Raw genomic sequence first — 115343 nt, 5'->3', positions numbered from 1 at the left:
ATTCCTGTATCTTGACGGCAAGCAAACCTGGCTGAACGTTATGGCCAAAATGGCCGCTTAGATGCCGGGAAAAAGGGACGAGGAATTATGACCCAAAAGAATTTTTATATCACCACGCCTATCTATTACGTCAACGACGCGCCGCATATCGGCCATGCTTATACCACGCTGGCTTGCGATGTCTTGTCGCGCTTTAAACGGCTGGACGGGTACAATGTACGGTTTTTAACCGGCACCGACGAACATGGACAAAAGGTGGAAAAGGCGGCGGAAAAGGCCGGCATGGCGCCACAAGCCTTTACCGATAAAGTATCGCAAAATTTCCGCGATCTTTGCCGCACCATGAATTATTCCGAAGACGATTTTATTCGCACCACCGAACCGCGCCATTTGAAATGCGCGCAAGCATTCTGGAACAAATTGGTGGAAAAAGGCGATATTTATCTGGGTAAATATGCCGGATGGTATGCGGTACGCGACGAAGCATTTTACGCCGAAAGTGAATTGGTCAATGGCAAGGCGCCGACTGGCGCGGATGTCGAATGGGTGGAAGAACCAAGTTACTTCTTTAAATTATCCGCTTGGCAAGACCGGCTGCTGAAATTCTATGAAGAAAATCCTGGTTTCATCGCGCCAGAATCTCGCCGCAATGAAATCCTCAGCTTCGTCAGAGGCGGGTTGATGGATTTGTCGGTATCGCGTACTTCGTTTAAATGGGGCGTGCCAGTACCGAATGATGACAAACATATCATGTATGTTTGGATCGAAGCATTGAGCAATTATATCACCGCGATCGGATATCCCGATGTGAACGGTGCGGATTTTAAAAATTTCTGGCCATGCGATGTGCATATGGTGGGCAAGGATATTATTCGTTTTCACTGCGTCTATTGGCCAGCATTCTTGATGGCCGCCGATTTGCCGCCGCCAAAACGGGTGTTTGCGCATGGATGGTGGACCAACGAAGGCCAAAAGATTTCGAAATCGCTGGGCAATGTTATTGATCCGGTAGGTTTGGTTAAAAAATACGGCCTGGATCAAGTGCGTTATTTCATGATGCGCGAAGTGCCGTTTGGCAATGACGGCGATTTTTCGCATGCATCAATGCTGCGACGGATGAACACGGAACTTGCCAACGATTACGGCAATCTGGTGCAACGTGTGGTTGCCTTCATTCATAAAAATGTTGGCGGGGTTGTGCCGAAAAATAATGGCCTGCAACCGGTTGATCAGGAAATCTTGAACCAAGCCTATGGCTTGATCGATAAAATGCGCAAGGAATTGGATGTCCAGGCGATCGGCAAATCGTTGGATGTTTTTGGCGCATTGGTCGTTGCCGCGAACCAATATGTCGATTTCCAAGCCCCATGGGGATTGCGTAAAACCGATCCAGCACGGATGGAAACGGTGTTGTACGTATTGCTCGAAGTAATTCGTCATCTGGCTTTGGCTTCGCAACCATTCATGCCTGATTCTTCGGCCAAGATCTTGCACATCTTGAATGTGCCCGACAATAAACGTACCTTCGCCAATGTTGGCGCGGGGGCGGCATTGCTATCTGGCACAGCCTTGAATCCAGCGCAGCCTGTGTTCCCAAGATTCGTCGAAGAAGAAGCCAAAACCGGAACCTAATATGTTGATCGATTCGCATTGTCATTTTGATTACGAACCTTTATCCGCGGATCTTGCAGGCGTTTTGGCGCGGGCCAAATCCGCGGGCGTAGACAAGGTTCTAAGTATCAGTACTAAATTAAGCCAGTTCGACAATTTATTGAAAATCGCGGAATCGAACCCGATGATTTATTGTTCCATCGGCATTCATCCGCATAACGCATCGACCGAAGCGATGATCGAAGATGATGATTTCCTGCAAATTTGCGAACATTCCAAAGTCATCGCCATCGGTGAAGCTGGATTGGATTATTATTATGATTACGCCCCCAAAGATGTGCAGGATCAAGTATTCCGCAAACATATCGATTTTGCGCGCAAGACTCAGTTGCCTTTGATCATTCACACGCGAGATGCGGATGAAGACACGGAAAAAATTCTGCGGGAAGAAACCGCCAAAGGCGCTTTTCCATTTCTATTGCATTGTTTTACCGGCAGCGAGAAATTGGCGTGGGCAGGGGTGGAATTGGGCGGTTATGTATCGTTTTCCGGTATTCTAACCTATAAAACCGCGCAGAATTTGCGTGATATTGCTAAAATCTTGCCAGCCGATCGCATATTGGTTGAAACCGATTCGCCCTATCTGGCGCCTGGCCCGATGCGCGGCAAATCGAACGAACCTGCCTTTGTCGTGCACACCGCGCAACAACTAGCGGATGTGCGTAACGTAACGCTGGCCGAAATCGGCAGAATCACCAGCGACAATTTTCACAGGTTGTTTAAGAAGGTGAAGAAATAAATAATCAATTGCCCTCCCCTTGAGGGAGGGCGCAAAATTCCGCCAGGAATTTTGGGGTGGGGACTAGGCTTTAAAACAGCAGCGGTTTTTTATTAAATACCACAATCCCCACCCCAAACGCTTTGCTACACTTCAGCGTTTGACCCTCCCTCAAGGGGAGGGTATAAAGTGGAATGAAAATCACCATTCTTGGTTGCGGTGGATCGGGCGGGGTGCCGTTGATCGGCAATAATTGGGGCCGGTGCGATCCGGACAATCCGAAAAACCGCCGTCTGCGACCTTCTATATTTATCGAAGATAAAGACCTTGGAATTCTGGTCGATACTTCGCCGGATCTTCGCCAGCAATTACTGGCATCGGATATTCAACGAATCGATGCGGTTTTATATACGCATCCGCATGCCGATCATTTGCATGGTATCGACGATATGCGCGGCGTGAACCGGTTGATGCAAAAAGCCATTCCGATTTATGCCGGGCAACAAACCTTGGATGAGATTCATAAATCTTTTTCCTATGTTTTAAAACAATTGCCCGAAGGCCACGGATTTTATAAACCGCAATTGCAGGAAAATCTGATTAAACCGTTTGAGCAGTTTCAGGTTGGGCATTTAAGTATTCTGCCGATTGAACAGGAACATGGTTTCATTAAAAGTTTCGGATTTCGCATTGGCGATTTTGCTTATTGTACCGATGTGGTCGATTTCTCTCCGCGCGCGATGGAATCATTGTCCGGCATCAAAACCTGGATTATCGATTGCTTTTTACTGGAGGCCCATCAAAGCCATGCCCATTTCGCCAAGGTCGTAGACTGGGCAGGGCAATTGAAACCAGAACGGACGATCCTAACGCATATGAGCGCGCAGCTGGATTACGATAAACTCCTCGCTAAGTGCCCACCCGGCATGGAACCGGCTTTTGATGGCATGGTTTTAGATATTTAAGCCATACGACAGCATTTTATAAAATTTTTAGGATTTTTTTTGATTCCGGCTTGCCGTTTTATTTGGCCGGGGTTTATAGTTTACGCGATTTACATGCCAACCAATGCAATCAAAGATTGCGGATAGAGAGGGCTTATGATTTCGCAAAAACTTAAGAACTGGTTTCAGGACTTAATAGCCGCTAACGATCAAACGCCAGATAAGGTTATGGTAGCCTCGGAAGACTCATTTCCGGCCAGCGATCCGCCAGGCTGGATTGCCCAAAGCATCAGTGAAATCAAACCAGTCCAGACCGAACAAAACACCACCTGGATTGATAAGCGGGCCGCGTAAAATTACCTGGATAAGCTTTATTTTATTGTGGACAGGCCTAGTTTAATTGGCTAGGTCTTTATTGGTAGTTGATATATATTATTTTCCATAATATATATTCCTTATTTAATGTGTTGTTATATAAATAACAAGTTACAGCGAGGATAAGGCGGACAACCAAGTCTGGCACGGTGCCAGGATGAAACCGCCACTCTCCCTATTCCCTTTGAACCAATAATGAAAAATATTGACCGGCTTTTACAAATCATGGCTCGGCTGCGCGACCCGGTGAATGGATGTCCTTGGGATGTCAAACAGACCTTTGAAACCATAGCGCCCTACACGCTGGAAGAAGTTTACGAGGTATTGGATGCCATTGAACGCCGCGATATGGCCGATTTGCGCGACGAATTGGGCGACCTGCTCCTCCAGGTGGTATTTCATGCCCGGATGGCCGAGGAAGCCGGTAATTTCGATTTTGAGGCCATTGCCGGTGCCATAGCCGATAAGCTGGAAAGGCGGCATCCTCATGTGTTTAAAGGGCAACCGATAACGACCGAAGCCGAATTGCATCAAACCTGGGCCGAAAAAAAGCAAGCGGAGAAAAGGGCCAAGCAGGGTGCCGATGAATCCATTTTAGGGGATGTGCCGCCTGCTCTCCCTGCCCTGATGTTTGCGACGAAATTGCAGGAACGCGCGGCTGGCGTGGGATTTGACTGGCCGGACATGAATGGCCCACTGGCCAAAATCGAAGAAGAATTGCAGGAATTAAAGGCGGAAATAAAATCCGGCAATAAGGCCAAAATTACCGAAGAAATTGGCGATTTATTGTTTTCTATCTGTAATTTATCAAGACATTTAAAACTATCGCCTGAGCTATCTTTAAAATCTTCAAGTAATAAGTTTAAAAATAGATTCCAATATATTGAAAAAGAAACAAAAAATAATAATGAAAACTTGAAATCCAAGTCTTTGGATGAATTCGAAGAATTATGGCAAAAGGCTAAGAAAAAGGCCTAATTTTATCGTGACGGTCTCTCTCCGCCAGGCCGTCCAGTCCCAGGGGGCTGCTGCGGTAGTGGATTTACTTGAGGAGCTTTGGCAGGAGAGGTTTGATTGACAGGCCCTTTTGCTGGTGTGGGAGTCATTAGCAGCGGATGAGTTCTCGAAGATGGTTGCGTTGCTGCTGTTCCCTCATTAAATTTGGGCGTAATAGTATGAACTGTGTTACCTTTTGTCCCCGAATTACTATATTGTATTTGTGCGGATTCTATGCTTTGTCCTAGCCGTCCTGCCTCACGAAAAAATGCAACTCCTAATCCTATAAAAATTGGTGAAGAGGCCAATAAACCCCATGCTGTTGGTATTCCCATAACTCCAACCGTAGCCGCTGCCTTTCCAAGAAATCCCAATACGGCGGCACTTCCACCAATAAGAAAAACGCCTGCAAGTACCATTATTCCTACTGCTTTTGTTAATGCAGAAGATCTTTGACTGATTAGATCATTAATATGATCGCCTAAACGACCTTTAGCGCCACCGCCTGAAGCCATGATATCTTCCTTTACTTTAATACTAGGATTATATCCGATTAGTGTACAGTGGCAAGGGGGAAATAGGCGCTTAGTTGGTGCTCGTAGGAGCCATATCCCGCAATTCCGGCGGACAATGGCGATTATGTTTGATGTAATCGTCGATCACATACAGGGATTTTGCGATCCGTTCCAGCTGGCTGAATTCGTATGGGTTTTGTTCGTACAGGCGCGCGGCGACCTCGGTCATTAAATGCATGGCGCGAAGCCAGGCGGTGGCGCGTTTATCTGGAAACACGGTATCGATATCGCCTTCTTTCAGGCGTTGATAATTGGCGGTAATTACGCCCAGCAGCGCATCTGGATTATGCGACATTTGTTCCAGCAACCGCCGCGATTGGCGATAGATTTCCGAAGCCGAAGGATCTGGCAATGGCATCGCTCTAAATTCTTTCGATTCGCTGCGGACCGGGAGAGATTCTATGATCTCTTCCAGGCTCCCTGTTCTGTACGAACGCATAAAAGCCCTACCTTTAATGTGCCGTTCGTTAAATATTTTTTATTGTTATATTAACCAGAATGTCATGAAAGACCTAACAAACCGTTAAAAAACACAATTGTGCCCTTGTCCAGCTTGGTAAAATTATCGTTATATATCAATATATTATATGTTTATGCTGTCTTGAATTTTGGGCCTATTGCGGCAAATTTATGCGTAAACCGTTCTAACTCACCGGCTTCGATGGAAATGGTCAAAGCCATGGTCTTTTGCCGGTCTTTGCGCGCGCTAACCTGGGCGTGGCGGTATAACCAGGCCATGGCTTCGCCGGCTTCCAGTGGCAGTGTTACAGTGCCGTGCAGCGTTCCCTGCCCAAGTTTCTGTTCGATCAGGCGTAACAGATGATCCATGCCCTGCCCGGTAATGGCGGATATAGGAACGTCATTTTGCTCTGGAGTTGGGATTTCATTCTTGGGCAACAAATCTACTTTGTTCCAGACTTCGATGGTGCGTTCCCGCCAATCGGATTCTTCGATATCGAGTTCCGACAATACTTGTTCTACATCCAATTTTTGCGCATCGGTTTCCGGCGACGCGATATCGCGTACATGCAACAATAAATCCGCTTCTTGAACTTCTTCCAACGTGGCGCGAAATGCCGCGATCAAGGCGGTCGGAAGATCGGAAATAAATCCAACGGTGTCGGACAATAATACCTTGCGTCCACTTGGCAAAACGGTGGGCCGGATGGTCGGGTCCAATGTTGCGAACAACATATCCTTGGCCAAAACTTCGCTGTGGGTCAACGTGTTGAACAAAGTGGATTTGCCGGCGTTGGTATACCCAATCAGGGCGATGGTCGGGGTAGCGTTACGAATACGCGACTTGCGTTGCAAGCGGCGGGTGCGAATAACATCGGCTAATTCCACTTTGATTTTCTCTATCCGCGCTTCTAGCATGCGGCGATCCAACTCTAATTGCTTTTCGCCAGGACCGCCCAAAAATCCGCCGCCGCCACGTTGCCGTTCCAAATGGGTCCAGGAACGCACCAAACGGCTGCGTTGATACGTCAAGGCGGCAAGTTCGACCTGCAACCGGCCTTCGTGCGTTCTTGCGCGCGCGCCGAATATTTCCAAAATCATTCCGGTGCGGTCGATGACTTTTAATTTGGTGGCATTTTCCAGATTGCGTTGCTGACCAGGCGTCAGGGTCGCGTTGACGAACAACAACGCTACTTTTTCATTGGTTAGAATTTCTTTTAATTCTTCGGCCTTGCCTTTGCCGATATAGGTTGCCGGCGTGATTTGGGATAAGGTCAGAATTTCGGCGCCGTATATGTCCAAATCGATCGCTTCGGCCAAACCAACCGCTTCGTCCAAACAAGCTTGTTCGGAACGCGATCCCTTGCCCTGCTCCGATTTTAACACCGGATGCAGGACAAAAACCTTCGTACGCTGAACACGGTTATCGGTCAGCTTGGATTTACGCATGTGCCGGAAATTCTGCGGTAATTATATTTTCGCAGGTTCGCCGCCAGAGCCAGCTTCGATCGTTTCGTTTTCTTTTGGATCATACAACGAAACAGGACCGCCAGGCATGATGGTCGAAATCGCATGCTTGTAAACAAGCTGCGACATCGCATCGCGACGAAGCAAAATACAAAAATTATCAAACCAAGTAACAATTCCCTGTAATTTGACGCCGTTTACCAAAAATACGGTAACCGGTACTTTTTGTTTGCGGATGTTATTTAGGAAAACATCCTGCACGTTTTGATTTTTTTCTTGGGCCATATGTTTTTCTCTTTGTTATGGATGACCAGTAATGGACGGGTTTTAATAGGCTAAATACACATTATTGTAAATAATGAATATCAACTGTTAATTGTAATAATATTATAACAATCTGACAGAATTATGACAGAGTTTAGAAGTAAAAATCAAAAGAGTGCAGAGAAAAAACCTCTGCACTCTATGATATTTATAAAATCGATTGATCTTAGCTCGCTACAGCTTGACCGGTTGTCGCTGGCAATTCACCGCCATCGTTGGCCGCGCCGGACGTATTCACGCCCAGCGATTTCAACTTGCGGTGCAAGGCCGAACGTTCCATGCCGATAAAGGCGGCAGTACGGGAAATATTGCCGCCAAATCTTGTGACTTGGGCTAGCAGATATTCGCGTTCAAATACTTCACGCGCATCGCGCAATGGCAAGGTCATGATTTCGGCGCTACGGTCGTGGCGCATAATATCCGGCGTTGCCTGGGAAATATCCGGTGGCAATAAATCAGCGCCGATCGGTTCGGATGCCGCGCCGCCTGCCATAATCAATACCCATTCAATCACGTTACGCAATTGACGCACGTTGCCAGGCCAGTCATAGGCTTGCAATGCCGCCAAAGCATCATCGGATAAACGGCGCGCCGACAGGCCAGAAGTTTCCGCGGCGCGTTCCATAAATGCTTTTGCCAAATCTGGAATATCTTCGCGGCGCAGCGACAAAGCTGGCACCTGAATCGGCACTACGTTCAAACGATAATACAAATCTTGACGGAAACGGCCTTGCGCCATTAAATCTTGTAAATTGCGGTTGGTCGAAGCAATGACCCGCAAGTCGACACGAATTGGCGTATTGCCGCCGACGCGTTGGAATGTTTGATCCTGCAAAGCGCGCACGATCTTGCCTTGGGTTTCAAGCGGCATGTCGGCCACTTCGTCCAAAAACAATGTGCCGCCATGGGCTTGTTCCAGAACGCCAACCTTGCGGCTGACCTGGCCTGTTTCGGAATCTTTACGGACTTCCGATCCGAACAATTCGACTTCCAAACGATCCGGACGCATGGTCGCGCAATTCAGGGCGACGAATGGGCCTGAGTTGCGGCGCGATTTCGCGTGCAACATGCGAGCGACAACTTCTTTGCCCGATCCGGCGGGACCGGTGATCAAAACGCGGCTGTTGGTTGGCGCAACGCGTTCGATGGTTTGGCGTACGGCTTGAATCGTTTGCGATTTGCCGGTTAAATCGGATTCCTTGCTGCTGTATTGGCGCAATTCTTCCAGTTCGCGGCTCATTTGCGCGGCTTGCAAGGCGTTACGGACCACTAATAATAAACGGTCCGCTTTAAATGGTTTTTCAATGAAGTCATAGGCCCCGATCTTGGTCGAACGCACAGCCGCTTCGATCGATCCGTGGCCGGAAATCATAACGGCCGGCAATGTCGGGTGTTCGCGGCGGATTTGTTCCAATAATTGGATACCGTCCAATTTGCTGCCCTGTAACCATATGTCCAAAATAACCAAGGATGGGCGTTTTTCACGAATCGCCTTGATGGCATCCGCATCGGTGCCGACGGTACGGGTGATATATTTTTCGTCTTCGAGAACGCCTTTGATGCTTTCGCGAATATCTGCTTCGTCATCGACGATCAGAATTTCCGGACGAATGCCCGAATTCTCGTTAACACTTTCAACAAAATCGTTATCTAGATCAGTTGTCATATTCATTTTTCACCGCCCTGGGTAATAAACTCTGTGTCATTTAAGCCGCGTTCGCGTGGCTTTCATGTTCTGAATTTACACCCTGTTGTGCAAAGAACACAAGAGTAACTTTTGCACCACCCGCAATACTATCCCCAAGATATAATTCCCCTTTGTGATCTTCCGCAATTTTTTTCACGATCGCCAAACCAAGTCCGGTTCCTTTCGCGCGCGTCGTAACATAAGGTTCTGTCAGGCGTTCCCGCCCTTCCTTGGGAAATCCTTTTCCATTGTCGGAAATTGTCAGTACGGTTTTTGTATCATCCGACTCAATATCGATATCAATTTTACCTGGAACATTATCCACAGATTCTTTTGCTTCGATCGCTTCGGCCGCGTTCTTCAACAAATTGGTCAGCGCCTGGCGCATCAAACTTGCATCGCAATTCAGCAAGACATTGGTTTTGTCATGCGTGTGCAATTGAAATTGAATTTTTGAATGCGCATTTTTTTGCAGCAAAATCGAATCGCGCGCAATCGCGATCAGGTTTTCGTTTTTCATTACCGGTTCCGGCATCCGCGCAAAGGATGAGAATTCATCGAGCATCCGGCCCAAATCCTCGACGTGACGCACGATTGTATCGGTGCAATTGACAAAAGTGTCCGGGTCCTCGGTAATTTGCTTTAAATACTTGCGTTTCAGGCGTTCGGCCGACAATTGAATCGGTGTCAATGGGTTGCGGATTTCATGCGCTAGGCGCCGAGCAACGTCAGCCCAGGCAGAACTGCGCTGCGCCACCATCAATTGAGTAATATCGTCGAACGTAACCACGAATCCGCGAATATCCGTGTCGGTTGAATCCATGCTGACGCGCAATAATAATGTGCGGGTTTGGCCGTCATCCAGCGTCCGCTGAATTTGCTGCTCAAATGGTTTGTCCTTGCGGGGATTGAATAGTACGCTTTCCAGTACTTCGTCCCATTCCGGCAGAATATCGCCCAAATGTTCGCCGATTTTGGATTCTAAATCGATATTCAGCAAATCGGATGCGCGCTTGTTTGGATATTGGATTTGACCTTCCGCATCCAAGCCAATCACGCCGGCGCTGACGCCCGACAAAACAACCTCGGTAAAACGGCGGCGTGCATCGATTTGGCGGTTGGCTTCGATCAATTCGCGGCGTTGCGTATCCAATTGGTTGGTCATACGGTTAAATGCCTTGGACAACTGACCGATTTCACTGCTGCCCGGGGTTGGTTCCACGCGGACGGACAAGTCGCCCGCGGCTACGCGTTCCGATGCCTCGATCAAATCGCCGACTGGTTTTACAAGTTTATTGGCGATATTTAATCCGACGCCAATCGCGCCGAACAGCAATAATAACGCAACAACGGAATAGACGATAATGAACAGAACCTGCAAATCATCGCGCTGGCCGGATAATTGTTCGAACGATTCCGCCGCTTCTTTGGTGCGTTCCATGTGCACCAGAACGGCGGGATCAATTAAGCGGCCCAGATATAGATACGCGCCAGGAATATTATCCAACTTAACAATGGCGCGAACGCGATCCTCGGTATCGTTGGTGAAAATGGCAACGTCGCCCTGCTCCGCCTTGTCGATGATGTCATCTGGAATCGGTTCAAATTCCAACGAGAATGTCAGCGAAGATCGCGCATAAACACGGCCGGATGGATCGAATACCAAGGCTTCGGCCAGGGAACGCAATGCGGCATGGGTTTCGATAAACTTGTTGAAGAATGTGGGATCGCCGAGCAGATCTGGCGCTTCGCGGTTAATATCGCCGGCCATGGTTTGAATGTCGGCGCGGATGACTTCTTGGTGTTCGCGCAAATATGCTTCCGCGACGGTGCGGGATTCATGCAATGCGGTATTGACGCGCTCGCTAAACCAGGCTTCGACACCGAGGTTGAAAAACACGGCCGAAAAAGCCGCCACGAAAATAGTCGGAACAACCGCGAGAAAACCAAGCAAAATAACCAGGCGCGTATGCAAGCGCGATCCGGCGCGGTTGCGGCGGCGCGTAATCAATAGCGAATTTAAGCCGCGATAAACAAAAAACCCAAGCAGCAATAAAATCGCCGCGTTTAACGTCATCAATAACTTTACTTTATACGGGTCAGGACCATAGGGGGGATTGCTGGTCAAAGTGACGTAAGTCAAAATTCCGCTGGCTATGGCCACAAGCGTTACCACCCAGCCAAGCTTGTTCATCAAGCTGTAGCGGCGGCCTAAAAGAAAAATATTTTTCAGCGCGGATGATTTAGATACTTGCATTGGCTTTCTTTCTGACGGAAATGTTCAGTGTCTTAATTTTTTTGTGCAGCGTGTTGCGGTTGATCCCAAGCATTTTTGCGGCCCGGATTTGATTGCCCCGGCATTGTTGTAACGCATATTGAATCAAAGGCCGTTCCACTTCTTGAATAACCTGGTCGTATAAATCCCTGGGTGTGATATTTTGATTGCTGACATTGCGCACATATTCTTCGATCGTATTTTGCAACAAATTCTGGCTTAGGATATGGGAATTCTGATCGTTCATTTTATGCCGCCGCCAATAAGGGTTCAAAAAACTGATCGATTAATTCCACCACCGTTTTCGGATCCGGCACGGTATTTACCCTGGCCCGGAAATCGGCGGAAGCCGGCAGCCCCTTGCTATACCAGCCCAGGTGCTTGCGCGCTATTTTAAGGCCGGTATGAGTGCCGTAATGCGACAGCATATCTTCATAATGCGCTTTTATGATCTGATATTTCTCGGCTAGGTTCGGTTCCGGCAATTTTTCGCGCGTATGTAAATAATGCATGATCTGTTTTAAAAACCATGGACGTCCATAGGCCCCGCGGCCAATCATAACGCCGTCAGCGCCAGATGCATTGAGCGCGTTATCGACATCGGAAAAATCGACGATATCGCCATTGGCGATGACCGGCAGTTTGGTCGCTTCTTTAACATTGCGGATAAAAGGCCAATTGGCTTCGCCATTATAAAACTGGCAACGCGTGCGGCCATGCACGGTAATCATTTTGATACCGGATTCTTCGGCAATTTTGGCAAAGGTGGGCGCGTTTAAACAATTATCATCCCACCCCATGCGCATTTTCATCGTGACCGGCAATTTTACCGCCTTCACGGTGGCTTCCATAATTTTACCAGCCAAGACTTCGTCGCGCATTAAATGCGATCCGGCATAGCCGTTGACCACTTTTTTGGCGGGACAGCCAAAATTGATATCAATAATCGCCGCGCCGGAATCTTCATTCAACTTGGCGGCTTCAGCCATGACTTCGGGTTCGCAACCGGCCAATTGAACCGACATTGGAAATTCTTCGGGCAGATTTTTGGCCATCAATTGCGATTTACGGCATTCGCGGATCATCGCCTGGCTGGCAATCATTTCGGAAACCACCAGTCCCGCTCCCTGGCGTTTCACCAATTTACGAAATGGCAGATCCGTTACGCCCGACATCGGGGCGAGGATTACGGGGTCTTTTAATGTCACCGGGCCGATCGCAAAGCCGGGCAATGGTGTGGTTTGTTGCATGGGCTGTTGATTATATTGCCTAAATTTTAGGCATATTAGATAATTATTGTTTATTTTGCAAGTAGTTATGCTAAAGCTTTAACCCATAGAAAATGCAGCAAAAATCTACCATAGCCGCGCTTATTGTCGCTGGCGGGTCTAGTGAACGGCTGGGCGCCAAAATCGCCAAGCCTTATATTCCTATTGCCGGCAAACCATTATTGCGCTGGTCACTGGATTTATTCGGGATTTGCCCATCGGTTGATTCCATTATGGTAGCCATTCGCGAAGATGATCTGGAAGAATTTCGAAAAGTCGCCGCCGGAACCAAGGCCCAATATTGCATTGGCGGCGCGACACGTCAGGAATCGGTACGATTGGGTCTGGAAGCATTGGCGAAAAACGCGCCGGATTATGTTTTGATTCATGACGCGGCAAGACCCAATGTGCAACAGGCGGATGTAGAAAAATTAATTACGCAGCTAAAGTCGGAAAGAAATTATGGCGTCAGCCTGGCGCGAAAAGTCACCGATACGATTCACCGCCAAAACAATGCGGTCAGCGAATTAGAAGCCGTGGAACGCCAAGGCTTGTGGGCGGCGGAAACTCCGCAAGGATTTAGCTTCGATCTGATTTTAGAGGCCCATCGCAATGCCGGCCCCGAACAATTTACCGACGATATAGGGCTTGCGGGATCCAGCGGAATGGGCATAAAATTCATGGAAAGCAGAAGCGATAATTTTAAAATCACCTATTCCTACGATTTGGAACGGTTCGAAGCGATGCATAATAAATTTATTCCCCGCACCGGTTACGGTTACGATGTACACCCATTGATTTCAGGCAAAGGCATGATGCTGGGCGGCATTCGCATTATGCACGACAAATCATTGCAAGGTCATTCGGATGCGGATGTCGTGTTGCATGCATTGACCGACGCATTATTGGGGACTTGCGGCGCTGGTGATATAGGAACTCATTTTCCGCCCAGCGACGATCAATGGAAAAACGCCGCGTCTGAAATTTTTATTAAAAAAGCCCTTGAGCTCGTGGCAGAAAAAAATGGCAGTGTCGGCAACGTCGATATTACCATTTTAGCGGAAGAGCCGAAAATAGCGCCCTATCGCATTATGATGCAAAATAATATCGCCAAGATGCTTGGTATCGCCAACGACAACGTCAATATCAAGGCCACCACCAATGAAAAAATGGGATTTATTGGCCGCGGCGAAGGCATTGCCGCACACGCTGTCGCTACGGTTTTGTATAAAGGATAATTGCATGGACAAATATAAAATCGCCGTTCAAATTGCCAGCTGTTTCGGCATCGGCCATCTGCCGAAGGCGCCTGGCACTTGGGCCTCGCTATATACGGCTGCTATAGCCTATTTATTGCAAGTCTATATCGGAACTTCTGCCTTGTTTGTATTTTTTACGGCCGCTTGCTTGTTGTCGATTTGGTCGGCCGATATTATTTTAAAGAATAATCCTGATGATCCCGATCCATCCTGGATTGTTATTGACGAAGTTGCCGGACAATCGTTTGTATTTTTTTATTTGTTTCTAAGCAATGTCGGATTTGCGGCAGTGGCATTTTTATTATTCCGCGCTTTCGATATTTTCAAGCCTTGGCCTATTTCCTGGGTCGATAAAAAGTTTCCCAATACGTTTGGCGTATTGGCGGACGATGTTCTAGCCGGAATTATTAGCGGATTTTTATTGTTCTTATTTCAAGTTATTTAAATCGTGTTTGATCCTAAAACCATCTCTTTGGCAGCGGATGTCGTTAAAACCTTAGCGGCACGGCAGCAATTATTGGGGCTTGCGGAATCCTGCACCGGCGGTCTGTTGGCTGGGGCAATCACTTCCATCCCTGGATCTTCCTCGGTTCTGTATTTGGGGCATGTTACCTATTCCAATGAAGCTAAATTGCAGCATTTGGGAATTGATCCCGTAACGCTGAACGCTTTCGGGGCTGTATCGGAAGAAGTCGTCCTGGAAATGGCGCAAGGATTATTGACGCGCAATCCCCTGCTTGATTGGGGAATCGCCATTACAGGCATCGCCGGCCCTTCCGGCGGCAGCATCGAAAAGCCAGTCGGGCTAGTTTATATTTCCGTTTTGCAAGAAGGCAGAGTGCCGCGCGTGATTCGCAATATTTATCCTGGCGGCCGGCAAGCGGTCCGGCTTCAGGCGGTTAATCACGCTTTGGAATTATTGTTGCAGCAGATAAAGGGCAACTAGTTTCAGAATCACCAAATGCGCCGGATAAAATAAATAATAAAAATATCTTGGCAGGCGTGGAATCGACGATGGAATCAGGGCCACAACAAAAATCAGGGCAAACGCCAGCAATCCGACAATCGAATACGCCACAAAATAATTGGCAATAATAACGGTGGCAAAGGCGCAGAATAAAAACAAATCGGTTTGATAGCGAAGCCATAACACCATGCAGGGAATCAATAAAATTCCGGCATGACTGTAATCAACATAAAATCCGGCTAAAAACCAAACAACTGCGGCTGCAAGTCCCGCCGCCATTCGCTGGGCTTTATTTAAGCCGGATAAAAAACGATCCTGGTTATCGTATAGCCATACCGTAACCAGCCCCGCTGCCAGCGTAAAAAAGATGTTGAATTGGGTGAATGCCAGCGTCCAAATATAAATTGGTTGGCTTATAACGCCGAATGTTATTAATAAAAATATATATTTTTTAAAGTTCTTTATCGGTTTTTCATAATGGTACGCGGCAATAAAACAAAATAATGGAAAGGCGATCCGCCCCACCGCGATCATCCAAAATTGTTCCGTATGAAACATAATTCTGTTCATATGATCGATAACCATAAACAGAATCGCCATTATCTTTAGCGTTTCGATCTGAGATGACGATAAATCGACCAGTGCTTTTATTGGGCGGACCGGATTATTGACCATAAAGATCCTCTGCCCTTTTTTCAAAGGCTTCAATCATTTTATGCACGGCTGGAATAAACAAAGGACCCATAATCGTATTCATTAGCGGCGATCGGAACTCAAAATCCACCATAAAGTCAATTTCCGTTTGTTTTTTTCCCTGAGCAGTGAATCGCCATTCATTGTGCAGATATTGAAATGGGCCATCCTGATATTCTACCGTAATAGCGGCCGGGGCTTGCAGATGGACGTGACTGGTGAATTTTTCCCGTATCAGCTTCCAACCAATGACCAGATCCGCCGCAACTTGCGTTTCGGTTCTATGGGTAACGACCGCATCCAGGCACCAAGGCAGAAAATTGGGATACTCTTCTACCTTTGCGACCAGATCAAACATTTGCTTTTGAGTATAAGGGAGTATTTTAGAATCGCTGAATTTAGGCATGGGCCAAGATTTAGCGAAACCCATTAAAAGTCAAATAGATTCGTTCTTAGTCGGATAGTGCGGACGGAGCTATGCTTGGTCTGTTTACCGGAGGAGGAGGAGGAGTTATAGCCGGTGGCGGGGACGAAATCGTTACCGTTCGAGTGGTTTCAGTATGCGTAGTATTTGAACGTGTAACCGCGGCCGTATCTTCGGTTCTAGCAGATGAGGCAACAGAGGTGTTTGCCTTAGTGCTGTTATGCGTAACCACTGGTGGTGCGGACACGACTGGTGTTTGCTGTGCAGCGGGGGCAGCGCTAGCCGTGTTAACGGCAGCAGCAAGTGGGTTGCTACGGCTTGCCACGGCAACTGGCCGTACATATTTTTGTGCTGGAAGTGTGCGGTATTGATTATAGGCCATTGCAGATTTGGAAGGAGGAACGTTACTTAGGGATATGGATCTTCCTTGGACATCGGAAGAGTAATTATTGCCATACCCTGATCCAGTTCCGCCCATACCTAATTGGCTATTGTTATTGGAATATCCGCTGGATGAATTCATCAGACGGCGTAATGGGTTTTGGCGTGAATCCACAGCCTTTAAATTCGGGTTATAACGGCTTTTAACGTTGTTATCCATGTAGGATGAGAAATTTTGGTAATCGTCCGCATACACCGGTAGCGGCAGCAGAATCGCTATGGCTAATAAAAATACTAAAGAAACCCTTATTTCCCTGTTCATTGTCTATGCTTACTTGTTGATTTCAGTAATTATGCGTTTCTTGTATTACTCCCATGCTAACATAATATTATTATTTGTCAATAGGTTATTAAGTTATTTTCTTATAAATAATCATGAAACTCTATCTAAATCTAATTATATCAAGAAATTATAAATTTTTCTGGGAAAAATTTATCTAAATTTAAAATCTTAAGAGCACAATTGAAAAACCAATAAAAATAAGGATTTAGATCATACTATTGTAGTCTAATGAGCCGTCCCGCGCCCACCCTTTTTAACGAGATTACGGACGATCTAATTCCGTTGTCCTCTCCTATTTTCGATTTTGCCGGAATGATGATTGTTTTAACGAATGACGATCAAAGAATTTTGGATTGTACCCAGGCCGTTTCGGAGTTTTTTCAAAAGCCTAAAGAAAATTTAGTGGGAGAAGACTTTCTATCCTTAACGGATGACGGCGACCGTAATTTCATCCAGCAATTGTTAGACCGCCTAAAAGCCGGAGAGAAATCCCAACTGCAATTGGAAAAGCGATTGTTGATTGGTTCCGAGCGCGCGGAGCGCTGGATTAAAATTACATGCGGCCTATACAATCGGAACAGAGGCAGAATTGTTTACTGCATCGAAAATATAACCGATTATAAACTATCCTTAATACAGCGGCGTCAGTCCGACCGGCACTGGAATAACAGTCTAATGGCTTTATCCGATGCCTATTTGATGTTTGATGGGTCCGGTCATTTAATCCATTTCAGTTCCGGCATCCATGGCATTGTGCCAGAAACGCGGCATGCCTTGATGCCTGGCGCCCATATCACGGAAATATGCAGTAAAATCGTATATTCGCAAAATATCCTGGAAGCTATAGATAACGAACAGAATTACCTGCAAGAATGGCAAGACCATTTTAATGCTGGATCCTATAAATTTTTCTTCAAGCATCGCAATAAAAAATATTATCTGGTCCAGCAAAGCAGCAGCAACGAACACACTGTAATCACCTTTACCGATATTACGCAGATTCGGGAGCAAGAATCGCTGCTTGCCACCCTCGCCGCAGAGAATTCGCAACTATCCGAAGCCGTGCAGGCCACCAACACCGGCATGGCCATCTGCGATGCGCTGTTGCCGGACAATCCGATTATTTTCGTCAACCGCGCCTTTTCCGCCATCACTGGATATACACCGGACAAAATCATTGGGCAGAATTTACGTTTTCTGTTCGGCCCGGACAGCGATATGGCCAAGGCACAGGAAGTGGAATCCAGTTTTGAAAATTATTCGGCTTTGGAAGTTGAAATCAAGACGGTGGACAATGCCAAACGCGCATTTTGGAGCCATATTCAAATCAATCCCATTGTCGGCGCGGAAGGCATCAAAACCCATTTCGTCATTATTTTGACTGATATTACCCAGCGTAAAATTCAAGAACAGGAAGTTGTTCAAGCCAAAAATATGGCCGATGAAGCCAGTAAGGCTAAATCGCAATTTTTGGCCGTGATGAGCCATGAAATAAAGACTCCTATCAATGGCATGATGGGCATGGTGGATTTATTATCTCAGACCTCTCTAAACTCCAAACAAAGTGAATTTTTAAATACGGCCAAAGAATCCGCTGAAAAGTTATTAACATTGGTCGACGATATTTTGGATTACTCTAACTTGGAATCCAAAAACCTGGCGATCAATACGAAGTCTTTGGATTTGAATGATCTGTTGCGCCGCGCGTTAAGCGATTTGCGCGATATTGCCTTTGAAAAAGGCTTAAGCCTGCAATTTACGCTGGATTATAAAGTTCCGAAACAATTGTTCGGCGACCCGGATCGCATAACGCAGATTACGCGCAATCTTGTGAATAATGCGATTAAATTCACAGCCAAGGGGCACATCGAAGTGCAATTGAATTTATTATCGGAAACCAGCGAAGAAGCCAAAGTTCAAGTAAAAGTTATAGATACCGGTATTGGCATTCCGCAGGATAAGCTGGCCACGATTTTTGAACCGTTCCATCAAATAGATCTATCCTTCACGCGCAAATTCAGCGGCACTGGATTGGGTTTGGCTATATGCAAGAAATTGGTCGGATTGATGCAGGGCGATATATCGGTGCAAAGCAAATTGGGCGAAGGCAGTTGTTTTGTGTTCAGTTTCGTTTTAGCCAAAGCGGCTAAACGGGAAATTATCACTAGCTTTAATGACAGAAATGGCGCAGCCGTAGATTTTGGCCAGAAAAGAATATTGATTGTAGACGACAGTTTGACCAACCGGCTGATGCCCATTGGCTATTTAAAACATTATGGTTTCCAGATGGATCAAGCCGAAGACGGTCTTGCCGCTGTGCAAATGGCCGGAAAACATAAGTATGATTTGATTTTGATGGATCTTAAAATGCCGAAAATGGATGGTATTACGGCGGCTCAGAAAATAAAATCGCTTGATGATCGTTATCGCAATGTGCCCATTATCGCCATTACCAATCAAGCCATTCCGGCTGAAAAAGAGAAATGTATGAAAGCTGGCATGGTCGCTTATATAATCAAGCCGGTCGAAAAAAACCTGTTTCTAAAAACCGTTTTTGAAGTTTTGAATCCAGATAATTCCAAGTTATCCGAAAATCATGGAGGCAAAGCCATGCTAGTGGATGAATCCGTATTAAAACAATTGCGCCAGGATATTGGCGATGAAACTTTGAATAATTTGCTAGGTACTTTTATCGATGAAACCGTTCACCGCTTGAATCTGATTAAGCAATTATGCCGCGAAGAAAAGTGGGATAATTTGGAACGCGAGGGTCATACATTAAAATCCACCTGTGGCAGTTTTGGATTAATGCCGCTTTGCAATAAAGCTAAGGAATTGGATGAATCCTGCCGCCAGAAAAATTATGCCCACGCCAAAACTGTAAGTGCGGAAATTGAAAGTTTTGGCGCCCAAAGCATAGAAACTTTACGGCGCTGGATAATGTCCAGTAGCGCGCATTAAGCCGCCTGCCCTAATATCGTCCGTTCTTTAGGCATGTGGATAGTGACTGTGGTGCCTTCATTCAAAGCACTCTCCAGCGTAATCGTGCCGCCATGCAATTCCACCAATGATTTGGTGATAGGAAGACCAAGTCCGGTTCCCTTGTGCCGGCGGCTGATTTGGCTGTCGACTTGAATAAATGGCTCCATAGCGCGGTCGATGGAATCCGGCTCCATGCCGCTGCCATTATCCCGCACCAATATTGAAATTCCCATATCTTCGCGCAACCACGCCTTGACATCGATGCCGCCGCCGTCATGGCTGAATTTAACGGCATTGGACAATAGGTTTGTTAGAATCTGCGTCATGGCGCGTTCGTCGGCGTTTAACCGCGGTATATCTTCGGGAATGTCGACAGTCAGCTTGATATGGGCGTTCTGAATTTCCATATCCACAAAGCTGCGCACCCTTGCAATGACTTGATGCAAATTAACGGGAGCACTGTTTAAATCCAGCTTGCCTTCTTCCATTTTAGACAAATCCAAAACATCCTTGATCAAATTCAATAAATGCTGGCCGCTTTTGAAAATATGATCGGAATATTCCACATATTTGCCGTGCCCCAATGGGCCTAGGATCTGGGTTTGCATGGCTTCCGAAAAACCCATAATGGCATTCAACGGCGTGCGCAATTCGTGACTGACGTTTGCCAAAAACCGGGATTTGGTTTTGCTGGCCATTAACGCGGCGTCCTTGGCGGTACGCATTTCCTTCACAGCCTTTTCGCGTTTCTGAGTTTCGGAATTGAACTTATCCAAAATCATATTGTATTGCATGGCAATAGTGCCAGCCTCGGTTTCCGTCTCGATTTCCACTGGGCGTGAGAAATCGCCTTCCAGGCGCTGTTGCTCCATTTGCTGCAAAAGTTTGAGCAGCGAAGTATTGGCCCCATGTTCGGCGACGTTCAGCCCAATTCGTTCAGATTCCGGGTCGACGCGCAGCGCAAAAAATCGGTCGATCACCGACAACAATATAAATCCGACGGTAAAGGAATAAGCGCCAACGCTGATCACACCCAATAATTGCACCCAAAATTGTTCAAGCCGGGATAAATCCGTGCCAAACGCCGATGTTGGCGCAAATAACGCCACCGCCAATGTCCCCCAAATTCCGGCAAACAGATGCGCGGGAACGGCATTGATAACGTCATCGATTTCCAATTTTAATAATAGTTCCGTACCGGCATAGCAAACAACCCCGCCGACCATGCCGATAATAACCGCCGCATATGGCGTAATCATATGTGCGCAAGCGGAAATACTGACCAATCCGGCAATAACGCAACTGATCGACCGGATAACGTTTGGACGGCCCTTAAAATGCCAGGACAATGCCAATGCGGTCAGTCCGCCAATACCGCCGCCCAAAGTTGTATTCACGATTACAAGCGGAACGTCGCCGGTGAATTGCGGCAAGGAACCGCCGGTAAATCCAAACCAGCCCACCCACAGCAACATCAGTCCCAACGTAGCTTTGGGCAGATCGCTTCCTTCGATTTCCGCGCCTTGCGGCCCAAATCGGCCGATACGCGGACCCACAATCAATAAGGCTGCAAGCGCCATCCATCCGCCTACGGAATGCACCACGGTCGATCCCGCAAAGTCGATGAATCCTAATTTTGCCAGCCAACCCGAATTGGTATCGGGAATCGATCCGCCCCAGGCCCAGTGGCCGGCGACCGGATAAATCAAACTGGATAAAATACAGGAACATAAAACATACCCTGTAAAACGAATCCGTTCCGCCACAGCGCCTGAAACAATGGTCGTTGCAATCGCGCAAAACGCCATCTGAAAAAGAAAGAAAGAATACAGCCAGGCCGATGCCGTGTTGCCGAACATAAAATAGCTGGTGCCGATAATGCCGCCCCAACTGACGCCGAACATGATGCCGAATCCGAATAGCCAGAATAATAATGAAGCGATACAAAAATCGACGACGTTTTTACCGGCAACGTGAATGGAATTTTTTGCGCGGACTAACCCGCTTTCAAGGCAGGTAAAACCCGCTTGCATCAAAATGACCAGGATGGCGCACATCACCAGCCACAAAATATCAAAATATTCGGATAACCCCTCGTTCAAGATCATCTCTCCCTGTTGCCGTTTATTATACTGGCAATTTTAGATTCTAGGGCCTGTGAATTGCAAGGTTAACCGGTTTTTTTGAATTTTTCATTCCTTGCTTGCTGTAATTTCATAAAATCGTCGCCTGCATGGTACGAAGATCGCGTCAAAGGCGACGCCGAAACCATTAAGAATCCCTTGCCTCGCGCCAACTGGGCATAGGAATCGAATTCTTCCGGCGTTACAAAACGGTCCACGCCGATATGTTTTGGCGTCGGTTGTAAATATTGGCCTATGGTCAGAAAATCGACATCGGCCGCGCGCAAATCATCCATTACTTGCGCGACTTCTTCTTTTGTCTCGCCAAGCCCGACCATAATTCCGGATTTGGTAAAAATAGTTGGGTCTACTTGTTTAACCTTAGCCAGTAATTGCAGGCTGGTGAAATAACGCGCTCCAGGACGCACCGATGGATATAAACGCGGCACAGTTTCCAGATTGTGATTGAAAACATCCGGTTTTGCCTTGATCACGATATCTTCGGCGCCATTTTTACGTAAAAAATCCGGGGTTAGAATTTCAACGGTGGTGCCAGGCGAAAATAAACGGATCTTGGCAATCGTTTGCGCGAAATGTTCCGCGCCGCCATCTTCCAGATCGTCACGATCGACGGACGTAACGACCACATGTTTCAATCCTAATTTCGCTGTCGCCATGCCTACATTGTCCGGTTCATGCGGATCGAGTTTGTCCGGGCGACCGGTCGCCACATTGCAAAACGAACAGGCCCGTGTGCAAACGCTGCCTAAAATCATGAATGTCGCGTGCTTTTGCGACCAGCATTCGCCAATATTCGGGCAGCCGGCTTCCTCGCACACCGTGCTAAGTTTCAGGCTGCGCATCAATTCCTTGGTTTCGTGATACGTCTTGGATGTGGGCGCCTTTACGCGGATCCAATCCGGTTTTCTTTTAATCGGATTATCCGGGCGGTGAGCCTTTTCCGGATGGCGCAAGGCTGCATCTGTAGGAGCGTTCGTCATGATAGTTAATCTAGCATTTTAAAGTATAATATTCCAGGCCTAACGGTTTAGTACGTCTTTACGCGTGGTTTCGGCAATGGCGATAACCGTTGTAATTTCGCTTTCAGACAGATTCAGGCCTTCTAATGTGGCGCGTAAATGTTCGATAACAACATCAAAATGCGTATCGTTCAGACCCATTTTTATCAATCGTTCATGCGAATGGCGCAATTCAATCGGCTGATAATATTGCGGACCGCCCAAAACCATGGTCAGAAATCCACGTTGTTTAGCCATCAATGCGTTCATATCAACGCCTTCAAAGAAATAATTGATGCGGTCGTCACCCATGATTTTATCATAAAAACTTGTAACCAACGATTCGATCGCCGTCGCGCCGCCAAGCCGGTGGTATAAGGTGAGCATTAAAAATGAATCACTTTTCCGAACGCATCCAGTGTCGATTCATGCATCATTTCCGACAATGTCGGATGCGGAAAGATGGTGTGCATTAATTCGGCTTCGGTTAACTCGCCAGCCTTGGCAATACCAAAACCCTGAATCATTTCGGTTACTTCAGCGCCGATCATGTGCGCGCCCAGTAATTCGCCACTCTTCGCGTCGAAAATGGTTTTCACCAAACCTTCAGGTTCGCCAAGGGCAATCGCCTTGCCGTTGCCCATGAATGGAAAACGTCCAACGCGGATTTCGCGGCCTGATTCCTTGGCCTTTTTCTCGGTCCAGCCGATACTGGCCACTTGCGGGTGGGAATAGGTACAGCCAGGAACCGCATCGCGGTTTAATGGATGCACGTCGTTTTGTCCGGCGATTTTTTCAACGCAAATGACTGCCTCGTGGCTGGCTTTGTGCGCCAACCATGGCGCACCAACTACATCGCCAATGGCGTAAACACCTGGCTCGCCCGTTTGCAGCCATTCATTAACGACGATATGGCCCCTATCCACCTTGATCTTGGTATTTTCAATGCCAATATTTTCAACATTGCCGACGATGCCAACGGCGGAAATAACCCGGTCAACCTTGATGTCTTGCTTTTTTCCAGCGCTTTCGATACTGGCGGTGACATCGTTCGCGGATTTTTTCAGACCTTTGACGGTGCTCCCGGTTAGAATTTTAATGCCTTGTTTTTCAAATTGCTTGCGCGCCAGCGTGGAAATTTCATCGTCCTCCACCGGCAAGATGCGGTCCATCATTTCGACCACGGTAACATCCGCGCCCAGGCTGCGGTAAAAACTGGCGAATTCGATGCCAATTGCGCCCGATCCAACGATCAACAACGATTTCGGCATGCCGGTTGGCACCATGTCTTCTTTATAACTCCAGACCAATTTGCCATCGGGTTCAAGGCCGGGCAAAACGCGCGTCCGCGCGCCGGTCGCCAGAATTATATGCTTGGCGGAAAGATCGGCGATTTTTTTACCGTCTTTTTCAAGAGATACTTTTCCTTTACCGGCAAGTTTGCCGAAGCCATCAAACACGGTGACTTTATTTTTTTTCATCAAATGGGCAATACCGCCCGACAGTTTCTTTGCCACGTCGCGGGAACGAGCAACGACTTTAGCCAGATCAACGCTGATTTTGCCTTCGATTTTGATGCCGTAATCGGCGGCATGGTTGACGAAATGATTGATTTCCGCGCTGCGTAACAATGCCTTGGTCGGAATACAGCCCCAATTCAGGCATATCCCGCCGAGGTGATTCGCTTCTACCAGCGCAACTTTCATTTTCAACTGGCTGGCGCGAATTGCGGCCACATAACCGCCGGGGCCGCCGCCAATAATAACAACATCAAAATTCGTATCGGACATGAATTACATCGCTCCTGCTAAATAATCGTATTTGCCGTTTTTCCATTGGTACATTTTAAACATAGGGATTTTCAAATCGCCTTTGTCATTAAATTCGATTTTACCCAAAACAGTTTGAAAACTATTGCTGCGCAAGGCTTCCGTGATTTTCAAGGAATCCGTGCTTCCGGCTTTGGCAATCGCATCCGCAGCCAGCTGTACATCGGCATAAGCATATAACGTAAATATTTCCGGTTTAATTTTACGCGCCTGCAAACTTTTAATGACGGAAGCCGATGCTTTATCTTTGGTTGGGTCCAATGGACCCGACATAACAAATCCATTGGCCGCTTTGTTCGCAACCGACCAAAACTCCTGAACCAACGCGGAATCCCCGCCAATAAACTTAATATTCAATTTTAAATCGGCCGCCTGACGGACGATGGATCCGCCTTCGACCGGAAAGGTTGCCAACAACACCACAGTAATGCCTTTGGCCTTTAATTTGGTAACTAGCGAGGAAAAATCTTTTTCGCCAACGGTAATCGTATCGTACAAAGCTTCGCGCACACCCGCTTTACGCAGATTGTCGCGGGTTGCGTCCGCCAATCCTTTGCCCCAGGTGGATTTATCATGAATGATGGCGATTCTTTCCTTGGCATAATTTTTACCGATATATTCCGCAAGAACTAAGCCTTGTTGATCGTCACGGCCATAGGGACGGAATACGTTTTTCATGCCGCGTTCAGTGATTTCAGGGTTGCTGGCAGTCGGCGTGATATGCGCGATGCCTTCTTCAGCCGTAACGTCCGATGCCGCCATGAATGGGCCGGAACAACCAGGGCCAATAATAACGGCGGGAGCGGCGCTGACCAATCGATTCGCCGCCAACACTGCTTGTTTGGGATCGCAAGCATCGTCTTCGAGCTTATAGACCAATTTTTGGCCCAGTACGCCACCGGCCGCATTGATATCTTCAATTGCGGCCTTAATACCCGCAATACTTTGTTCACCCAAACTGGCGGCAGAGCCAGTCATAGGCAGCGATACGCCAATGGTAATATCCGCATGAGCCTGTGCAGATAAAATAAAAGATAAAATCGCAGCGAGAATATATTTTTTCATGAAATCGCTCCTACGGAGTGGATTAAACCATCATCATAAATGGTTCTTCGATGAATGCCTTGAATGCTTGCAGCCATTCAGCGCCAACCGCGCCGTCAATCGCGCGATGATCGACCGACAAGGTACACGACATTACGGTTGCAACCGCCAGCTCGCCATCACGCACGATTGGGCGTTGTTCGCCCTGCCCCACGGCCAAAATCGCGCCCTGTGGCGGGTTGATAATCGCGGCGAAATCCTTGATACCGAACATGCCCAGATTCGAAATGCTGAACGAACCGCCGGTATATTCTTCGGGCGTCAATTTCCCGGCCTTGGCTCTTTCGGCGAGTGCTTTCATTTCCAGTGAAATATCCTTGAAACCTTTGCGGTCGGCTGCGCGGATTACCGGTGTAATTAAGCCGCCGGGAATGGCAACCGCGACCGAAATATCCGCCTGATGGTATTTCAATAATCCTTCATCGCTCCACGATACATTGGCATTTGGAACCTTTATCAACGCATTGGCGCAAGCCTTGATAATCAAATCGTTGACTGACAATTTTACGCCATCCGATTCCAATTTTTTATTCAGCCGCGCGCGCATATCCAGCAATGCATCCAATTGGCAATCCACGGTCAGGTAAAAATGCGGTACGGTTTGTTTGGATTCCGTCAGGCGTTTTGCGATAATTTTCCGCATTTGTGTGTGTGGTTCCAACGTGTATCCCGCCTGTGGCAGGTTTGGCGTTGCGCTGACCAGAGATTTATTTTGCGCAATCGGTTTGCCGGACGATCCTTTGGATGCGGATTCAACATCGTGACGCACAATGCGGCCACGCGGACCAGTGCCAGTGATGCCGGATAAATCCACGCCCATTTCACGCGCTAAACGTTTAGCGAGGGGCGATGCGATGATGCGGTTCGATGAGGTCTGTAGCATTTATTCTTCTCCTAAATTTCCTCCCCCTTTGGGGGAAGATTAAGGAGGGGGTAAAGCTCTTTGCCTATCCCTCCCCCTACCCCTCCCAAAGGGAGGGGAATTATTTATTCTTTTCCAAGAACTTGTTTTACCGCTTCGATAACGTCGGCGACTTGCGGCAGGCTCATGGCCTCGAGATTCGCCGCATAAGGCAGCGGTACATCCTTACCCGTTACGCGCACCAACGGCGCATCCAGTTCATCGAATGCTTGTTCCATGATCACTGCGGCGATTTCGGAACCGATACCGGCATATGGCCAGCCTTCTTCCAATGAAACGATATGATTAGTTTTACGTACTGATTCAACGATCGTCGCGGTATCCAGCGGCCGCAGTGTGCGCAAATTGATAACCTCGCAACTAATACCTTCGGATTCCAATTGTTCTGCGGCTTTCAGCGCCAGCCCGACCGGGCGGGAAAAGGCGATAATCGTCACATGCTCGCCCACTCGCTCGATCTTTGCTTGACCGATCGGAATGGTAAAATCTTTGTCGGTTGGGCACGGGAAAGATTGGCCGTACATAATTTCGTTTTCCAAAATCACCACAGGATTTGGATCGCGAATCGCGGATTTCATCAAACCTTTCGCGTCCTCCGCCGAATACGGCGCAACGACTTTCAATCCTGGGCAATGCGCGTACCAAGACGCGTAGCATTGCGAATGCTGCGCCCCCACGCGCGCGGCGGCACCGTTCGGGCCACGGAATACGATTGGGCAACCAAGCTGGCCACCGGACATATACAATGTTTTCGCGGCGGAGTTGATAATCTGGTCAATCGCCTGCATCGAAAAATTCATGGTCATGAATTCGACAATCGGTTTCAATCCCAAAAATGCGGAACCCACGGCAAGTCCCGCGAATCCATGTTCGGTGATTGGCGTGTCGATCACGCGTTTTGGACCGAATTCATCCAATAATCCTTGGGAAATTTTATACGCGCCGTTATATTCCGCGACTTCTTCGCCCATCAAGAATACTTTGTCATCAGCGCGCATTTCTTCGGCCATGCCTTCGCGCAATGCCTCGCGCACTGTTTTGATTTCGGTTGGGCCGGTATAAGCGCTGGGCGCAGGCGCGGCGGCAACAGCTTGTTTCGGCGCAGAGGCAGAAGCTTTGTTCACCACGATATCGGATTTTGGCGCTTGGGTTCCCGGTTTTGGCGCGGCGTGCGATCCATTGGTTTTAATCGCGCTGGCGTCCTCGCCTTCTTCCAATAACACTGCAATCGGCGTGTTGACCGCAACGCCTTGAGCTCCGGCATTGATCAGGATTTTACCGATCACGCCTTCGTCCACCGCCTCGACCTCCATCGTCGCTTTGTCGGTTTCAATTTCCGCGATCACTTCGCCGGGCTTTACCTTGTCGCCTTCTTTTTTATGCCATTTTGCGAGATTTCCCTCGGTCATGGTTGGCGATAATGCGGGCATTAGAATTTGAATTGGCATTTTTTAACCTATTAAATTGAAAATTCTGTGTTTAGTTTAATTAAGCGGCATCCACTAAAATATCCGTATACAGTTCCGATGCATCCGGTTCCGGCGATGTTTGCGCGAAATCGGCGGCATCGTTGACGATGATTTTGATTTCTTGTTCCATCTTCTTGAAATCGGCCTCGCCAGCCATTTTATTTTTTTCTAAATAACGGCGCAGATTGTCGATTGGATCGTTGGTGTTGCGATATTTATCGACTTCTTCCTTACTGCGATATTTGCCTGGATCGGACATCGAATGGCCGCGATAACGATATGTGACCATTTCCATCAAATACGGGCCCTTGCCGGAACGCACATAGTCTACGGCTTTCAATCCGGCTTCGCGCACGGCGATAACATCCATGCCATCGACCGAAACGCCAGGAATGCCATACCCATGGCCCCGTTGCGCCAGGCCCGGGCCAGCGGCCGCGCGGGCGCAAGACGTGCCCATGCCGTATTTGTTATTTTCGATGATGTAAACGACCGGTAATTTCCACAGAGCCGCCATGTTAAAGGCTTCGTATACTTGGCCTTGGTTGGCGGCGCCATCGCCCATGTAACAAACGTTGATGCCGCCGTCTTGGTTATATTTATGCGCAAACGCAAGGCCGGTGCCCAACGGCACCTGCGCACCGACGATACCATGGCCGCCGTAAAATCCTTTTTCTTTGGAAAACATATGCATCGATCCGCCCTTGCCCTTGGAATAACCGCCGATGCGTCCGGTCAATTCCGCCATCACGCCGCGCGATTCCATGCCGCAAGCCAGCATGTGCCCGTGATCACGATACGCGGTAATCACGGTGTCTTGCGGTTTTTGACAAGATTGCATGCCGACCACCACGGCTTCCTGACCGATGTATAAATGACAGAAACCGCCGATCAAACCCATGCCGTATAACTGGCCGGATTTTTCTTCGAACCTTCGGATCAACAACATGTCCCGGTAAAATTGCATCAGCATTTTTTTGTCCGGCGTTTTGGAATTGGATGCCGGTTTGGAATTGGTCTTGGATTTATTTTTGTTCTTAGCCATTGGAAACCTTGGGAAAAGATAATTTTTAGGGCATTAACTTTTAGCCTAAATCCACCCAAATGTAAAAAGTATTTCTTTTTTCGTACCTAAAAAACGTTTCCATAACGAAATTTTCTGTATATAACCGGAATAATGATAAAAAATATAGGCAAAATACTAGGCTATCTATTCTGGCCCATTCGTAAGATACGGGCAAATGTAGACATGATGTTCCCGTGGGCAAGATCTTGGAAATCGGCCTCTATCGTATGTGCCGCAACTGCCGCCACTGGAGTAGCAGGATTTTTCTTGGCTGATCGATTTTTGGATAATCGTCCAATTATCAAAATAACGTTTTATCCAACTTCTTTTTATACGACTGCAAATATATACCAGGGATTCTATTCTCTGGAATGCGCTAACCAAACTTCCTTTGGTTTTGGTTCGCTGCGCAATGTATCGAATGAACAGTATCATTGGTTGAATATGGCACGGCCCTCTTATTCGATTGCTAACCGCAGTATTGACGAAAAGATAGATCCCGCCACGCACCGTTTAGCGTTAGATTGCAGCGTCCATGCGGAAAAACTTTCCTTGGACATCAACACAGATGCGTTGCAGACCCCTGGTGGATTATTGTTACCGCTTCCAGCGATTCATTTTCAATTTCGCGATGCGGCCAGCGCCGACCAAATTACGGGGATGAATCGTCAGATCGTGTTTGTGGATTTAATCGGTCCGCCGGAATTCGGTCATAAAAAATTTACAGGTGTTGATCCCGGCGAATTACAACAATCATATGTTAGCAATTCTTTCACGGGAACAAGCAAAATAGCGGCAGCAGATTTAAAAGTTTACATGTACCGAAAATATGGATTCGGCGCCTTAGGTGGTGTTTTGGGAATGTCGGCTTCACTATTGCTAGCGGCGATTTTGAATTCACGCAAAGCAGTTCGAGATTAACCCTTCACTCTTTCGACAGATATAATTTCTCCGATGCGCCCGATTGTGGGGTGTCTTGCCTGGAACAAAGTAACAGGATTTAAAGACATAGCTTGTTCGGGCAATGGCGCGGTCAAAACACCATGAATTTTTGCAATTTCTTCTATTTGTTCATAGGCCGTATAATATCGGCTTTTAATTCCTGCTGCTACCGGGCTTTGTGCCGATGAAAGGGCAAGCATTTTTTGCCGTAAAAAATTACGCGGCGTCCCGGCCGCGGTAACGTAAGAAGTCGTGAATGATCGGCGCGATTCGGCGCGCATCGACATATTGCAGGGGTTGCGGCAAATCGTGCGCGGCGCTTGTTTGTTGCGCTCTTTGAACGACTTTCAATAATCCGGTTGCCTGATACGCCATTTTCGCAAATGGCCTCATGTCCGGCGTTTTATGCGACATTACTTGTTTTGCGGCTTCTTGCAATGCAGCCATATCCTCAAAACGCGCTACCGGGCTTAGAAAATTGTCGAATGCCAGCATAAAATTGCCGACCGCGTCGAACGCCTTATCATCGGCGATGCGCGCAGGATTTAATTCGCCATACCCTTTGCGTACCTGATCCAGTGCGATGAAAACACCGGCTTTCGGTCCAACGCCCCACGCCTCTTTCTTAACGTTTCTTTGCGCCAAAGCCGAAGCGCTAATCGCTTCATTAAAATTTTGCGGAACATTCTTGAATTCCAGCAATCCGGATTCCATTTCCACCACAACGCTATTGATAAAAGCGGCGGCGGTATCGCATAAACGCAGGCTGCGCAGCGTAAGCGGCCTATCCGATTGCTTGCGCGAGACAATGATGGCCGATGCCAACGAAACGGCCTGGGCCAAATCCCATCCCACCAGTTTTCCCGGTTTTCCAAATGAAAATACATTCGGCACAAATTCGCGGGCGCAATCAATCGCAACCGACGCCTGTCCCGTATAAGATTTTGGATTGGAATGACCTAAACAGTCTACAAACGCGCTATACGATTGTTGTAATGGAAAATGCTTGCGTTTTGTCATCTTTATATCCCTGTCTTTAAAATTTGAATCCATTATGGATAATATAAAGCCGGAAATCAAGTCATTTTCAGGTAATTAAATTACAAATAGTGTATAAAAATCAATAAATTAGCCTATTCAATTGACAAATTTCTTTATTTGCTTACTTTGCCTAGATCAAAAAGCAGGAGGATAAAATGTTTGCAGAAGGTACGACTTTTAAATTAGCTACTTACAATACTACCACTCGGGTTTGGGAGCCTGTAACAGACGTATCGTTTGCAAGCAAGGATTTTGCAAATCCCGCGGTTGGAGCTGCTGCCTTACGCGAATATTTTAATTATCGCGACGGAACGAATCAATTGGCTGACGTAACTTTATTTATTCCAGCAGATCCTTCTACGGTTCCTACCAATCTTTTTAATGTTGCCTTATTAGTTCATACTCCAGACGGCCAAACACGGCCATTAACTCTGGAAGAATATGAAATGATTAAAATAGAGAATGCTAAATATGAATTAGGATTTATAACACCACAATCACGTTTTGTATTGGCTCATGATTTACTTGAAGATATGCCAAATAATCCGGTTTCGGCCGGGCAAATGTCCGTTGCAATTCGCAGTATAAATTACTCGGGATTATCAAATAATGCTGAAGATCTACCTTCTGGCGGAGTTATGCCAATGGTTTTATTGGTTCATGATCCTATAGAAAAAAAGAAAACATCAATTACCCCAGCCCAATTGGCAGCATTACGAAATTATAATAAAGTGGCTTAATCCACCGTTTTTTATAACGGCCTATAAAATTCTTTTTGACACTTTGCCAAATGCGGGAGCAGAGTATTATTGTACTCACACAATACAGGGGGGGGGGGAATTTATGAGCGAACCCACTACATATCACTTAGCCCGTTTTTCTGCCGGTAGCGCAAGCTGGCTACCGGTCTCGCCATCTAATCCCGATGTAAATGACTTTGCGGATGTTGCAAGGGCCTCTTTGGTATTCGCGGATTTATGTTTACAAGAAGGGGCTCCTAAACCCTATGTTCGGCGTGGCGATACAGCCCTTAATGACGGGATGGTCACAATTATAGTCCATACTCCGGATGGCAATAAGCGGCCGATCACACGGCATCAACTATGTAGAACTATAGAGCTTATAAGAAGAAGAACCGAAAAAATAATAGGAACTTAAGAAGAGAAAATTATCAATCTAATTTGCCAGAGACATATTGCTATTCTATGCGTAAATGGGGATATCGTGTTTAAACAAAGTGCATTCATTGCCGTTACTGCCGCTTTTAGTCTGGTGTGCGGCGTGGCAACATATTTCGGCGCTAAATCCATATTGCCTAAAACCCAAGTAATTTTTTATCCCTTGTATTATGATGGAAACCCGATGACATATGCAGGGTTCTTTGAATTCAAGAATGAAAATAAAACTTCATATGGGTATGGGCGCTTGCGGGATATTTCAAGTGAAAACCATTACACCAACTACTCCTTCGACTATCGTGCGCACGAAGTTCCATTATCGGAAAAAGCAACCAGAGTGCTGGTTCACTTGCAAAAAGAACCAAATTGGATTGGCGTAGCTAAGAATGATGAATTGATAAAAAACGGTCCGCCTACAACAGGATTGCCGAAATTCCCCGCGATGCGCTTTGATTATTCCGATGCGATGTTTGTTGACGAACCAATTGGCAATAATTATTTCGGCATCGCCTCTATTACTCTAGCCGGACCACTGCAAACTGACCCGCAATTGTCATTCGCAGGAATCGACATGAATATAACCCCCCTATCGCCAATTCCGCGCGCCGTAAAAAATATAGAGACTAGTTATGCTCAGCAGATAGTCCACCCACCGGCATTAGGAATTGCGGCATTTACGATTCCAATAATAATCGCATGCGCAATTGTCCGAAATCGTCAGGCTTAAATATAAATTTACGCGGCAATTTTTTCAATTTCCAACATAAACGAACGAACGCCCTGGATTTTCGCGGCGGCATCACCCCATCCGCGCATTAAAACCAACTTTTGATCGGGACGGATTTTTACCGTACCCCCTTGGGCTTGGATATATTTCACCAAAGCTTCCGGACGGGCAAATTTATTCTGATAAAACGCGATCACCGCGCCCTTTGGCCCTGCGTCGATTTTTTCGATTCCTGCGGCCAGGCACATATTTTTAATACCAACGATGGTGAACAGGTTTTCTACTTCCTGCGGCAATTGGCCGAAACGGTCGACCATTTCCGCCGCCAGACCTTCGGATTCCGCGGCATTTTTTACGGCGCTTATGCGGCGATAGAAATTCATGCGCGTTGCCAGATCTTCGATATAAGATTCTGGAATTAGAACCGGAATACCCAGATTGATTTGCGGACTGAAGGATGGCGAAATATCGCGCAGAGCTTGATCCGGCGATTTTTTCTCCCGCGCGGCCAGGACCGCTTCTTGCAATAAATGCTGGTACAATTCTACGCCAACCTCGCGCACATGGCCGGATTGTTCCTCGCCCAGTAAATTGCCGGCGCCGCGAATATCCATATCATGGCTGGCGACGGTGAACCCCGCCCCCAAGTGATCCAATGTCTGCATTACTTGTAAACGTTTCTGCGCGCCTTCGGTGGGCACGCGCCGTTCCTGAATGGTCAAATAGGCATAGGCCCGCGTCTTGCTGCGCCCCACCCGGCCGCGCAATTGATATAATTGCGCCAGGCCATACATATCCGACCGATGAATAATCATGGTATTGGCCGATGGAATGTCCAGGCCCGATTCAACGATATTGGTCGATACCAGAACATCATATTTCTGATCGACGAAATCGGTCATGATTTGCTCCAAATTGCCGGGCGACAATTGACCATGCGCCACCGCGAGGCGAATATCCGGGATCAAATCGCGCAAGTTTTGCGCAACTTCATGCAAATCCTCGATTCGTGGACAAACATAAAAACTTTGTCCGCCGCGATGCCGTTCGCGCAACACCGCTTCGCGCACAATCATCGGATCATACGGCATCACATGGGTCTGCACCGCGTGGCGATCCACCGGCGGCGTTGCGATAATCGATAAATCCCGCACCCCTGTTAAAGACATTTGCAAAGTGCGCGGAATAGGCGTTGCGGACAACGTCAATATATGCACGTTTGCCTGAAATTCTTTTAACCGTTCTTTTTGTCCAACACCGAAATGCTGTTCTTCGTCGACGATCAATAAACCCAAATTGGCGAATTTAATGCTTTTGGCCAGCAAAGCATGTGTACCAATGACGATATCAACCTTACCATCGGCTAAATCTTGCTTGGTTTGTGTGGATTCATTATGGCTGACCATGCGCGATAATTGCGCGACACGCAGATTGAACCCATCAAAACGGCGGGAGAAATTATGATAATGCTGCCGTGCCAATAAGGTCGTTGGAACCACTACCGCAACTTGCATGCCATGGCTGGCCGCAACGAATGCGGCACGCAACGCAACTTCTGTCTTGCCAAACCCAACATCCCCGCAAACCAGGCGATCCATTGGCTTGCCCGATGCCAAATCGCGTAATGTGTCGTCGATGGCGCGGTTTTGATCGTCCGTTTCCGCATATGGGAAGCGTGAACAAAAACGGTCGTACGAATCCGGTTTTAGTAATATTTCGCCCTGCTTCATTTCACGTGCGGCGGCAATACGGATCAATTGTTCGGCCATTTCGCGCAGACGTTCTTTCACCCGCGCCTTGCGAGATTGCCAGCCTACCCCGCCCAATTTATCCAGGCTGACGGCGGCGTCTTCATCGCCATAACGGGACAGCAATTCAATATTTTCAACCGGCACATATAATTTATCGCCACCAGCATATTCGACGCACAGGCAATCATGGTCCGCACCCGCCGCCTGGATATTCTCCAGACGCAGAAAACGGCCAATGCCATGATCGGAATGAACCACATAATCGCCAGGATTCAGATCGCTGGCTTCGAATAAAATATTTTCCGCCTTACGTTCTTTTTTCGCGGCGCGCGACAACCGATCGCCCAGTAAATCCTGTTCCGATACGATAATTAAATCATCAATCGCGAATCCATGCTCAATAGGCAAAACAAACAAGGCGATCTGACCATTAAAATCCAGCAATTTTTCAAATGATTTCACCGGCGTTGATTCCAGCTCGAATCCCGCCAGCAACTTTTTGATCCGATCCAAAGATCCTTCGGAATAACAGGCGATACCGATAATCTTATTATCGCGGTTAGCGGTTTGTAAAAACGCCTTAAATTCTTCGAATAGTTTTTGCTGTAATCCTAATTTGGCATAGGCCTTACTATCTAACAGCCTTGAAATCGGCTGCGCATTGATATCGACCGCATTTTGCCGCTCGATGGACGATCCCGCATCGATATGAATATTATGTTTCGATGCGATCCACCCCTGCCATTCATTCGGGCTGGCGTATAATGATTCTGCTGGGATTGGGCGGTAAACTGGTTGCCCCTTGGCGGTTTTAGATCCTAAAAATTGCTGCCGCGCCGTATGATAATCTTGAATTTCCTGCCACCGCGACGATAGAGCCAGATCCAAACCCGCGCCGGAAATCACCACCGCATCCGGCATATAACCGAAAATACTGCTTAGGCTTGGATAGAAATAGGGTAAGAAATGTTCCATACCAGCATGGCGTTGCCCGGTGGAAATAGATTCATAGATCGGATCGCTGGTCCCTTCCGCGCCAAAAGCACTGCGATACGCGGCGCGGAAAGACGCAATCGAATCCGCATCCAGTAAAATTTCCTGCACCGGATATAATTCTATTTTTTCTATATCGCTTTTGCCTTGTTTGCGTTGGGTAACTGGATCGAAATAATGAATCACCTCGATCCGGTCGCCAAATAAATCCATCCGCAGTGGCAATTCGCTTTCTGGCGGAAATATGTCGATCAAATTGCCGCGAATCGCATATTCGCCCAATTCGCGCACGGTACCGGTGCGGTTATATCCATTCGCCGCCAAAAATTCGGTCAATCGGTTCATGTCGACCGGCTGCGATTTATCCAAAATCAAATGGCGTTTTTGCAAAAATTCCGGCGGCATGATTTTTTGCGTTGCCGCTGAAATGCTGCATAATACAAATACCTTGCCGCGCGCCGATAATATTTGCGACAAAGCTTTTAGCCGTTCGGCCATCACATCCTGGCTGGGAGATACGCGGTCATATGGCAAGCAATCCCAGGCTGGTAAAACGATCAACGGAATATTGGGCGCAAAGAAACGAATTGCGGCCGCGGTTTGATCCAGCATGAAATCATCCGGAACCACATATAATAAATTGCGGCCGGATTTTTTAAAATATTCCGCCAGCGCATACGCATCGGCGCCGGATGGGCAATTCCGGACGTGAATATCGGTCGTGCTGGAAAAATCGAAATTCGGTAACATTAGACGTTATTCGCGGCCCTGATTTTGGCGACTAGTTCCGCATATTCCATTGGATAATTGCCTTCCCCCTTGATCAACCAAGCATATAGGTCGTGATCCGGTTCATTCAAGAATTTTTGGTATAATTCCAGGCCCGACGCGTCAAAATCGTCCATATGCCGATCGACAAAACGGGTTAGCACCAGGTCATTTTCCTTGGTGCCCCGATGAGTGCTTTGAAAATACAGTTTCTTGCGTAAAATTGCGGTATTGGCCATGGCTATTCCAATAGCAAATTTTTAAGGTACAATACAGCCCCATGCCGCCATCCAACGCCCAATTCAGCCGCTTATTTGCTCCTTTGACCACGGTCAAGGGCGTTGGGCCGACTTATGGCAAGTTGATGGCCAACCTAAGCGGCCCGTATGTCCGCGATATATTGTTCCATTTGCCGGTGGATTTGATCGATCGGAACAGCCAGCCAAAGATCGCCGATTTGCGTTCCCATCATGGTCAAACCGTAACGGTCGATGTGTTGGTGGTTAAACATCAAAAACCGGCCAAACGCGGCATGCCGTATCGCGTAACGGTCAAGGACAATACCGGTTTTATGAATATCGTGTTTTTCAAGGGCAAGGACCAATTTTGGCAAAAATCCCTGCCCGTCGCCGCACAAAAAGTGATCAGCGGTAAGATCGATTTTTACAAAGACATTCCGCAAATCGTTCACCCGGATTACATCGGCAATCCGGGCGATCTGGAAAAAATCAAGGGATGGGAACCGATTTACCCCCTGACCCATGGTGTTAGCAATAAATTTCTGCGCAAGGTCGTAGATCAGGAATTGAAAACCGTTCCAGCCCTGCCCGAATGGATTGATGCGGAATTATTAAAAAAACGCGGATGGGCTTCGTGGGCGGAATCTCTAAAGCAAGTTCATACACCAGCCAACAGAAACGATTTATCGCCGGAAAACCCGGTGCGGCAGCGATTGGCATATGATGAAATATTATCGCATCAATTGGCGCTGACACTGGTCCGCAATATTCAACGGCAACGGCGCGGCAAGCGCGATCAGAAACCGGATTTTCATTTGCGGCAGAAATTATTGAATGTTTTACCGTTCGCGCTGACCGAGGCGCAAAAAACCGCCCTTTCCGAGATTGACACCGATATGCAAGCCGATCAGCCGATGTTGCGATTGTTACAAGGTGATGTAGGCAGCGGCAAAACGATTGTTGCGTTGCTGACGATGCTCAATGCGCTGGAATGCGGCAAGCAAGCCGCAATTATGGCCCCGACGGAAATATTGGCGCGGCAACATCAACATACGATTCTACCGCTGGCGGAAAAAATTGGCCTTAAAATCGCGGTTTTGACCGGGCGGGACAAAGGCAAATCGCGCCTGCAATTATTGGACGATATACAAACCGGCGCGGCCGACATTGTGATTGGCACGCATGCGTTATTAGAAGAAAAAGTGGAATTCAAGAACCTCGGCTGTGTGGTGATCGACGAACAACATCGCTTTGGCGTCGAACAACGGCTGGGCCTAATGCAAAAAGGCGAAGGGATTGATTTGCTGGTCATGACCGCAACGCCAATCCCGCGCAGTTTATATCTGGCTTTATATGGCGATCTCGATACTTCTCGATTATTGCAAAAACCGCCGGGGCGCAAGCCGATTGATACGCGTACTGTCGACATGGAACGGGTCGATGAAATTGTGGACGGCGTTAAACGTGCCATTGCCCAGTACCGGCAGATTTACTGGGTTTGCCCGCTGGTCGCGGAATCCGAAGTGCTGGATCTGGCCGCCGCCGAAGAACGATACGAACAATTAAAGCAATTCTTTGGCGATAAAGTCGGTCTGGTCCATGGGCGGATGAAGGCGGCGGATAAAGACAAAGTCATGCAGCAATTCGCCAAGAACGAGATTAAGATTTTGGTTGCAACCACCGTGATCGAAGTCGGCGTGAATGTGCCCAATGCCACGATAATGGTTATCGATCATGCCGAACGGTTTGGATTGTCGCAATTGCACCAATTGCGCGGCCGGATCGGCCGGGGCGATCAACAATCCACATGTTTATTGCTATATCAAAAACCCCTGTCGCAAACCGCGCAAAAACGGCTGGAAGTCATGCGCGAAACCGAAGATGGATTTAAAATCGCCGAGGAAGATTTGAAACTGCGCGGCGCTGGCGAGGTTTTAGGCACGCGGCAAAGCGGCCTGCCAGATTTCCGGCTGGCGGATTTCTTTGCCCATCAGGATTTGTTTAAAACCGCGCAAGCCGATGTAAAATGGATTTTGGATAAAGACACGTATCTTACAGGACCACGCGGCCATGCATTACGCACATTATTGCAGTTATTCGGCCGCGATCAAGCCGTCCATTATTTGCAGTCGGGTTAAGAAATTCCAAAAAGAGAGTTATTCCACAATATAACACACTTAATCACAGAACAAAAATAGAACATATTTGCTGCATCAATCAAACCAAAACAAATCGATTGCGCAACAGATCTCTCCGGCATTAGAGTTAATATATTCAAACAACACTTTTATAGGAGTAGGATAAATGAATAAAGAAGGTTTTTATTTAGTAAACTTTGCAGGGATTGATGGTGAGGGTCTAGGAATGGTCGTATTTGATACAGGAATAGTATGTGGCGCAGATGTAGGCGGAGTTCGATATGATGGGACATATATTCATAATGTAAAAACAGATATGTTAGATATTGATATTACAGCTAAAGTCCCTCCTGGCATTCCCTTAGTAACAGGAATTCCTGCACAAGACAAAAATTACGTATTTAAGGTCGTTGGATCATTGCCAAGAAATATTGGTGAAGAAACTGTAATACCTCTTCAAACCTCTTTTGGTCCAGTGAATACTGTCTTTACGAAATTGCGTGGTTTTGATAATTGAAAAAACTAGGCGGCTTTATCTTCCGCGTTAATAAGCCCGCTGGATAGAATCAATTTCCAGGCATCTTCGACCGGCAGATCGATATATTTCAGCGAAGTTTTTGGATAATACATCAGCAGCCCTGCCGTTGGCACGGGGGATAACGGCACTAAAACCGCGATCAAATCTTTACTTACGCCGTTTTCAATTGCCTTGTGCGTTTCACCGGAAACAAATCCAATGGTCCATGAATCGGCGTGCGGATATGGCACCATTACCACCTGGCGAAAGGCTTGGGTTTTTTCGCCAAACAGCATTTCGGCGGTCGGCTTCAGTGGTCCATAAAGGCTGCGGATAATCGGCATCCGGCGCAATATCGCATCGCCGATACCAATGAAAAAATTGCCGAAATAATTGGCCGTAATTGCGCCCAACAACGTCAGCATTACGATCAAAACGATCAAGCCAAACCCCGGAAAATTCGCCGGCATCAAAGGAATTAAAGGCGCTACTTGGTCATCCGCATAACGGATTACCGACCAGGCGATATAAATCGTAACGCCGATGGGCGCTGCAACCAAAACGCCAGCAAAGAAATAATTGCGCAATTTACGGCTGACGCGGTCGGCTAAAGGCGGTTTTGAGTGTGCTTGGGACATAATTATCGTTCGGTCAAGGCATTATCACGCGCCTTGAAAAATGGTTTCAACAAATAATCCAGTACGGTTTTCTCGCCAGTCAAAATATCGACCTGCGCGGTCATGCCGGGAATAATATCCAGATGTTTGGCGTTACCCTTGAATGTGTCGCCATAACTGCGCAACCGGATACGGTAAAAGCTTTCGCCGCGTTCATCGGTAATGGTATCGGGCGAGATATCCTCGACCTTGGCTTTTAACCCGCCATAAATCGCGTAATCATAAGCGGTAATTTTAACCATCGCATCCTGTTGTGGACGGATAAAGGCGATATCCGACGGGCGAATGCGCGCCTCGATCAGGTAATTATCCTCGATTGGAACAACCTCGATTAAATCTTCGCCTGGCTTAATAACGCCGCCGACCGTGTTGATTTTAATCTGCTGCACGCGGCCTTTCATCGGCGATTTTACCTCTGTGCGGGCGACGCGGTCCTTGGACGCGGTAATGCTCTGGGTTAACGCGCTAAGCTCCCCGCGTTTCTGGTTCAATTCATTCGATACTTCGGAACGGAAAGTTTGCTTTTTATCCTCGATCCGCTGGCGCGCTTCTTCCATTGCGGCCCTGGCGCGGGGCTGCGCGGCGCGGGCTTGGTTCAATCGCGATTCCAGCTCGGTAATTTCCCGTTGCATGCTTAATAATTCCATACGGGATGTGACGCCCTGCTGCACGCCTTTTTCGGCGATATCTTTCTGCTGGGTGGCCACATCCAGGGAACGCTTGATGCTTTCGGCGCTGGTATAAAGTTCCGACAGCTCCTGTTGTTTTTGCTGCAATTGCGATTGAAAGATATCAATCTGGCCGCGCAATTGCGACTGGCGCGATTGATACAATGCCATTTCGCTTTTTACGGCATCCGGCGCCTCTTCCATAACTTCTTTTGGAAAAGCCAAGGGCTGGCCCTGAAATTCGGCATTCAATCGCGATACGGTGGCAATTAAAGTCAAATACTTCGATCTCGCGGTCTGATAATCCGCCTGGGCGTAGGTATTGTCGATTACCATCAACACTTGGTCTTTTTCGACCGTTTGGCCTTCGCGGACCATGATTTTATTGACGATACCGCCTTCCAAGTTTGAAATAACTTGAACATGGCTGGATGTAATGATTTTACCCATCCCGCGAGTTACTTCGTCAATCGAGGCGAACGCCGCCCAAATCAAGAATATCAGAAAAAATACGCCGATAGCGAACAGCAAAATATGCGAAGCCATGCGCGCGCCCCGGTGCGAAGCCGCAAAACGTTCCGGCATAAAGTCGGTTTCTTCTTCATGCACGCGCACATATTCTTTTAATGCCTGTTTAAACATAGCCATTTTTAACTCGCTTTAACTTCGCCGTCTTTCAGCGAACTTAATACTTGATCGCGTGGACCGTCGGCAACGACCTTACCTTCGCTCATCACGATCAAACGATCGACAATACTTAACATTGACGCGCGGTGCGTAACCACAATAACGGTTTTATCTTTTACCACTTGGGAAAGACGCGCCTTAAACCGGTTTTCGGAACCGGGATCCATCGCGCTGGTCGGTTCGTCCAATAATAAAATCGGCGGATCCAGCAACAAGGAACGCGCCAGGGCAACCGATTGGCGTTGACCGCCCGATAACCCCTCGCCCCGCTCGCCTATATTCAAATCATAGCCTAATGGATGGTGGCGCAGAAAATCGGTTACGCCGGCCAGCGTACCGGCCGTCAACAAGGCGCGATCATCCGCGCCAGTGCGGCCCATCAAAATATTTTCTTTTACCGTGCCGTAAAATAAGAACACGTCTTGCGGACAAACGCCGATATTGCGGCGTAAATCGGCGGGATCGATCTGGCGCACATCCGTGCCGTCCACGGTAACCGACCCTTGCTGGGGTTCATACAAAGCCAATAACAACTTTTCAAGCGTGGTCTTGCCCGAACCGATTGGGCCGATAATGCCAACTTTCTCGCCAGGATTGATGCGGAAGGAACAGCCATCCAACGCCTTGCCCCGATTGCCTGGATAGGAAAAATCGACATCCCGGAATTCAATCTGGCCACGCAAATGCGGACGGCTTAAGAAGGCTTTACCGGCAGGACGCTCCACCGGCAATTGCATAAATTCATCCAGGGTTTCCAGCGCCGATTCGCTTTGATGGAATCTGGTCAACAAACCCGCGATTTGACCGAGCGGCGCCGTGGCGCGGCCAGCCAAAATCACGCAAGCGATCAAAGCGCCGGTAGTGATCGCCCCATCCGCCACCAAATACGCGCCCATAATGACAATCAAAACCGTAACCATATAATTGGCGAAGACCGTGAAATTCAGCACCGCCGCCGACAGGCTGTGCGCGTGCATGGCGGATTTCGCGGTTTTGCCGACAAAACTTTCCCATAGGCGCTGCATATATCCTTCGGCGCCCATCTTTTTGATAGTCTCAAGGCCGGTGATGGATTCCACTAACAACGCGCTTTTTTGCGACGATTCGCGGAACGTTTCTTTGACAATACGGTTCAATGGACGCTGCATATAAAATGCGACGCCCATAATGACCGGCACCGATACTAACGGCACAATCGCCAGCCATCCGCCGATCAAGGCGATAACCAAAATATATAAAATCAAAAATGGCAAATCCACCAGCGTGACCAAAGTGGCGGAAGTATAAAATTCACGCAGATGTTCAAATTCCCGCAAGTGCCCCGCAAGCGCGCCAGCCGATGGCGGCCGCGCTTCCATGCGCATTCCCAGCAATTGTTCGAACAGTTGGCTGGAAATCAACGTGTCCGCGCCGCGCCCGGTAAGGTCGAGGAAATAGGCGCGCAAAGAGCGGATGATAAAATCGAAAACGAAAACGATAATCGCGCCGGTCGCCAATACCCATAATGTTTCCATGGCGTGGTTTGGAATCACCCGGTCATACACGTTCATGGTGAATAATGGCGATGCCAACGCGAATATGTTGATCATCAGCGCGGCAAAAATAACTTCCATATACATGGATTTGAATCGGCGCAGCGTGCCCCAGAACCATCCGGCTTGTTCATGTTCTTCAAGGCCCTTCGCACGCGGGTCATAGCGGAATTCTGGTTTGGCGAAGATTACATAGCCGGTGTAATTGGCTTGCAATTCACTCATCGCGATTTGCTGCACGCCGCCAGTTTCCGGCAAAATCACTTCGGCTTTATCGCCAGCAACACCAACATATACGCATGCCTTGCGATCTTTTAATAACAATACGCAGGGCAGCAACATTGGGTTAATAGCGGATAATTCACGCACCATCAGCCGCGCCGAAACCCCCGCCCGCGACGCGGAACGCACAAACAAAGCCGGTGACATGCCAAATTCGGCCAATGGCAATCCAGCGGATAATGCCTCCCGCGATTGTGGACGATCCAGCAATTTACAAATAATGTGCAAGCAATTGAGTAGAATATCGTCGGCGCTGCTGACCGACGGCGTTACGCGCCAAACTTGCCGCGCACCGGCTTCGACATCTTTATCGGAATTGGATTTATCGCCAGAAGATGGATTCGGATCGCCAGAATTCACGCACATTCTCCCTATCTTATTGAATATAGAGGAATTGGCGCTCAATCTGAATAGTTGCAAGGCAAATTAAGGGAAATGGGCAATGGCATTTATATAATTACCACAGTGATTACCCAACAACTGAATTATAAAAGAAAAAGCACCGCTTTTGGCGGTGCTGAGGTAGGTTCGGTAGAGAAAACTAATAAATTACGATACAACCACGTCGGACATATGGACGCCGCCGCCAGCAAAGGTGACTCCGTTCAATTTAACCAAATCGACGAAGTTTTGGCCGTTGGCCAGACCGTCAATATCCACTTGCATTATGGTGAATCCGGCGCCATCAACAAAGCGGACGAATTCGGACAGATTACCATTAAAACCGCTCAATACATCTTCCAAATGAATTGTATCGGCGCCAGTTTGGAAGTCTTGGATCGTTTCAGTCGCTGAGCCTTCGGAAACATCATGATACACAAACGTATCGTTGCCAGAACCGCCATATAATTGATCGTTGCCGGCACCGCCATCCAAAATGTCGTCACCTTCACGGCCTAACAGAACGTCGTTGCCATCGCCGCCAAATAATTGGTCGTTACCCATATCGGCATCCAGGCGATCGTTGCCAGCGCCGCCGTATAACGTATCATCACCCTTTTGAGTCCAGATATAATCGTCGCCATTGCCGGCTTCGACGGTAACACCGGTGGTGTAGTTGAAACGATCGCTGAGCAAGTTGACAACATCGTTTCCATCACCCAGAACGATATGCTCGATACTATCCAACAAAGGCATATTGCGAATCATTGGATCGATTTGGTTGCCGAACAGATCGATGCTGACTTTTAAAGAATCCAGGATAAACACATCGTTGCCGCCGGTTCCCATAATGGTGTCGTAACCATCGCCGCCTTGATATACATCTTGGAAAATATGGTGCGCTGGATTGCCTAAACCATTGCCAATCTGCACGGTGACTTCGCTGAAACGGCCAGTGGAGGCAAGACCTTGCCAGGTGCCATCCGATACCGCGATAAACATATCGTCGCCGGTACCGCCATTCATAAAGTCAACGCCGGTGCCGCCTTCGAGAATGTCTTGGCCATCGCCGCCGAATAAAGTATCGATACCGCTGCCACCGATCAGATAATCGTCGCCAGAACCGCCATCGATCATATCATTGCCAGCGCCGCCATTGACCAAATCGTCGCCAGCGCCGGAAGAAATAACGTCAAATCCATCGCCGCCATCGATGGCGTCGTTGCCATCCTGGGTCCAAATAACATCATTGCCACTGCCGGCATCCACAAACACATCGCCATAAGAAACCGTGGCGCTGCGCAAGTCGATGATGTCGTTGCCATCGCCGGTTTCGATCGATTCAATCGAAATGATCCGTGGATCGGTTGGGGATGGCGAAGGAACCGTATTGTCGTGGATATAAATAAAATCATTGCCCGATGTGCCATACAGCGTATCGAATCCATCGCCGCCAGCGTAAATATCGTGGCTCATATTCATGCTGGTGTTAACCGCGGCCCTAACCGCATACACATCCAAAGATGCGATGGTATCGACCGGGTTAGACAATAACCATGTGCCCGGAGGCGTGATGCTGCCGGCGTTGGTCCAGGTAGAATCCACGCTGTACCGGAAAGTATCGTTGCCTGTATCTCCGTATAATAGATCGGTGCCAAGACCGCCATCCAGTATGTCATCACCGGCACCTGCCTGGATGATATCATCGCCGGCATTGCCATTTAAAATATCGTTGCCAGCTTCATTGGCATCGCCGATAACGTCATTGCCATCGCCGCCATTGATAATATCGTCGCCGTCATCGCCGTATAAATAATCGTCGCCAGCGCCGCCATCGATGGTATCATTGCCAGCGCCGCCTTCGATCAAATCGCTGCCATTGCCGCCGGCCAGAATATCGTTACCATCATCGCCGGCAATGTTATCGTCGCCATCGTCGCCGTTGATAGTATCGTTACCAGCGCCGCCGACAATTGTATCATCGCCGGAACCGCCGCTGACAATATCATTTCCATCGCCAGCATCGATCAAATCGTTACCATTGCCGCCGGAAATATTATCGGCGCCTTCATTGCCTTCGATGTAATCGTTGCCATCATCGCCGGTAATGGTGTCATTGCCCATACCGCCAAATAAGAAATCATTGCCCGCGCCGCCAGAAATAAGGTCGTCGCCATCATCGCCGGCCAATTGATCATCCCCGGCGTTGCCAAACAATTGGTCATTGCCGGAATTGCCGGTGATTATATCATCCAGGCTGCCGCCGATAATAACGTCGTCACCAGCGCCTGCATCGAACACACGGGTTGGATCGTAACCTGCAGCGGCGGCGGCGGCCAAAGTGTCCGCCATGATAACATGGTCGTTGCCGCTTAGAGCATTATACTGTGTCCCTGCCTCATAGGTGCCAGCCAACACATTATTAAAATTCACCGTATCGTCATGCTCCGTAAACAGGCCATTTGGCGGTGGCGGCGGAGGTGGCGGCGGCGGTGGAGGCGGCGGCGGAGGTGGCGGCGGAGGTGGCGGCGGCGGAGGTGGTGGCGGTGGTGGTGGCGGCGGCGGAGGTGGCGGCGGTGGTGGTGTAACCGACTCACCAGCCAATACCAACAAATTACGCTGGTTTATCGCGCCAATGCCATTGCCGCCAAAATCATCACCAAGACCGGCGCCAATACCGCGAACAGCTGGTAAATGGCCGTCATCTATAAAACGTCCAAAAGCCGAACCGTCGTTAGATTCCGATGGACCTTCAGCGGTTTGAATTAAACCGATTTTGTTAAGCAAGCTCATCAAATCGGGGGCGGATAATTCCGTGTTGTCTGCCAATTTCAGGGAGGGTGGATTGCTGTCTTTGGCAGCCGACAGGAAATTTACTAAAATGATTTCTTTGCCATCGAGCGATTTGATGACCAAATTATTGCCTTCAACGCTGACTTTCGATTCGGATAGATTGACCTTGCTCAAATCGATATTTTTACTGTTAGTATCGATCAATGTTTTTGCAGGAATGGCTAATTTAGGCGATACTTTTTGCGCCGGAACTACGTCTGCGGACTTAATTGCTTTTTCTGCGTGAACAGCTTTGGCTTTGGCTGCTGGCTTAATGCCAGTATCGCATTTATCAGTGTTAGCCATGAAATCCCTCTACCTACTCTATGCCTTTTTTTATATTTGTCGGCGGTTCATATAAAATTAATATATGTTTAACCATCGTAACTCAAAAAGAAACGAATTGCAACACAAAAAATTTACGCATTGTTAACGATTGGAAGCGATGCAGACGCAGTAAATTCTATATAAACATTTGAAATATAATAATAAAAAATAAAATGCCCTCTATTAACGAGGGCATTTCAAATCTTACTTATTAACAAAATTACTGACTACCAAGACCAGGAAGTGGCGGTCGTGGTTTTCTGCAATTCCGGCACTTTAACGCCCAAATGGGCATTCAAAGTTCCCATGGCAGCCATTAACCGATACGCGCCAAACAAAGCGGTATATTCGGCCGTAACCAAATCGCTACGGGACAAGAACAATTCATTCTCAGAATCCAATAGATCCAGCAAGCTGCGTTGACCCAATTCGAATTGTTTCAAATACGCATCGCGGACGCGTTCGTTCGACGCAACCACATTGCGCAAAGTAACCACCCGCTCCCGCGCGGAAGACATGGCGTTCCATGCAAATCTGGTTTGTTCGGACTGAATGCGTTCTACCCGGCTAACGACATCGCGAGCGCGGGAACGACGCAATACGGCGCCATCCTTACGGGCATTATCCGACCCGCCGCGCAGCAAGTTCCAGCGCGCTACGACCAAGGCGGCGGCATTATCATTGTTGCCTTGAATGCCGTCCAAATCATGTCCTTTGGTGCCGGACAATTCCAAATCGAAACGAGGCATAAACGGCGAGTATGCGGACGTTACCGCTTCTTCCGCGGCTTGCAGTTCGTTTTTAGCCGATAAAATCGCCGGATTGGTTTGCAATGTCTGTGCTACCGCGCTGGCAACATCCGCCGGCAAGGAGCCAAAATCGAAATCGGGACGCGCCAAATTGTCAGGCACTTCGCCAACCAGACGTTGATACGAAGCTTCGGCATCGGCCAAAGATCCTTTTAATTGAGCCACGGTGGTTTCCGATGCGCCGTAACGCGATTCCGCCTGGCGTAAATCGGCGACAGTGCCGCCGCCGCCTTCGGAACGTTTATTCACCATGTCGCGGTATTTTGTATGCGTGCCCAAATTTTCTTGAGCAATCGACAATAAACGGTTGCGGCGCAAAACTTCCAAGTACGCTTCGGACGTATCGACGGCCAAACCTTCGGCGCGATCGAATACTTTGTTTTCCGCCGAGGTCACCAAGGCTTCGCGGCGGTTAACTTCCGCCCAAGTGCCAAGACCATCGAACAACAATTGGCGCAACGTGATCGTCGCTTCGTTTTGGAATAAATCCGGTTCGGAATTGCCATCGCCTACGGCAGCCGCCGAAGAACGCGTGCTTGGGCTGTCGGTGGATTGCACCCCGGAATTGGCGTTGATATCGATACTTGGAAACAAGCCGCCCAGCGCATCGCGGCGTTCCGTGTCCGCGATTTCACGATCGCTTAGAACGATAATCATATCCGGGTTGGTGTTTAGTGTTTTTTGCACGGCTTGTGGCAAGCTATCCGCATGGGCGGCAGCGCTCGCGATCATAATCGCGGTCAAAGCGGTCGAGAATTTTAAAAGCTTGCTCATCATTCACTCCATTGTATCTTGTTATTTTCGTAAAGATACTATGTAGCATGTTTGGCATGCTTGGAAAGTTATTTTTGTTTTGAAGGGGATATTATTAGCTTTGCTTGGACAAACGTTGTTGCAGCGAGGCCACGGAACCGCCTGTATTTCCTGATTTCCAGTGCAACCAAAGGCGTTTTTCATCGAACGAGCAAACGGGATTATAATGGCCTAATTTATCGCTTAAAGTTACATTGGCTAAGTTATTGTCCAATATATAAGTTTTATCATTATATTGAACGGCGGTAACGGCATGATCCGCGCCGGTCAAGGTATTTTCGACAAATACCAATCTGATGCGATCTTTGTGAAAACCGAGCAATCTCAGGCTGACAAATTTAGCGATCGCGAAATCTTCGCAATCGCCGCCTTCGCATAAAAACTGTGCCGGCAATTTCCAAACATCTTGGCCTTGTTCGCCGACATACCGCACTTGATTGAAAAATCCGTGCACGGCGGCGATTTGCGTTTCAGCATCGGCGTCTTTCAATGACGTCAACAATTGAATCCAGGCTTGGATTGGCGAAGCGCTGCTGTCCGGACGGTTGAATGCGGCTTTTAAAATGGATGCTTTGGGAATGTATTTGCTTGGCTCGCCGACACCCAATTCCGAACTGTCTAAAATTTTGCTGTGATGCGATGGTTTGGTCGATACGTTATCGAAAGTGCCGGCGAATGTATCGGCGAGTGCTGTTGGCGCTTTGGCCATTAAAAAAGCCGAGGCGGACATACCGCCCAATTTGGCCATAAAATTCCGTCTGGAATGTTTTTGTAGCAATTGTAGCAAAGCCGTACCCTGTTTTGTCGTTGTTATAGAACCAGGATACGTGTTAACTATTACCGAAAGGTTAGTAAGTCTTTGATTTAACTAGTTATTAACCATTTTTTCCAAACTATATTTATGTAGCCGTTAAAGGTTAATTTACCATCTTATGCTTTACTGCAACCTGTCCCCAACATTGCCGAGCGAAATAAAATGCTGCACCGCATGGCAAACCCTTTGTATAATACCGTAAATTTTAGCATGAAGGGGGCGAGGCAAACCAAACAACAAAGGTGGATGTGCCATGAACCCAACCAACTCGCCAATCCCCATTAACCGGAGCGTTCGCATGAAAATCGGTGTACCCAAAGAAATTAAAACCCACGAATACCGTGTCGGATTGACTCCGCCCAGCGTGCGCGAATTGATCGTGCGCGGCCACGAAGTATTCATTGAAACCAAAGCCGGCGAAGGCATTGGTTGCCCGGATTCCGATTACACTGCTGCGGGTGCCAAAATTTTGCCAACCGCCGCGGAGGTTTTCAAAACCGCAGACATGATCGTAAAGGTCAAAGAACCACAGCCCAAAGAATGTGAAATGTTGCGCGAAGGGCAGATTTTATTCACCTATCTGCACCTTGCGGCCGACAAACAACAAGCCGAAGGCTTGATGAAATCGAAATGCGTCGCGATTGCGTATGAAACCGTGACGGATGCCGAAGGGCGATTGCCCCTTCTCGCCCCGATGTCCGAAGTTGCGGGCCGCATGGCCGTACAAGTCGGCGCGCGGTATTTGGAAAAAGAACAAGGCGGCGCCGGTATTTTATTGGGCGGCGTTCCCGGCGTTCAAGCGGCAAAAGTTGTCGTGTTGGGCGGCGGCGTTGTTGGCACCAATTCGATCCGCATGGCGATCGGGCTTGGCGCGCGGGTAACCGTTGTTGACCGTTCGATCAAACGATTGAATGAATTGGATATGCAATTCGGATCGCGCTTGACCACAATTTATTCAACGGCCGATAATATCGAAGAACAAGTGCGTACCGCGCATTTGGTAATCGGCGGCGTGTTGATTCCAGGCGCAGCGGCCCCAAGATTGGTCACCAAAAAAATGGTCGAAAATATGATCCCGGGTTCGGTATTGGTCGATGTCGCCATCGACCAAGGCGGATGTTTCGAAACATCGCGCCCAACCACCCATTCGGATCCGGTGTACAAGGTGAATGACGTAATCCATTATTGCGTTACGAATATGCCCGGCGGCGTGCCGCGCACATCGGCGTTTGCGTTAAACAACGCAACCTTGCCGTTCGTAACCGCGATTGCGCAAAAAGGTTGGCGCAAAGCCCTAAGCGATAATCCGCATTTGGCAAATGGATTGAACGTATGCCTGGGTGAAATTACGTTCGAAGCCGTAGCCAAAGATTTAGGATTGAAATACGCCCCGACGGAGAAATTATTGGCGGCTTAGATAGAACTTAAGCGTAGAGAATTTTTATGAAAATACACCAAGGAATATTTAGGTTATGGGTGTTTACTTCATTGCTATATATGCCGCTGAGCGCTTCTTTGTATTACTATTATAAAGAACGACAAGCCTATGAAGATTTCTCATTATTTGCTGATATTCCCTGGTCATGGGAAGTGCATCTGACAGCTATTTTAATCGCAGTAGTGCCAGTCATTATAATTCCATTTTTCTATATAGGAATTCCTTGGGTTATAGACGGGTTTAAAAGAAAATGAATGTAATGGGTCGGTTTCATTCTTTGTCATTCCGAACAAAGTGAGGAATCTTCAGGTATAATAGTTCCTATATCTGTAGATCCCTCGCATACGCTCGGGATGACAATTCTACTTGACATCAAATAGTTTCTTGCATCCCCCATCCCTCCCCCTATAATGCCATCAGAACCAAACGGTTCTCCGGGCGTTCAAACCCGTTACAGAGCGTAAACTTGCATCGAGCGAAATTCGATGTCTGCCTCTGGCCTCATTATGGCCGGGAGGCGGCATTGCATGTCCAGGCTTCGGCTAAAGAATGTCGCGCTGTCTCTGTACAGTTTGAAACTCCCGGTCACCAATCCTTTTGTGGGAGTTTGCCATGGGGCCGCGCCGGAAAAAACCAAGATATTTTTTTGATGAAATTTTGACCATTCGTATTTTGGATGATACCGGCACTGTCGTGATGGAATTGCCGGGCACATCCAAACGCGATTACGATGCCGCCATGCGGCGCCTTGAAAAAATCAACCGCACTGGATTTATTCGTATTGATAAGAAGTAATCGCAAAAATTAACCAATAGTAGAAATCTTCATCAACGGAATAATAGCAAAAATTGCGAACCATCCAATCAAACCGGTAAAATTCCAAACCGTGAAAATATAATCTTTGTTCATTATGGGCTTCTTTATGATTGAACGATAAAACGCTATTAATGCGGCGCTTAAAATTATATTGAACGGCAAGATTCCCATCCCCCAAAAGCCATAAAATTCTATTGCCTGTGCGATATCAGTTTGCTCTTCGATTGATGCACTTATGAACAGGCGCGCAATAATGGCCGCCAGAAAGATAATATTGCTGCCGCCCAACCATATTTTATTCATCTTGATTCCTTTTTGAATGAATACCTTCGCCGGGGCAATTCCACATTTATGCCACATTTAATTGGTTGTATATTTTATATCGATGCAATCATATTGCACCGATTTTTTGGAAAAGCAATAGGTTCGGAAAATCTTAATAGAAAATATTTTTTAGATAAAAACTCGCTGCCGATACAACCAAGAATATGATTGGGCGATGTGGTTGTTAGGCGAAATGAACAAATGGCGGTAAATTCTTATTGTCCGCCCCGCATCCTGTTGCGGTGGGACTATTTCTTCGGCTTGCTGCGCGAATAGGCCCGTACATGTTCTTTCCCGCCTTCGCGATCATAAGCACGCACCCGCACGTCGCCGCCTGCATTCGGCGCGTTGTCGTTAGTGGCATTGCCATTAGCCGCATCACGTTGGCGTTTACGGAACAAAGCCGAAGCATATTCCCCTGTTCGCATATCCCCGAATTTCTTGCCGGTTTTCGGATCTATCTCATCCGCCGCAGGAACATTCGGATCAGGTTGATTACGTTTAGATTCATCTTCGCGGAATTGGGCGCGGAGTTCTTCTTCAATCGTAGCATCAGATTCCGTTACATACGGCTGAAATCCCGGCGGCGTACCATATGGATTATTATGATAGGGGTCGTTAAAATCAATATTTGGCCAATTCATATGTTCAATTGGCATTGGAACGCCTTTTTTAGATTCTTCCACATTATCTGAAATATCGTATTTAGGATTCCCTCCCCAATTACTATTTCCTTGCCCATCTTTTTCCGGATACCAGGTTGCGAAATCCCCTCCCGGACGAGAGCTCCCATCTCTATTTTTGCTTTCAATGATTTTTTGTCTTACGGCTTTAATAGTTTGCTCTCTAGTCCAATTTTCTTTCCGTGCAATTTTGCCAATCTCTATACCAATTTTATTGTTGTGACGATCCATGGCACTTTCTTCTGCGGTATTACCACTAATAATTTCTCCCGCTTCTCCTGCCACACTAGTAGGCAGTTCGCCATATATTCTGGTTGCTTCAGCTGCGCCAAGCATATGGCGATAAGCGTCCGCCGGACCGCGCTTACGCCCTGGCAACTGTGAATCCACCGCTTCTCTTTCCGCAAATTTATGAATTGCGCGAGCTCTTATAATTTCTCTAGCTAGAAAAAACATGGTTGCGCTCCTTTATGTTGTTAAACTGCTTTATTTCTTTTGAAAAACCGGACTCAGCAATTTCAGGCAATATCCCAAAAACATAAGGCACAGGGTCAATGCCGCGAAGGCAACGGCGAATAAAAGAAATATTTTATAATACGGCAGTCCGGCATAGGAAGTTTCGCCATAATTGTTCCGGACATATATTTCGGGGATAGCGCCCTGTGGTCCAACAGTAATTTGGGCTTCAATACTGCCGACATCATAACGGCTTAGATCAATCTGTTTTTCATAATTCCGTCCCACTATTTGAATATGCATAATTAGCGGCGCAGATAATGCATTGAGAGATTCGAAGCTATAACATGTGCTATCGCCAGCCTTTAAATTGGCATTCGGATTTTTATATAAAACATCGTTTTTATTGCGAAATTCAACCGATTTTATCGGTTTATCGCCGGCATTGCGTACGCAAATACTATGATCATGAACACTGTTCTGCACCGTGAAGATGCGCGGTGAAATATGATACAATCCAAACAAAAGGGCGAAGATGCAGCTGGATGCAATTAAGTATTTCAATGCTTTATTAGAAAATATTCCCATATTCCCGCCACATTTAATTGGTTGTATATTTTATGTCGATGCAATCATATTGCACCGATCTTTTGGAAAAGCAATAGGTTCGGAAAATCTTAATAGAAAATATTTTTTAGATAAAAACTCGCGGCCGATACCAGCCAAGAATATGATTGGGCGATGTGGTTGTTAGGCGAAATGAATAAATGGCGGTAATGAATTCCTCCCCCCCCAACTAGGGGGAGGATAGATTAACTTAACGAGCGTAGCGAGTTTAGTTGATCTTGGTAGGAGGGGGAAAGGCTGCAAACACCGAATCCCCCACCCAAGCTCCGCTAATTCGCTTACGCGAATAAGCTGCGCTATCCCTCCCCTAGTTGGGGGAGGGTAAAATTAGGATAACAGTAATTGGATTTAATTGGCAAACGCGATATCCAACCGCTTGCTTTCCTTGGAATCCGGGATCATTTGCTGCTCCTGGCGATAGGCTTCGGCCAGTTTGTGCGTGCTGATTTTCAACATCGCGCGCAATTTGCCGACCGGCTGGTCAAGATATTGTTGAAAGTCGAATTTATGCAAATCGCGGCAATCGCTGCCGCGCGCGAATTCCAATCCCAAATTGAAAATCGCGATCTGCCGCGCTTTCAGGCGGTAAATTTTCGGATATAAATATTGCGCGCAAAACCGGAACAACGCCGGTTCCCAGAATTTCATTTTCCGGTCCGCGCCCATGGTGAACCCAAGTACGAAGGCCTCGTCCTGGGCCAGCAATCCGCGGCCCAGCAATACATGCACGCAATCATGCCTGTCCAAATCGATCGCGCCAGACAGCGCCAATGGGCTGGATGGACGTTCCAGCAATCGGATCAACCAATGTATTTCAGTAGAATCGTTACCCGGCAAGGTTTCCAAAACCTGCCGCATGGTCAGATGATCGTTATGCAATCCGCAGGACCAATCCCGCCAAGAAACTTTATCCGCCATATCAACACCCTGTTACCCCTATATTTTACCGCTTGGCTGGTTACGGAGTGGTTAACGCGCCCGGTTTCAGGGCTATAAAAGCCTATTACCCTTGTTTTCTTAATGGGGATTTTCTATTGCTTTTGCCTGGCCAGCCGTATAAAAATCTTGCCTGGGCAACGGAAAAAACAGCAATGCACGGAAATACAACAGAATTTATCGACAGCACCCAACATATTTGGAGACCTCAGGAACGGGGCCTGACAGCCCTTTGGCAAGACGTGTTGGACCGCCTGGATCGAAAAACCACAGGCCGCGTGGATTGTGAAAATGAATGCGTCCTGCTTTATGAAATGTGCTACCGGATGCCACATTCTATGCCAGAGCATTTATATTCAGATCTTATAAGATTCGAAGACAGGATCCGCAGATCCATGCCGCCAGGCAATGCCGATACTTTGCAGGAAATTATTATCGGATTGGCCGAACGGCATCCTGAACAACTGGATGGTCCGGCGGTACATTACGTCGTCAAATGCCTTATCGATACGATCCATGAACGGTGGCAATCCCATCGGCCGGAAATAACACTCGACATCAGAAGATTGGCAAACGCCGCCCTTACCGCCGTCGCCCGTTGTTCCGATCAAAGCTTAAGAAGCGCGATCCGATCCAACCAGACCGTATTTCAAGAATTTGCCTATCATCCTTATTCCATGGCAATAACAACCGACCGGATATGCGGAATGATGGGCATGAAAAGTCAGGAGCGTTCGGTTTTTTCACCCGCAACACTAGAGCGATCTTTTAGTATATTAGCGGATCAAACAGCAAAACTGCGCCAACATGGTTTTACAGGCCAAATAATCGAAAATATTATGCAGGCCATAGACAGCATTGATATTGCATTTCGTTTGATGCCTCACTTGGCCACCGAAAAAAATATAGAAGCTCTTCATACGGTTGAGAAAGCCATAAAAATTCGGGGCAATGGCCCAACCGATATAACCAATGCGATTGCCGCGGTTACATTGGCCGCCTTGGAACGAGATCCACGGCGCATAAACCCGGAATCGCTTAAATATCTGGCCTTATATTATGCCACGGACCCGGACAACCCGCAAAAACCGGACAATTTCTTTCTGAAAGACGCGGATCGGATAGAAAATACGCTGGCCGCAGCCATGATTTACGGCAATCCAGCTTCAACGGCCGAACTGGCGCTTCAAATGGCCGAGAAAATAAAACATATAGTCGATGCAGAGAAAATCCGCCCCTCGCGGCAAAATTGCATGGCGTTGCGGTTTGCAGTAATCAATATGGCGGTTCTGGCCCATCCCGATGCGCCCGTAAATCAAGGACAATCATTGTACGAAGCATTAGCCGCCGATACGCAATTGCACGAGGCTTTTGAAATGTTAGATCCAGGGGTTGTAAGGACACTGGAAGTCGATTTGAACCGGTTAAAAGACGTATTTTCTACGCCTGTCCGCCCGGTCGTCATTGGCGGCCGCCACCGTACCCCGCCTACGATCCCCCACCCCGGCAGGCACAGGTTTCCGGCTAGAACTTAATTCTATTCTTGCACTGCAAAAAGCGCTTTTTTATGGGTTGGAAATTTCAGTGTATGACGCGCAAGCCTAATTGGCTAGGCGTATCAAAATCCTTGTAAAACAATATCCACAGAATTGAATCGAATTCGAAATTCATACCCAGATTTTTTATAAAACTGTCATGCGATGGTCATTTTCGCGTGGAAAATTTTTTTGCACTGCATATAAATTGAATCACCCCCTAACCCTCTTTCCCCGGAGCGTCCTGATGTCCAATCCCAAAAAAGCAATGCAACTGATTAAAGAACACGACGTGAAATTCGTCGATCTGCGTTTTACCGACACGCGCGGCAAATGGCACCATGTGTCGATGTCCACGCAAGTCGTCGACGATGCTTTTTTCAAAGATGGAATTCAGTTCGACGGATCCAGCATCGCCGGATGGAAAGCGATCAATGAATCCGACATGACGTTATTGCCGGATGTGAATACCGCCGTTATGGATGTATTCGCCGCGCAGCCGACCCTAATCATCAATTGCGATGTCGAAGAACCATCCAGCGGCAAGGCGTATAGCCGTTGTCCGCGATCCGTCGCCAAGCGCGCCGAAGCCTATATCCAAAAATCCGGCGTCGCCGATAACGCCTATTTTGGCCCGGAAATCGAATTTTTTGTGTTCGATGACGTGCGCTTTACCGTCGGCATGAACAAAATTTCCCATCAAATCGATTCCGAGGAAGGCCCATATAATTCCGATCGCGATTACGCATCCGAAGGCCGTGGCATAGGCAATTTGGGCCACCGCCCCGGCGTTAAGGGAGGATATTTTCCGTGCGGTCCGGTCGATGCAACACAGGACCTGCGTTCGGAAATGTTGTTGAACCTCGCCGCGCTGGGCGTGCCAATTGAAAAACATCATCACGAAGTCGCGCCATCGCAGCATGAATTGGGCATTAAATTTTCAACATTGGTGCAAAGCGCGGATAACGTGCAATTGTACAAATACGCCGTGCACAATACCGCCGTCGCTTATGGCAAGTCGGCGTGCTTTATGCCGAAACCGATCAAAGGCGACAATGGTTCGGGCATGCATGTGCATCAATCGCTATGGAAGAAAAACAAGCCATTATTTGCCGGAAATAAATATGCCGAATTGTCGGATCTGGCATTGTACTACATTGGCGGCATTATCAAACACGCCCGGGCGATCAACGCGTTCACCAACCCAACCACCAATTCATACAAACGCCTGATCCCTGGATTCGAGGCGCCGGTATTGCTCGCCTACTCCGCGCGCAACCGTTCCGCTTCTTGCCGGATTCCATATTCGGTTGGCGAGAAATCCAAACGGGTCGAAGTACGCTTCCCAGATCCTGGCTGCAACCCATATCTCGGCTTCGCCGCGATGTTGATGGCGGGTATGGATGGCATCAAAAACAAAATCCATCCGGGCAAAGCCATGGATATGGATTTATATCATCTGCCCCCAGCGGAATTGGCCAAGGTGCCGACCGTTTGCGGATCTTTGCGTGATGCATTAAGCGCGTTGGATAAAGACCGGAAATTCCTAACCCAAGGCGGCGTATTCAGCGATGATTTGATCGATGCCTATATTGAATTGCGCATGTCCGAAGTATACGATTTGGAACACACACCACACCCAATTGAATTTTTAAATTACTATTCGATTTAATATTCTAAATTATAATAATTTAATTAGCATTTAAATTACAATATAAAAAGCTTTGATATAACTATCAAAGCTTTTTTCTTGACTTTTGTCATAATTCTCCGTAATTTATAGCCATAAAAGAAATTATACTTAAAAATAAATCAAGGGAGTGTACCAATGACCACATCGACAAGCGTATCAAATACCGGCACAGATCAAGGCACTTCGCAGCCCATCAATAATCCGTGGAATGCAAGTAACGAACAAGTGGCCTTGCGCTTAGCACATTATAAGCAAAGACTGGAAACCACCCCCTTAAATGGCCTGCCGAGTGCCGATCAAAAGGAATTGGATCGTCTAGTAGAATTTACAACGATTGCTACTGCGCCTATTGGTTCCAGGTTTGACCACTTTACCCCGCAAACAGCTGCTGTGGTTTTCGAATATTTTAATGGACTAGATACAAAAGGCAAATTGGATGGCGTGTCGTCTGCCAAGGCTCAACAGCTGACTGGCGATGCCACCATCAGCCTAATCAATTTAAGGCGCCAGAAAGCTTACTAATAGGCTAGCCAAAACTACATCTTTATGATGGGTTTCGGCCGTCGGTCCGCGCCGATGGAAACGTATGTAAACCGGCCTACAGTAATTTTAAAATATTCGTGGCTAGTGCGGCGCCGCGCCCAGGCCTCGACCCGCACGGTGATCGACGTATTGCCAATCTTTTCAACCAAAGAATAGCAACTGACTTCATCGCCGACATAGGCCGGCAAATGAAATTCCATAGCGTCGACTGCGACAGTCACAACAGGACCTTTGGAAACTTCGATCGCCTTGTTTGCGCCGGCCAAATCCATCATCGACATCATCCATCCACCGAACATATCGCCATTGGGATTGGTATCCGCCGGCATCGCAATCGTGCGTAACGAAGGGTTATTCGGAAAATCTGGATTATCGCTGGGTTCGGACATAAACACACCTGAAAGAAAATCAAAGTAATTTTCTTTTACATTTTTCCAGGCGCTACTGACAAGAAAAATATAATTTCCTTGCAGGATATGATGGTTTGTTATAGATTGATTTCATCATAACAAAAAATAACAACATTATACGGCGAGATGTACAAGCACAATAAATTATACTCTACCTGGGATTACGAACACGCGGATACAGCCAATCCGAAATCGGCGGCCTGCGAAATATTATGCTACTTACTATCTAATCGAACAGAGTTGAAAGATAATCCCAATACCTGCCAACAAGTGTTTATCGATCTAAAAACCTATCTTCTGCACCAGTCTAAGCGGAAGGATTCAAAAATCTGCCGGTTGATGCGTCCGGTAGTGGAAGATATTTTTAAAACTCCCATTACCGTAAAAAATGTATCCGCATTTCTAGATACCTGCACCGGCCTTTTTGCACTTCTGGCGATAACTGACAGCAATCAATCGCAACAAATACTGGATCCAAAGTTTAAGTTGGATCACCCAGCAGGCCATCAGATAGGATTAGACGATAATGAATATCGTGTCATGATGGCACAGATGGTGCGAATGGCGCCACCTTCTTATCTTCGGGAATTTTATGAACTGGCGCGGAAAAGTCTAAAGCATAAATGTATTTCCAGCCATTATGCCTGGTTCCATAACGAGGTAGTGCTAGATATTTACCGCCGACTAGAAATAGATCCCAAACGCCCCGCGATGGTTTGTCCTAAGGCTGAACGAAAAATGGATATCGAAGTCGGCTTAACACAGCTTGAAATGGGCGAAAAAACACTCGAACGCCAGATAGAATATGAGGATCGAGCAGAAGAAATCCAGGCTGAAACCAACAAGCGATTAGACGCATTGTGGAAAAGATTGGATACAAGTGGCAAAGAATGTTGTGCAAAATTAACAGCCATTGCTACAACCATTAAACCCGTTCCTGTCCATCCCGTTAGACCTAATCCCTCTCAGTCAGGAATTATAGGGCGCATTGACGGGCCAGGCGATCTGTTGCTCTATCTCATTGCTGGGGAAAAAGTTCTTGCCTACAGCAAGTAGCATTTTTCTTGCATTCCTGGTATCTGTACCTTTAAATAATTTTTTACCAATCCCGTATTGAACCTATGTCCAAATCCGCTACCGTGAAAAAAGATAATTCTTACTCCGCCAAAGATATCGAAGTCCTTGAAGGGCTGGAACCGGTTCGCCGCCGCCCAGGGATGTATATTGGCGGCACCGATGAAACAGCAATGCACCATCTGGTCGCCGAGGTGCTGGACAACGCCATGGACGAAGCCGTTGCCGGTCATGCCAGCAAAATCGGCATATCGCTGGGCAAGGATAATACCGTAACTATATGGGATAATGGGCGTGGTATCCCAGTCGATCCCCATCCTAAATTTCCAAAAAAATCCGCGCTGGAAGTTATTCTGACCACGCTGCATTCCGGTGGTAAATTTTCAAATAAAGTTTATGAAACATCCGGCGGCTTGCACGGCGTCGGCGTTTCCGTCGTTAATGCACTGACCGAACATCTGAAGGTCGAAGTTTTTCGCGACAAAACCACATATACTCAGGAATTTTCCCAAGGTCATGCCAAAGGCAAATTGACCAAGGGCGGGTCGACCACACGTAAAGGCACACAAATCACCTTCCAACCCGATCCGGAAATTTTCGGGCATAAAGCAGAATTCCGCCCGGCGCGCCTATATCAAATGGCGCGCAGCAAGGCATATTTATTCAAAGGCGTTACGATTGAATGGCAATGCGACGCGGCTTTATTAAAAGGCGACGCGACACCAGCCAAAGATGTTTTGCATTTCCCGAATGGTCTGGCTGATTCATTAGCGGCAGAAATTCAAGAACGCCCCTGCTACACCGCCAAATATTTCGCCGATGAAGTCGAAATGAAGGCTGACAAGGTGCGTATCAATTGGGCTATTACTTGGCCGCGCGACGAAGAAGGATTTTTGCGGTCTTACTGCAACACTATTCCAACCGCCCAAGGCGGCACGCATGAATCTGGCCTGCGTACGGCATTGCTGCGCGGTTTGAAATCCTATGGCGAGTTGATTGGCAATAAAAAGGCCGCCGATATTACCGGCGACGATGTCATCAACGGCGCGGCGATTATTCTGTCGGTATTTATCCCAAATCCGCATTTCCAAGGCCAGACCAAGGAAAAACTGGTTACGACCGAGGCGCAAAAATGGGTTGAAAACACCGTCAAAGACCGGTTCGATTTATGGTTGTCGTCCGATCCGGCATCGGCTGGATTATTGCTGGACCGCGCGATTGAAAAGGTTGAAGAACGCCGCAGAGCAAAAGAGGAACAACAACTAAAACGCCAATCGGCAACCCGCAAATTGCGCTTGCCTGGCAAATTGACCGATTGCTCATTGGACGCCGCCAAAGGCACCGAAATCTTTTTGGTCGAAGGCGATTCGGCCGGCGGTTCCGCCAAGCAGGCGCGGGACCGCACTACCCAGGCGATTCTGCCGCTGCGCGGTAAAATTTTGAACGTCGCCAACGCATCCGCGGATAAATTGGCCGGCAATCAAGAGATCAAAGATATTTTATTGGCGCTGGGTTGCGGTGCAGGCAAAGATTTAAAAATAGAACGGTTGCGGTACGAACGTATCATCATTATGACCGATGCGGACGTGGACGGTGCGCACATCGCCGCCCTGTTGCTGACATTCTTTTACAAGGAAATGCCGGAACTGATTGTCAAAGGCCATGTGTATTTAGCCGTTCCGCCGCTGTTCCGCATTGCGCAAGGCGATAAGACATTATATGCGCGGGACGATAAGCACCGCGATGAATTGCTGAAACAATTCCGCGGCAAGCCAGAAGTAAACCGGTTCAAAGGTCTAGGTGAAATGCCGGCGAAATTTCTAAAAGAAACCACCATGGACCCGCGCCATCGCACTTTGTTGCGCGTGGCAATCCCCGATAAATACGATCCAAAGAAATATTCCGAAGCCAAGGAAGTCGAAAATCTGGTCGAACGCCTGATGGGCAAAAAACCGGAACTACGCCTTGCCTTCATCCAGGAAAACGCCCCCAAAGTGGCGGAGTTGGATATTTAATTTGATTGATGGCTTGGTTTTTCTGGATCAAGGGCCAACTCTACTTCTATCGACCCCGCGTTCTTAAACACTAAAGTCACCGGCAAGGTCTCGCCTTTTGGCATCGGCTTTTTTACGCCGTAAAACACTATACGCCAGCCGGATTTCGGCTGCATACCGATCGGCGTGCCTTTTAACAGTGCAATTTCATTGGCGAATACGGCTTGTGGGCTGCCGGTTTCACCGGTTCCGCGCAGATCCAGGAATTTGGCTTGGGCGAACCAATCGCTTTTAACCTCGATCAAATAATCGGTTTTCTCGCCGGTATTATATAACGGCATATAGGCGGCAACTTCCGCATTATCGGCAGCCTCCGGACCGGTGCTATGCAATTCCTGCATCCAGGCATGTCCGATTTTGATCTTGCCCAATTGATAACTATGCGCGTGTGCAATTTGAGCAACCAATAAAATTGCCGCAAAAATTAAGAAATATTTTTTCATTATACTGCCCCTTTTGATTTTAACGACGCGATTTGGGCCGCATCGTATCCCAATACATCTTTCAATACTTGATCTGTATCCGCGCCTAAATGCGGCGGCGGCGTACCCGCACCAATATCGACACCGCTCATCCTTACCGGTGTGCGTATTTGCGGCACGCCCTTTAATTCCAATTGCGTACCTCGGTGCTTCACTTGCGGTTCCTGAAATACCTGGCCTAAATCGTTAATCGGCCCACCCGGAATATTTTCCGTCTCTAGAATTTTGATCCATTCCGCCGTGGTTTTTTGGTGCATCAATACGCCAATGCTGCCCACCACATCATTCCGATTGCGCACCCGCGCCTCGTTAGTGGCAAAATACGGACTTTCAATCCATTCAGGCTTACCGCAGGCCTTGGCAAATCTTGCGAATTGATCGTCATTGCCGATAGCCAAAATCACATGGCCGTCCTTGGTCGCAAAAGCCTGATAAGGAACTATGTTCGGATGCGCATTGCCAAGACGCTGCGGCACTTTGCCGGAGACTAGGTAATTCAACGCCTGATTGGCCATCATCGCAACGCCAACATCCAGCAAGGCCATATCGATATGGGTTCCTTTGTCCGTATTTTGCCGCGCAAACAGCGCCGATAAAATCGCGCTGGATGCATACATGCCGGTCATGACATCCACCAACGCCACGCCATCTTTCATCGGCATGCCGGCGGGTTCGCCCGTTACGCTCATCAATCCGCACATGCCCTGGATCATGAAATCATAACCGGCTTTTTGCGCCATTGGTCCATCCTGGCCAAAACCGGTAATGGAACAGTAAATAATTTTTGAATTTATTTTCTTGACCGATTCGTAATCAAGGCCATATTTTTTCAATCCGCCAACCTTATAATTTTCAATCAGCACATCCGATTTCGCCGCCAGATCCTGAACAATCTTTTTACCTTCCGCCGTAGAAATATCCACCGTAATGGATTTTTTTCCACGGTTGCAGGAAATATAATATGCGGACAAGCCTCCGCTATCCGTTTTAAAATAAGGCGGCCCCCAGGCGCGAGTATCATCGCCTTCCCCCGGTTTTTCAATTTTGATGACTTCGGCGCCAAGATCAGCCAGCAATTGCGTACACCATGGCCCCGCCAGCACGCGGGAAAGATCGAGAACACGGATATTTCTTAAAGGAGTATCGGTCATTTAAAACGCCGCGATCCCGGTAATCGCCCGGCCAAGAATCAACGCATGCACATCATGCGTGCCTTCGTACGTATTGACCGATTCCAAATTCACCACATGGCGGATCACGTGATATTCGTCGGCAACGCCATTGCCGCCATGCATATCGCGCGCGACACGGGCAATATCCAGCGCCTTGCCGCAATTATTGCGTTTCATCAGGCTGATTGATTCTGGCGGTAAAATACCTTCGTCTTTTAATCGTCCAATACGTAACACGCCTTGTAACCCAAGCGTGATTTCGGTTTGCATATCGGCCAATTTTTTCTGAATCAACTGATTGGCGGCCAAGGGGCGGTTGAATTGTTTGCGATCCAACGTGTAACGCCGAGCCGCATGGAAACAAAACTCCGCCGCGCCAAGCACGCCCCAGGCAATACCATATCGTGCATTGTTCAAACATCCGAAAGGGCCTTTTAATCCCCTTACATTCGGTAATAAATTTTCTTCAGGCACAAATACGCTGTCCATGACGATCTCGCCGGTTTCCGACGCGCGCAGGGACATTTTGCCTTCGATCTTTGGCGCGGATAGGCCTTTCATGCCTTTTTCCAAAATAAATCCCATAATTTCATTGTTCTCAGCGGTGTTCTTCGCCCAAACGATGAATACATCCGCGATCGGCGAATTGGTAATCCACATTTTCGCACCGGTCAGCAGATAACCGCCATCAACTTTGTCCGCCCGTGTAATCATACTGCCTGGATCGGACCCATGATTCGGTTCCGTCAGGCCGAAACAACCGACAAGTTCTCCGGTCGCCAAGCGCGGTAAATATTTTTTACGTTGTTCTTCGGTGCCATAGGCATGGATCGGATGCATCACCAACGATGATTGCACCGACATCGCGGAACGATAACCGGAATCGACACGTTCCACTTCGCGCGCGATCAGACCATAACAAACCGAATTGACCCCGGCGCAGCCGTAACCTTCGATGGTGGAGCCCAGAAAACCCATTTCACCCATTTCGTTCATAATGGCGCGATCAAATTTCTCATGGCGAAAACCCATTAACACACGCGGCATCAATTTATCCTGGCAGAAAGCCCGTGCCTGTTCCATGACCAGACGTTCTTCGTCGGTCAATTGTGCTTCAAATAAAAACGGATCCTCCCAGTTAAAAGCCGGTTTGCTGGAAGATTTTTTGGATGATAATGCGGGAGCGCCCATAGGATACCTCGTATTTCAGGCAATATACCTGAAGTTCCAATAGTTTACATATAGAAACCTTGATTTTAACCATTTTTTTTGTTAGAAATATTGCCTAGAAGAGAGGCTGCAATGGGCAATCAAACCAATAAAAACATCAAAGACCGACTGTCATTTTTCGGCGAAGTCCGCTCGACCGAAGATATGCAGCGAGCAGTCGAATCCTATACCCCAATTGTGGTGGATTTATCGAAACTGGAAAAAAACCAGATTCTGACTAAAAAAGCCGCCTAATCTTAAAATCAGATTTAAAATTTATAGGCTTCGTGTCAATATCCCGCCAGAAGCCTTGCCTACTTCTACCGCCACTGGCTGTTCAAATTTTCAGTATGGTCAAAACATTGATGCGCTTTGTAATCTGCCTTTTATTTCTAATCCTGCCGCTGACTGCTGTTGCCGCAGACAACCCCGCCATAAAGCGCGTTGACGCAATATTGCCGGTCAATTTAAAGCAATATCAAATCGCATTAGAGGAAGAAAAGAAGTTTGACATGATGGTCAAAGCTTCGATCCGCAAGGCCAGTAAAGACCCCTTGCTGTATCAAGCCTATGCCGCCAAAGGCAGCATGCGCAGCAATCCCAACGATCTTCGTGCAAATGAAGTATTATGTGACGCTTATAAACGCACCGGCTATCACGCCGCCGCTGCCAAACAATGCCGCGAAGTTTTAAAAATCAATCCAAAATCCTCGCTGGCTAAAACCGCGATTGCCGATATAGCCTTTCGCCAGGGCAAGGGCGATGCCGCCAAAGGTTTATTGGAAGAAGTTTTAAGCGATGATCCGCATTACAGTCAGGCCAATTTAGTATTGGCCGAAATTGCCAAAAGCCGCGGCGAAAATACCGAAGCTTACACCCAAGTCGGCCAGGCGTTGCAAAGCAATCCGGACGCGCCCACCCTGCTCGCCATGGGCGATCTGCAAATGAAATCGGGCCAAACGGATCAGGCCACCAATACCTATTTAAAAGTTTTGCAAATTGATTCAAAAAATACAGTGGCGCTAAGCAACCTTGCCAATTTGTTCGGTGGCAAAGGCGATTACCAGCGCGCGCTCGATTTTGCGCAGCAAGCCGCCGCATCTGACGCCAATTCCGCTCTCGCCCAATATACGCTGGGTACGCAATATCAAAATAACGGCAAATTCGAAGAAGCGATTGTGTCGTATGCCCGTGCAACACAGCTAGATCCTAATTTTGCCCTAGCGCACCGTTCGCTCGGCGAAGCCTTGATCAGAAAAGGATCGCCGGTAGACGCTATCACGTCTTTAAATCGCGCGATACAATTGGCGCCAAACGATCCCGCAGCAAAAGCGGATTTACAACGTGCTTATGCGATGACCGGTCAAGCGGCACCGGTCAGCGTTGCTTCCGTGCCCGTGGCCGCAAAATCGCCTGCACAAAACAGAATTCAGGACCAGGATTTTACCAAAGGTGCGCCACAAACCAGCACCACGGCACCTAATAACGTTATGAAACCACCCTTGGCCGCGATAAAAAACACCAAGCTGATTGACGATTATACCAAGAAAGCCAAAATGGCGGAGGCTGGCGGCCAATACGAAGTTGCGCGGCAATATTACGAACAACTGGCGATTCAGGATCCAGGCGAGCCGGATTATTTTTATAACATAGGCCGTATTTACACTGTTGCTCAACAATGGGGATTAGCGAAACAGTTTTATAATTTGGCGTTGGAATTAAACCCTAACCACGCCATGTCGTTAAACGGATTGGCCCGTGTGCAATGTTTTGACGGCAACAGCGCTGCCGCATGGCAGAATTATTCCAAGGCCAATTCCCTGGGCCTGGTTGACAATAACAGCGAAACCAGAAATTATCTGACCAAGACTTGTCCAACTACCAATAAAACATCGGATGCCCATTAATAAACCTTTTATTGGCTGGCGCGAATGGGCCAGCCTGCCAGATTTAAAAGTTCCCCTGATCAAAGCAAAGATCGACACGGGGGCGCGAAGTTCCGCGCTGCATACGTTCGCATTGGATGCATTTATGCGGGACGGGCGCGAATGGGTTAAATTTAAACTGCATCCACTGCAAAATCGCAGCGATATTATGGTTGAGGCAGAAGCCCCTATTATCGATCAACGTTTAGTAACCGATTCCGGCGGACATCAGGAATACCGCTATTTTATTCAAACCAATCTTCGTTTATTGAATCAGACTTTTGCGGCCGAAGTCAGTTTAACGACGCGCGACACCATGCGATTCCGCATGCTGATCGGCCGCACCGCACTAAATGGCCGCTATACAGTAGATCCGGAACAAAGTTATTTATCCGGCGAACACAGCAAATCGTCTGTCCTTAAAATGTATCGGAGTTAATAATGCGCGTTGCCATTCTATCGCAAAATTCGAAATTATATTCGACCGCCCGTTTGGTTGAGGCGCTGGAAATCCGCAAGCACAAGGCGCGCGTAATTAATCCATTACGTTGTTACATGGACGTTACTTCCACCAAGCCAGAAATACATTATCGCGGCGAAGAAGTGCTGCGTAATTTCGATGCGGTGATTCCGCGTATTGGCGCTTCGATCACTTTTTATGGGCTGGCTGTGCTCCGCCAGCTGGAATTGATGGGATTGCATAGCTTAAACTCATCCGATGGGTTTGCCCGCGCCAGGGATAAACTGCACTCTCTGCAACTGCTGTCGAAATCCAATATTGGTTTGCCTACCACTGCCTTTGCCCGGGCCGCGGACGATATAGACGACATTATTAAGATCGTTGGCGGTCCGCCATTGATCGTCAAGTTAATCGAAGGCACCCAAGGCAAGGGTGTGGTATTGGCCGAAACTACCAAAGCCGCCGCATCTGTAATTCAGGCATTTCAAGAATTGGATGCCAACATCCTTGTCCAGGAATTTATCAAGGAAGCCGCCGGAGCCGATTTGCGGTGCTTTGTCGTGGGCAATCAAGTAGTTGCCGCCATGCAACGCAAGGCTCGCGAAGGGGAATTCCGCGCCAATTTGCATCGTGGAGCAACCGCAAGCATCGCTGAATTAACAGAAGAAGAACAGAATACCGCAGTGCAGGCCGCCAAAATTATGGGGCTTGGTGTTGCCGGGGTAGATATTTTACGATCCAGCCGGGGACCACTGGTGCTGGAAATCAACGCATCCCCAGGCCTTGAAGGCATAGAGAAGACAACAGGCGTTGATGTTGCCGGGAAAATCGTGGAATATCTTGAAAAGAAAGTGATTCGCCGAGAACATAAAGGCCAGAAAAACCAAAAAGCCAGCGCATAGTTCCTGGTTACGGTGTGGCCTGTATGTCGCGGCATTTCAAACGACATCCATGGCCAAAGCAAAATCAAAAACCAAAATTAAACTACGCAAATCAAAAACCAGCAAGAAACCATTTTTGCATATTGGCGGCAACGATATTGGATTTGGGAAAACAGTTTCACTGACCCTGCCCGTTTCTGATTTATACACCGATTCGCCGGTGGAATTGCCCGTTCGCGTTATCACCGGGAAAAAGCCCGGACCAATATTATTTATAACCGGCGCCGTCCATGGGGACGAAATCATAGGCGTCGAAATTGTGCGGCGATTATTACAATCCGGCAAAGTCGATAAATTAAATAAAGGCGCGTTAATTCTTGTCCCAATTGTCAACTTATTCGGATTTATATTGAATTCCCGCTATCTACCCGACCGGCGCGATTTAAACCGTTCTTTTCCAGGCACTGCTGGCGGATCATTGGCTTCCCGCGTTGCCTATATTTTGATGAGCGAGATTGTCAAAAAATCCACACACGGAATAGATATACATTCCGGTTCCTTTTACCGTGAGAACCTGCCGCAAATAAGGGCCGATACCGAATGCACTGAAACTATGGCCATGGCCGAAGCGTTTGGCGCCAGTATCGTAATTAACAGCGATGTACGCGATGGTTCTTTGCGCGAGGCCGCCCAACGTAAAGGCGTTAAAATGCTGGTATTTGAAGCCGGTGAGGCTTTGAGATTCGATGAAACCTCCGCTGCCATGGGATTGAACGGCATCTTAGGAGTAATGGAACATTTAGGAATGATTAAAGCCGACATCGTGCGCGAACCGGATGATATCGCCCATAGCAAAAATGCGGTATGGGTACGCGCGCCTCGGGGCGGCATTTTATGGGACCGGGCTTCCTTGGGCGCCGAGGTCAAAGCGGGAGACATTCTGGGTTACGTCTCCGATCCATTCGGCGATGATCCAATTCCGATTTTGGCGCCGGAAAATGGCATATTGGTTGGCCGTTCCAATCTTCCTACGGCAAATGAAGGGGATGGGTTATTTCACATAGCCACATTCAAAAATTTGCCATCCAAGGAAGAAATTAAAAAAGACGCGGCGGCCATAGTGCCAGAATCGCAGGAAAACGCCCTGGCCGTACCGGACCACTAATTGGTTGGCGGTTCCGTTCCAATTCCATGCATTTGATCGGACAATTTTCTCAATTGTGCCTTTGCGGCATTGATGGAATATTCCATGCGCTCGATAGCGATAGCGGCCTGGTCGACTAACGAATTTAATTGCCGGCGTCCATCGCGTTCCAATACTTGGCTGTCTTCTTCCGGCAGAATGGCAATTACGCCAACCGTACCGGCAGCCGTATTCAATGGCATAAACAATTTATCCATCGATGGCAATGTCTCGGTATCAATACCGGCTGGCTTGCCATTGTCGAAACTCCATTGCGCGGCAGCCAATTCGCCGTCCGTCAGTTGAAAGTCAGCCGGACTGGACATTTTTCCCTGCAACCTGCCATTCAATGGCAACAGCAAACAGACTTTTGACTTAGTAACATTGGCGATATTGTAACTGACGGTTTGCAACAAATCGTTGATCGAGCCAATACCAGCCAATTTCCGGCTAAAATCATACAGCGCATTTGTCATGCGTTCGCGGCGAGTGGCTATTTGAGCCTGCATACTAATGCGTGAAGCCAAGTCACTGGCCATAATCGCAACAAACAGGAATAACAGCATGGAAACGAAATCGCCTGGCGTAGGCAGATCCATTTCCATAATTTCTTCGCCAAAAAATAATTTGTAAAATACAACGCTCAGAAACGCGGATATTAAGGACGGCCACAAACCATAAGAAACCGCGGAAATCAGTACCGGAACCAAGTACAGCATTAAAATATTTTTGTAGCCGAAATTTTCGTTAAGGAAGTTATTGACGATGGTCACCAGCACGACAAGGCTGCTAGACGCAATATATGGCCAATACGTGCGCCGGACCAAGGATGGCTTTTTAGTTTTGCTGGAAATAGAACGGTCATAGCTGTGCGGTTCACCGGAAACCACCATAATATCGATACCGTCTACTTTACGAATTATTTTAGTAACGACGTTACCGAATAACCGCTCCCGCAGCGGCGATACGCGGGACAATCCCAACACAATCCGTGTAACATTGTTTTGCAATGCGTATTTGATAATTTCATCACTAATATCGACGCCATTTAAACGCACCACTTCGCCGCCCAAGCGTTCGGCCATTTCCAAGGCATCGTTCACCCTCTCTCTACCGGCATCTGACAAGCGCGCATGCGCTTCGGTTTCTATATAGACCGCAACCCATGGCGCATTCAGTCGTTCCGCGGAACGTTTAGCGGAACGCAGCAATTTAGGCGATATTTCACTGTCGCAAACGCAAACCATAACCCGATCGCCGGCCGGCCATGGGCCTTTGATCGCATGAGCTTGCATATAGGACAACATTTGCTCATCCACGCGCTGTGCTGTTGTCCGTAACGCTAACTCGCGCAATGCGGTTAAATTTCCTGGCGCGAAGAAATGCTGAATTGCCTTTTGCGCCTGCTCGGGAACATAAACTTTGCCTTCCTTCAGGCGGCTTATCAGTTCATCTGGCCCCAAATCGACTAAAGCTATTTCTGCCTTTGCCAGTATAGAATCCGGTACCGTTTCCTTGACTCTTACCCGGGTGATTTGCGCGACAACATCGTTCAAACTTTCTAAATGCTGAACGTTCATACTGGTATATACATCGATGCCTTTGGCCAGAATTTCTTCGATATCTTGATATCTTTTCGGGTGACGGCTGCCGGGAGCATTGGTATGCGCGAGTTCATCCACCAACACCAACTGCGGCTTGCGTACCAGAATTGCGTCAATATCCATTTCCTGCAATATATGGCCTTTATATTCGATTTCTTTGCGCGGCAGAACTTCAAGATCTCGGACCAGAGCTTCGGTTTCTTCCCGCTTATGGGTTTCGATAATCCCAACCACAACATCCACGCCTTCGGCTTTGCGTTCATGCGCCGCACGCAGCATAGAATATGTCTTACCTACCCCCGGAGCGGCGCCAAAAAAAATCTTAAGCCGGCCGCGAGTTTCACTCTGCGCTTGCTGTAACAACGCTTCCGGAACGGGGCGGTGTAAAGAATCAGGGTTTTCCATCATCGATAGGCTGTATTTGATCCAATGCTCTATTTAACCGGTTTACATTGACATAATCCAGCTTAAGCAATGGCACTTGCTTGCGATACTGATCGATGATGATATATAGATCATCGATAGGAATTTTTCTGTTCTCGCTGACCCGTATTGCCTGGATCATGGCGGCATCATAAGAAATATTGGGATCAAGGCCGCTGGCCGAAGCAAAGGTCATTTCCGTGGGCATTAAATCAGTATTCGGATATTGTTCTTTCCATATACCCGACGCGGTTTTGTGGGATTCAGCCAATTCCGAATTGGTTTGCGCGTAATTCGATGCCAATCCCACCAATACACCATTATCGATTACCGCATTGGATGGGCGGGAATGAAAGTAATTTTCTCCTTTGTCGCTTGGAAATGACAGCAAATAAGATCCCAGCACTTGTCCATCCCTTTCCATGACGCTGCCATTGGCTTGATCTGGAAAAAAAGTCTGCCCAAATTGTATCATCGCCAACGGATAGGCAAACCCACACAATAAAGTAAAAACTGCCAATAAACAAAAAGAAGGCCAGATATGCCGCATGATTACACCATTCCTATATAGCCGATCATCAGATCCAACAATTTAATACCGATAAAGGGCGCTATTACACCGCCTACTCCATAAACCAATAAATTGTGCCGCAATACTTTTACCGACGCCAATGGACGGTATGCCACACCGCGCAAGGCCATCGGCACCAAAGCAAGTATAATCAGCGCGTTGAACATTACCGCGGATAACACGGCGCTTTGCGGACTGGTCAAGTGCATGATATTAAGCAATCCCAATTGCGGGAAAAACGGCACAAACATAGCCGGCAGAATTGCGAAATATTTGGCGATATCATTTGCAAAGCTGAATGTCGTCAGCGCCCCGCGAGTCATAAGCAATTGTTTGCCAATGCCGACAATTTCAATCAATTTAGTCGGATCGGAATCTAAGTCTATCATATTGCCAGCCTCGCGCGCCGCAACGGTGCCCGTATTCATTGCAACACCTACATCGGCCTGGGCCAGGGCTGGAGCGTCGTTAGTGCCGTCGCCGCACATTGCAACAAGACGTCCCTTGTTCTGCTCATCGCGAATCAACTTTAATTTCGCTTCTGGAGTCGCTTGCGCCAAGAAATCATCCACGCCAGATTCCGCCGCAATCGCGCCGGCAGTCAATGGATTGTCACCGGTAACCATAACGGTGCGAATACCCATGCGACGCAATTCCACAAAGCGTTCGCGAATACCGCCCTTGATGACATCTTTTAAATGGATGACGCCTAATATATCTTTGTTCTTGATTACCAACAGTGGCGTACCCCCGGATTTTGCGATACGATCCACTTGGGTCTGAAACAAGGGATTGATCACTGGCGAAATTCCACGGTTTAATTCCGCCAGATATTTCAAAACTGCGTCGACCGCGCCTTTACGCACTATGTTCCCGTCGATATCAATGCCGCTCATTCGGGTCTGCGCGGTAAAACTGACAAAACTATATTCAACGCCTGCCAAATCCCGTCCACGCAAGCCGTATTTTTCCTTGGTTAAAACAACAACCGATCGCCCTTCTGGCGTCTCATCGCTTAGGGATGACAATTGCGCCGCATTGGCAAGTTCCGCTTCCGTAACGCCAGGATAAGGAATCAATTCCGATGCAATCCTATTGCCAAGGGTAATCGTGCCCGTTTTATCCAACAACAAAACATCGACGTCCCCTGCCGCTTCGACAGCGCGCCCGGACATGGCTAAAACATTAAACCGCACCAGCCTATCCATGCCTGCAATGCCGATGGCGGATAACAGCCCCCCAATAGTCGTTGGGATCAGCGTTACCACCAAAGCCGCCAGCATAACGGGTGAATAATCAAATCCATAAAATGTCATAACCGGCGCAATGCATGCGCAAACAAGCAGAAAAATAATCGTCATGCCAACCAATAAAATCAGCAACGAAACCTCACTCGGCGTTTTCTGGCGCTGCGCCCCTTCGACCAAGGCAATCATGCGCTCGATAAATCCATCGCCGCTTTTGACAACGATACGCACCCGGATTTTATCGGACAATACTTTGGTGCCGCCAGTAACGGCCGAACGATCGCCGCCGCTTTCCCTTACTACTGGCGCGGATTCCCCTGTAATCGGCGATTCATCGACTGTGGCAATACCTTGAATGACCTCGCCGTCTGCGGGAATGACATCCCCTGCCTCAACCAAAACTTCGTCGCCGATTTGCAGCGTCGATGCGGGAACAAGATCATAATGTTCGCCGGCAGTGATCAATTTCGCCATAATTTCGCTTTTGCTTTTACGCAAACTGGCCGCCTGCGCCTTGCCTCTGCCCTCCGCCAGGCTTTCGGAGAAATTGGCGAATACGGCCGTAAACCATAGCCACAAACTTACCTGCAAGGAAAATCCAAAAGCGTCTCCGCCAAGAATTTTAATAACGGTATCCATGGTTGCTATAATCGAACATGCCACAACCACGGTTGTGATGGGGTTGCGTTTCAGGCTTTCGGGATGAAATTTTTTCAGCGCATCCATGCTGGCCGTACGCAGCAAGGATATTTGAAATATAGAATGAGCAGGAATACGCATTATTTACCCCCGGCTATTGGCATGATGGTACCCAGGTAATCGGTCAGTGGCCCCAGGGTTAAAAGTGGAAAATAAGTAAGCAAGCCCAAAATTACGATCATAAAACACAGCATAAAAAGAAAGGTCGGGCTGGCTGTCGTTAAGGTCGCAATGGATGGCTGCAGCTTTTTCTTAGCGGCCAGATGTCCGCTGATAATGATCAGGGCCACAATAGGCAGGAATCTTCCCGCCAACATCATCATACCCAAAGTAGCCAATACCACGGAATCATTCATCATAAATCCATTCAGCGCGCTGCCATTATTCGCGGCCGCCGAGCTATAGGCATAAAATATTTCCGTAAACCCCATTGGACCCGTGTTCAGGATATAAGTTTTTACATCGGGATCGAGCAGAACAAGCCCCAGGCCGCTGAATAAAAACACGGGCATAATCAAAAGCGCAATCATCACGGCTTTGATTTCAAAAACTTCAATCTTTTTTGATAAGTACTCCGGAGATCGGCCAATCATCAGTGTGCCCACAAAAACACTTAGCAAAGCCAGCAGTATTAACGTGCAAAAACCGGTGCCAACGCCACCGTAAAACACCTCGCCCAAATTCATCTGCAACAGCATAATAAAAATGCTTAAGGAATTTTGACTTGCAACAGCCATATTGGCCGAACCATTGGCGGTTGCCGTGGTTGACACATCCCACATTGCTGACCCGAGTATACCGGGCATGAGTTCCTTACCCTCATAGACCACGTTTTCTGTTAGGCCTGAAGATAACCATGCAGCAGAACTTAGTTCGCCATGCAGCACTACGGCAAAATTAATCAGAAATAAAATCGTCACAGCAGCGTACAACACCATGGCTTCCTGCGGTTTTTTCAGGAAATTGCCCAACAAAAATATAAACGACATGGGAAAAATCAAAATCAACGCCAGTTGAAGATAATTGCTCATCAAAGACGGATTTTCATAAGGGTGAGCGGCATTTGCAGCAAAAAAACCGCCGCCATTCCCGCCGAAAATTTTAATGGCTGTTTGCGACGCCACCGGCCCTTGGGGAATCAAGTAATTTTGTGCTGCGATATAATCGTTTAAATTTTGCGGCATGCCCTGTTTAATAAACAAAGCGGCCGTTAATATGCACACTGGTAGCAATATGAAGACCACGCAACGCACCATATCGCTCCAAAAATTACCGATGGTGATACTGCCTTCCCTGGCGAATCCACGGATTAAAGCTACACCGACACAAGCGCCAGTCGCAGCCGATAGAAAATGCTGCACGACCAGTCCAACGCTTTGAGAAAAATAACTTAAATTGGTTTCGGGAACATAGGCTTGCAAATTGGTATTGGTAACAAAACTGGCGGCCGTATGAAAAATCAAATACGGATTCATTGCGCCGAAATCGCGCGGATTCCATGGCAACAAATCCTGAAACCATAAGATGGCGAATAACGCGATAAATCCAAACAGATTAAATACCAATAGTGAAATCAAGTAATCCCGCCAATGCTGTTCATGCGGCGAGATAAGGAAACTGTTCAAAATTTTATTGGTTACTATCGATGGACGACTATCATCGGCAAACACATAGGTCATATATTTGGCCAGGCCCCATGCGATGACAGAGCAAATGAATACGAAAATTATTCCAAGGATTAAAAAATACCAAAACATTTAGAACCGCTCCGGTTTGAAAAGAACGTAAAATAGAAACGCTAGCAGTGAAATTAAAACGATAAAGATAAAATAATCAAACAGCATGTGACAGGCCCGGCGTTTGAATTGAGGTGCCTTGCGGCGGGAAGGAACTAACAAGAATGGCTTGCCGAGCTGGAGCGTTTTACCGCAGAGCCCGTCTTCGCCTTTGGCTACGACGTGACAACCTTCACTTGTATTAATTTATAAGGCGAAGGCTGGTCGGAATGACTGGATTTGAACCAGCGACCCCTTGCACCCCATGCAAGTGCGCTACCGGGCTGCGCTACACTCCGAGGCTTACAGTTTTACATCATTTATACTAAGGGTGGTAGTTTTTTTATATCGCTACGCAGTGATAATTAAGAAGATTTTTTGATCAAACCGCGGGTTTCATTTAATTCCTCTAGAAGCGGTTTGATGCCATTTTGAACGTCGCGTAGTTTTTGTTCGGTAGTGTCTAATTGTTCCTGCAGACTATTAATTTTGCTTTGGTACGTAACGACTTGCGATTGATGCGATTCAATCAATTTCTGCGATGCCGTTTGCACCGCCGCGTCCACACGCCGCTGTACGTCTTCTTCTGTAATGCCTGGAACGGAATTATTGGCCGGTTGAGGAATTTGCGGTTCGACGATTTTTGACGCGACGATAGCTGTCGTCGCAGACGTTTCCGGTGGTGTATCGACAACCGTTTCTTCCGAAGCTTTACGGCCCAAAATCTTTTGTACACCCCGGATGGTGTAACCCTTGTCATAAAGCAAATGCTTAATATCTTTAATCAGCCGAATGTCTTCGGGGCGGTAATAACGCCGTCCGCCGCGCATTTTCACTGGTTTGATTTTGGTAAATTTGGTTTCCCAGAATCGCAACACATGGGCTTCTAGCCGCAATTCATCCGCGACTTCCGTAATCGTGCGAAAAGCGGATTTAGATTTTTCAGCGGAATCAGCCAAAGTCTTAGATTGTGCCAATTCCTCGGCTATCAATTTGGCTAGCGCCATAATCGGTTAATCCTATGCCGCCGCCGGTTTTTTAACGCCGCTAACCCGCTGCTTTAAAGCTTGGGATGGGCGGAATACCAAAACGGTACGCGGTGTGATCGGCACTTCCTGGCCGGTTTTTGGATTGCGGCCGACGCGTTCGCCTTTTTTGCGCAAAATAAAACTGCCGAAAGACGATAATTTTACATTGCTGCCGGCAACCAAAGCGTTGGCAATTACATCAAGCACTTCGTCGACCAAATTCGACGATTCATTGCGTGAAAGGCCAATTTCTTGATATACCAGTTCGGCCAGATCAGCGCGGGTCAAGGTTTGTTCGGACATAGATATCCTCCCTATTTCCTGAAATATTAGAAGAAATATATAAGACTGTCAATTACTTAAAAGACATCCCGGACGTTGAAATTTAGCCTAAATCCGGGCTAAACCCGCCCCCCAGGTAAAGCCCCCACCGAGGGCCTGGAACATAACCAAATCGCCCGATTTAAGGCGTTTATCCGCAAATCCGGTATGCATCGCCAGAGGTATGGATGCCGCCGATGTATTGCCATGTTGATCAATCGTAATAATGAATTTATCCACAGAAAGGCCAAGCTTGTCGGCGCTGGATTCGATAATCCGCCGGTTGGCCTGATGCGGGATCACCCAGGAAACATCCGAAGTTTTAAGATTATGCTTGTCCAAAACTTTCCGGCTGACATCGGTCAAAATTCCGACCGCATGCTTGAATACTTCTTTGCCCTGCATGCGAACCTTGCCGATTCTATCCCCGCGCGAGGCGCCGCCATCGACATACAACAAATCATTGAACTTACCGTCGGAAAAAATATCGATACCGATAATTCCTTTATCTGGTTCGTTCGCAGCGCTTAATACCGCGGCTCCTGCGCCGTCACCGAACAAAATAGCAGTGCCCCTATCCTGCCAGTCAACAATGCGTGAAAAAGTTTCAGCACCGATCACCAGCGCATTTTTCACTTGCCCTGTGCGAATAAAATTATCGGCCACATTCAACGCATATAAAAAACCGGAACAAACCGCCTGAATATCGAAGGCAGGAATAGCCCGCGCCCCTAATTTATGCTGAATCGTTGTGGCGGTTGCTGGAAAAGTTTGATCCGGCGTTGTGGTCGCAACGACAATCAAATCGCAATCTTCCGCGCGAAGACCCGCATTGGATAAAGCCTGTTTAGCGGCGGCCGTACCTAGATCCGAAGTCAATTCGCCTTCCGCCGCGATATGGCGCTGTGCAATACCGGTGCGTTCGACAATCCAGTCGTGATTGGTGTCTATTGTTTTGGCAAGATCATGGTTGGTCAATACGCGCGCTGGCAAATAAGCGCCGGTTGCAATAATTTTAGAACGTATCATGGACTAAACGGCCTTGGCCGATAATGATTTTGGATCTTGTTCTGCTGGATTGATCAGATGGTGCGACAATTCTTCGAACTCGTGGCGCACCGTATCGATGAATCCATGTTTTACCATATCGACCGAAACGCCTATCGCATTGGCAAATCCAAATGCATCGGTTCCGCCATGGCTTTTTACCACAATCCCGTCAAGGCCCAGAAATACCGCGCCATTATATTTGCGCGGGTCCAATTTATCACGCAACTGATTGAATGCGCGTTTGGCCAGCACATATCCCAGACGCGAAAACATCGACGATTTCAATGCGCGGCGCAAATAGGTGCCGTACATTTTTGCGGTGCCTTCCGCCGTCTTAATTGCAATATTGCCGCTAAATCCATCAGTAACGACCACATCGACGGTGCCAAGCGTAATATCGCTGCCTTCGACAAAGCCGTAAAAATCGATCGGCAATCCGGTATCGCGCAATTGCGCAGCAGCTTCGCGGACTTCCTCGTGGCCCTTTTGATCTTCAGAACCAACATTCAGAATTCCAACGGACGGGCGAACGACACCCAAAACGGTACGCGAGAACACTTCGCCCAAAACCGCAAATTGTACCAAATTATCGGCATCCGATTCCACATTTGCGCCCAAGTCCAGCATCACGGTTTCGCCGCGCTCGGTCGGCAAGTAACCCGCCATAGCTGGACGTTCAACGCCTTTCATGGTGCCAAGAATGATTTTTGATAAAGCCATCAACGCGCCGGTATTACCAGCCGATACAACCGCGTTCGCCTTGCCTTCTTTTAGATATTCGATAGCCAAACGCATACTGGAACGCTTGGACTGGCGCAAAGCCAATGACGGTTTCATGTCGCCCGGAATGAACTCTTCAGTGTGCACGATTTCTGAAACATCGCGCAGTTTCGACATACCTTTTAAAATCGAATTGACTTTCGCCTCATCCCCAAAAAAAACGAATCGTGCTTCGGGATAGCGTTCACGCGCGATATTGGCGCCTTTGATGACAACGCCAGGGGCGTTATCACCGCCCATAGCGTCCAGGGCAAGGACAATTTGACGAGACAACCGATGAACTCCGGTTTAAAGAAATAAACTAGGCAGTGGTGGATTTAGAAAATACCTGACGGCTATCGTAAAAACCACAAGAACCACAAATGTGGTGTGGACGTTTCGATTCGCCGCAGTTCGGACATTCCATGGTGCCGTTCAATGCAAGCGCATGATGCGAACGACGCATTCCACGGCGCGACGGCGAAGTTTTTCTTTTTGGTACTGGCATGACACCCTCTTAATCTAAAAAAGCCGCCTTAACAGCGGCCAGCTCAAAATCTGTTTCAAACGAGGTGATGGTTTTAACCGATCCCTATTGATAAATCAAGGAAAATTCCAGTTTCTGGAGCGATTAGGGAGCTTCATAAGGTTTTATTTTTTTATTGCTTTTTCAATGACTTAAGAACTGAGAAAGGATTATCCTCGCCAGAGGCCTGATTTGCAGCGTCTAAATCCGCCCTAGCGCCGGGCTTATGCGGGTATGGATCCAGGGCCAAAATGAACTCCTGAACGGCAATTTCGCCAATGTCCACTTTGCCGTCAATAACCTCCTCAAACCCGCCTTGAGCATAATCTTCGACGCTATCCATTTCATTATTCCATTTTTTAGCGCGTTCGGATTCAAGGCACTGGCAATCGAAATCGAAATTCAACTCCGCTTCAAATGGTTCCAATGTCACAACACAGACCTGGGTAATTTTCGCGCGGCCAAATCCTTTAATTTCCAAAATATGCGATTGCGGTAAAAATTGCAGTTGCAATTCAATGGCAAATGAATCGACATCCGGAATTTTTGCCCTCGCAGCTATGGCAATACGTTCTTCTACCGTGGACTCAAAATGCATAGTCCTGCCTTGCGGCGGGATTTCGCTGACGGCGATAACCTTGGTAAATTCGGTCATGATTACACCGCGTATTTCCGGCGAATGGCCTTTAAGACATTAGGACTGACAAAATGACTGACGTCCCCTCCCAGCTGGGCAATTTCTTTGACAAAGCGGGATGAAATCAACTGATACTTATCCGAGGCCATTAAAAACAGTGTTTCGACGCCTGAATCCAATTTTGCATTCATACCCGCCATTTGAAATTCATATTCAAAATCAGACACGGCACGCAAGCCCCGTACAATGATTTTCGATTTTTGCGCACGCACAAAATCCATCAATAGAACATCGAATTTCTTTACTGTTATCCTAGCAAGGCTTTTTTGTTTAGAGAGGTTTTTAACTTCGGTTTCAACCAATTTAGCTCTTTGTTCCAGGGAAAATAACGGCCCCTTGCCGGCATTCGCGGCAACGCCGATGATTAAATGATCCACCACGCGCGCGGCGCGTTGAATAATATCCATATGCCCAAAAGTAATCGGGTCAAAAGTCCCCGGATAGACGGCTATACGCTGGCTCATAATACCTCGTTATTATAGGTTGGATGCTCGCTCGCATGCATTTCTTTTTCAATTTTATCCGCAACATCCTCGGCTTCCTCGACTTCTTTCTTTTCGAATAACGCCCAAAAAACTGCTACGCCGCCAAATATCAATCCGCAGAAAAATGCAACCCACACTGGGCCGAATGACTGGCTAAAAAAGTTAACAAAAAAGTTGCCGAGCATTTTCATTCTCCCTAAGCTTGCTTAACGTAAGCCGGTTTTTCTGCTTTGGCAAGATCCAGCACCATATCCCGCAAAATCGGGAATTCCGTATAGCCGGATTCGGCGTTCAAATGCTTGCCACCAGGAATAACGGTTAACGGACAACCCAGCCCGTCCGCCACCTGTTTCGATGCCATAAACGGCACATAAGGATCGTCATCGCCAGCGATTACGCGAAATTCCCGGCTATTGGATTTTATTTTCTGCCAATCGACCGGCCCTTCGACAAAGGATTTATTCAGGACATCATATTCCGGCAAACCCAACGCGGCCATAAAAGGCGCCACCAAAATAGCGCCGCAAATAGGGCCGCCGTGTTCCAAAAGCCGCAAGATAAATCCCGCCCCCATGGAATGGCCGATTAAAATAGTATTTTGATCCAACCGAATACGATCAAATGCCGCCAGCCAGTTTTGTAAATTTTGTCCATCTGGCGTTGGCATATGCGGAACTTGAACGTCAAACCCTTGCGTTTGCAATTGTCCAGCCAGCCATGGAAACCAATTGCCTTGCGGCGATCCTTTGGTTCCATGAATGATAATTGCCTTCATATGCAATTACTCGCTTGGCTCTTCCTCGCTAGTATCGGCTAAACGCGCGACAGAGACGACATGTTCGTGTTCTTCGACACGGAACACGGTTACGCCCTGGGTGCGGCGGCCGGCGATGCTTATATCGCGAACCGGCGTTCTGATAATCGTACCACCGTTCGAAACAATCACAATATCGTCGGTATCTTCGACCAGGAACGAGCCCACGACCCAACCATGTTTTTTGGTCAGATCGAGCGCGGCGATGCCCTGCCCGCCGCGGCCGGAGGTACGGAATTCATAAGCCGAGCTACGTTTGCCGAAACCTTTAGCCGTTAACGTTAAAATGAACTGCTCCGCCGCGGCGAGCTGTTTCAGCCGTTCTGGCGATAACGTAATATTCGACGTTGGCGTATCTTCTTCCGGCGCTGCGGTTTCTTCGCCGCCATTTTCCGCGCGGCGTTGCGCGTTGGCATAGCGCACATAGGCGTCGCGTTCTTCGGCCGATGCTTCGACATATTTCAGGATCGTCATCGAAATCACGAAATCCTTGTCGGCAAGCTTAATACCGCGCACGCCAGTGGAATTACGGCCGGCGAATACACGGATATCCTCGACGCTGAACCGGATCGCCTTGCCTTGCGCGGTCGACAGCAATACGTCGTCCTGTTCATCGCAAGTTTGCACGCCAATCAATTTCTCACTGCCTTCCAGCTTCATGGCGATCTTACCCGATGCGCGGATATCCAGGAAATCCGATAAACGGTTACGGCGCACATTGCCTTCGGATGTCGAAAACATCACGAATAACTGTGCCCATGTATTCTCGTCTTCCGGCAATGGCATAATGGTCGAAATCGTCTCGCCCTGTTCCAATGGCAATAAATTGATCATCGGCTTGCCCTTGGATTGCGGGTTGCCGAGCGGCAATTTATAAACCTTTAACGCGTAGACCCGGCCAATGGTTGTAAAGAACAACATTGGCGTGTGGGTATTGGCGGCGAAAACGGTCGTAACAAAATCTTCGTCTTTGGTTGCCATCGCAGCCCGGCCCTTGCCGCCGCGTTTTTGCGCGCGGTAAGTCGACATTGGCACACGTTTGATATAACCGGATTGAGAGAAAGTAACGATCATATCTTCGCGCGGGATTAAATCTTCGATATCTTGATCGCCTTCATGTTCTTCGATGCCAGTCAAACGCGGCGACGCAAATTTTTCTTTGGCGGCCAGCAATTCGGTGCGGATTAAGCTTAAACGATGCGGACGATCTTGCAGAATTTTCAAATATTCGGCGATGCTAGCCACCAATTCATTGACATCTTCGGTGATTTTATCGCGCTCCAATGCGGTCAATTTTTGCAAACGCAAATCCAAAATCGCTTTGGCTTGTTCTTCGCTTAATTGATATTTGCCGTCAATTACCTTGTGGCCAACTTCGCCAACGCGTTCGATCAATGGAGCAATATCCGATGCGCCCCATGGTTTCGCCAGCAATTGTTCCCGCGCGACTTGCGGATTTGGCGACTTGCGGATCAAGGCGATGATTTCATCGATATTGGCAACCGCTATCATCAAACCGATCAAGATATGTGCCTTTTCCCGTGCCTTACGCAATTCGTATGCCGAACGACGGTTGACAGTTTCTTCCTTGAATTCCAGGAACGCATCGATGACTTGTTTCAAATTCATCAATTCCGGGCGGCCTTTGTTTAGTGCCAAGCAATTGACGCCGAAACTGGTTTGTACCGGCGTATGTTTGTACAATTGGTTCAACACCACATCGGTCTGCGCGTCTTTTTTCAATTCGATTACCACGCGGACGCCGTGACGGTTTGATTCGTCGCGAATGTCGGAAATGCCTTCGATAATTTTTTCATTTACGCATTCGGCGATGCGTTTGACCAGATTCGACTTATTGGTCTGATACGGCATATCGGTCAGGATGATCGCTTCGCGTCCGCCCTTCATCGTTTCGATCGTATGGCGGCAACGCATCAAAATGCTGCCTCGTCCAGTCTTGAATGCCGATACAATCCCGCCCCGGCCCAAAATTAACGCGCCGGTCGGAAAATCCGGACCTTGAATATATTGCATCAATTCATCAATGGTAATTTCCGGATTTTCAATTGCAGCAACGCAGCCATCAATCACCTCACCCAAATTATGCGGCGGGATATTGGTGGCCATACCGACGGCGATACCGTTGGTGCCATTGACCAATAAATTTGGGAATGCGGCAGGCAAAACGACTGGTTCAACCGTGGTATCGTCATAAGTCGGACGGAAATCGACAGTTTCTTTATCAATGTCCGACAATAACGCATCGCCAGACCAAGCCAGTTTACATTCGGTATAACGTTCCGCCGCCGGTGGATCGCCGTCCATGGAACCAAAGTTCCCCTGACCGATCAATAACGGCAAGCGCATGGAAAAATCCTGCGCCATACGGGCCAGCGCATCGTAAATCGCCAAATTGCCATGCGGGTGATATTTACCCATCACCGCACCAACCACTTGCGCGGATTTGCGCGTGGCTTTGTCCGGCGTGTAACCCATTTCATGCATCGCGTATAAAATGCGGCGATGCACCGGTTTCAATCCGTCGCGCACATCGGGAATGGCGCGCGATACGATCACGCTCATCGCGTAATCGAGATAGCTGCGCTTCATTTCCGATTCTAATTCGACGGGAACGATATCTTGGGTAATGGTGTTGTCTTGGGTCATTTTCAGTATACAGTAGACGGTAAACGGTAGACCGTATCAATAGACAAATCCGTCTACCGTCTACGGTCTACAGACTACAGGTTAAAACGGGATCTCATCATCCGCTACGCCGCCGGTGCCGGTGGCGCTGGGTGGCAATTGGTTGAACGAATCGTTAGCAAAAGCATCCGATCCGCCCGATGATGCGCCCGAACCGCCGGATTTGCCATCCAGCATGGTCAACGCGCCGTTGAAATTCGAAATAACGATTTCGGTGGTGTACCGATCTTGGCCTTCTTTATCCTGCCATTTGCGGGTTTGCAAAGCGCCTTCGATATAAACTTTGGAACCTTTGCGCAGATATTTTTCCGCGATACCGGCTAGGCCTTCGCTAAAAATAGCGACGCGATGCCATTCGGTTTTTTCTTTACGCTCGCCGGTCGATTTGTCTTTCCAGGATTCGGATGTGGCAATCGACAAATTGCAAATTTTGCCGCCGCTGTTCGTTGCGCGAACTTCCGGGTCTTTGCCTAAATTACCGACGAGGATGACTTTGTTGACGGATCCAGCCATGATAATGCTCTTTCTTTTTCATGGGATTGGGGCAAGCGCGCCGGACCCAAACCCCTCCGATTACAAGGATGATTCGCCCCCCCGGCCAAGCTTTGGACGAACGGTATTTTTTAGCATTTTTAGGGGGGTAAAACCAGGGAAATAAGCGTCTAAAATAGGGTGTGGATAGAGATGTTTAACGGCTTAAACAATCCCGTCCGCGCACCTCATTGGGCGTAAAATCAAAGGGCAATACAGCTTGTCCCGGCGGAGGCAAAAGAGTCCCGTCCATTCGACTGAATCGGCTTACGGATAGATCGCCAAAAACCACACTGATTTTACCTTCCGGAGTCTGGCCCAGATTTAAAGCCATAGCCAGATCCGAACCCGTATTACAAAAAGCCGCTTGCTCAAAAAACAGGCTTTTGTGGGATGGATAGGTAATTTCTCCAACATGATGCGGTTTTGCTTTTGCCCGCAAGGCGGAATCCGCGACGGCCATATCCTGTTCCGCCAGCCACATCGCGCTGCTTAGAAAATAGTAAGGAAATGGAGAATCCGACAAATAATTTAAACCGGCCCGATTATATTCGGGTTGGCCAGGACATTTCATGGAAGGCGAAAATTCTATCCCGCTCCATTGTTCCGGAAACATTACGGACCATAATCCATGGCGCAATCCACTCTGTCCGCCCATAACCACTGAAATCCCTTTTACCGCATCGGGCAGCAGATCATCCGGCCAAGTGCGGCGTTCATATCCGGCAAAAGGAAAATAATCCTTATGCTCGGCGGCATACGTCATAATCGCTTGCCCCGCATTGCGGATATTAGTCTTGCATTTCAACTGACGTGCGGTGGTGCGCGCCGCCCCTATTCCAGCAACCGCCAGAGATGTCAATACGCCAATGATACTGATCGAAACCAGCAACTCCATCAATGAAAAGGCGCGGGATATGTTTTTACGCATGCCCGTATTGTACGGCCTATAAAAAGATTATCAATAAGTTTTTGGCCTCGCCGAAGGCCCAAGTTTGCCCTATATATGGCGTTATGACCAAAAATAACGACAAAAACGCCTTTTTACGCATCCGGGGGGCGCGGGAGCATAACCTTAAAAATATCGATCTCGATATTCCAAGAAACTCCCTAACCGTGATTACCGGACTTTCGGGATCAGGCAAATCCTCACTCGCCTTCGACACGATCTATGCCGAAGGCCAGCGGCGTTATGTCGAATCGTTGTCGGCCTATGCGCGGCAATTTTTGGAAATGCAGCAAAAGCCGGATGTGGATTTAATCGAAGGGTTGTCGCCGGCAATTTCTATCGAACAAAAAACCACATCGCGCAATCCACGTTCCACGGTCGGCACAGTTACGGAAATTTACGATTATCTGCGCCTTTTATACGCTCGCGTTGGCGTGCCCTATTCCCCTGCTACCGGATTGCCGATCACCGCGCAAACCGTATCGCAAATGGTCGACCGGTTGATGGAATTGCCAAAAGGCACCCGGTTATATTTGCTGGCGCCAATCGTGCGCGGACGCAAAGGCGAGTATAAAAAAGAAATCAAGGATTTACAGAAAAAAGGATTTCAGCGCGTTAAAATCGACGGCAAAATTTACGAAATCGACGACGCGCCGGATTTGGATAAGAAAATAAAACATGAAATCGCCGTGGTGGTCGACCGTTTGGTGATCGCCGACGACATCGCCCGGCGACTGGCCGATTCGATTGAAACCGCCTTGCCGCTGGCGGATGGGATCGCCTATGCCGAAAACGCGGACACCGGCGAGCAAATCGTGCTGTCGTCCAAATTCGCTTGCCCGGTTTCGGGATTCACTATCGACGAAATCGAACCGCGTTTATTTTCGTTCAACAATCCATATGGCGCCTGCCCGGAATGTTCAGGCCTTGGCATTAAATTATATTTCGACCCGAATTTAGTCGTGCCCGATCCAACATTGTCGTTGCACGAAGGCGCGTTGGCCCCATGGTCGTCCCAAGGCACGCCAGCACCATATTATTTGCAGGCGTTATCGAGCGTGTGCAAACATTACAAACAAAGCATTCATGCGCCATGGAACGAATTGCCAAAAAAATTCCGTGATATAATGCTGTATGGCTCTGGCGATGAGGAAATCAAAATTTACTATGACGATGGCGTGCGCAGTTTTACCACCCACAAAGCCTTCGAGGGCGTCATTCCAAATCTGGAACGCCGTTACCGCGAAACCCAAAGCGACGATATGCGCCAAGAATATTACGAGCCATACCAGGCCAACAAACCGTGCGAGGCTTGCAATGGATTCCGGTTAAAGCCAGAGGCGTTGGCGGTTAAAGTTGGCAAAAAGCATATTGGCGAGGTTTCGAACCTGTCGATTAAAGCCGCCAAGGAATGGTTCGGCAAACTGGACGGCCAATTAACCGCCAAAGAAAAAACTATTGCCGTGCGTATCCTGAAAGAAATTCAAGAACGCTTGCAATTCTTGCTGGCGGTTGGATTGGATTATTTATCGCTATCGCGCAATTCCGGCACATTATCGGGCGGCGAATCGCAACGCATTCGCTTGGCCAGCCAGATCGGTTCTGGTTTGACCGGCGTATTATATGTATTGGATGAACCGTCGATTGGATTGCATCAACGCGACAATCACCGTTTGCTGGAAACATTGAAACGGCTGCGCGATTTGGATAACACCGTGATCGTGGTCGAGCATGACGAAGACGCGATCAGAGCCGCTGATTATTTGATCGATCTGGGCCCAGGTGCCGGTGCGCATGGCGGCACCGTGGTTGCCGCCGGAACGCCGGATAAGGTGATGAAACATCCAACCAGTCAGACAGCGTTATATATGTCCGGGCGCAAAACCATTCCCCTACCCACATCGCGTCGCAAAGGTAATGGCAAATCCATCGCGTTAAAAAACGCGACCGGCAATAATTTAAAAGACATCAGCGCTGAAATTCCGCTGGGCAAATTCGTTGCCGTCACCGGCGTTTCGGGCAGCGGCAAATCGACCTTAATTATCGATACGCTGTACCAAGCGGTTGCACAAAAATTGAATGGCGCATCCGGGAAAGTTGCGCCGTATGGTAACATCAAGGGACTCGAACATATCGACAAGGTCGTCGATATCGATCAATCGCCCATTGGCCGCACACCGCGATCCAACCCCGCGACCTATACTGGCGCCTTCACGCCGATTCGCGATTGGTTCGCCGAATTGCCAGAATCCAAGGCGCGCGGTTACACGCCGGGCCGGTTTTCGTTCAACGTCAAGGGTGGGCGGTGCGAAGCGTGCCAGGGCGATGGTATGATCAAAATCGAGATGCACTTCCTGCCCGATGTGTTCGTGCAGTGCGACGTGTGCAAAGGCAAGCGATACAATCGTGAAACGTTAGAGGTCAAGTTCAAGGAAAAATCCATCGCCGATGTATTGGATATGACGGTGGATGAAAGCGCCGATTTTTTCAAAGCCGTGCCATCGATTCGCACGAAAATGGAAACTTTGCAAAAAGTTGGCCTGGGCTACATCCATGTCGGCCAGCAAGCCACCACATTATCCGGCGGCGAAGCTCAGCGGATTAAATTGTCCAAAGAACTTTCCCGCCGTTCCACCGGCAAGACATTATATATTCTGGATGAACCGACCACCGGATTGCATTTCGAAGATGTGCGTAAATTGTTAGAAGTGCTTCATACGCTGGTTGATCAGGGCAATACGGTTTTGGTGATCGAACATAATTTGGAAGTCATCAAAACGGCCGATTATGTTCTGGATCTCGGCCCCGAAGGCGGCGATGCGGGCGGGGAAATTATCGCGTCCGGCACACCCGAAGAAATCGCCAAAACCGCGCGCAGCTATACCGGCCAGTATTTAAAGCCGTTATTGCAAGCGGCGAAGGCGAAGAAGAGTGCGTGAAATTAGGTGTCAGGTATCGGGTGCCAGGTTTCAGGTAAATATATTAGCCGCTTTTAGGCATTAGGCATTCCGTTTAAATTATGATATAAAAACTAAATTCTTATTTTCTCTGATACCTGATACCCGAAACCCAACACCTGATACCTCATCCATGACCGATCTTAAAAAACTTCTCGACAACAACAAAAATTGGGCGGCGCGAATTCAACGCGAAGACCCAACCTTTTTCCAAAAACTGGTAGAACAACAATCTCCGGAATATTTATGGATTGGATGTTCCGATTCCCGCGTTCCTGCCAACCAAATCGTTGGTTTGGTACCGGGCGAAGTATTCGTGCATCGCAACGTCGCCAATTTGGTGGTACAAACCGACTTGAATTGCCTGTCTGTGGTTCAATACGCAGTCGAGGTGTTAAAGGTACGCCATATCATCGTTTGCGGCCATTATGGATGTGGCGGCGTGCGCGCAGCGCTGGAAAAACAGAAATTGGGATTGATCGATGGCTGGCTGGCGAATTTGCAAAAAATCGCGGAACAACACGCTAAAGAGTTGAAATCTTCCGATGCCCAGCAAAATTGGGATCGTTTATGCGAATTGAACGTGATCGAACAAGTCTGGCATGTTACCCAAACATCCATTGTGCAAAATGCCTGGAAAGCCGGGCAGGATTTAACTGTCCACGGATGGATTTACAGCGTTAAGAATGGATTGTTGAAAGATTTAAATGTTGCTTCGGATAGCCAAACCGAAGCCGAACGAAAACATCAATCAGCCATCAGGACGCTTTCCGCCGCCTGACGGTTAAGCCCTAGTGTTCTGCCTAGATAGCGCCAGTACTGATGGGTCAATCTCGCTTTGCCCGGCAGACAACATCTTTTCCGCTATTGGCATAGCAACAGCGCCGAAGCTACACAATGCTACGCATGATAACAAAATCAGCCAATAAATACTCTTGTGGTGTTTGGTTGGATTCAAGAAAGGCTGCAATAGATTTTGAATAGTTTCATTACTCATACTCCTTTATATCATATCCTTTAAAGATATTAGATAATTATAGTATTGCATTAGAACAATAATTTTAAATATTTGAAAAATAATGGTTTTTGTAGATGCGGGTGCAATAAATCATACTTAGCTTGTTGAAAGCGCCCAGAGTATATATGGCCTAACTTCCCAAGGGCATTAATAAAGCGCGGATTATTGGGTCCTGTATTGACCCGAATTATCTCTTTCGCCTGTTCCATAATATGTTTAGCCACCGGTGATAAATCGATGCCTGTTGGCACATCGAAGAATCGATCCTTATCGATACCATGTTGCGCCAGCAAATCCAGCGGCAAATACATGCGCCGGAATCGGGCTTGAAACATTACGCTGCGCAATAACCCAATCATCGCCCAAGCCTGACCGATATTTGCGACGTGGTTGTTCTCCGCGCCTGCTTGAGCAGCGCATAATTTCCACAACACTCCAGAAGTATACTGGCAGTAATTTATAAAATCCGCGTAGGTTGGATTGATCGACTCTTCAAATTCCCTGGCCCTTGCATCTACCATTTGGTGTAACGCCGCATAATCGAGATTCGGAATATTGGCCAGTTCTTGCAAAGCATAATGTGGGCGAACGATGCCGCGCGATAAATCATCCGCCGCTTCGCGCCACCAGGCCAGGCGTATCAGACCAATCGCGGGGTCGGTTACCACTTCCCGCACCCGCGCAATTTCATAATTAAAGGCCAGCAATGCCAGAATATGCGGCCGCGCCGCATCCGGTGCAAACAGGCTGCAAGTCCAGCGATCGTGATCGTGCTGGCGGATCAATTGTTCGATTTGCTTTTGATTGTCAGACACTTGCTGCCCCTTGGAATTGTTATATAACTAGCCTATATTCGGAAAAGGTTCCAGGTGTCAGGTATCAGGTTCCAGGTTAAAAAATCAATCCTGACACCCGATACCCGACACCTGACACCCCTAAACCAGAAATCACAGATAAAGGACCTTACATGCCATTCACCCTTCCCGATTTACCTTATGCCAAAGACGCCTTGGCGCCATTCATGTCCGCCGAAACTTTGGATTTTCACCATGGCAAACACCACCAAGCCTATGTCACCAAATTGAACGAATTGACCGCCGGCGGTCCATTGGCCACAGCAACCCTGGAAGACATTATCGTTAAAACTTATAACGACGAATCGAAAGCCGGTATTTTTAACAATGCCTCGCAACATTGGAACCATATCCAATTCTGGGGCTGGATGAAGCCAAAGGGCGGCGGATCGATCCCCGGCAATTTGGAAAAGAAAATCAAAGAAGATTTCGGCAGCATCGATAAATTTAAAGAAGATTTCACCAATGCCGGCATCGGCCAATTCGGCAGCGGATGGTGCTGGCTGGTTTTGGAAAAAGGCAAACTGAAAGTCACCAAAACTGCCAATGGCGTCAATCCATTATGCTTTGGCCAGCAAGCATTGCTGGGCTGCGATGTGTGGGAACATTCTTATTACATCGATTACCGCAACAAACGCGCCGATTATTTGAAGGCGTTTTTGGAATCGCTGGTCAATTGGGAATCCGTCGCCGCCGGATTCGAGCAAGGCTTGAAAAAAGCCGCTTAGAAATAAAATTGTCATAATAATTAAATAGCCGGGACAAAATCCCGGCTATTTATTTTCTAAATATCACTCCGACATTCAAAATTTTACTTTTCTTCCTGGTTGTAGATTGCAAAATCGATAAACCGGATTCAAAATGCGCTTATGAAAAATCATGCTCTTGCAACGCTGACTCTTGCCGCAGCGAGTTTCACCGCATTTCAAACCGCCAATGCGGATTTGTTTTTGCATTCGAATTTTGATATTGGCCCAGGAATATATAATGACGAGACTTCCATTCCCGATTTAACGGGAAGAAATCATGGCCTTGGCTATGGCACCTTTGTTGCAGGCAGTCTTGCACATCCTTCTTCCCCTGGATCATCGGGAAACCGTATGGAAGGATTCGGATCCGTTGGATACTCCAACCTTTCCTATGAATTTAATCAAGAATGGTATTCATCTTATATCTGGAAATTTGACGACTCTAATGGAATTTCATTCCGCATAGATGATGGAACCAGTGCCAATCGCCTTATTTATCATATTTTTTCTGATGGGTCGCAAATTATTTCCAATCAAGGTACCAGTACGGCTTGGTATCTAGACCTTGCTGTAAATATTAGCCATTTTGTATTATTGCATTATAAACCTCTACAAAATGGAACATCACAATTGGAATTATGGGTAGATCCAAATACTGCCAATTTAGGTGTCCCTGTATTAACGCATGAATTTTCTACTTTCAACTTCTCTGCTAATTATTTTGTAAATTGGGATGGAATAAATAGTATCGACGAATTGCGATATGGCACGGAATTAAGCGACGTGGCCGTCGTACCCTCGCCTGCAACATTAGCGCCGTTATTAGGGTTGGCGCTGGCGCATCGAAGAAAGAGGTAATCTATGGATAAAAAAATTCTCGCTCCCTTTCTTTGCGCGGCTAGTTTTATTGGTGTTTCTGCAGCAAAAGGGGATTTATTCCTACATTCCAATTTTGATATAGAACCATATTATCATTCACCTTATATACCCATACCCGATTTAACCAACAGAAATATTGGCGTAGGTTATGGTGAGTTTGCCGCAGGGAGCTTAAGTCATTCGTTATCACTGGGATCATCCGGTAACCGCGCCAGCGGTTATAGCCAGGCTGGATATTCATCTATAGCACCCGAATTCAATCAAAGTTGGTACGGCTCATTTATGAACCGCTTTAATGCTTACGACGGAGGTGGAGTTTTTTTACAGTTTTCTCCTGATGCCAACTTATCCAATCATGAATATCAAATGGGCATAGGTGTGTTGCCGATGGGCATAACTATGAATTACGGCGAGAATGGTACACATATTCTTCAGCGCACTCCCGGCCTTGTGGATCACTTTGTGCTTATTCAATACAGCATAAACGATATCGGCAACTCGCAGCTTCAACTTTGGATTGACCCTGCCGATACAAACAATTTAGGAAATCCATTAATTTCCTATAACTTTACCACGCTGCGGCCATTTAATTTCTTCGCTATTAGTTGTTGGGGAAGCGGTCCAAATGATTCTTTCGACGAACTCCGTTTCGGCACCGAATTAAGCGACGTTGCAGTCGTACCCTCGCCTGCAACATTGGCGCCGTTATTAGGGTTGGCGCTGGCGCAGCGCCGCAGAAGATAATTTCAATAAAAAAGGCCGGGAATAATCCCGGCCTTTTATTCTATTTAAAACCAAGATTACGCGGCGTTCTGATACCGGTCGCCGTTGGTTTCTGGATCTGTTTCCTTGCGTTCCGGCATCATCCATAAAATCAATGGCGCGGCCACATAAACAGACGAGAACATCGCCACCAATACGCCCCAAGTCATCGCGATATTGAAACCGCGAATCACTTCGCCGCCGAAAAACAACAACGCCAATACGGCCAAAAACACGGTGACGCTGGTCATAACCGAACGCGCCAAAGTTTGATTGACCGATAGGTTCAACAATTCTTCCATCGGCATTTTTTTGTATTTGCGTAAATTTTCGCGGATACGGTCATACACAACGACTTTGTCGTTGATGGAATACCCCGCCAGCGTCAGCAACGCCGCAATCGAAGTTAAGTTGAATTCGATATTGAATAACGAATAAATGCCCAGCGTGGTTACAACGTCATAAATCGCGGCAATCAGCGCGTTAACGCCATACTGCCATTCAAAACGGAACCAGATGTACAACATAATGCCGGCCATCGACAGTAATACCGCGATAGTCGAATCGCGCACCAATTCATCCCCTACTTTCGGGCCAACGAATTCGACGCGGCGGAAATCATATTTCGCGCCCAAGGATTCGCGGACTTTTTGTACCGCTGCCATTTGCTCGGCCTGGCCGCCTTTTTGTTGCTGCACACGGATCAAAACATGGTTTTCCTTGCCGAATTCTTGTAACGCGACTTCGCCTAGGCTTAGGCTGTTTAAATGTTCGCGCATACCGGCCAAATCAACTTTGCTGCCATCGGTCGCGGCGACTTCCATCATGATACCGCCGGAAAAATCGATGCCGTAACTCAGGCCCTTGGTGCTGACCACAAAGATCGATGCCAAAGTTAGGAACAAGGTCAATCCAACCGCGATCCATTTATAGCGCAAAAAGTTGATGTTCGGTTGCTGTGGAATTAAGTGAATAGGCAGCATGATTCAATCCTTTATTTATTATAATGGCAAGGCTTGCGGACGAACGCGGTTCATCCAAGCCTGCACAATCAAACGGGTTAAGGTGATGGCGGTAAACATCGACGCCAACAAACCAATCGACAAGGTCACGGCAAAGCCGCGCACTGGCCCTGTACCAAACAAATATAAAAAGAAATTGGCAATCAATGCAGTCAGATTGGCATCGGTAATCGTGCCGACCGCATGTTTGAATCCGTTATCGACCGCCGCGCGGGGGCCGCGTCCCAAACGCAATTCCTCGCGGATACGTTCGAAAATAAGCACGTTGGCGTCCACCGACATACCGATCGACAAAACCACCCCGGCAATACCAGGAAGGGTCAGCGTTGCACCCAACAATGATAACGCCGCCGCCAGCAAAGCCAAGTTCACGGTCAAGGAAATCACCGCGAATACGCCAAACAGGCTGTAGCATAAAACCATACATAAGGAGACAAGCGCAAAACCCATAATGCTGGCCATGGTACCCGCCTCAACCGAATCGCGGCCCAATTCCGCACCGACCGAGCGTTCTTCCAATACCGTCAATGGCGCTGGCAACGCACCGGCGCGCAACAATAACGCCAGATCTTTCGCCGATTCGGTCGTAAAACTACCGCTGATAATGCCGGAACCGCCAATAATGGCGGAACGGATTACCGGCGCACTGATTACTTTACCGTCTAAAATAATCGCAAATGGCTTGCCGATATTTTCCGAAGTTACTTCGCCGAATTTTTTTGAACCGCGCGAATCGAAACGGAATGACACGACAGGTTGATTTTCCTGGTAACTTGGCTGGGCATCGACCAGCATATCGCCGGAAATAATAACTTGCCGTTTAACAACGTAATCCGAGGCATAGCCGTCTTTTTTATCCGCCGGCAATAGTTGCGAGCCTGGCGGCGTACGTCCCATACGGGCTTCATCCACACTGGTGCTCATATCCACCAATTGAAAAGTCAATTTCGCGGTCTTGCCCAACAAACGTTTTAAGCGTTCTGGATCGCCCTCGCCCGGCAATTGAACCAAAATACGGTCCTCACCCTGACGGATAATGGTCGGCTCGCGGGTACCGGTTTCATCGACGCGGCGCCGGACAACTTCGATCGATTGCTCAACCGCCAGTTTTTTGCGGCTGGCAACATATTCTTCGCGCAATGTAATGCTGCCCTTGCCGTCAGCCTTAATATCAACCACGGCATCCTGGCCATATTCTTTGCGCAAGGCTTCGTATACAGCGTCTTTTTGCGCCAAATCGCGCAAGGTAAATTGAATCGCGCCATCGCCAGCCGACAAATCGGTATAACCGATATCCTGCGTCCGCAACGTGGAACGCACGCCATCCAACATATTATTCAGTTGTTCGGCAATAACATCGCTGGTTTTAACTTCGAGCAGCAAATGCGACCCGCCCTGCAAATCCAAACCTAAAGTGATTTTATGTTTCGGAAACCAATCCGGCAATTTGGCCAAGCGCTCATCGCTGATGGCATTGGGCAACGCTAGGATAAATCCCATAACGCAAATAAAAACGATGAACCAAATATAAAGTCTGTTGGATTGCATGGTATTTCCTGATTCTTTAGCTTTTTAAGCGGCTTTGCCCTTGGTGTCCTGGGCGCTGACCGGACTTTTAGAAATGACTTCCGCAATCGAGCTGCGGATGACCTTAATTTCAACGCCGTCGGCGATCTCTACCGAAACTTCTTTATCGTCGATTAAACGGGTAATAGTGCCAACAATTCCGCCGCCGGTGACAACTTTATCTCCACGACGCAAAGCAGCGACCATATCGACATGCGCTTTCAATTTCTTTTGTTGTGGGCGAATCAATAGAAAATAGAATACGACAAAAATCAAAACTAGCGGCGCCAACTGGCCCATCAGTCCTGGCATAGCGGTTGTGCCGGTGGCTGCGGCGGGAACATCGGAAGTAACAACCGGAGCATCGGCCCAGGCATTGCGAATAAACATTCTCTACCTCATTTCGGGTTAATTTTGCTGATAAAGAAATAAACGAAACCGGCCTATATTGCAATTAACTTATTTTTCGTTTTTGTTGATTATTTGGCCCATTATTTGTTGATATAAAAGGCACAAATTGCACTGACCAAAGCGTTTCTTGGGTATAAGAATCGCCCGTTTTGGTTAATTTAATAACATATTGCGCCCCGTCTTGCGGCCCGACCGGGATAACCATAATACCCCCATCCGCCAATTGATCGACCAGGGTTTGCGGAATTTCGGTTGCGGCCGCAGAAACGATGATACGCTCAAACGGTTTTTGTTCCACCCAACCTTGATAGCCGTCACCCAATTTGGTGGTGACATTGGTAATGCCGGCATTGGCCAATTTCGCGTTGGCTTCGTCCAATAACGGCTTGTGCAATTCGATGGAATAAACCCTGCGGAATAAAAAAGATAGAACAGCGGCCTGATATCCAGATCCGGTTCCGATTTCCAGGACTTTTATTTTTTTATCCGGCTCCAACGCATGACACATCAAGGCAACAATCAAAGGTTGACTGATCGTCTGGCCATGACCGATCGGCAATGCGGCGTTGTCGTAAGCTTGGTCTTGCAAAGAATCCGGCACGAACAAATGGCGTGGAACACGTTCTATCGCCGATAGAACTTCGGTATCGGACACGCCGCCAGTGCGAAGGTCCATGATTAAACGAATTACGCGAGGGTCAAATACCATTTGATTCCTATGGGTTTTGGGTTCTGGGTATTGGGTTTTGGAAATTTCTCTACTCCTTAAACCCAAACCACAATACCCTAAACCCTGATTTATCCAATTCTGTTAAGACCGCCCATATAAGGTTGCAGCACGGATGGAATTGTTATGGATCCATCTTCGTTTTGATAATTTTCCATAACCGCAATCAGCGTGCGTCCCACAGCAAGGCCCGAACCGTTTAATGTATGCACGAATTTGGTGTTTTTATCGTCTTTGCCACGGTAACGCGCCTTCATCCGGCGGGCTTGGAAATCGCCGCAATTTGAACAGCTGGAAATTTCCCGGTAAGTATTTTGCGCCGGCAACCAAACCTCGAGATCGTAGGTTTTGCGCGAAGCAAATCCCATGTCGCCGGTGCACAATAACATTGTACGGTACGGCAACTCCAAACGCTGCAAAATCGTTTCAGCGGCGCCTGTCATCCGTTCGTGTTCTTCATTGCTTTTTTCTGGCTCGACAACACTGACCAATTCCACTTTGCTGAATTGATGTTGGCGCAACATCCCGCGCGTGTCTTTGCCGGCCGACCCCGCTTCGGATCTAAAGCATGGCGTAAATGCGGTAAAGCGCAACGGCAATTGCTCCGCGCTTAAAATTTGATCGGCGACAATATTGGTCAGCGGCACTTCGGCCGTTGGAATCAGCCATTTGCGATTATTCAAATTGCGGTTTTGGCGCATCATCGCTTCGACCGCCTCGATCAATTTGATAAAGGCTTCGTGGTCGCCAGCGCCAACGGCTTGAGTAATGTAATTCAATAGCTCTGGATTGCGATCGGCCAAATCTTTTTTCATTTGGCCGAAGATGCGGCGTTCTAATTCGCTGTCTTCCAGCGGGGCGGATTCATCCAGCACCAGACTGTCGGCATAAAATAAATCGGTGGCGAACTTCGGCAAATTACCGGTGCCGTACATGGATGTATCGTTGACCATATAGGGCGGAGATACTTCGGTATAACCGAATTCCCGTGTGTGCGTATCGATCATGAATTGCGCAATCGCCCGTTCCAAGCGCGCCAATGGGCCTTTTAGCATCACAAACCGGGAACCGGTAATTTTGGCGGCAACTTCAAAATCCATCATCCCCAATTTTTCGCCAAGATCGTAATGTGCCTTGGCTTCAAATGGCAATTTCGTGGGCGTTCCGAATTTACGCGCTTCCTTGTTGCCCGTTTCATCGCCAGCCACGGGCACATCGTTTGCCGGCAGATTCGGGATATAAGCAAGCATGGATTCCATATGAGCATCAAGATCGGCGGCGACCTTTTCAAGACCGGCCAAGCGATCTTTCATATCGGCGACTTCTTTCATCACCATATCGGTGTTGACGCCCTGTTTTTTTAATTGCCCAATTTGCTTGGATAAATCGTTGCGTTTCGCCTGCAATTGTTGCGATTCGGTCAAGGCGGCACGGCGGCGCGCGTCAACGTCTAAAATGGCTTGGGCCTGCGCGGCAAGGCCACGGCTTTTTAAGGATTTGTCGAATTGATCGGGATGATCGCGAATAAATTGAATATCGTGCATGAGTAGCTAAATAACGTAAAAAGCCCAGAAAATCAATCTTTGTCGTGAATTTAGTAATGATATAATTCGGAAATTCCTCCCCCTTTGGGGGAGGTAAGGAGGGGGTTAGGCCCGGTATCTGCTACATTCATTTCGTTTTTCTGATTTAGGTCTTGCCTAACCCTCCCCCCCACCCCCTCCCAAAGGGAGGGGAATTTAAAATTAGGGCACTGTTATGGTTTAGGACTTATTCGCCGCAATTAATTCGCGCTTTCCAGCGGCCTTTTCCTGGGCAATACAGATCCAGACCGATATTTCATATAAAAAATACATTGGGATAGCGAGCATAAGCTGGCTGATAACATCCGGCGGGGTGACGATGGCCGCCACGATCAATATAAGGACAATCGCATACCGGCGGCTTTCCGCCAAAGTCTGGGCCATAATTAAGCCCACTTTATTCAGCAGCACCAAAAGCACCGGCAATTCAAAACAAAATCCAAACGCCATCAGCAATCCAGTAACAATAGATAAATATTCATTCACTTTTGCTTCCAGTTGGATTGGCAAACCATCCGCGGTGCCGATTGTCTCATAACTAAGAAAAAATTTCCAAGCCATCGGAAAGACAACATAATAAGCCATCGCCGCGCCCATTAGGAACAGAATTGGCGTTGCAATCAGAAACGGCAAAAACGCCCGTTTTTCGTTTTTATACAATCCTGGGGCAACAAACATCCATACTTGCGAAAGCAACAATGGCAAGGTGATAAACAATCCCATCCACATCGCGAGCTTCAGATGGGTAAAAAACGCTTCTGCAATGCCTGTAAAAATCATATGTGGATTGCTGTGGCCATTGGCAATCATGGCATCGATCAATGGCCTTGCCAGAAAATCATAAACGTGGCCGGCATAATGGAAACTAATGCCGAATGCGATTACAAAGCCAACCGCAACATAAAACAACCGCGCGCGCAACTCGATGAAATGCTGCATAAACGGCATTTCCATAAATTGATCGTCGGCACTTTTATTTTTTTCCGTTGTCATTACTATGCTTTAGGCTTGGTATCTGAAGTTTCACCTGAATTGTCAGTTAACCCTTCTTGCATCTGGGCCGCCGTGTTATCCAGTTCTCGCTGAATCTGCTCATGAAAATCGGTAATTCCGTGCTTTTCCAACTGCTCGCGAAATTCTTTGACTTCCTCGGCGTGGACCACTTCTTCGACCTGATTTTGAAAATCGCGCATAATCTTACGAGCGGTGCGGACGAATTTACCAACTTGCTTCATTACTTTGGGCATGTCCTTGGGGCCGATCACCACGATCGCCACAACCCCGATCAATGCAAGTTCGGACCAACCGATATCAAACATGGGTTTACCGATTAATCTTTATTGATTTTTTGCTGATCGTCTTTGCTGTCGTCTTTCATTTCAGTTTTAAAGGCTTTGATGCCTTTGGCGAAATCGCCCATGACTTGCGACAAACGTCCGCGGCCAAACAACAACAGAATGACCACGATTACGATCAACCAATGCATTAAGCTAAATGAACCCATAAGAACCTCGACAGATAAGGAATTTCAATAAGATAGTATATCATATCGGCAAATAATGGATATTTGCTCAATAATCGGCGGTTTTTTAGCTATTTTATGGGCGGATGTGGCGCTTTTTAGATAAAAATTACAATTCTTCGCTATCTTCCGCATCTTCCGAAACGGCCGGTTCACCCTCTTCCGTCTGCTGGAATAAAGGACCCGCCACAGGCCGGTTTTTATCCAATAGACCGGATGCCTTCAATTCATCGAATCCTGGCAGATCCTCGATAGCGGCAACGCCAAAATGCTGTAAGAATTCTTCCGTTGTAATCCAGGTTACCGGACGACCAGGCGTTTCCCGGCGGCGGCCTGGTTTAATCCATCCGGCCTGCAGCAAAATATCCAATGTCCCCTGCGCCACCGATACGCCGCGAATATCTTCGATTTCGGCGCGGGTGACCGGTTGGTGATACGCAATGATCGCCAGAGTTTCCACTGTTGCGCGGGTCAATTTACGCTGTACGGTTTTTTCACGCTTCAAATACGGACCTAAATCGGCTGCGGTGCGAAACGACCACTTACCGCCAATTTGCGTCAATTGGAATCCGGTATTGCGATAGGTTTCTTCCAATTCCGCCAACAATGGCTCGATGTCAAAATCTTCTGGAAAAAAGGATTTCAAATCCGACAGCGATAGCGGTTTATCGGTCGCGAAAATCAAAGCTTCCAGCAAGCGTCTATGCTCTGCCCGGTCTTGAAATGGAACCACATTATCGTTATCGGCGTCTTCAACAACGGCTTCTATGATGGCGGCATTAGATTCGGTCATGCGGTCTCACTTTTCTTGCGGATATATAATGGTCCAAAATTTTGCAACTGGCGCAATTGCGCCTCGCCCGATTTGGTCAATTCCAAGGATGCGGCAAAAGTCGATGCGATAAAGGATCTTCCTACAACGCCTGGCAATAATTCCGTCGGCAGATAAGAAATCAAGGACTCCCAATGTTGCGACAAACCCATGCGTTGGCGCAACCGGCCCATTGCGCGCTCAATGGTTTCCAGCAAATCCGGATTGATGGTAAATGTTTTTGCGGCCGTGATCCGTTGTTTAAAATCGCCATAAGCCGACAATAAATCATACAAACTGACATCATATTCGGAATTATGTACGACCGGAATGCCTTCTGGTTCTGCGCGGCGGAACACATCTATTCCCAAACGCGATTTGGACATTAATTGCGCGCCAGCCTTTTGCATCGACGCCAAACGTTGCAATTGCCATTGCAGGGCCGCGGATAATTCTTCGGGTGTTGGCTCGTCTTCCGGCGGCGGATCTGGCAGCAACAAACGCGATTTTAAATAAGTCAGCCAAGCGGCCATGACCAAATAATCGGCGGCAATTTCCAAATTTTGTTTTTTGGCTAAATGAATAAAGCTGAGATATTGATCGGCCAAGGCGACAATGTTGATTTGCGCCAAATCGATTTTCTGATCGCGGGCAAGATTCAGCAAAACATCTAACGGGCCTTCATATCCGCCTAAATCGACGCGCAACCCCTCGCCGCCAGTATTTTCATTGCTGGCTTGTGGCGGATGAACATCCGCTTCGAACGATGGATTAAGTGTTGTCGTCAATGGCTGAATCCCCCGGCCAATAAAATAATTAAATTACCCAAGCTGGCGATCCCGACTTCCATAAAATGGCTGAATAAGTCTAAATCCAGCCCGTATCGATCTCCCATCATGGGCAGCAGAAAAATCAAGCTAACTAAGATAAATAGCCCATAACTTTCAAGCTTTGCATAAGGTATAGCCCATTTTAAAGGCAGAATTCCAGTAATAATTCGTCCACCATCCAGGGGGGGCAAAGGAAACATGTTGAAAACTGCAAGGCCAATATTAACCATAAAGGAATTAGACAGATTTTCCTGCAAAATATCGGCATAAGGCCCAGCAAGATCGATCGTGTGCAATAAAAGCGCCGAAACAAAAGCCAGAAAAATATTGATGGCTGGCCCGGCCAAGGCAACCCAAACCATATCGGTTTTGGGGTGGCGCAGGCGGGTAAAATTGACCGGAACTGGTTTCGCAAAGCCAAACAAAAACGGGGCGCGTGCGAAAAACAAAATGGCAGGCAATAAAATGGTGCCTACCGGATGAATATGGCGGAATGGATTGATGCTAACGCGGCCAAGACGTTTGGCGGTATCGTCCCCCAGCATCCAGGCGACATAACCATGCGCGGCCTCGTGCAAACAAATGGCAAGCAGCACGGGTATGCCCCAATGGGCTAAACCCGTAATCACAGTTGAAAAATCAATTCCGGTATCCATGGTCTAAGCCACCAATTTACTGTGCAGCACAAGGTGTAACGCTTGTTCAAAACGTTGCGCGCTTTGTTCATTCATGGCTTTTGGCAACGCTGAAGCCGCCGCCAACATTTCATCCATTTTGCCGCTGCAATGCAAAACCAAATCGCATCCAGCCGCAAGCGTCTGCCGGGTTAAATCGGCGAAATCGCCTTTTAAGGCTTTCATGCCGATATCGTCCGACATCAACACACCTAAATAACCAATATCGCCGCGAATGACCTGTTCCACAATCTTAGGTGATAATGTCGCCGGCAATTCCGGATCGATATCGGTGTACAGAATATGCGCGGTCATGGCGAGCGGCATGTCGCATAAAAATTTGAATGGCGCGAAATCGGTTGTTTTCAACGTTGCATAATCCGTATCGACACGCGGCAATTCATGATGGCTGTCGGCCATGGCGCGGCCATGCCCAGGAATATGTTTAATCACCGGCAATACGCCGGAATCAATCAAACCCAAACAGGCGCTTTGGCCCAATTGGGTGACAGGCCAGGATTTTTCGGCAAAAGCACGATCACCGATCACATCATGCGCCCCTGAAATTGGAATATCCAGCACCGGAGCACAGTCGACGTTAATGCCAAGATCTAGCAATCCCTGCCCAATACGCACATAATTGTCGTATACTTTTTCCAAAGCATCGTCCGGATTTTTGGCATAAAGATCGCCAAAAGTTCGCGCAGGCGGATATTCGGGCCATAAAGGCGGTTTCAATCGCGCTACGCGGCCGCCTTCTTGATCAATCAGTACCAACAAATCTTTATTGCCTGTTACCTCGCGCAATGACGCTGTCAATGCGGTAACTTGATCCAAACTTTCGATATTGCGCGCGAATAAAATCGCCCCGACCGGATTGGTTTCCTGGAAAAACTTTTTCTCGGCATCGGTTAGAACCGTGCCAGAAATTCCAAAAATCGCCGGGCGCAGATTGCTATGGGGCGACATACAAGCATCCTTGGCCGTGGGATTTCAACGATGTGCAGGCAGCGCTGGCCGAAGCTTTGTCGGCAAATCCTTCAGCCTGAACACGGTAATATGTTCCTTTTCCTGGGATATCGGCGGAACGAATATTCAAACGGCGATTGCTGAGCACATCTGGATATTTGCTTTTGAACAAAGCAGCGGCTTTTTCCGCCTGGGTTTTATCCGGCAGGGAAGCCAACTGAATCTTATGCGCGCCAGTGGCCGTCGATGTTGGCGTAGAGCTTGCAGCCGGTTTTTCAGTTTTCACCGTACTGGCCGTCTTTTTGCTTTCTGTTTTTACCGCAGTTTTTGTCGTTTCGGCTTTTTTCACTGGCTCTGTTTTAACAGTCTCGGTTTTAGCGGTTTCAGTTTTCACGGCTTCTGTTTTTAGGGTTTCCGTTTTCACAGGCTCTTTCTTCGCTTGCTTAACAGGTTCCGCCTTTGGTTCCGGTTTTTTAGCTTCTTGAACAGTAACTGGCTCGGATTTCATCTCCGGCTGTTTTTGTGCTTCTTGTTTCTTTGTTTCCGGTTTTGGCACTTCGGCAACATTGACTTCCTTGGCTGGCGCTAGCGCAAGCGATTCTGGCTTGCTTTGCGCATTACCGGCACGGTCGATAGCAATGATTTCCAGATCGGCATCGCCAGCATCGGATTCGCTTGCCGATACTTTGGTTGCAGGATCAATTGGTTTTTCTGGGCCAGGCACCAATTTTTCGGTGGCGGAGGCTGATTCATTGCCCTGAATCTGCTCATAAACCAATTTGTCCTGGTGCGGAATTTCCATACCACCTGGCTGATCCGGACGGACCTTGAATGGTTCGGCATCGGCTTTGATCACCGGCGTCACGCCGCTAATGCCATTTTGCTGGCCTTGGCTGAAGGCGTAGAATACGATACCAACGAATGCAAGGAGCACAATTAGAACCACATAACGTTTAACGCGGCGCGGACGGCGCGGCGAATCTTCGTCACCAATACGTTCGTCGCGATTCATCCGAAATTCATTGTCCGTCATGGGTCACTCTTCCTTTGCACTCATTTCTTTTACTGCTTGAACACCGAATACCGAAAGACCGCTTTCGATAATACTACGGCACGATTCTATCATAGCCAGGCGCGCGATGCTTTCATCTTTCTTGCCTTCGATCAAAAATCGCAGCTCGGCGTGATCTTTGCCCTTGTTCCACAGGCTATGGAACGCGGCGGCCAGATCCTGAATATAAAAACACAGGCGATGCGGTTCGTGGGCCAAGGCTGCCGCCTCGATAGCGCGCGGCCACGCGGCCATCAGCTTGATCAGCCCCATTTCGGCTTCATCATTCAACAGGCTAAAATTGGCTTTTTTAAGTTGGTCTGTGGCAATCGTCGCCGCGCCGAACATTTCCGCCGCATGCCGCATAACCGAACAGATCCGGGCATGAGCGTATTGAACATAAAATACTGGGTTATCCTTGGATTGTTCCTTGACCTTCACCAAATCGAAATCAAAGGCCACATCGTTTTTGCGGGTCATAATAACGAAGCGGAATACATCCTTACCCACATCCTCAAGCACATCGCGCAAGGTTACAAACGTCCCTGCCCGTTTGGACATACGCACCGGTTCGCCATTACGCATGATATTGATTAGTTGATTCAGCTTGCAATCCAGCTCCGCCTCGCCATTGCTGACGGCCTTGGTCGCGGCAGTAATACGGCGAACATAGCCGCCATGATCCGCGCCAAGGCAATTGACCAGATTCTTGCCTGTACGAAGATATTTATCATAATGATATGCAACGTCATTGGCGAAATAGGTATTGCTGCCATCCGATTTTTTTAACGGGCGGTCGATATCGTCGCCAAATTTGGTCGATTGAAACAATGTTTGCGGGCGCGGTTCCCAATCGTCCGGCTTTTTGCCCTTTGGCGGTTCCAGCACGCCGACATACAACAACCCTAAATCCTGCAGGCGTTTGATCATCACATCGACTTTACCGGCCTTGATTAATTCAAATTCACTGGAAAACACATCGTGCCGCACCCCAAGAAATTTTAAATCGTCCTTGATCCAGCCAAGAATATGATTCACCGCAAATTGGCGCAACGGTTCCAACCATTCCGGTTCTTCCTTGCCCAACCATTTTTTGCCGTCACGTTCTGCCAGTGCCGCCGCAACTTCCTTCATATATTCGGCCGGATAAAGCCCGGCGGGAATTTCACCGATATTTTCGCCAAAATGTTCGCGATACCGAAGATGCAAAGTGCGCGATAATTTTTCCACCTGCGCACCGGCATCGTTCAGATAATATTCACGCGTGACTTTGTATCCGGTTTTTTCCAATAATGTCGATAATGTATCGCCAAACACCGCGCCGCGCCCATGGCCCACATGCATTGGCCCGGTTGGATTCGCGGATACGAATTCAACGTTGATGGGCTCGCCCTTGCCAATATTCTCAAAACCGTAATTAGTTCCAGCATTCAAAATTTCTGCTAAATGGCTTTGCCACATACTTTTTTGCGATCGCAAATTAATAAAACCTGGCCCCACTGTTTCAGCAGATTGAACATATGGCAATCCACTGACAATAGGCAGAATTATATCTGCGGTAGCTTTTGGGGAGAGACTAACTTGTTTACTCAATACCATCGCCACATTGGTGGAAATATCCCCATGCGATGGATCGCGCGGCGGTTCGGCGGTAATTTTGGATAAATCCAACTGACCGGGTAATTCCCCTGCCGCATTCAGATCCTGAATTATTTTTTCAATTTTATTTTTAAAATCATTAAAGATATTGGTCATTACAATAGGCTTTTATTTAAATTGGGTTGATTATAGGAACTAGCTTTTGGCGTATAAATCGAACAATCGTCGGTGTTCGTCGAGCGCATAGCGATCGGTCATGCCCGCAATATAATCCGCGACAATGCGCGCGCGGGTTTTTTCATTCTGGCCTTGCATATCATCTTGCCAGGATTCCGGCAAACATTCCGGTTCGGCCAACAAAATCATGAATAATTCCCGCACCACGCGCCGCGCCTTGCTGGTCATCCGGTTGACGCGGTAATGGCGATACATGCGGCGCATCAGGAATTGTTTTAATTCCAGCAAATTTTCCTGCATCGATTTCGAAAACGCCACTACCGGCATTTTGGCGCCGCGAATATCATCGACCGATTCCGGCGCGATTTTTTTCAAGCGGCGGCGAGTTTCAGCCAGTACATCCGAAACCATATTGCCAATCATTTCGCGGATGGCTTCGTGCATCAATCGGTCTGTATCAATTTTTGGATAAGATTTACGCACCCGTGCAATAACGCCAGAAATAATCGACACGGATTGCAAATCATCGATGGTGAATAATCCCGCGCGAATGCCATCATCGATATCGTGGTTACAATAGGCGATATCATCCGCCAGCGCCGCGACTTGCGCCTCCGCACTTGGATGGGTGTTCAATTTCAAATCATGTTTTTTGCTGTAGGCCGCGATAGTTGTCGGCAATGTTTTTTTGCCCATTGGCCCGTTATGCTTCACAACGCCTTCCAGCGTTTCAAAGGTTAGATTCAGCCCATCGAATTTCGCATAGCGTTTTTCCAGTTGCGTCAATACACGCAACGTTTGATCATTATGATCAAACCCGCCGAATGATTCCATCACTTCGTTCAACGCATCTTCGCCCGCGTGGCCAAATGGCGTGTGGCCAAGATCATGCGCCAGCGCGCAGGCTTCGGCCAGATCTTCGTCCAATTGCAAATTGCGGGAAATAGAACGCGCGATTTGCGCGACTTCTAATGAGTGGGTCAAACGCGTTCTGTAATAATCGCCTTCGTGATTGACGAAGACTTGGGTTTTATATTCCAGCTTGCGAAACGCACCGGAGTGAATAATCCTGTCTCGGTCGCGTTGAAATTCTGTGCGGTTGGATGGCAATGGTTCGCGAATCAGCCGGCCGCGGCTGTTCGCCGCGCTGCAGGCATACACAGCCAGATCTTTGGACCTATTTTCATTCGCAACGCCAGCAGGCGATTTAATATTTCGAACAGCCATAATACCCTTATTTTTCTAAGCGGATTAAGCTAGCATATTGCGATTATTGAGCAAGTTTATTGCTGAAAAAATTGACTTTTTTCCATAATTAATTACATTACCCATAAGAATATATGGGGTTTTGATGAACGACAGCGTTACTTTGACCGATAATGCCGCCAAACGGATCGCCGAAATGCGGGAAACCGAGAAAAATCCGGCCCTGATGTTGCGCCTACGGGTGGATTCGGGTGGATGTTCCGGCTTTTCCTATGTTTTCGATTTCGATGATAAAAAGGCCGATGATGACCTTTTATTCGAACATAACGGCATGGCATTGGTGATCGATCCGATATCCTTGGAATTGGTCAAAGGCAGCCGCATCGATTATGTCGAAGAAATGATCGGCGCGTATTTTTCAGTTAAAAATCCCAACGCCGCCAGCGGTTGCGGTTGCGGCGTCAGTTTTTCAATATAGGAGAGAGTTATGGATCGCATTAGAGATGAAGAAGCTTTAACCGCCATCACTCATGGCGACCGCGAAGCATATGAATCCGCCGTTGAAAGAGGCGCCAATCCAAATCCTGGGGCGAATCAAAATATTGGCAATTTGCGTTTGGATTTAGATTCCGGTTATGCCGAAGCCGTGCGCACCAAAAATATTCCAATGATGTTGGAAATTCTGGAAAATACTTTGGCTGGAACCAACATGGCGTTAAGCCCGATGGAACGGCAATTATTGCATGCGGCTTATAATGGAAACCTAAAAGAAGTTGCAGAAGCTTTGGTTGGCGTGCGCAATCCGCAAATTATCGACGCAGCCCGGGACATTGCCCAAATGTCGGGCAATACTGCTTTTGCCAATGCGATGTTTTCTGGCGCAAAGGAAATACGGGCGAATGGTTCTTTGACCGAACAACAAGCCGCAAAAATTCAAAACGAGGCGATCCGCGCCAATAATGCCATCTTAGAAGAGCGTTTCCGCCAGCATCAAGATAACGAAGCCGTTCATACCCGTTCTCGCCGTCGCACCGCAGCGTAAATAATGAAAATAGCTTGTTGGAACGTTAATTCCATAAAATCCAGACGCGAGCATTTGATGCGCTGGATGCATGACGCGCAACCCGATGTGGTTATGTTGCAGGAATTGAAATGCGTGGCGGAGGATTTTCCCGCGCTCGATTTCACAGGGCTTGGATATCACGCAGAACTTGTGGGCCAGAAAACCTATAATGGCGTCGCGATCCTATCGCGCATCAAATCCAAAGTAGTCCATTCTGCCCTGCCCGGCGATGATGAGGATTTACAAGCGAGATATATCGAAGTCGATTTGCCGGATGGCTGGCGATTGATCAATATCTATGTGCCGAATGGCCAGGCGGTTGGTTCAGACAAATTCGCTTATAAGATGAAATTTTATGAACGGTTGCGCGCACACATCGCCCTCGCCCTTGCAACCGAACGTAAAGTTGTCATTGGCGGCGATTTCAACGTCGCAATGCAGGATATCGATGTTTTCGATGCCAAGGTTTGTCGTGGCGAAGTTTTATTTTCCGATCCTGAACGCGCGGCGTTACACAGCATTGTCAATCTTGGCTTGGTCGATTGCTATCGCGCGATGAATCCAGGCGCGCATGAATTTTCTTGGTGGGATTACCGCGCTGGCGGATTCGAACGCAATTTAGGATTCCGGATCGATTATTTGTTCGCCAATGCCTATGCGGCGCAGCGATTAAAATCCGCAACTATCGACAAAACCCCGCGCGGATGGGAAAAACCATCCGACCACACGCCGGTTGTTATTGAATTGAACTAAGCGCCCACCTGAACCACATCCGCAAATTTGGCGCGGAAGATTTGTTTTTGGATCAAGCTGCGTTTCATATGATCCATAGCCGCATCAACACTGGCCACGTTTCTATAGGCATACATGACTGGCGCGACATCGCCTAAGGATGGGCGGTTAACAGCACTGGCCGTGATAGGCGCAACAGCGGGCTTGCCCACTTTCATATAGCGTTTTGGCGGTACAGGCGGAAAGAATTTATTTTGAATTGCCTTACGGGCTGGATTAACGGCAGCAAATGCCAAACCGCCGCAAGTCAGGGCCAATAATTTGTAAGAAATCTTGACCGGTAAAAAGGCCAAGCTGGTCACCATGCGCACCGATCCGGTGATGGCGAAAAATACAAAACGGCACATATAGCGCGAAAGATTGAAGTACATAACCGAACCCTGTTCTTTGTTTGTTTTATGGGTCCAGCTTATAGGCGTGAGGTTAGCAAATAGTTTAAATTAGCTAAAATGTACGACAGTAAATTAGCTTCTGATAAGGATGATTATTTCTAACTATTTGAAATTAATGAAAAGTCCTTATACTGGTCTGTGGATAAGTTACTGATGTAGAGAAGAAAGTGTAAATAAGGCTTGCGTAAACACCTATTATTATGTTGATTTTACAATCGATTTAAATATAATGAATCCTTTAAAGATATTGCTAATTTGTTACAGGGGATATAAAAATAATGACTAATACGGTACCCGCCACCGTTACGACTACTGAGCCTCTTCCAGGGCGCATGGCACTTCCCATTACAACTACCCCTGTTACCGTTGAATTAAAAGATAGAAGCACAGGTATTATTGAACCGTTCAATGGCAGCCCTGCCCATTTGGAAGGTTTGATCGAACTTCTGGATCAACAAGGCAAACAACACGACACTCCTCTTCCCACAGAACCTTCCTATCGCAGACGTTTAATCGACCACCTTCAGAATGGTGTTTGGGGCGCGCATTTTTTGACGGTACAAAATGCCGTAGCTGGTGTTATTACCATTTATCCCGGCCATGATGGCAAGAACCGTCATTTATACTTAGAAGACATTGTTACCGATCATACTCGTCGCGGTCATGGTTATGGCCGCATTATGATGGAATATTTGGCCAATTTAGCGGAACAGGCTGGTCATTCCAAAATTGTATGGGAAGTCGATAAAGTAAATCAAGCCGCAATCACCATGTATGAAAAAGTCGGCGCAAAATTTCCGGAAGATATGGGCAGTTGGCGCGTATCCTGTGCCCAAGTTATGGAACATAGACGATTGTCTGGTGATGTAACAAGATTGGAAACTATGCCTGCCTTATCGGTATTGCAGCCCCATGAAATCGCGGTTTCTTTTGGTGATAATGGTCATGCTAACACACTTAGCGGCTATACTAGCTATTCTACCTTTAATGCCGCCGCCGGATTACATATCGCTAATCTGGCTATTACCCAAAACGACCCCCAATTAATCGAACATGAGCATGCAAAAAGTCCGGAAGCACTTGCGCGCATATTATTGGCCGAAGCCGCTCATCAAATGGGCATTCCTCCTGCAGGCAACATAGATGTTAAGGTTGCAAGCGATAATACATTATTACAACATGCTCTGGCAGCGCTTGGTGGTAAACCGCTCAGTTATGAAAAGCATGAAATGAAAATTGGTGTCTTAACTCCAGATGTGGTACGTACATTAGCCGCATGTCACAGAAGTCGTATCCGTGCGTAATCTATAACTTTATTGTATATGTCTAAACTCGCTATTATTCATCATTCGGCCTGCATCGCTCATGATCCGGGGCCAAATCATTCTGAACGTTCGGAACGTTTGGTAGCGATTGAAAAAGCTTTGAAAGAAATCGCCAATCAAAATATTCAATGGATCGAAGCCCCACGCGGAAATAAGGAACAAATATTGCTGGCCCACACGCCGGAATATATGGATTTCATTTTTCAGAATGTCCCAACCCAAGGATATAAAGCGGTTGAGATTAACGAAGTTGTTTCCAATGATGACGGTGGTGAAGTCACTACCCTAAGCCCTGCATCGGGCGAAGCCTTGTGGCGCAGTGTCGGCGCATCTTGCCATGCAGTAGATTTGATTTTTAAGAACCAGGCCAAAACCGCTTTTGCGGCCACGCGTCCACCTGGCCATCATGCCCTGACCCATAAATCGATGGGATTTTGTGTATTCGCCAATGCTGCTATCGCCGCACGCTATGCGCAGCAACAATATAAAATCAAAAAAGTAGCGATTGTGGATTTTGACGTGCATCACGCCAATGGTACGCAACAAATTTTTGAAAAAGATAATTCTGTACTGGTTGCCAGCATCCACCAATTGCCTCTTTGGCCAGAAAGCGGATACGAACATGAAACCGGCGTCGGCAATATTATTAATGTTCCTGTAAAACCCGATATTTCACGCGATGCGTGGATGCAAAGCTGGCAAACCAAAATTTTGCCGGCGATCGATAAATTCGCGCCTGAATTTATTGTTATCTCAGCCGGGTTTGACGCTCACAAAGACGACCCCAAAGGATCGCAAAATTTAGAAACCCAAGATTATTATACCGTTACCAAAGACCTTATTTCCCTAGCGCAGAAACATGCCAAAGGCAGAATCATGTCGGTATTAGAAGGCGGTTACGATATCGCCGCGAGCGCCGCCAGTGCCAAGGCGCATGTGCAAGCCTTGCTGGATTCTTAATCTTATCCGGCAATCCGCTTCAGGGCCGATTCCAGTTTTTCTTTAATTTCCACCGCCTCGGCGCGTTTTTCGCGAACTTCCTCGACCGCGTCTTCGGCGGCGTTTTCCATGAATTTGGGGTTGTTCAGCTTGGCATCTAATTTGGCCAACTCGTCCGCCAGTTTTTTCATTTCTTTTTCCAAACGCGCGCGTTCAACGCCAAGGTCGATCACATCTGCGACCGGCAACACGATGGTCGCATCGCGCACGATACCAACCACTGCGCCTTTGGGCAAATCGCCAGCCAAATAATTTATATCTTTTAATCTGGCCAAACGCATGATCACATCGCGATATTGATCCGCCTGCGCTTTTTTCGCCGGACTAATATCCTTAAACAGTAAAGACAATGGCGCGGATGGCGAGATATTCAGTTCCATGCGCAACGTGCGAACGGTGCTGATCACATCGATCAGCCAATTGACTTCATCCGCGGCGTTCGCATCTACTTTAATCGTATCGTATTTCGGCCATGGCTCGGTAATTAATGGGCGATCATGATTGAACGATAATTTTTCCGATAACTCTTCGGTAATGAACGGCATGAATGGGTTCAGCATATGCACCAATTGCGCCAGTGCCCAGGCCGTAGTTTTGCGTACTTCAGATGCGGCGATAATATCTTCGCCCGCCAGAATTGGTTTGGTGAATTCCAAATACCAATCGCAGAAACTGCCCCAAGTCGTGTGATAAATCACGTTGGCGGCTTCGTCAAAACGGTAATCGCGAATCGCCTTGGACAGTTTCTGTTCCAACGAAACGATCTCGCCGATGATCCATTTATTGATCACGTTGGTTGCGGTTTTGGGATCGAAATTCGCATCGAACGCGCAGCCATTCATTTCACAGAACCGCGCAGCGTTCCATAATTTGGTTGCGAAACTACGGTATCCGGAAATACGGTCGGTGGACATTTTAATATCCCTGCCCGGCACCGACAATGCCGCCAATGTAAACCGCAACGCATCGCATCCGAATTCGTCTATGGTCGATAATGGATCGATCACATTGCCTTTGGTCTTGGACATTTTTTGTCCCTTGGCGTCGCGCACCAGGGCGTGAATATAAATTTCGCGGAACGGCACGTCCTTGATAAAGTGCATGCCCATCATCACCATGCGCGCAACCCAGAAGAAAATAATATCGAATCCGGTCACCAGCACATCGGTCGGATAGTACCGTTTCAATTCATCCCATTTGGCGCGATCATCCTTGCCATTTTCCCAACCAAGCGTTGAGAACGGCCACAGCGCCGATGAAAACCAAGTATCCAGAACGTCTTGATCGCGTTTAAGAATGATAATTTTATCGGTGTTGGCGGTGCGCGGTTGAACAGGTTTATTCGGATCATTCTGCACATAAACTTCGGTATTGTTGTAATGTTTTTCCGCCTGTTTAATGACATCCGCATCATCCATGCCGACAAACACATGCCCGTCCGGTCCATACCAGGCCGGGATTTGGTGGCCCCACCATAATTGGCGCGAAATACACCAAGGCTGAATATTTTCCATCCAGCTGTAATAGGTATTTTCCCATTTTTGCGGCACGAATTTGATTTTGCCAGAACGCACGGCCTCGATCGCGGGTTTGGCCAATGTCACCGCATCGCAATACCATTGATCGGTCAGGAACGGTTCGATGACCACGCCGGAACGGTCACCGTGCGGAATGACCATAGCATTGTCTTCGATCTTTTCCAGCAATCCAAGCGACTCCATCTCCGCAATAAATTTTTCGCGCGCCTTGAAACGGTCCATGCCGCGATATTCGGTTGGCGCCAATTCATTCAGATGCGCGGTTTTATCGAATACATTCGGCATCGGCAAATTATGGCGTTTGGCGATTTCAAAATCGTTGAAATCGTGCGCCGGCGAAATTTTCACGGCGCCGCTGCCTTTTTCCCGGTCGACATATTCATCGGCAATAATGGGCAGTACACAATCTACCATTGGCAATTTGACTTTTTTGCCGATCAGTTTTTTATACCGGTCGTCTTCGGGATGTACCGCAACCGCCGCATCGCCGCCCAGCATCGATTCGGGACGCGTGGTAGCAATGGTGATATGGCCTTGCTCGCCAACTAATGGATAATGCAAATACCATAACTTGCCTTTGGTTGGCCTTTGCTCAACCTCCAGATCCGAAATCGCGGTTTGCAATTTTGGATCCCAGTTCACCAGGCGTTTATCGCGGTAAATCAATTTTTGTTTGTGCAATTCGACGAACACCTTGCGCACAGCGGCGGAAAGACCGTCATCCAGCGTAAAACGCTCCCGGTTCCAGTCGGCGCTGGCGCCAAGGCGACGCAATTGACGCGTTATCGCCCCGCCCGATTCTTCTTTCCAATGCCATACCTTTTCAAGGAATTTTTCCCGGCCTAAATCATGGCGCGTTACTTTTTGTTCGGCCAATTGGCGTTCGACCACCATTTGCGTGGCAATCCCCGCGTGATCCGTGCCTGGCATCCATAACGCATCGCGGTTGGCTCGGCGGTAATACCGGATCAAAATATCTTGAATCGAAAAAGTCAGCGCATGGCCCATGTGCAAATTGCCGGTCACATTGGGAGGCGGCATCATAATGGTATAGGGCTTTTTGATCGATCCCGGATGCGCGGCAAAAGCGCCGGACTGTTCGGCGCGTTCGTAATGTTTCTTTTCAATGTCGGCGGGGCTGTAGGTTTTATCGAGCATCGGTAATCCTGCAATGGTAAACGGGCTTATAATTCATTAAGGCCGCTAAATTGCAGTATTTGCCGCAGGTTTTCAAGCTTTATTGATTAACGGCTGTTAGAACGTTTGCGGCCACGCAATGCCACTACGGTACCGATAAGAACCAGCGCTATCGCGCCAGGAGAAGGCACGCCAATTATATCCGCTGCGTTGTTGGATACCGTAAAGCCTGGTACGGTAGAAACAGATCCCATATTCCCTGCGGTCAAAAAATTTGGGGCCGCAGTTGAATTATTGTACCCAAAAGCATAAGAATTAAAGGCAGCATCCACATTGGCAAAGCCGCCAGAAACTTGCCCCACAATTTGATTTTGCACCCGCACTCCTAACTTGGTTTTTCTTATTATCATTTGTATATAGCATAAACAGCACCCTAAATCAATTATTTTTAGGTTTTATTTATATATTTCAATTGATTGTGGCAAAATTCTAATGTGGCAATAACGCTTTGGTATGTAGATCTCTTTTTTCATTAAAATAAAAAGCGGAAGCCCTACAGGGAAAGGCTTCCGCTTATCATGGCAGCTGCAAGAAGCCATGAATTTCATACATATGATCTAGAATTGAGACTTAGGAAAACCAGGCGGCTAATTAGCCGGTCCTGCAACCGGCCGGCCGCCTGGAATTTACTTAATCATCACTGGCATTATCTTTGTCATCGCCGGCATCCGGGCCCGTGGTCATTTTATTGGCCACGGCGGCGGCATTGGCGCGAATCGCAGCCTCCAATTCCGCAGCGATCTTTGGATTATCCTTCAGATACTGCTTGGCGTTTTCACGTCCCTGGCCAATACGGTTGTTTTTATAAGAAAACCATGCGCCAGATTTTTCGACCAGATTGGCGGTTACGCCCAAATCCAACAATTCGCCGGTTTTGGAAATACCTTCGCCATACATAATATCGAATTCGACGGTACGGAATGGCGGCGCCAGTTTGTTTTTTACAACCTTAACGCGGGTGGAAGATCCAACGATTTCTTCGCCAGCTTTAATCGCGCCGGTACGGCGGATATCCAAACGGACCGAGGCATAGAATTTCAACGCATTGCCGCCGGTGGTGGTTTCCGGATTGCCGAACATCACGCCGATTTTCAAACGGATTTGATTGATGAAAATTACCGTGGTATT

General features: G+C 47.9%; 110 protein-coding genes and 1 tRNA gene (1 of these 111 only partly in view). 37 read left to right on the top strand and 74 right to left on the bottom strand.

The window, feature by feature from the left end:
• Positions 1-87 precede the first annotated feature (87 nt).
• From EYC62_02080 to EYC62_02060, 5 genes are all read left to right on the top strand, one after another.
• Entirely contained in the window at positions 88-1632 is a 1545-nt protein-coding gene (locus tag EYC62_02080; protein ID TAH37696.1) for a methionine--tRNA ligase, read from the top strand.
• Position 1633: 1 nt separating this feature from the next.
• Positions 1634-2410, top strand: coding sequence for a TatD family deoxyribonuclease (locus EYC62_02075; GenBank protein ID TAH37695.1), 777 nt, complete (start codon positions 1634-1636; stop codon positions 2408-2410).
• A gap of 173 nt (positions 2411-2583) precedes the next feature.
• Positions 2584-3354 (top strand): MBL fold metallo-hydrolase, encoded by a 771-nt coding sequence (locus tag EYC62_02070; GenBank protein TAH37694.1) that lies wholly within the window; start codon positions 2584-2586, stop codon positions 3352-3354.
• Positions 3355-3489: 135 nt separating this feature from the next.
• Positions 3490-3687, top strand: a complete 198-nt coding sequence (locus tag EYC62_02065) for a hypothetical protein (GenBank protein ID TAH37693.1) — start codon at positions 3490-3492, stop codon at positions 3685-3687.
• A gap of 216 nt (positions 3688-3903) precedes the next feature.
• Complete coding sequence (locus EYC62_02060; protein TAH37692.1) at positions 3904-4686, top strand: nucleoside triphosphate pyrophosphohydrolase; 783 nt, start codon at positions 3904-3906, stop codon at positions 4684-4686.
• 2 nt (positions 4687-4688) lie between these two features.
• On the opposite strand, the gene EYC62_02055 is transcribed toward EYC62_02060, so the two are convergent.
• From EYC62_02055 to dusB, 8 genes are all read right to left on the bottom strand, one after another.
• On the bottom strand, positions 4689-5219 hold the full coding sequence (locus EYC62_02055) for a hypothetical protein (GenBank protein ID TAH37691.1): 531 nt from the start codon (positions 5217-5219) through the stop codon (positions 4689-4691).
• A 70-nt stretch (positions 5220-5289) separates the two neighbouring features.
• Positions 5290-5718, bottom strand: a complete 429-nt coding sequence (locus EYC62_02050; protein ID TAH37690.1) for a hypothetical protein — start codon at positions 5716-5718, stop codon at positions 5290-5292.
• 152 nt (positions 5719-5870) lie between these two features.
• Positions 5871-7187, bottom strand: coding sequence for a GTPase HflX (gene hflX / locus EYC62_02045; protein ID TAH37689.1), 1317 nt, complete (start codon positions 7185-7187; stop codon positions 5871-5873).
• Positions 7188-7208: 21 nt separating this feature from the next.
• Positions 7209-7490 carry an RNA chaperone Hfq gene (locus EYC62_02040; protein TAH37688.1) on the bottom strand — a complete coding sequence of 94 codons (282 nt, stop codon included), beginning with the start codon at positions 7488-7490 and terminating at the stop codon, positions 7209-7211.
• A gap of 205 nt (positions 7491-7695) precedes the next feature.
• Positions 7696-9141 (bottom strand): sigma-54-dependent Fis family transcriptional regulator, encoded by a 1446-nt coding sequence (locus EYC62_02035; GenBank protein TAH37704.1) that lies wholly within the window; start codon positions 9139-9141, stop codon positions 7696-7698.
• Between the two features lie 94 nt (positions 9142-9235).
• On the bottom strand, positions 9236-11410 hold the full coding sequence (locus tag EYC62_02030) for a PAS domain-containing sensor histidine kinase (protein TAH37703.1): 2175 nt from the start codon (positions 11408-11410) through the stop codon (positions 9236-9238).
• 49 nt (positions 11411-11459) lie between these two features.
• The gene (locus EYC62_02025; protein TAH37687.1) at positions 11460-11738 is read right to left on the bottom strand and encodes a hypothetical protein; all 279 of its coding nucleotides are present in this window, start codon (positions 11736-11738) and stop codon (positions 11460-11462) included.
• A 1-nt stretch (position 11739) separates the two neighbouring features.
• Entirely contained in the window at positions 11740-12741 is a 1002-nt protein-coding gene (gene dusB / locus EYC62_02020) for a tRNA dihydrouridine synthase DusB (GenBank protein TAH37686.1), read from the bottom strand.
• A 92-nt stretch (positions 12742-12833) separates the two neighbouring features.
• Here dusB and EYC62_02015 point away from each other — a divergent pair, with 92 nt between their 5' ends.
• Genes EYC62_02015 through EYC62_02005 form a run of 3 tightly spaced genes read left to right on the top strand, consistent with a single transcriptional unit; the run spans position 12834 to position 14964 of the window.
• On the top strand, positions 12834-13997 hold the full coding sequence (locus EYC62_02015) for a bifunctional 2-C-methyl-D-erythritol 4-phosphate cytidylyltransferase/2-C-methyl-D-erythritol 2,4-cyclodiphosphate synthase (protein TAH37685.1): 1164 nt from the start codon (positions 12834-12836) through the stop codon (positions 13995-13997).
• Positions 13921-14463, top strand: coding sequence for a phosphatidylglycerophosphatase A (locus EYC62_02010; protein TAH37684.1), 543 nt, complete (start codon positions 13921-13923; stop codon positions 14461-14463). Before EYC62_02015 ends, EYC62_02010 begins: the two co-directional genes overlap by 77 nt.
• A 21-nt stretch (positions 14464-14484) precedes the next feature.
• Positions 14485-14964, top strand: coding sequence for a CinA family protein (locus EYC62_02005; protein TAH37702.1), 480 nt, complete (start codon positions 14485-14487; stop codon positions 14962-14964).
• On the opposite strand, the gene EYC62_02000 is transcribed toward EYC62_02005, so the two are convergent.
• A complete protein-coding gene (locus EYC62_02000; protein TAH37683.1) occupies positions 14935-15660 on the bottom strand; it encodes a hypothetical protein in 726 nt (241 codons plus the stop codon). The two genes, EYC62_02005 and EYC62_02000, sit on opposite strands and share 30 nt — an antisense overlap.
• Positions 15650-16084, bottom strand: coding sequence for a type II toxin-antitoxin system RatA family toxin (locus EYC62_01995; GenBank protein TAH37682.1), 435 nt, complete (start codon positions 16082-16084; stop codon positions 15650-15652). Before EYC62_01995 ends, EYC62_02000 begins: the two co-directional genes overlap by 11 nt.
• 970 nt (positions 16085-17054) lie before the next feature.
• Here EYC62_01995 and EYC62_01990 point away from each other — a divergent pair.
• Positions 17055-19787, top strand: a complete 2733-nt coding sequence (locus EYC62_01990) for a PAS domain-containing protein (GenBank protein ID TAH37681.1) — start codon at positions 17055-17057, stop codon at positions 19785-19787.
• Here the strand turns inward: EYC62_01990 and amt are convergent.
• From amt to pdhA, 8 genes are all read right to left on the bottom strand, one after another.
• A complete protein-coding gene (gene amt / locus EYC62_01985) occupies positions 19784-21916 on the bottom strand; it encodes an ammonium transporter (protein TAH37680.1) in 2133 nt (710 codons plus the stop codon). The genes EYC62_01990 and amt overlap by 4 nt on opposite strands.
• 62 nt (positions 21917-21978) lie before the next feature.
• Complete coding sequence (lipA, locus tag EYC62_01980) at positions 21979-22932, bottom strand: lipoyl synthase (protein TAH37679.1); 954 nt, start codon at positions 22930-22932, stop codon at positions 21979-21981.
• A gap of 39 nt (positions 22933-22971) precedes the next feature.
• Positions 22972-23337, bottom strand: coding sequence for a group 1 truncated hemoglobin (locus EYC62_01975; protein TAH37678.1), 366 nt, complete (start codon positions 23335-23337; stop codon positions 22972-22974).
• Complete coding sequence (gene lpdA / locus EYC62_01970; protein ID TAH37677.1) at positions 23337-24740, bottom strand: dihydrolipoyl dehydrogenase; 1404 nt, start codon at positions 24738-24740, stop codon at positions 23337-23339. The genes EYC62_01975 and lpdA overlap by 1 nt, the downstream gene beginning before the upstream one ends.
• A 3-nt stretch (positions 24741-24743) precedes the next feature.
• Positions 24744-25844: a branched-chain amino acid ABC transporter substrate-binding protein gene (locus EYC62_01965; GenBank protein TAH37676.1), complete on the bottom strand. Its 1101-nt coding sequence runs from the start codon at positions 25842-25844 to the stop codon at positions 24744-24746.
• A 22-nt stretch (positions 25845-25866) separates the two neighbouring features.
• Positions 25867-26766 carry a hypothetical protein gene (locus EYC62_01960; GenBank protein ID TAH37675.1) on the bottom strand — a complete coding sequence of 300 codons (900 nt, stop codon included), beginning with the start codon at positions 26764-26766 and terminating at the stop codon, positions 25867-25869.
• Positions 26767-26870: 104 nt separating this feature from the next.
• The gene (locus tag EYC62_01955; GenBank protein TAH37674.1) at positions 26871-28253 is read right to left on the bottom strand and encodes a pyruvate dehydrogenase complex E1 component subunit beta; all 1383 of its coding nucleotides are present in this window, start codon (positions 28251-28253) and stop codon (positions 26871-26873) included.
• A 40-nt stretch (positions 28254-28293) separates the two neighbouring features.
• Positions 28294-29319 (bottom strand): pyruvate dehydrogenase (acetyl-transferring) E1 component subunit alpha, encoded by a 1026-nt coding sequence (gene pdhA / locus EYC62_01950; protein ID TAH37673.1) that lies wholly within the window; start codon positions 29317-29319, stop codon positions 28294-28296.
• A gap of 132 nt (positions 29320-29451) precedes the next feature.
• Between pdhA and EYC62_01945 the strand changes: the two genes are divergently transcribed.
• On the top strand, positions 29452-30261 hold the full coding sequence (locus EYC62_01945) for a hypothetical protein (GenBank protein ID TAH37672.1): 810 nt from the start codon (positions 29452-29454) through the stop codon (positions 30259-30261).
• Here the strand turns inward: EYC62_01945 and EYC62_01940 are convergent.
• Positions 30258-30482, bottom strand: coding sequence for a hypothetical protein (locus EYC62_01940; GenBank protein TAH37671.1), 225 nt, complete (start codon positions 30480-30482; stop codon positions 30258-30260). The genes EYC62_01945 and EYC62_01940 overlap by 4 nt on opposite strands.
• 16 nt (positions 30483-30498) lie before the next feature.
• Positions 30499-31302 (bottom strand): hypothetical protein, encoded by an 804-nt coding sequence (locus EYC62_01935; protein TAH37670.1) that lies wholly within the window; start codon positions 31300-31302, stop codon positions 30499-30501.
• A gap of 176 nt (positions 31303-31478) precedes the next feature.
• Here EYC62_01935 and EYC62_01930 point away from each other — a divergent pair, with 176 nt between their 5' ends.
• On the top strand, positions 31479-32063 hold the full coding sequence (locus EYC62_01930; GenBank protein ID TAH37669.1) for a hypothetical protein: 585 nt from the start codon (positions 31479-31481) through the stop codon (positions 32061-32063).
• 484 nt (positions 32064-32547) lie between these two features.
• Positions 32548-33228: a hypothetical protein gene (locus EYC62_01925; GenBank protein ID TAH37668.1), complete on the top strand. Its 681-nt coding sequence runs from the start codon at positions 32548-32550 to the stop codon at positions 33226-33228.
• Between the two features lie 8 nt (positions 33229-33236).
• Here EYC62_01925 and mfd read toward each other — a convergent pair whose 3' ends face one another.
• Together mfd and EYC62_01915 are read right to left on the bottom strand one after the other, a co-directional pair.
• Complete coding sequence (gene mfd / locus EYC62_01920) at positions 33237-36722, bottom strand: transcription-repair coupling factor (GenBank protein ID TAH37667.1); 3486 nt, start codon at positions 36720-36722, stop codon at positions 33237-33239.
• Positions 36722-36979, bottom strand: a complete 258-nt coding sequence (locus EYC62_01915; GenBank protein ID TAH37666.1) for a succinate dehydrogenase assembly factor 2 — start codon at positions 36977-36979, stop codon at positions 36722-36724. Before EYC62_01915 ends, mfd begins: the two co-directional genes overlap by 1 nt.
• 41 nt (positions 36980-37020) lie before the next feature.
• Between EYC62_01915 and recG the strand changes: the two genes are divergently transcribed.
• Together recG and EYC62_01905 are read left to right on the top strand one after the other, a co-directional pair.
• The gene (gene recG / locus EYC62_01910) at positions 37021-39117 is read left to right on the top strand and encodes an ATP-dependent DNA helicase RecG (protein ID TAH37665.1); all 2097 of its coding nucleotides are present in this window, start codon (positions 37021-37023) and stop codon (positions 39115-39117) included.
• Between the two features lie 166 nt (positions 39118-39283).
• Positions 39284-39634: a hypothetical protein gene (locus EYC62_01905; GenBank protein TAH37664.1), complete on the top strand. Its 351-nt coding sequence runs from the start codon at positions 39284-39286 to the stop codon at positions 39632-39634.
• A gap of 5 nt (positions 39635-39639) precedes the next feature.
• Here the strand turns inward: EYC62_01905 and EYC62_01900 are convergent, their stop codons facing one another.
• The 4 genes from EYC62_01900 to EYC62_01885 form a co-directional block, all read right to left on the bottom strand.
• Positions 39640-40272 (bottom strand): DUF502 domain-containing protein, encoded by a 633-nt coding sequence (locus EYC62_01900; GenBank protein ID TAH37663.1) that lies wholly within the window; start codon positions 40270-40272, stop codon positions 39640-39642.
• A gap of 2 nt (positions 40273-40274) precedes the next feature.
• Positions 40275-41627 carry an HlyD family type I secretion periplasmic adaptor subunit gene (locus EYC62_01895; protein TAH37662.1) on the bottom strand — a complete coding sequence of 451 codons (1353 nt, stop codon included), beginning with the start codon at positions 41625-41627 and terminating at the stop codon, positions 40275-40277.
• Positions 41628-41629: 2 nt separating this feature from the next.
• Positions 41630-43846: a type I secretion system permease/ATPase gene (locus EYC62_01890; GenBank protein ID TAH37661.1), complete on the bottom strand. Its 2217-nt coding sequence runs from the start codon at positions 43844-43846 to the stop codon at positions 41630-41632.
• Positions 43847-44029: 183 nt separating this feature from the next.
• Positions 44030-46294: a calcium-binding protein gene (locus tag EYC62_01885; GenBank protein ID TAH37660.1), complete on the bottom strand. Its 2265-nt coding sequence runs from the start codon at positions 46292-46294 to the stop codon at positions 44030-44032.
• Between EYC62_01885 and EYC62_01880 the strand changes: the two genes are divergently transcribed.
• The gene (locus EYC62_01880; protein TAH37659.1) at positions 46266-46625 is read left to right on the top strand and encodes a hypothetical protein; all 360 of its coding nucleotides are present in this window, start codon (positions 46266-46268) and stop codon (positions 46623-46625) included. The genes EYC62_01885 and EYC62_01880 overlap by 29 nt on opposite strands.
• Positions 46626-46742: 117 nt before the next feature.
• The gene (locus EYC62_01875) at positions 46743-46940 is read left to right on the top strand and encodes a hypothetical protein (protein TAH37658.1); all 198 of its coding nucleotides are present in this window, start codon (positions 46743-46745) and stop codon (positions 46938-46940) included.
• A gap of 307 nt (positions 46941-47247) precedes the next feature.
• Here EYC62_01875 and EYC62_01870 read toward each other — a convergent pair whose 3' ends face one another.
• Positions 47248-48606 carry a hypothetical protein gene (locus EYC62_01870; GenBank protein ID TAH37657.1) on the bottom strand — a complete coding sequence of 453 codons (1359 nt, stop codon included), beginning with the start codon at positions 48604-48606 and terminating at the stop codon, positions 47248-47250.
• A gap of 91 nt (positions 48607-48697) precedes the next feature.
• The gene (locus EYC62_01865) at positions 48698-49390 is read right to left on the bottom strand and encodes a hypothetical protein (protein TAH37656.1); all 693 of its coding nucleotides are present in this window, start codon (positions 49388-49390) and stop codon (positions 48698-48700) included.
• Between the two features lie 364 nt (positions 49391-49754).
• Between EYC62_01865 and ald the strand changes: the two genes are divergently transcribed.
• Entirely contained in the window at positions 49755-50873 is a 1119-nt protein-coding gene (ald, locus tag EYC62_01860; GenBank protein ID TAH37655.1) for an alanine dehydrogenase, read from the top strand.
• A 633-nt stretch (positions 50874-51506) separates the two neighbouring features.
• A complete protein-coding gene (locus tag EYC62_01855) occupies positions 51507-51689 on the top strand; it encodes a hypothetical protein (protein TAH37654.1) in 183 nt (60 codons plus the stop codon).
• A gap of 9 nt (positions 51690-51698) precedes the next feature.
• On the opposite strand, the gene EYC62_01850 is transcribed toward EYC62_01855, so the two are convergent.
• The 4 genes from EYC62_01850 to EYC62_01835 form a co-directional block, all read right to left on the bottom strand.
• The gene (locus EYC62_01850) at positions 51699-52013 is read right to left on the bottom strand and encodes a hypothetical protein (GenBank protein TAH37653.1); all 315 of its coding nucleotides are present in this window, start codon (positions 52011-52013) and stop codon (positions 51699-51701) included.
• Between the two features lie 269 nt (positions 52014-52282).
• Positions 52283-53173, bottom strand: coding sequence for a hypothetical protein (locus tag EYC62_01845; protein ID TAH37652.1), 891 nt, complete (start codon positions 53171-53173; stop codon positions 52283-52285).
• Positions 53174-53203: 30 nt separating this feature from the next.
• A complete protein-coding gene (locus tag EYC62_01840; protein ID TAH37651.1) occupies positions 53204-53761 on the bottom strand; it encodes a hypothetical protein in 558 nt (185 codons plus the stop codon).
• A gap of 387 nt (positions 53762-54148) precedes the next feature.
• Positions 54149-54718, bottom strand: coding sequence for a hypothetical protein (locus EYC62_01835; protein ID TAH37650.1), 570 nt, complete (start codon positions 54716-54718; stop codon positions 54149-54151).
• A gap of 173 nt (positions 54719-54891) precedes the next feature.
• Here EYC62_01835 and EYC62_01830 point away from each other — a divergent pair, with 173 nt between their 5' ends.
• From EYC62_01830 to EYC62_01820, 3 genes are all read left to right on the top strand, one after another.
• Positions 54892-56271, top strand: a complete 1380-nt coding sequence (locus tag EYC62_01830) for a hypothetical protein (protein TAH37649.1) — start codon at positions 54892-54894, stop codon at positions 56269-56271.
• Positions 56272-56518: 247 nt separating this feature from the next.
• The gene (gene glnA, locus EYC62_01825) at positions 56519-57943 is read left to right on the top strand and encodes a type I glutamate--ammonia ligase (protein ID TAH37648.1); all 1425 of its coding nucleotides are present in this window, start codon (positions 56519-56521) and stop codon (positions 57941-57943) included.
• Between the two features lie 156 nt (positions 57944-58099).
• A complete protein-coding gene (locus EYC62_01820; GenBank protein TAH37647.1) occupies positions 58100-58486 on the top strand; it encodes a hypothetical protein in 387 nt (128 codons plus the stop codon).
• A gap of 14 nt (positions 58487-58500) precedes the next feature.
• Here the strand turns inward: EYC62_01820 and EYC62_01815 are convergent, their stop codons facing one another.
• Positions 58501-58896 (bottom strand): acyl-CoA thioesterase, encoded by a 396-nt coding sequence (locus tag EYC62_01815; protein ID TAH37646.1) that lies wholly within the window; start codon positions 58894-58896, stop codon positions 58501-58503.
• 261 nt (positions 58897-59157) lie between these two features.
• Here EYC62_01815 and EYC62_01810 point away from each other — a divergent pair, with 261 nt between their 5' ends.
• Together EYC62_01810 and parE are read left to right on the top strand one after the other, a co-directional pair.
• Positions 59158-59973: a hypothetical protein gene (locus EYC62_01810; protein TAH37645.1), complete on the top strand. Its 816-nt coding sequence runs from the start codon at positions 59158-59160 to the stop codon at positions 59971-59973.
• A gap of 65 nt (positions 59974-60038) precedes the next feature.
• Positions 60039-62006, top strand: a complete 1968-nt coding sequence (gene parE, locus EYC62_01805) for a DNA topoisomerase IV subunit B (GenBank protein TAH37644.1) — start codon at positions 60039-60041, stop codon at positions 62004-62006.
• On the opposite strand, the gene EYC62_01800 is transcribed toward parE, so the two are convergent.
• Genes EYC62_01800 through EYC62_01790 form a run of 3 tightly spaced genes read right to left on the bottom strand, consistent with a single transcriptional unit; the run spans position 62003 to position 64890 of the window.
• A complete protein-coding gene (locus EYC62_01800) occupies positions 62003-62488 on the bottom strand; it encodes a copper chaperone PCu(A)C (protein ID TAH37643.1) in 486 nt (161 codons plus the stop codon). The two genes, parE and EYC62_01800, sit on opposite strands and share 4 nt — an antisense overlap.
• Entirely contained in the window at positions 62488-63678 is a 1191-nt protein-coding gene (locus EYC62_01795; protein TAH37642.1) for a CoA transferase, read from the bottom strand. The genes EYC62_01800 and EYC62_01795 overlap by 1 nt, the downstream gene beginning before the upstream one ends.
• Positions 63679-64890 (bottom strand): acyl-CoA dehydrogenase, encoded by a 1212-nt coding sequence (locus EYC62_01790; protein ID TAH37641.1) that lies wholly within the window; start codon positions 64888-64890, stop codon positions 63679-63681.
• A 368-nt stretch (positions 64891-65258) separates the two neighbouring features.
• Here EYC62_01790 and EYC62_01785 point away from each other — a divergent pair, with 368 nt between their 5' ends.
• The 4 genes from EYC62_01785 to EYC62_01770 are packed head-to-tail and all read left to right on the top strand — an operon-like array spanning position 65259 to position 69339.
• Positions 65259-66815: a tetratricopeptide repeat protein gene (locus EYC62_01785; GenBank protein TAH37640.1), complete on the top strand. Its 1557-nt coding sequence runs from the start codon at positions 65259-65261 to the stop codon at positions 66813-66815.
• Complete coding sequence (locus tag EYC62_01780) at positions 66805-67272, top strand: ATP-dependent zinc protease (GenBank protein ID TAH37639.1); 468 nt, start codon at positions 66805-66807, stop codon at positions 67270-67272. Before EYC62_01785 ends, EYC62_01780 begins: the two co-directional genes overlap by 11 nt.
• A 2-nt stretch (positions 67273-67274) precedes the next feature.
• Complete coding sequence (locus tag EYC62_01775) at positions 67275-68195, top strand: 30S ribosomal protein S6--L-glutamate ligase (protein ID TAH37638.1); 921 nt, start codon at positions 67275-67277, stop codon at positions 68193-68195.
• Between the two features lie 49 nt (positions 68196-68244).
• Complete coding sequence (locus EYC62_01770) at positions 68245-69339, top strand: succinylglutamate desuccinylase/aspartoacylase family protein (protein ID TAH37637.1); 1095 nt, start codon at positions 68245-68247, stop codon at positions 69337-69339.
• Here the strand turns inward: EYC62_01770 and EYC62_01765 are convergent.
• From EYC62_01765 to EYC62_01680, 18 genes are all read right to left on the bottom strand, one after another.
• Positions 69336-71369 carry a sensor histidine kinase KdpD gene (locus EYC62_01765; protein TAH37636.1) on the bottom strand — a complete coding sequence of 678 codons (2034 nt, stop codon included), beginning with the start codon at positions 71367-71369 and terminating at the stop codon, positions 69336-69338. The two genes, EYC62_01770 and EYC62_01765, sit on opposite strands and share 4 nt — an antisense overlap.
• Positions 71353-71934 carry a potassium-transporting ATPase subunit C gene (locus tag EYC62_01760; GenBank protein ID TAH37635.1) on the bottom strand — a complete coding sequence of 194 codons (582 nt, stop codon included), beginning with the start codon at positions 71932-71934 and terminating at the stop codon, positions 71353-71355. Before EYC62_01760 ends, EYC62_01765 begins: the two co-directional genes overlap by 17 nt.
• Before the next feature lie 2 nt (positions 71935-71936).
• Positions 71937-73982 carry a K(+)-transporting ATPase subunit B gene (gene kdpB, locus EYC62_01755; protein ID TAH37634.1) on the bottom strand — a complete coding sequence of 682 codons (2046 nt, stop codon included), beginning with the start codon at positions 73980-73982 and terminating at the stop codon, positions 71937-71939.
• Positions 73982-75658 carry a potassium-transporting ATPase subunit A gene (kdpA, locus tag EYC62_01750; GenBank protein ID TAH37633.1) on the bottom strand — a complete coding sequence of 559 codons (1677 nt, stop codon included), beginning with the start codon at positions 75656-75658 and terminating at the stop codon, positions 73982-73984. Before kdpA ends, kdpB begins: the two co-directional genes overlap by 1 nt.
• Positions 75659-75799, bottom strand: coding sequence for a potassium-transporting ATPase subunit F (locus EYC62_01745; protein TAH37632.1), 141 nt, complete (start codon positions 75797-75799; stop codon positions 75659-75661).
• Positions 75800-75898: 99 nt separating this feature from the next.
• Positions 75899-75975: transfer RNA gene (locus EYC62_01740), tRNA-Pro, on the bottom strand.
• Positions 75976-76041: 66 nt separating this feature from the next.
• Positions 76042-76683 carry a MerR family transcriptional regulator gene (locus EYC62_01735; GenBank protein ID TAH37631.1) on the bottom strand — a complete coding sequence of 214 codons (642 nt, stop codon included), beginning with the start codon at positions 76681-76683 and terminating at the stop codon, positions 76042-76044.
• A gap of 12 nt (positions 76684-76695) precedes the next feature.
• Complete coding sequence (locus EYC62_01730; protein TAH37630.1) at positions 76696-77007, bottom strand: integration host factor subunit alpha; 312 nt, start codon at positions 77005-77007, stop codon at positions 76696-76698.
• 87 nt (positions 77008-77094) lie between these two features.
• Positions 77095-78054 (bottom strand): ketoacyl-ACP synthase III, encoded by a 960-nt coding sequence (locus EYC62_01725; protein ID TAH37629.1) that lies wholly within the window; start codon positions 78052-78054, stop codon positions 77095-77097.
• A 3-nt stretch (positions 78055-78057) separates the two neighbouring features.
• The gene (gene plsX / locus EYC62_01720; protein TAH37628.1) at positions 78058-79128 is read right to left on the bottom strand and encodes a phosphate acyltransferase PlsX; all 1071 of its coding nucleotides are present in this window, start codon (positions 79126-79128) and stop codon (positions 78058-78060) included.
• A gap of 28 nt (positions 79129-79156) precedes the next feature.
• Entirely contained in the window at positions 79157-79342 is a 186-nt protein-coding gene (gene rpmF / locus EYC62_01715; protein TAH37627.1) for a 50S ribosomal protein L32, read from the bottom strand.
• Between the two features lie 151 nt (positions 79343-79493).
• Positions 79494-80015: a DUF177 domain-containing protein gene (locus EYC62_01710; GenBank protein TAH37626.1), complete on the bottom strand. Its 522-nt coding sequence runs from the start codon at positions 80013-80015 to the stop codon at positions 79494-79496.
• Between the two features lie 2 nt (positions 80016-80017).
• Positions 80018-80521, bottom strand: a complete 504-nt coding sequence (locus tag EYC62_01705; GenBank protein ID TAH37625.1) for a pantetheine-phosphate adenylyltransferase — start codon at positions 80519-80521, stop codon at positions 80018-80020.
• On the bottom strand, positions 80518-80733 hold the full coding sequence (locus EYC62_01700; GenBank protein ID TAH37624.1) for a hypothetical protein: 216 nt from the start codon (positions 80731-80733) through the stop codon (positions 80518-80520). The genes EYC62_01705 and EYC62_01700 overlap by 4 nt, the downstream gene beginning before the upstream one ends.
• Before the next feature lie 5 nt (positions 80734-80738).
• Positions 80739-81317 carry a hypothetical protein gene (locus EYC62_01695; GenBank protein TAH37623.1) on the bottom strand — a complete coding sequence of 193 codons (579 nt, stop codon included), beginning with the start codon at positions 81315-81317 and terminating at the stop codon, positions 80739-80741.
• A 6-nt stretch (positions 81318-81323) separates the two neighbouring features.
• Positions 81324-84023 carry a DNA gyrase subunit A gene (gyrA, locus tag EYC62_01690; protein TAH37622.1) on the bottom strand — a complete coding sequence of 900 codons (2700 nt, stop codon included), beginning with the start codon at positions 84021-84023 and terminating at the stop codon, positions 81324-81326.
• A gap of 81 nt (positions 84024-84104) precedes the next feature.
• Entirely contained in the window at positions 84105-84575 is a 471-nt protein-coding gene (gene ssb, locus EYC62_01685) for a single-stranded DNA-binding protein (GenBank protein TAH37621.1), read from the bottom strand.
• Between the two features lie 175 nt (positions 84576-84750).
• Positions 84751-85524 (bottom strand): type II secretion system protein, encoded by a 774-nt coding sequence (locus EYC62_01680; protein TAH37620.1) that lies wholly within the window; start codon positions 85522-85524, stop codon positions 84751-84753.
• 83 nt (positions 85525-85607) lie between these two features.
• Here EYC62_01680 and uvrA point away from each other — a divergent pair, with 83 nt between their 5' ends.
• Together uvrA and EYC62_01670 are read left to right on the top strand one after the other, a co-directional pair.
• Entirely contained in the window at positions 85608-88481 is a 2874-nt protein-coding gene (gene uvrA, locus EYC62_01675) for an excinuclease ABC subunit UvrA (protein ID TAH37619.1), read from the top strand.
• 151 nt (positions 88482-88632) lie between these two features.
• Positions 88633-89280: a carbonate dehydratase gene (locus EYC62_01670; protein ID TAH37618.1), complete on the top strand. Its 648-nt coding sequence runs from the start codon at positions 88633-88635 to the stop codon at positions 89278-89280.
• A gap of 266 nt (positions 89281-89546) precedes the next feature.
• On the opposite strand, the gene EYC62_01665 is transcribed toward EYC62_01670, so the two are convergent.
• Positions 89547-90332, bottom strand: a complete 786-nt coding sequence (locus tag EYC62_01665) for a hypothetical protein (protein ID TAH37617.1) — start codon at positions 90330-90332, stop codon at positions 89547-89549.
• Positions 90333-90484: 152 nt separating this feature from the next.
• On the opposite strand from EYC62_01665, the gene EYC62_01660 reads away from it, so the two are divergent.
• From EYC62_01660 to EYC62_01650, 3 genes are all read left to right on the top strand, one after another.
• A complete protein-coding gene (locus EYC62_01660; GenBank protein TAH37616.1) occupies positions 90485-91099 on the top strand; it encodes a superoxide dismutase in 615 nt (204 codons plus the stop codon).
• Positions 91100-91240: 141 nt separating this feature from the next.
• Positions 91241-91978: a hypothetical protein gene (locus tag EYC62_01655; protein ID TAH37615.1), complete on the top strand. Its 738-nt coding sequence runs from the start codon at positions 91241-91243 to the stop codon at positions 91976-91978.
• 3 nt (positions 91979-91981) lie between these two features.
• Positions 91982-92743 carry a hypothetical protein gene (locus EYC62_01650; protein TAH37614.1) on the top strand — a complete coding sequence of 254 codons (762 nt, stop codon included), beginning with the start codon at positions 91982-91984 and terminating at the stop codon, positions 92741-92743.
• A 56-nt stretch (positions 92744-92799) separates the two neighbouring features.
• Here the strand turns inward: EYC62_01650 and secF are convergent, their stop codons facing one another.
• The 15 genes from secF to EYC62_01575 form a co-directional block, all read right to left on the bottom strand.
• Complete coding sequence (gene secF, locus EYC62_01645; protein TAH37613.1) at positions 92800-93744, bottom strand: protein translocase subunit SecF; 945 nt, start codon at positions 93742-93744, stop codon at positions 92800-92802.
• An 18-nt stretch (positions 93745-93762) separates the two neighbouring features.
• The gene (gene secD / locus EYC62_01640; protein TAH37612.1) at positions 93763-95331 is read right to left on the bottom strand and encodes a protein translocase subunit SecD; all 1569 of its coding nucleotides are present in this window, start codon (positions 95329-95331) and stop codon (positions 93763-93765) included.
• 24 nt (positions 95332-95355) lie between these two features.
• Entirely contained in the window at positions 95356-95649 is a 294-nt protein-coding gene (yajC, locus tag EYC62_01635; GenBank protein ID TAH37701.1) for a preprotein translocase subunit YajC, read from the bottom strand.
• A gap of 154 nt (positions 95650-95803) precedes the next feature.
• Entirely contained in the window at positions 95804-96469 is a 666-nt protein-coding gene (locus EYC62_01630; protein TAH37611.1) for a protein-L-isoaspartate(D-aspartate) O-methyltransferase, read from the bottom strand.
• An 89-nt stretch (positions 96470-96558) separates the two neighbouring features.
• Positions 96559-98031, bottom strand: coding sequence for a serine--tRNA ligase (locus EYC62_01625; protein ID TAH37610.1), 1473 nt, complete (start codon positions 98029-98031; stop codon positions 96559-96561).
• 219 nt (positions 98032-98250) lie between these two features.
• Complete coding sequence (gene tatC / locus EYC62_01620; protein TAH37609.1) at positions 98251-99063, bottom strand: twin-arginine translocase subunit TatC; 813 nt, start codon at positions 99061-99063, stop codon at positions 98251-98253.
• A gap of 2 nt (positions 99064-99065) precedes the next feature.
• Positions 99066-99389, bottom strand: coding sequence for a twin-arginine translocase subunit TatB (gene tatB / locus EYC62_01615; protein ID TAH37608.1), 324 nt, complete (start codon positions 99387-99389; stop codon positions 99066-99068).
• Between the two features lie 11 nt (positions 99390-99400).
• Complete coding sequence (locus tag EYC62_01610; protein ID TAH37607.1) at positions 99401-99574, bottom strand: twin-arginine translocase TatA/TatE family subunit; 174 nt, start codon at positions 99572-99574, stop codon at positions 99401-99403.
• Positions 99575-99701: 127 nt separating this feature from the next.
• Positions 99702-100385: an SMC-Scp complex subunit ScpB gene (scpB, locus tag EYC62_01605; protein TAH37606.1), complete on the bottom strand. Its 684-nt coding sequence runs from the start codon at positions 100383-100385 to the stop codon at positions 99702-99704.
• Entirely contained in the window at positions 100382-101191 is an 810-nt protein-coding gene (locus EYC62_01600) for a segregation/condensation protein A (protein TAH37605.1), read from the bottom strand. Before EYC62_01600 ends, scpB begins: the two co-directional genes overlap by 4 nt.
• Positions 101188-101889 carry a site-2 protease family protein gene (locus tag EYC62_01595; protein ID TAH37604.1) on the bottom strand — a complete coding sequence of 234 codons (702 nt, stop codon included), beginning with the start codon at positions 101887-101889 and terminating at the stop codon, positions 101188-101190. Before EYC62_01595 ends, EYC62_01600 begins: the two co-directional genes overlap by 4 nt.
• Before the next feature lie 3 nt (positions 101890-101892).
• A complete protein-coding gene (gene nagZ / locus EYC62_01590; GenBank protein TAH37603.1) occupies positions 101893-102876 on the bottom strand; it encodes a beta-N-acetylhexosaminidase in 984 nt (327 codons plus the stop codon).
• Positions 102863-103909 carry a hypothetical protein gene (locus EYC62_01585; GenBank protein TAH37602.1) on the bottom strand — a complete coding sequence of 349 codons (1047 nt, stop codon included), beginning with the start codon at positions 103907-103909 and terminating at the stop codon, positions 102863-102865. The genes nagZ and EYC62_01585 overlap by 14 nt, the downstream gene beginning before the upstream one ends.
• A gap of 3 nt (positions 103910-103912) precedes the next feature.
• A complete protein-coding gene (locus tag EYC62_01580; protein TAH37601.1) occupies positions 103913-105682 on the bottom strand; it encodes an arginine--tRNA ligase in 1770 nt (589 codons plus the stop codon).
• 39 nt (positions 105683-105721) lie between these two features.
• A complete protein-coding gene (locus EYC62_01575; GenBank protein ID TAH37600.1) occupies positions 105722-106930 on the bottom strand; it encodes a deoxyguanosinetriphosphate triphosphohydrolase in 1209 nt (402 codons plus the stop codon).
• 124 nt (positions 106931-107054) lie between these two features.
• Here EYC62_01575 and erpA point away from each other — a divergent pair, with 124 nt between their 5' ends.
• From erpA to xth, 3 genes are read left to right on the top strand one after another with little or no spacing between them, the layout of a single operon-like run.
• Positions 107055-107387 carry an iron-sulfur cluster insertion protein ErpA gene (gene erpA, locus EYC62_01570; GenBank protein ID TAH37599.1) on the top strand — a complete coding sequence of 111 codons (333 nt, stop codon included), beginning with the start codon at positions 107055-107057 and terminating at the stop codon, positions 107385-107387.
• Between the two features lie 9 nt (positions 107388-107396).
• Positions 107397-107951, top strand: coding sequence for a hypothetical protein (locus tag EYC62_01565; GenBank protein TAH37598.1), 555 nt, complete (start codon positions 107397-107399; stop codon positions 107949-107951).
• 3 nt (positions 107952-107954) lie between these two features.
• Positions 107955-108725, top strand: coding sequence for an exodeoxyribonuclease III (gene xth, locus EYC62_01560; GenBank protein TAH37597.1), 771 nt, complete (start codon positions 107955-107957; stop codon positions 108723-108725).
• Here the strand turns inward: xth and EYC62_01555 are convergent.
• The gene (locus EYC62_01555) at positions 108722-109135 is read right to left on the bottom strand and encodes a hypothetical protein (GenBank protein TAH37596.1); all 414 of its coding nucleotides are present in this window, start codon (positions 109133-109135) and stop codon (positions 108722-108724) included. The genes xth and EYC62_01555 overlap by 4 nt on opposite strands.
• Before the next feature lie 299 nt (positions 109136-109434).
• On the opposite strand from EYC62_01555, the gene EYC62_01550 reads away from it, so the two are divergent.
• Together EYC62_01550 and EYC62_01545 are read left to right on the top strand one after the other, a co-directional pair.
• Positions 109435-110460, top strand: a complete 1026-nt coding sequence (locus tag EYC62_01550; GenBank protein ID TAH37595.1) for a GNAT family N-acetyltransferase — start codon at positions 109435-109437, stop codon at positions 110458-110460.
• An 18-nt stretch (positions 110461-110478) separates the two neighbouring features.
• Positions 110479-111441 (top strand): histone deacetylase family protein, encoded by a 963-nt coding sequence (locus EYC62_01545; GenBank protein TAH37594.1) that lies wholly within the window; start codon positions 110479-110481, stop codon positions 111439-111441.
• A gap of 2 nt (positions 111442-111443) precedes the next feature.
• Here the strand turns inward: EYC62_01545 and EYC62_01540 are convergent, their stop codons facing one another.
• The 3 genes from EYC62_01540 to recA all read right to left on the bottom strand — a co-directional run.
• Positions 111444-114176 carry a valine--tRNA ligase gene (locus EYC62_01540; protein TAH37593.1) on the bottom strand — a complete coding sequence of 911 codons (2733 nt, stop codon included), beginning with the start codon at positions 114174-114176 and terminating at the stop codon, positions 111444-111446.
• A gap of 86 nt (positions 114177-114262) precedes the next feature.
• Positions 114263-114532 (bottom strand): hypothetical protein, encoded by a 270-nt coding sequence (locus EYC62_01535; protein ID TAH37592.1) that lies wholly within the window; start codon positions 114530-114532, stop codon positions 114263-114265.
• Between the two features lie 313 nt (positions 114533-114845).
• Positions 114846-115343 carry the end of a recombinase RecA gene (recA, locus tag EYC62_01530; protein ID TAH37591.1) on the bottom strand. The gene runs 615 nt beyond the window's last position, so only the last 498 of its 1113 coding nucleotides appear in the window; the start codon falls outside the window, past its right edge; it ends in the stop codon at positions 114846-114848.

It is taken from the genome of Alphaproteobacteria bacterium, assembly GCA_004295055.1.
Lineage (GTDB): Bacteria > Pseudomonadota > Alphaproteobacteria > SHNJ01 > SHNJ01 > SHNJ01.
The sequence above is the reverse complement of the archived record's forward strand: the minus strand, read 5'-3'. Positions and strand labels throughout refer to the sequence as shown.

Coding starts and splice junctions, on each gene's coding strand:
- EYC62_02080 (TAH37696.1), top strand. CDS start 88: ATGACCCAAAAGAATTTTTATATCACCACGCCTATCTATTACGTCAAC.
- EYC62_02075 (TAH37695.1), top strand. CDS start 1,634: ATGTTGATCGATTCGCATTGTCATTTTGATTACGAACCTTTATCCGCG.
- EYC62_02070 (TAH37694.1), top strand. CDS start 2,584: ATGAAAATCACCATTCTTGGTTGCGGTGGATCGGGCGGGGTGCCGTTG.
- EYC62_02065 (TAH37693.1), top strand. CDS start 3,490: ATGATTTCGCAAAAACTTAAGAACTGGTTTCAGGACTTAATAGCCGCT.
- EYC62_02060 (TAH37692.1), top strand. CDS start 3,904: ATGAAAAATATTGACCGGCTTTTACAAATCATGGCTCGGCTGCGCGAC.
- EYC62_02055 (TAH37691.1), bottom strand. CDS start 5,219: ATGGCTTCAGGCGGTGGCGCTAAAGGTCGTTTAGGCGATCATATTAAT.
- EYC62_02050 (TAH37690.1), bottom strand. CDS start 5,718: ATGCGTTCGTACAGAACAGGGAGCCTGGAAGAGATCATAGAATCTCTC.
- hflX (TAH37689.1), bottom strand. CDS start 7,187: ATGCGTAAATCCAAGCTGACCGATAACCGTGTTCAGCGTACGAAGGTT.
- EYC62_02040 (TAH37688.1), bottom strand. CDS start 7,490: ATGGCCCAAGAAAAAAATCAAAACGTGCAGGATGTTTTCCTAAATAAC.
- EYC62_02030 (TAH37703.1), bottom strand. CDS start 11,410: ATGAACAAGCTTGGCTGGGTGGTAACGCTTGTGGCCATAGCCAGCGGA.
- EYC62_02025 (TAH37687.1), bottom strand. CDS start 11,738: ATGAACGATCAGAATTCCCATATCCTAAGCCAGAATTTGTTGCAAAAT.
- dusB (TAH37686.1), bottom strand. CDS start 12,741: ATGCAACAAACCACACCATTGCCCGGCTTTGCGATCGGCCCGGTGACA.
- EYC62_02015 (TAH37685.1), top strand. CDS start 12,834: ATGCAGCAAAAATCTACCATAGCCGCGCTTATTGTCGCTGGCGGGTCT.
- EYC62_02010 (TAH37684.1), top strand. CDS start 13,921: ATGAAAAAATGGGATTTATTGGCCGCGGCGAAGGCATTGCCGCACACG.
- EYC62_02000 (TAH37683.1), bottom strand. CDS start 15,660: ATGGTCAATAATCCGGTCCGCCCAATAAAAGCACTGGTCGATTTATCG.
- EYC62_01995 (TAH37682.1), bottom strand. CDS start 16,084: ATGCCTAAATTCAGCGATTCTAAAATACTCCCTTATACTCAAAAGCAA.
- EYC62_01990 (TAH37681.1), top strand. CDS start 17,055: ATGAGCCGTCCCGCGCCCACCCTTTTTAACGAGATTACGGACGATCTA.
- amt (TAH37680.1), bottom strand. CDS start 21,916: ATGATCTTGAACGAGGGGTTATCCGAATATTTTGATATTTTGTGGCTG.
- lipA (TAH37679.1), bottom strand. CDS start 22,932: ATGACGAACGCTCCTACAGATGCAGCCTTGCGCCATCCGGAAAAGGCT.
- EYC62_01975 (TAH37678.1), bottom strand. CDS start 23,337: ATGCTCACCTTATACCACCGGCTTGGCGGCGCGACGGCGATCGAATCG.
- lpdA (TAH37677.1), bottom strand. CDS start 24,740: ATGTCCGATACGAATTTTGATGTTGTTATTATTGGCGGCGGCCCCGGC.
- EYC62_01965 (TAH37676.1), bottom strand. CDS start 25,844: ATGAAAAAATATATTCTCGCTGCGATTTTATCTTTTATTTTATCTGCA.
- EYC62_01960 (TAH37675.1), bottom strand. CDS start 26,766: ATGCTACAGACCTCATCGAACCGCATCATCGCATCGCCCCTCGCTAAA.
- EYC62_01955 (TAH37674.1), bottom strand. CDS start 28,253: ATGCCAATTCAAATTCTAATGCCCGCATTATCGCCAACCATGACCGAG.
- pdhA (TAH37673.1), bottom strand. CDS start 29,319: ATGGCTAAGAACAAAAATAAATCCAAGACCAATTCCAAACCGGCATCC.
- EYC62_01945 (TAH37672.1), top strand. CDS start 29,452: ATGATAAAAAATATAGGCAAAATACTAGGCTATCTATTCTGGCCCATT.
- EYC62_01940 (TAH37671.1), bottom strand. CDS start 30,482: ATGCTTGCCCTTTCATCGGCACAAAGCCCGGTAGCAGCAGGAATTAAA.
- EYC62_01935 (TAH37670.1), bottom strand. CDS start 31,302: ATGACAAAACGCAAGCATTTTCCATTACAACAATCGTATAGCGCGTTT.
- EYC62_01930 (TAH37669.1), top strand. CDS start 31,479: ATGTTTGCAGAAGGTACGACTTTTAAATTAGCTACTTACAATACTACC.
- mfd (TAH37667.1), bottom strand. CDS start 36,722: ATGTTACCGAATTTCGATTTTTCCAGCACGACCGATATTCACGTCCGG.
- EYC62_01915 (TAH37666.1), bottom strand. CDS start 36,979: ATGGCCAATACCGCAATTTTACGCAAGAAACTGTATTTTCAAAGCACT.
- recG (TAH37665.1), top strand. CDS start 37,021: ATGCCGCCATCCAACGCCCAATTCAGCCGCTTATTTGCTCCTTTGACC.
- EYC62_01905 (TAH37664.1), top strand. CDS start 39,284: ATGAATAAAGAAGGTTTTTATTTAGTAAACTTTGCAGGGATTGATGGT.
- EYC62_01900 (TAH37663.1), bottom strand. CDS start 40,272: ATGTCCCAAGCACACTCAAAACCGCCTTTAGCCGACCGCGTCAGCCGT.
- EYC62_01895 (TAH37662.1), bottom strand. CDS start 41,627: ATGGCTATGTTTAAACAGGCATTAAAAGAATATGTGCGCGTGCATGAA.
- EYC62_01890 (TAH37661.1), bottom strand. CDS start 43,846: ATGTGCGTGAATTCTGGCGATCCGAATCCATCTTCTGGCGATAAATCC.
- EYC62_01875 (TAH37658.1), top strand. CDS start 46,743: ATGATTTCTTTGCCATCGAGCGATTTGATGACCAAATTATTGCCTTCA.
- EYC62_01870 (TAH37657.1), bottom strand. CDS start 48,606: ATGATGAGCAAGCTTTTAAAATTCTCGACCGCTTTGACCGCGATTATG.
- EYC62_01865 (TAH37656.1), bottom strand. CDS start 49,390: ATGGCCAAATTGGGCGGTATGTCCGCCTCGGCTTTTTTAATGGCCAAA.
- ald (TAH37655.1), top strand. CDS start 49,755: ATGAAAATCGGTGTACCCAAAGAAATTAAAACCCACGAATACCGTGTC.
- EYC62_01855 (TAH37654.1), top strand. CDS start 51,507: ATGGGGCCGCGCCGGAAAAAACCAAGATATTTTTTTGATGAAATTTTG.
- EYC62_01850 (TAH37653.1), bottom strand. CDS start 52,013: ATGAATAAAATATGGTTGGGCGGCAGCAATATTATCTTTCTGGCGGCC.
- EYC62_01845 (TAH37652.1), bottom strand. CDS start 53,173: ATGTTTTTTCTAGCTAGAGAAATTATAAGAGCTCGCGCAATTCATAAA.
- EYC62_01840 (TAH37651.1), bottom strand. CDS start 53,761: ATGGGAATATTTTCTAATAAAGCATTGAAATACTTAATTGCATCCAGC.
- EYC62_01835 (TAH37650.1), bottom strand. CDS start 54,718: ATGGCGGATAAAGTTTCTTGGCGGGATTGGTCCTGCGGATTGCATAAC.
- EYC62_01830 (TAH37649.1), top strand. CDS start 54,892: ATGCACGGAAATACAACAGAATTTATCGACAGCACCCAACATATTTGG.
- glnA (TAH37648.1), top strand. CDS start 56,519: ATGTCCAATCCCAAAAAAGCAATGCAACTGATTAAAGAACACGACGTG.
- EYC62_01820 (TAH37647.1), top strand. CDS start 58,100: ATGACCACATCGACAAGCGTATCAAATACCGGCACAGATCAAGGCACT.
- EYC62_01815 (TAH37646.1), bottom strand. CDS start 58,896: ATGTCCGAACCCAGCGATAATCCAGATTTTCCGAATAACCCTTCGTTA.
- parE (TAH37644.1), top strand. CDS start 60,039: ATGTCCAAATCCGCTACCGTGAAAAAAGATAATTCTTACTCCGCCAAA.
- EYC62_01800 (TAH37643.1), bottom strand. CDS start 62,488: ATGAAAAAATATTTCTTAATTTTTGCGGCAATTTTATTGGTTGCTCAA.
- EYC62_01795 (TAH37642.1), bottom strand. CDS start 63,678: ATGACCGATACTCCTTTAAGAAATATCCGTGTTCTCGATCTTTCCCGC.
- EYC62_01790 (TAH37641.1), bottom strand. CDS start 64,890: ATGGGCGCTCCCGCATTATCATCCAAAAAATCTTCCAGCAAACCGGCT.
- EYC62_01785 (TAH37640.1), top strand. CDS start 65,259: ATGGTCAAAACATTGATGCGCTTTGTAATCTGCCTTTTATTTCTAATC.
- EYC62_01780 (TAH37639.1), top strand. CDS start 66,805: ATGCCCATTAATAAACCTTTTATTGGCTGGCGCGAATGGGCCAGCCTG.
- EYC62_01775 (TAH37638.1), top strand. CDS start 67,275: ATGCGCGTTGCCATTCTATCGCAAAATTCGAAATTATATTCGACCGCC.
- EYC62_01770 (TAH37637.1), top strand. CDS start 68,245: ATGGCCAAAGCAAAATCAAAAACCAAAATTAAACTACGCAAATCAAAA.
- EYC62_01765 (TAH37636.1), bottom strand. CDS start 71,369: ATGATGGAAAACCCTGATTCTTTACACCGCCCCGTTCCGGAAGCGTTG.
- EYC62_01760 (TAH37635.1), bottom strand. CDS start 71,934: ATGCGGCATATCTGGCCTTCTTTTTGTTTATTGGCAGTTTTTACTTTA.
- kdpB (TAH37634.1), bottom strand. CDS start 73,982: ATGCGTATTCCTGCTCATTCTATATTTCAAATATCCTTGCTGCGTACG.
- kdpA (TAH37633.1), bottom strand. CDS start 75,658: ATGTTTTGGTATTTTTTAATCCTTGGAATAATTTTCGTATTCATTTGC.
- EYC62_01735 (TAH37631.1), bottom strand. CDS start 76,683: ATGGCGCTAGCCAAATTGATAGCCGAGGAATTGGCACAATCTAAGACT.
- EYC62_01730 (TAH37630.1), bottom strand. CDS start 77,007: ATGTCCGAACAAACCTTGACCCGCGCTGATCTGGCCGAACTGGTATAT.
- EYC62_01725 (TAH37629.1), bottom strand. CDS start 78,054: ATGATACGTTCTAAAATTATTGCAACCGGCGCTTATTTGCCAGCGCGC.
- rpmF (TAH37627.1), bottom strand. CDS start 79,342: ATGCCAGTACCAAAAAGAAAAACTTCGCCGTCGCGCCGTGGAATGCGT.
- EYC62_01710 (TAH37626.1), bottom strand. CDS start 80,015: ATGACCGAATTTACCAAGGTTATCGCCGTCAGCGAAATCCCGCCGCAA.
- EYC62_01705 (TAH37625.1), bottom strand. CDS start 80,521: ATGAGCCAGCGTATAGCCGTCTATCCGGGGACTTTTGACCCGATTACT.
- EYC62_01700 (TAH37624.1), bottom strand. CDS start 80,733: ATGAAAATGCTCGGCAACTTTTTTGTTAACTTTTTTAGCCAGTCATTC.
- EYC62_01695 (TAH37623.1), bottom strand. CDS start 81,317: ATGAAGGCAATTATCATTCATGGAACCAAAGGATCGCCGCAAGGCAAT.
- gyrA (TAH37622.1), bottom strand. CDS start 84,023: ATGACCCAAGACAACACCATTACCCAAGATATCGTTCCCGTCGAATTA.
- ssb (TAH37621.1), bottom strand. CDS start 84,575: ATGGCTGGATCCGTCAACAAAGTCATCCTCGTCGGTAATTTAGGCAAA.
- EYC62_01680 (TAH37620.1), bottom strand. CDS start 85,524: ATGCGTAAAAACATATCCCGCGCCTTTTCATTGATGGAGTTGCTGGTT.
- uvrA (TAH37619.1), top strand. CDS start 85,608: ATGACCAAAAATAACGACAAAAACGCCTTTTTACGCATCCGGGGGGCG.
- EYC62_01670 (TAH37618.1), top strand. CDS start 88,633: ATGACCGATCTTAAAAAACTTCTCGACAACAACAAAAATTGGGCGGCG.
- EYC62_01660 (TAH37616.1), top strand. CDS start 90,485: ATGCCATTCACCCTTCCCGATTTACCTTATGCCAAAGACGCCTTGGCG.
- EYC62_01655 (TAH37615.1), top strand. CDS start 91,241: ATGAAAAATCATGCTCTTGCAACGCTGACTCTTGCCGCAGCGAGTTTC.
- EYC62_01650 (TAH37614.1), top strand. CDS start 91,982: ATGGATAAAAAAATTCTCGCTCCCTTTCTTTGCGCGGCTAGTTTTATT.
- secF (TAH37613.1), bottom strand. CDS start 93,744: ATGCTGCCTATTCACTTAATTCCACAGCAACCGAACATCAACTTTTTG.
- secD (TAH37612.1), bottom strand. CDS start 95,331: ATGCAATCCAACAGACTTTATATTTGGTTCATCGTTTTTATTTGCGTT.
- yajC (TAH37701.1), bottom strand. CDS start 95,649: ATGGGCCAGTTGGCGCCGCTAGTTTTGATTTTTGTCGTATTCTATTTT.
- EYC62_01630 (TAH37611.1), bottom strand. CDS start 96,469: ATGGTATTTGACCCTCGCGTAATTCGTTTAATCATGGACCTTCGCACT.
- EYC62_01625 (TAH37610.1), bottom strand. CDS start 98,031: ATGCACGATATTCAATTTATTCGCGATCATCCCGATCAATTCGACAAA.
- tatC (TAH37609.1), bottom strand. CDS start 99,063: ATGACAACGGAAAAAAATAAAAGTGCCGACGATCAATTTATGGAAATG.
- tatB (TAH37608.1), bottom strand. CDS start 99,389: ATGTTTGATATCGGTTGGTCCGAACTTGCATTGATCGGGGTTGTGGCG.
- EYC62_01610 (TAH37607.1), bottom strand. CDS start 99,574: ATGGGTTCATTTAGCTTAATGCATTGGTTGATCGTAATCGTGGTCATT.
- scpB (TAH37606.1), bottom strand. CDS start 100,385: ATGACCGAATCTAATGCCGCCATCATAGAAGCCGTTGTTGAAGACGCC.
- EYC62_01595 (TAH37604.1), bottom strand. CDS start 101,889: ATGGATACCGGAATTGATTTTTCAACTGTGATTACGGGTTTAGCCCAT.
- nagZ (TAH37603.1), bottom strand. CDS start 102,876: ATGTCGCCCCATAGCAATCTGCGCCCGGCGATTTTTGGAATTTCTGGC.
- EYC62_01585 (TAH37602.1), bottom strand. CDS start 103,909: ATGACGGACAATGAATTTCGGATGAATCGCGACGAACGTATTGGTGAC.
- EYC62_01580 (TAH37601.1), bottom strand. CDS start 105,682: ATGACCAATATCTTTAATGATTTTAAAAATAAAATTGAAAAAATAATT.
- EYC62_01575 (TAH37600.1), bottom strand. CDS start 106,930: ATGGCTGTTCGAAATATTAAATCGCCTGCTGGCGTTGCGAATGAAAAT.
- erpA (TAH37599.1), top strand. CDS start 107,055: ATGAACGACAGCGTTACTTTGACCGATAATGCCGCCAAACGGATCGCC.
- EYC62_01565 (TAH37598.1), top strand. CDS start 107,397: ATGGATCGCATTAGAGATGAAGAAGCTTTAACCGCCATCACTCATGGC.
- xth (TAH37597.1), top strand. CDS start 107,955: ATGAAAATAGCTTGTTGGAACGTTAATTCCATAAAATCCAGACGCGAG.
- EYC62_01555 (TAH37596.1), bottom strand. CDS start 109,135: ATGTACTTCAATCTTTCGCGCTATATGTGCCGTTTTGTATTTTTCGCC.
- EYC62_01550 (TAH37595.1), top strand. CDS start 109,435: ATGACTAATACGGTACCCGCCACCGTTACGACTACTGAGCCTCTTCCA.
- EYC62_01545 (TAH37594.1), top strand. CDS start 110,479: ATGTCTAAACTCGCTATTATTCATCATTCGGCCTGCATCGCTCATGAT.
- EYC62_01540 (TAH37593.1), bottom strand. CDS start 114,176: ATGCTCGATAAAACCTACAGCCCCGCCGACATTGAAAAGAAACATTAC.